The organism is Paenibacillus sp. ATY16 (assembly GCF_003399985.2).
GTDB classification, from domain to species: Bacteria; Bacillota; Bacilli; order Paenibacillales; family Paenibacillaceae; genus Pristimantibacillus; species Pristimantibacillus glycanilyticus.
This window is the reverse complement of the sequence record NZ_NMOK02000052.1, coordinates 288,357-401,834: the sequence shown is the minus strand read 5'-3', so window position 1 is coordinate 401,834 and position 113,478 is coordinate 288,357. Positions and strand designations below refer to the sequence as shown.

The 113,478-nt window shown below is 51.1% G+C and carries 116 protein-coding genes, 5 tRNA genes and 1 other annotated feature (2 of these 122 running past the window's edge); of the genes, 36 read left to right on the top strand and 85 right to left on the bottom strand.

The features are described from left to right. Positions 1–872: the 3' portion of a phosphate ABC transporter permease subunit PstC gene (gene pstC / locus CFI03_RS27600; RefSeq protein ID WP_201007983.1), read on the top strand. 79 nt of this gene lie to the left of the window's left edge; the window shows 872 of its 951 coding nt (coding positions 80–951); its start codon lies beyond the left edge, outside the window; it ends in the stop codon at positions 870–872. Beyond that, entirely contained in the window at positions 872–1,777 is a 906-nt protein-coding gene (gene pstA / locus CFI03_RS27595) for a phosphate ABC transporter permease PstA (protein ID WP_248762109.1), read from the top strand. The genes pstC and pstA overlap by 1 nt, the downstream gene beginning before the upstream one ends. Positions 1,778–2,260: 483 nt before the next feature. Here the strand turns inward: pstA and erpA are convergent, their stop codons facing one another. Then, positions 2,261–2,617: an iron-sulfur cluster insertion protein ErpA gene (erpA, locus tag CFI03_RS27590; protein WP_127495565.1), complete on the bottom strand. Its 357-nt coding sequence runs from the start codon at positions 2,615–2,617 to the stop codon at positions 2,261–2,263. 297 nt (positions 2,618–2,914) lie between these two features. Between erpA and mqnE the strand changes: the two genes are divergently transcribed. Together mqnE and CFI03_RS27580 are read left to right on the top strand one after the other, a co-directional pair. Beyond that, positions 2,915–4,018, top strand: coding sequence for an aminofutalosine synthase MqnE (mqnE, locus tag CFI03_RS27585; RefSeq protein WP_127495566.1), 1,104 nt, complete (start codon positions 2,915–2,917; stop codon positions 4,016–4,018). Between the two features lie 71 nt (positions 4,019–4,089). Beyond that, positions 4,090–5,157: an NAD(P)/FAD-dependent oxidoreductase gene (locus CFI03_RS27580; RefSeq protein WP_127495567.1), complete on the top strand. Its 1,068-nt coding sequence runs from the start codon at positions 4,090–4,092 to the stop codon at positions 5,155–5,157. Here the strand turns inward: CFI03_RS27580 and CFI03_RS27575 are convergent. Next, positions 5,154–5,390 (bottom strand): YuzB family protein, encoded by a 237-nt coding sequence (locus CFI03_RS27575; protein WP_283094708.1) that lies wholly within the window; start codon positions 5,388–5,390, stop codon positions 5,154–5,156. The genes CFI03_RS27580 and CFI03_RS27575 overlap by 4 nt on opposite strands. A gap of 87 nt (positions 5,391–5,477) precedes the next feature. Between CFI03_RS27575 and CFI03_RS27570 the strand changes: the two genes are divergently transcribed. Continuing rightward, positions 5,478–5,720: a NifU family protein gene (locus CFI03_RS27570; RefSeq protein WP_015846404.1), complete on the top strand. Its 243-nt coding sequence runs from the start codon at positions 5,478–5,480 to the stop codon at positions 5,718–5,720. A 50-nt stretch (positions 5,721–5,770) separates the two neighbouring features. On the opposite strand, the gene CFI03_RS27565 is transcribed toward CFI03_RS27570, so the two are convergent. The 17 genes from CFI03_RS27565 to CFI03_RS27485 form a co-directional block, all read right to left on the bottom strand. Continuing rightward, entirely contained in the window at positions 5,771–6,556 is a 786-nt protein-coding gene (locus tag CFI03_RS27565) for an SDR family oxidoreductase (RefSeq protein ID WP_283094707.1), read from the bottom strand. Positions 6,557–6,575: 19 nt separating this feature from the next. After that, complete coding sequence (locus tag CFI03_RS27560; protein WP_248762081.1) at positions 6,576–7,283, bottom strand: Cthe_2314 family HEPN domain-containing protein; 708 nt, start codon at positions 7,281–7,283, stop codon at positions 6,576–6,578. A gap of 26 nt (positions 7,284–7,309) precedes the next feature. Further along, the gene (locus tag CFI03_RS27555; protein WP_248762065.1) at positions 7,310–9,076 is read right to left on the bottom strand and encodes a UbiD family decarboxylase; all 1,767 of its coding nucleotides are present in this window, start codon (positions 9,074–9,076) and stop codon (positions 7,310–7,312) included. Next, positions 9,073–10,005, bottom strand: a complete 933-nt coding sequence (locus CFI03_RS27550) for a COX15/CtaA family protein (RefSeq protein WP_248762063.1) — start codon at positions 10,003–10,005, stop codon at positions 9,073–9,075. Before CFI03_RS27550 ends, CFI03_RS27555 begins: the two co-directional genes overlap by 4 nt. Positions 10,006–10,179: 174 nt before the next feature. Next, on the bottom strand, positions 10,180–10,527 hold the full coding sequence (locus CFI03_RS27545) for a thioredoxin family protein (protein WP_248762007.1): 348 nt from the start codon (positions 10,525–10,527) through the stop codon (positions 10,180–10,182). Positions 10,528–10,559: 32 nt separating this feature from the next. After that, positions 10,560–12,137, bottom strand: coding sequence for a copper amine oxidase N-terminal domain-containing protein (locus CFI03_RS27540; protein ID WP_248762005.1), 1,578 nt, complete (start codon positions 12,135–12,137; stop codon positions 10,560–10,562). 107 nt (positions 12,138–12,244) lie between these two features. Further along, positions 12,245–13,882, bottom strand: coding sequence for a putative polysaccharide biosynthesis protein (locus CFI03_RS27535; RefSeq protein WP_248761983.1), 1,638 nt, complete (start codon positions 13,880–13,882; stop codon positions 12,245–12,247). 40 nt (positions 13,883–13,922) lie between these two features. Beyond that, positions 13,923–14,648, bottom strand: coding sequence for a ThuA domain-containing protein (locus CFI03_RS27530; protein ID WP_127495575.1), 726 nt, complete (start codon positions 14,646–14,648; stop codon positions 13,923–13,925). A 13-nt stretch (positions 14,649–14,661) separates the two neighbouring features. Further along, positions 14,662–15,147 (bottom strand): DUF456 domain-containing protein, encoded by a 486-nt coding sequence (locus CFI03_RS27525; RefSeq protein ID WP_127495576.1) that lies wholly within the window; start codon positions 15,145–15,147, stop codon positions 14,662–14,664. A 7-nt stretch (positions 15,148–15,154) separates the two neighbouring features. Beyond that, positions 15,155–15,907 carry a Cof-type HAD-IIB family hydrolase gene (locus tag CFI03_RS27520; protein WP_127495577.1) on the bottom strand — a complete coding sequence of 251 codons (753 nt, stop codon included), beginning with the start codon at positions 15,905–15,907 and terminating at the stop codon, positions 15,155–15,157. Between the two features lie 292 nt (positions 15,908–16,199). After that, entirely contained in the window at positions 16,200–17,072 is an 873-nt protein-coding gene (locus tag CFI03_RS27515) for a metal ABC transporter permease (RefSeq protein WP_248761973.1), read from the bottom strand. Then, entirely contained in the window at positions 17,069–18,025 is a 957-nt protein-coding gene (locus CFI03_RS27510) for a metal ABC transporter permease (RefSeq protein WP_248761970.1), read from the bottom strand. The genes CFI03_RS27515 and CFI03_RS27510 overlap by 4 nt, the downstream gene beginning before the upstream one ends. Positions 18,026–18,035: 10 nt before the next feature. Continuing rightward, positions 18,036–18,848: a metal ABC transporter ATP-binding protein gene (locus CFI03_RS27505; protein WP_248761968.1), complete on the bottom strand. Its 813-nt coding sequence runs from the start codon at positions 18,846–18,848 to the stop codon at positions 18,036–18,038. Between the two features lie 24 nt (positions 18,849–18,872). After that, complete coding sequence (locus CFI03_RS27500; RefSeq protein ID WP_283094706.1) at positions 18,873–19,838, bottom strand: metal ABC transporter solute-binding protein, Zn/Mn family; 966 nt, start codon at positions 19,836–19,838, stop codon at positions 18,873–18,875. Between the two features lie 202 nt (positions 19,839–20,040). Continuing rightward, a complete protein-coding gene (locus tag CFI03_RS27495; protein WP_248761966.1) occupies positions 20,041–22,092 on the bottom strand; it encodes a peptidoglycan D,D-transpeptidase FtsI family protein in 2,052 nt (683 codons plus the stop codon). Between the two features lie 27 nt (positions 22,093–22,119). Continuing rightward, positions 22,120–23,277 carry a transglutaminase domain-containing protein gene (locus CFI03_RS27490; RefSeq protein WP_248761964.1) on the bottom strand — a complete coding sequence of 386 codons (1,158 nt, stop codon included), beginning with the start codon at positions 23,275–23,277 and terminating at the stop codon, positions 22,120–22,122. 52 nt (positions 23,278–23,329) lie between these two features. Then, entirely contained in the window at positions 23,330–23,788 is a 459-nt protein-coding gene (locus CFI03_RS27485) for a hypothetical protein (RefSeq protein ID WP_127495584.1), read from the bottom strand. A 239-nt stretch (positions 23,789–24,027) separates the two neighbouring features. On the opposite strand from CFI03_RS27485, the gene CFI03_RS27480 reads away from it, so the two are divergent. From CFI03_RS27480 to CFI03_RS27470, 3 genes are all read left to right on the top strand, one after another. Further along, entirely contained in the window at positions 24,028–25,188 is a 1,161-nt protein-coding gene (locus CFI03_RS27480; protein ID WP_248761962.1) for an MFS transporter, read from the top strand. 129 nt (positions 25,189–25,317) lie between these two features. Further along, complete coding sequence (locus tag CFI03_RS27475) at positions 25,318–25,449, top strand: YjcZ family sporulation protein (protein WP_236013488.1); 132 nt, start codon at positions 25,318–25,320, stop codon at positions 25,447–25,449. 142 nt (positions 25,450–25,591) lie between these two features. Beyond that, positions 25,592–25,945, top strand: coding sequence for a toprim domain-containing protein (locus CFI03_RS27470; RefSeq protein ID WP_127495586.1), 354 nt, complete (start codon positions 25,592–25,594; stop codon positions 25,943–25,945). Here the strand turns inward: CFI03_RS27470 and CFI03_RS27465 are convergent. The 3 genes from CFI03_RS27465 to cyoE are packed head-to-tail and all read right to left on the bottom strand — an operon-like array spanning position 25,923 to position 28,415. Next, positions 25,923–26,861 (bottom strand): AEC family transporter, encoded by a 939-nt coding sequence (locus CFI03_RS27465; RefSeq protein WP_248761953.1) that lies wholly within the window; start codon positions 26,859–26,861, stop codon positions 25,923–25,925. The two genes, CFI03_RS27470 and CFI03_RS27465, sit on opposite strands and share 23 nt — an antisense overlap. Before the next feature lie 3 nt (positions 26,862–26,864). Continuing rightward, a complete protein-coding gene (locus tag CFI03_RS27460; RefSeq protein ID WP_248761938.1) occupies positions 26,865–27,494 on the bottom strand; it encodes an SCO family protein in 630 nt (209 codons plus the stop codon). A 45-nt stretch (positions 27,495–27,539) separates the two neighbouring features. Next, entirely contained in the window at positions 27,540–28,415 is an 876-nt protein-coding gene (gene cyoE, locus CFI03_RS27455) for a heme o synthase (protein WP_280525715.1), read from the bottom strand. 395 nt (positions 28,416–28,810) lie between these two features. Between cyoE and gerQ the strand changes: the two genes are divergently transcribed. Further along, positions 28,811–29,413, top strand: a complete 603-nt coding sequence (gerQ, locus tag CFI03_RS27450; RefSeq protein ID WP_248761922.1) for a spore coat protein GerQ — start codon at positions 28,811–28,813, stop codon at positions 29,411–29,413. 3 nt (positions 29,414–29,416) lie between these two features. Here the strand turns inward: gerQ and CFI03_RS27445 are convergent, their stop codons facing one another. Further along, a complete protein-coding gene (locus CFI03_RS27445) occupies positions 29,417–29,749 on the bottom strand; it encodes a hypothetical protein (RefSeq protein ID WP_236013487.1) in 333 nt (110 codons plus the stop codon). A 78-nt stretch (positions 29,750–29,827) separates the two neighbouring features. On the opposite strand from CFI03_RS27445, the gene CFI03_RS27440 reads away from it, so the two are divergent. Further along, positions 29,828–30,814, top strand: a complete 987-nt coding sequence (locus CFI03_RS27440; protein WP_248761920.1) for a metal-dependent hydrolase — start codon at positions 29,828–29,830, stop codon at positions 30,812–30,814. A 154-nt stretch (positions 30,815–30,968) separates the two neighbouring features. On the opposite strand, the gene CFI03_RS27435 is transcribed toward CFI03_RS27440, so the two are convergent. Further along, complete coding sequence (locus CFI03_RS27435; protein WP_248761918.1) at positions 30,969–31,190, bottom strand: alpha/beta-type small acid-soluble spore protein; 222 nt, start codon at positions 31,188–31,190, stop codon at positions 30,969–30,971. Between the two features lie 130 nt (positions 31,191–31,320). On the opposite strand from CFI03_RS27435, the gene CFI03_RS27430 reads away from it, so the two are divergent. Continuing rightward, complete coding sequence (locus tag CFI03_RS27430; RefSeq protein ID WP_248761916.1) at positions 31,321–31,503, top strand: DUF5325 family protein; 183 nt, start codon at positions 31,321–31,323, stop codon at positions 31,501–31,503. A 31-nt stretch (positions 31,504–31,534) separates the two neighbouring features. Here CFI03_RS27430 and trpS read toward each other — a convergent pair whose 3' ends face one another. Continuing rightward, entirely contained in the window at positions 31,535–32,524 is a 990-nt protein-coding gene (trpS, locus tag CFI03_RS27425) for a tryptophan--tRNA ligase (protein WP_248761914.1), read from the bottom strand. A 69-nt stretch (positions 32,525–32,593) separates the two neighbouring features. Continuing rightward, positions 32,594–32,864 (bottom strand) — a binding site (T-box leader). Between the two features lie 132 nt (positions 32,865–32,996). Between trpS and CFI03_RS27420 the strand changes: the two genes are divergently transcribed. Next, positions 32,997–34,082, top strand: coding sequence for a permease (locus tag CFI03_RS27420; RefSeq protein WP_248761878.1), 1,086 nt, complete (start codon positions 32,997–32,999; stop codon positions 34,080–34,082). Further along, on the top strand, positions 34,079–34,492 hold the full coding sequence (locus CFI03_RS27415; RefSeq protein ID WP_248761875.1) for a DUF1980 domain-containing protein: 414 nt from the start codon (positions 34,079–34,081) through the stop codon (positions 34,490–34,492). Before CFI03_RS27420 ends, CFI03_RS27415 begins: the two co-directional genes overlap by 4 nt. 65 nt (positions 34,493–34,557) lie before the next feature. On the opposite strand, the gene CFI03_RS27410 is transcribed toward CFI03_RS27415, so the two are convergent. After that, the gene (locus tag CFI03_RS27410; protein WP_127495597.1) at positions 34,558–34,992 is read right to left on the bottom strand and encodes an O-methyltransferase; all 435 of its coding nucleotides are present in this window, start codon (positions 34,990–34,992) and stop codon (positions 34,558–34,560) included. 240 nt (positions 34,993–35,232) lie between these two features. Between CFI03_RS27410 and CFI03_RS27405 the strand changes: the two genes are divergently transcribed. Both CFI03_RS27405 and CFI03_RS27400 read left to right on the top strand, forming a co-directional pair. After that, entirely contained in the window at positions 35,233–36,498 is a 1,266-nt protein-coding gene (locus CFI03_RS27405) for a methyl-accepting chemotaxis protein (protein ID WP_127495598.1), read from the top strand. A gap of 126 nt (positions 36,499–36,624) precedes the next feature. Beyond that, entirely contained in the window at positions 36,625–37,428 is an 804-nt protein-coding gene (locus CFI03_RS27400) for a polysaccharide deacetylase family protein (RefSeq protein WP_248761866.1), read from the top strand. A gap of 30 nt (positions 37,429–37,458) precedes the next feature. Here the strand turns inward: CFI03_RS27400 and CFI03_RS27395 are convergent, their stop codons facing one another. The 4 genes from CFI03_RS27395 to CFI03_RS27380 all read right to left on the bottom strand — a co-directional run bounded on the left by CFI03_RS27395 (position 37,459) and on the right by CFI03_RS27380 (position 41,250). After that, entirely contained in the window at positions 37,459–38,103 is a 645-nt protein-coding gene (locus CFI03_RS27395) for a 3D domain-containing protein (protein WP_127495600.1), read from the bottom strand. Between the two features lie 134 nt (positions 38,104–38,237). After that, positions 38,238–39,032, bottom strand: coding sequence for a CAP domain-containing protein (locus CFI03_RS27390; RefSeq protein ID WP_248761864.1), 795 nt, complete (start codon positions 39,030–39,032; stop codon positions 38,238–38,240). A gap of 388 nt (positions 39,033–39,420) precedes the next feature. Continuing rightward, complete coding sequence (locus CFI03_RS27385; protein WP_248761862.1) at positions 39,421–40,440, bottom strand: Gfo/Idh/MocA family protein; 1,020 nt, start codon at positions 40,438–40,440, stop codon at positions 39,421–39,423. A gap of 39 nt (positions 40,441–40,479) precedes the next feature. Further along, on the bottom strand, positions 40,480–41,250 hold the full coding sequence (locus CFI03_RS27380; RefSeq protein ID WP_201007957.1) for a sugar phosphate isomerase/epimerase family protein: 771 nt from the start codon (positions 41,248–41,250) through the stop codon (positions 40,480–40,482). Between the two features lie 419 nt (positions 41,251–41,669). On the opposite strand from CFI03_RS27380, the gene CFI03_RS27375 reads away from it, so the two are divergent. Further along, on the top strand, positions 41,670–41,897 hold the full coding sequence (locus tag CFI03_RS27375; RefSeq protein WP_248761860.1) for a 3-dehydroquinate dehydratase: 228 nt from the start codon (positions 41,670–41,672) through the stop codon (positions 41,895–41,897). Between the two features lie 119 nt (positions 41,898–42,016). On the opposite strand, the gene CFI03_RS27370 is transcribed toward CFI03_RS27375, so the two are convergent. The 4 genes from CFI03_RS27370 to CFI03_RS27355 form a co-directional block, all read right to left on the bottom strand. After that, positions 42,017–42,703, bottom strand: coding sequence for a hypothetical protein (locus CFI03_RS27370; protein ID WP_248761851.1), 687 nt, complete (start codon positions 42,701–42,703; stop codon positions 42,017–42,019). A gap of 198 nt (positions 42,704–42,901) precedes the next feature. Beyond that, positions 42,902–44,143, bottom strand: coding sequence for an MFS transporter (locus tag CFI03_RS27365; RefSeq protein ID WP_248761849.1), 1,242 nt, complete (start codon positions 44,141–44,143; stop codon positions 42,902–42,904). A 144-nt stretch (positions 44,144–44,287) separates the two neighbouring features. After that, positions 44,288–44,629, bottom strand: coding sequence for a hypothetical protein (locus CFI03_RS27360; protein ID WP_201007955.1), 342 nt, complete (start codon positions 44,627–44,629; stop codon positions 44,288–44,290). A 157-nt stretch (positions 44,630–44,786) separates the two neighbouring features. Further along, on the bottom strand, positions 44,787–46,067 hold the full coding sequence (locus CFI03_RS27355) for a glucuronate isomerase (RefSeq protein WP_248761847.1): 1,281 nt from the start codon (positions 46,065–46,067) through the stop codon (positions 44,787–44,789). Positions 46,068–46,234: 167 nt separating this feature from the next. On the opposite strand from CFI03_RS27355, the gene CFI03_RS27350 reads away from it, so the two are divergent. Next, positions 46,235–47,086 (top strand): AraC family transcriptional regulator, encoded by an 852-nt coding sequence (locus tag CFI03_RS27350; protein ID WP_248761845.1) that lies wholly within the window; start codon positions 46,235–46,237, stop codon positions 47,084–47,086. A 25-nt stretch (positions 47,087–47,111) separates the two neighbouring features. Here the strand turns inward: CFI03_RS27350 and CFI03_RS27345 are convergent, their stop codons facing one another. Together CFI03_RS27345 and CFI03_RS27340 are read right to left on the bottom strand one after the other, a co-directional pair. Next, a complete protein-coding gene (locus CFI03_RS27345; protein ID WP_127495608.1) occupies positions 47,112–47,687 on the bottom strand; it encodes a TetR/AcrR family transcriptional regulator in 576 nt (191 codons plus the stop codon). 26 nt (positions 47,688–47,713) lie between these two features. Continuing rightward, positions 47,714–48,442, bottom strand: coding sequence for an MBL fold metallo-hydrolase (locus CFI03_RS27340; protein ID WP_248761843.1), 729 nt, complete (start codon positions 48,440–48,442; stop codon positions 47,714–47,716). A gap of 190 nt (positions 48,443–48,632) precedes the next feature. Between CFI03_RS27340 and CFI03_RS27335 the strand changes: the two genes are divergently transcribed. The 5 genes from CFI03_RS27335 to CFI03_RS27315 all read left to right on the top strand — a co-directional run bounded on the left by CFI03_RS27335 (position 48,633) and on the right by CFI03_RS27315 (position 53,809). Then, positions 48,633–49,334 (top strand): response regulator transcription factor, encoded by a 702-nt coding sequence (locus tag CFI03_RS27335; protein ID WP_248761833.1) that lies wholly within the window; start codon positions 48,633–48,635, stop codon positions 49,332–49,334. Positions 49,335–49,345: 11 nt separating this feature from the next. Further along, positions 49,346–50,461 carry a sensor histidine kinase gene (locus tag CFI03_RS27330; RefSeq protein WP_248761831.1) on the top strand — a complete coding sequence of 372 codons (1,116 nt, stop codon included), beginning with the start codon at positions 49,346–49,348 and terminating at the stop codon, positions 50,459–50,461. A 122-nt stretch (positions 50,462–50,583) separates the two neighbouring features. Then, a complete protein-coding gene (locus CFI03_RS27325; protein WP_248761822.1) occupies positions 50,584–51,519 on the top strand; it encodes an ABC transporter ATP-binding protein in 936 nt (311 codons plus the stop codon). A gap of 15 nt (positions 51,520–51,534) precedes the next feature. Next, the gene (locus CFI03_RS27320; RefSeq protein ID WP_248761820.1) at positions 51,535–52,659 is read left to right on the top strand and encodes an ABC transporter permease; all 1,125 of its coding nucleotides are present in this window, start codon (positions 51,535–51,537) and stop codon (positions 52,657–52,659) included. A gap of 1 nt (position 52,660) precedes the next feature. Further along, positions 52,661–53,809, top strand: coding sequence for an ABC transporter permease (locus tag CFI03_RS27315; RefSeq protein ID WP_248761818.1), 1,149 nt, complete (start codon positions 52,661–52,663; stop codon positions 53,807–53,809). 58 nt (positions 53,810–53,867) lie between these two features. On the opposite strand, the gene CFI03_RS27310 is transcribed toward CFI03_RS27315, so the two are convergent. From CFI03_RS27310 to CFI03_RS27290, 5 genes are all read right to left on the bottom strand, one after another. Next, positions 53,868–54,914, bottom strand: coding sequence for a stalk domain-containing protein (locus tag CFI03_RS27310; protein WP_248761816.1), 1,047 nt, complete (start codon positions 54,912–54,914; stop codon positions 53,868–53,870). A gap of 201 nt (positions 54,915–55,115) precedes the next feature. Then, positions 55,116–55,943 carry an AraC family transcriptional regulator gene (locus tag CFI03_RS27305; protein WP_248761807.1) on the bottom strand — a complete coding sequence of 276 codons (828 nt, stop codon included), beginning with the start codon at positions 55,941–55,943 and terminating at the stop codon, positions 55,116–55,118. A gap of 1 nt (position 55,944) precedes the next feature. Next, the gene (locus CFI03_RS27300) at positions 55,945–56,808 is read right to left on the bottom strand and encodes a sugar phosphate isomerase/epimerase family protein (protein ID WP_248761805.1); all 864 of its coding nucleotides are present in this window, start codon (positions 56,806–56,808) and stop codon (positions 55,945–55,947) included. A 30-nt stretch (positions 56,809–56,838) separates the two neighbouring features. After that, the gene (locus CFI03_RS27295) at positions 56,839–57,912 is read right to left on the bottom strand and encodes a Gfo/Idh/MocA family protein (RefSeq protein ID WP_248761795.1); all 1,074 of its coding nucleotides are present in this window, start codon (positions 57,910–57,912) and stop codon (positions 56,839–56,841) included. A gap of 15 nt (positions 57,913–57,927) precedes the next feature. Continuing rightward, on the bottom strand, positions 57,928–59,085 hold the full coding sequence (locus CFI03_RS27290) for a Gfo/Idh/MocA family protein (protein ID WP_248761793.1): 1,158 nt from the start codon (positions 59,083–59,085) through the stop codon (positions 57,928–57,930). Between the two features lie 784 nt (positions 59,086–59,869). Between CFI03_RS27290 and CFI03_RS27285 the strand changes: the two genes are divergently transcribed. After that, positions 59,870–60,772 carry a DNA-primase RepB domain-containing protein gene (locus tag CFI03_RS27285; RefSeq protein ID WP_248761790.1) on the top strand — a complete coding sequence of 301 codons (903 nt, stop codon included), beginning with the start codon at positions 59,870–59,872 and terminating at the stop codon, positions 60,770–60,772. Positions 60,773–60,846: 74 nt separating this feature from the next. On the opposite strand, the gene CFI03_RS27280 is transcribed toward CFI03_RS27285, so the two are convergent. The 8 genes from CFI03_RS27280 to CFI03_RS27245 form a co-directional block, all read right to left on the bottom strand. After that, positions 60,847–61,587, bottom strand: coding sequence for a peptidoglycan recognition protein family protein (locus CFI03_RS27280; protein WP_248761782.1), 741 nt, complete (start codon positions 61,585–61,587; stop codon positions 60,847–60,849). Between the two features lie 134 nt (positions 61,588–61,721). After that, the gene (locus CFI03_RS27275; RefSeq protein WP_164775493.1) at positions 61,722–61,883 is read right to left on the bottom strand and encodes a hypothetical protein; all 162 of its coding nucleotides are present in this window, start codon (positions 61,881–61,883) and stop codon (positions 61,722–61,724) included. Between the two features lie 188 nt (positions 61,884–62,071). Further along, entirely contained in the window at positions 62,072–62,695 is a 624-nt protein-coding gene (locus CFI03_RS27270; protein WP_127495626.1) for an FMN-dependent NADH-azoreductase, read from the bottom strand. 141 nt (positions 62,696–62,836) lie between these two features. Then, positions 62,837–63,514: a response regulator gene (locus tag CFI03_RS27265; RefSeq protein WP_248761772.1), complete on the bottom strand. Its 678-nt coding sequence runs from the start codon at positions 63,512–63,514 to the stop codon at positions 62,837–62,839. Next, the gene (locus CFI03_RS27260; RefSeq protein WP_248761758.1) at positions 63,511–65,190 is read right to left on the bottom strand and encodes a GAF domain-containing sensor histidine kinase; all 1,680 of its coding nucleotides are present in this window, start codon (positions 65,188–65,190) and stop codon (positions 63,511–63,513) included. The genes CFI03_RS27265 and CFI03_RS27260 overlap by 4 nt, the downstream gene beginning before the upstream one ends. Before the next feature lie 26 nt (positions 65,191–65,216). Next, positions 65,217–66,017: a nucleotidyltransferase domain-containing protein gene (locus tag CFI03_RS27255; protein WP_248761749.1), complete on the bottom strand. Its 801-nt coding sequence runs from the start codon at positions 66,015–66,017 to the stop codon at positions 65,217–65,219. 12 nt (positions 66,018–66,029) lie between these two features. Continuing rightward, positions 66,030–67,148: a slipin family protein gene (locus CFI03_RS27250; RefSeq protein WP_248761746.1), complete on the bottom strand. Its 1,119-nt coding sequence runs from the start codon at positions 67,146–67,148 to the stop codon at positions 66,030–66,032. Between the two features lie 16 nt (positions 67,149–67,164). Further along, the gene (locus tag CFI03_RS27245) at positions 67,165–67,560 is read right to left on the bottom strand and encodes a hypothetical protein (protein ID WP_248761738.1); all 396 of its coding nucleotides are present in this window, start codon (positions 67,558–67,560) and stop codon (positions 67,165–67,167) included. A 557-nt stretch (positions 67,561–68,117) separates the two neighbouring features. On the opposite strand from CFI03_RS27245, the gene CFI03_RS27240 reads away from it, so the two are divergent. Both CFI03_RS27240 and CFI03_RS27235 read left to right on the top strand, forming a co-directional pair. After that, a complete protein-coding gene (locus tag CFI03_RS27240) occupies positions 68,118–69,464 on the top strand; it encodes a helix-turn-helix transcriptional regulator (RefSeq protein WP_248761729.1) in 1,347 nt (448 codons plus the stop codon). Continuing rightward, positions 69,415–70,275: a WYL domain-containing protein gene (locus CFI03_RS27235; protein WP_248761720.1), complete on the top strand. Its 861-nt coding sequence runs from the start codon at positions 69,415–69,417 to the stop codon at positions 70,273–70,275. The genes CFI03_RS27240 and CFI03_RS27235 overlap by 50 nt, the downstream gene beginning before the upstream one ends. Here CFI03_RS27235 and fabF read toward each other — a convergent pair. Continuing rightward, positions 70,219–71,457, bottom strand: coding sequence for a beta-ketoacyl-ACP synthase II (fabF, locus tag CFI03_RS27230; protein WP_248761704.1), 1,239 nt, complete (start codon positions 71,455–71,457; stop codon positions 70,219–70,221). The genes CFI03_RS27235 and fabF overlap by 57 nt on opposite strands. Before the next feature lie 213 nt (positions 71,458–71,670). Here fabF and CFI03_RS27225 point away from each other — a divergent pair, with 213 nt between their 5' ends. Further along, entirely contained in the window at positions 71,671–72,528 is an 858-nt protein-coding gene (locus CFI03_RS27225; RefSeq protein WP_248761695.1) for a helix-turn-helix transcriptional regulator, read from the top strand. A 43-nt stretch (positions 72,529–72,571) separates the two neighbouring features. Here the strand turns inward: CFI03_RS27225 and CFI03_RS27220 are convergent, their stop codons facing one another. From CFI03_RS27220 to CFI03_RS27160, 13 genes are all read right to left on the bottom strand, one after another. After that, positions 72,572–73,438: a fumarylacetoacetate hydrolase family protein gene (locus CFI03_RS27220; protein ID WP_248761693.1), complete on the bottom strand. Its 867-nt coding sequence runs from the start codon at positions 73,436–73,438 to the stop codon at positions 72,572–72,574. Between the two features lie 59 nt (positions 73,439–73,497). Beyond that, positions 73,498–74,355, bottom strand: a complete 858-nt coding sequence (locus CFI03_RS27215; protein ID WP_248761691.1) for a polysaccharide deacetylase family protein — start codon at positions 74,353–74,355, stop codon at positions 73,498–73,500. A 178-nt stretch (positions 74,356–74,533) separates the two neighbouring features. Beyond that, the gene (locus CFI03_RS27210) at positions 74,534–76,015 is read right to left on the bottom strand and encodes a copper amine oxidase N-terminal domain-containing protein (RefSeq protein ID WP_248761637.1); all 1,482 of its coding nucleotides are present in this window, start codon (positions 76,013–76,015) and stop codon (positions 74,534–74,536) included. A gap of 202 nt (positions 76,016–76,217) precedes the next feature. Continuing rightward, a complete protein-coding gene (locus CFI03_RS27205; RefSeq protein WP_248761635.1) occupies positions 76,218–77,699 on the bottom strand; it encodes a copper amine oxidase N-terminal domain-containing protein in 1,482 nt (493 codons plus the stop codon). Positions 77,700–77,960: 261 nt separating this feature from the next. Beyond that, a complete protein-coding gene (locus CFI03_RS27200) occupies positions 77,961–79,091 on the bottom strand; it encodes a TolB family protein (protein ID WP_248761633.1) in 1,131 nt (376 codons plus the stop codon). A gap of 150 nt (positions 79,092–79,241) precedes the next feature. Beyond that, positions 79,242–80,774, bottom strand: coding sequence for a HAMP domain-containing sensor histidine kinase (locus CFI03_RS27195; protein WP_248761625.1), 1,533 nt, complete (start codon positions 80,772–80,774; stop codon positions 79,242–79,244). Further along, positions 80,771–81,463, bottom strand: a complete 693-nt coding sequence (locus CFI03_RS27190) for a response regulator transcription factor (protein ID WP_127495641.1) — start codon at positions 81,461–81,463, stop codon at positions 80,771–80,773. The genes CFI03_RS27195 and CFI03_RS27190 overlap by 4 nt, the downstream gene beginning before the upstream one ends. A gap of 175 nt (positions 81,464–81,638) precedes the next feature. Continuing rightward, a tRNA-Leu gene (locus CFI03_RS27185) sits at positions 81,639–81,724 on the bottom strand. Between the two features lie 49 nt (positions 81,725–81,773). Beyond that, positions 81,774–81,849, bottom strand: a tRNA-Lys gene (locus CFI03_RS27180). Positions 81,850–81,894: 45 nt separating this feature from the next. Beyond that, positions 81,895–81,969, bottom strand: a tRNA-Glu gene (locus CFI03_RS27175). A gap of 60 nt (positions 81,970–82,029) precedes the next feature. Then, positions 82,030–82,120 (bottom strand) — tRNA-Ser (locus CFI03_RS27170). Position 82,121: 1 nt separating this feature from the next. Beyond that, a tRNA-Asn gene (locus tag CFI03_RS27165) sits at positions 82,122–82,197 on the bottom strand. A 90-nt stretch (positions 82,198–82,287) separates the two neighbouring features. Continuing rightward, entirely contained in the window at positions 82,288–82,749 is a 462-nt protein-coding gene (locus CFI03_RS27160) for a SprT family protein (RefSeq protein WP_248762454.1), read from the bottom strand. A gap of 108 nt (positions 82,750–82,857) precedes the next feature. Here CFI03_RS27160 and CFI03_RS27155 point away from each other — a divergent pair, with 108 nt between their 5' ends. Together CFI03_RS27155 and cmpA are read left to right on the top strand one after the other, a co-directional pair. Then, positions 82,858–83,208 (top strand): hydrolase/acyltransferase, encoded by a 351-nt coding sequence (locus CFI03_RS27155; RefSeq protein WP_248761617.1) that lies wholly within the window; start codon positions 82,858–82,860, stop codon positions 83,206–83,208. A gap of 77 nt (positions 83,209–83,285) precedes the next feature. Then, the gene (gene cmpA, locus CFI03_RS27150; protein WP_015846520.1) at positions 83,286–83,438 is read left to right on the top strand and encodes a cortex morphogenetic protein CmpA; all 153 of its coding nucleotides are present in this window, start codon (positions 83,286–83,288) and stop codon (positions 83,436–83,438) included. Between the two features lie 57 nt (positions 83,439–83,495). Here the strand turns inward: cmpA and CFI03_RS27145 are convergent, their stop codons facing one another. From CFI03_RS27145 to uptA, 6 genes are all read right to left on the bottom strand, one after another. Then, positions 83,496–84,140 carry a nitroreductase family protein gene (locus CFI03_RS27145; protein WP_248761614.1) on the bottom strand — a complete coding sequence of 215 codons (645 nt, stop codon included), beginning with the start codon at positions 84,138–84,140 and terminating at the stop codon, positions 83,496–83,498. Positions 84,141–84,397: 257 nt separating this feature from the next. Continuing rightward, complete coding sequence (locus CFI03_RS27140; RefSeq protein WP_248761611.1) at positions 84,398–84,898, bottom strand: Rrf2 family transcriptional regulator; 501 nt, start codon at positions 84,896–84,898, stop codon at positions 84,398–84,400. Positions 84,899–84,974: 76 nt separating this feature from the next. Continuing rightward, complete coding sequence (locus CFI03_RS27135) at positions 84,975–87,212, bottom strand: Tex family protein (protein WP_283094705.1); 2,238 nt, start codon at positions 87,210–87,212, stop codon at positions 84,975–84,977. 151 nt (positions 87,213–87,363) lie between these two features. Continuing rightward, positions 87,364–87,999: an MBL fold metallo-hydrolase gene (locus CFI03_RS27130; RefSeq protein ID WP_248761608.1), complete on the bottom strand. Its 636-nt coding sequence runs from the start codon at positions 87,997–87,999 to the stop codon at positions 87,364–87,366. Positions 88,000–88,025: 26 nt separating this feature from the next. After that, entirely contained in the window at positions 88,026–88,595 is a 570-nt protein-coding gene (locus tag CFI03_RS27125) for a thioredoxin family protein (RefSeq protein WP_248761606.1), read from the bottom strand. A 22-nt stretch (positions 88,596–88,617) separates the two neighbouring features. After that, the gene (uptA, locus tag CFI03_RS27120; protein ID WP_127495647.1) at positions 88,618–89,226 is read right to left on the bottom strand and encodes an undecaprenyl phosphate transporter UptA; all 609 of its coding nucleotides are present in this window, start codon (positions 89,224–89,226) and stop codon (positions 88,618–88,620) included. Positions 89,227–89,416: 190 nt separating this feature from the next. Between uptA and CFI03_RS27115 the strand changes: the two genes are divergently transcribed. Beyond that, positions 89,417–89,863: a cupredoxin domain-containing protein gene (locus tag CFI03_RS27115; protein ID WP_248761598.1), complete on the top strand. Its 447-nt coding sequence runs from the start codon at positions 89,417–89,419 to the stop codon at positions 89,861–89,863. A gap of 80 nt (positions 89,864–89,943) precedes the next feature. Next, on the top strand, positions 89,944–90,255 hold the full coding sequence (locus tag CFI03_RS27110; RefSeq protein ID WP_248761596.1) for a dehydrogenase: 312 nt from the start codon (positions 89,944–89,946) through the stop codon (positions 90,253–90,255). 89 nt (positions 90,256–90,344) lie between these two features. On the opposite strand, the gene CFI03_RS27105 is transcribed toward CFI03_RS27110, so the two are convergent. The 3 genes from CFI03_RS27105 to CFI03_RS27095 all read right to left on the bottom strand — a co-directional run bounded on the left by CFI03_RS27105 (position 90,345) and on the right by CFI03_RS27095 (position 93,250). Then, on the bottom strand, positions 90,345–92,657 hold the full coding sequence (locus CFI03_RS27105) for a YcdB/YcdC domain-containing protein (RefSeq protein ID WP_248761594.1): 2,313 nt from the start codon (positions 92,655–92,657) through the stop codon (positions 90,345–90,347). A gap of 194 nt (positions 92,658–92,851) precedes the next feature. Continuing rightward, positions 92,852–93,025, bottom strand: a complete 174-nt coding sequence (locus tag CFI03_RS27100; protein ID WP_132312065.1) for an H-type small acid-soluble spore protein — start codon at positions 93,023–93,025, stop codon at positions 92,852–92,854. Positions 93,026–93,061: 36 nt separating this feature from the next. Continuing rightward, the gene (locus CFI03_RS27095) at positions 93,062–93,250 is read right to left on the bottom strand and encodes a hypothetical protein (RefSeq protein ID WP_132312158.1); all 189 of its coding nucleotides are present in this window, start codon (positions 93,248–93,250) and stop codon (positions 93,062–93,064) included. Between the two features lie 145 nt (positions 93,251–93,395). Here CFI03_RS27095 and ku point away from each other — a divergent pair, with 145 nt between their 5' ends. Genes ku through ligD form a run of 3 tightly spaced genes read left to right on the top strand, consistent with a single transcriptional unit; the run spans position 93,396 to position 96,162 of the window. Continuing rightward, positions 93,396–94,301, top strand: coding sequence for a non-homologous end joining protein Ku (gene ku, locus CFI03_RS27090; RefSeq protein ID WP_248761588.1), 906 nt, complete (start codon positions 93,396–93,398; stop codon positions 94,299–94,301). Then, positions 94,301–95,251 (top strand): ATP-dependent DNA ligase, encoded by a 951-nt coding sequence (locus CFI03_RS27085; protein WP_248761585.1) that lies wholly within the window; start codon positions 94,301–94,303, stop codon positions 95,249–95,251. Before ku ends, CFI03_RS27085 begins: the two co-directional genes overlap by 1 nt. Further along, complete coding sequence (ligD, locus tag CFI03_RS27080; protein WP_248761583.1) at positions 95,248–96,162, top strand: non-homologous end-joining DNA ligase; 915 nt, start codon at positions 95,248–95,250, stop codon at positions 96,160–96,162. The genes CFI03_RS27085 and ligD overlap by 4 nt, the downstream gene beginning before the upstream one ends. Before the next feature lie 8 nt (positions 96,163–96,170). Here ligD and cls read toward each other — a convergent pair whose 3' ends face one another. The 4 genes from cls to rfbC form a co-directional block, all read right to left on the bottom strand. Then, complete coding sequence (gene cls, locus CFI03_RS27075) at positions 96,171–97,607, bottom strand: cardiolipin synthase (protein ID WP_248761581.1); 1,437 nt, start codon at positions 97,605–97,607, stop codon at positions 96,171–96,173. A 124-nt stretch (positions 97,608–97,731) separates the two neighbouring features. Next, entirely contained in the window at positions 97,732–98,583 is an 852-nt protein-coding gene (gene rfbD / locus CFI03_RS27070; protein ID WP_248762453.1) for a dTDP-4-dehydrorhamnose reductase, read from the bottom strand. 23 nt (positions 98,584–98,606) lie between these two features. Further along, positions 98,607–99,626, bottom strand: a complete 1,020-nt coding sequence (gene rfbB / locus CFI03_RS27065; protein ID WP_248761579.1) for a dTDP-glucose 4,6-dehydratase — start codon at positions 99,624–99,626, stop codon at positions 98,607–98,609. A 10-nt stretch (positions 99,627–99,636) separates the two neighbouring features. After that, positions 99,637–100,194 (bottom strand): dTDP-4-dehydrorhamnose 3,5-epimerase, encoded by a 558-nt coding sequence (rfbC, locus tag CFI03_RS27060; RefSeq protein ID WP_127495657.1) that lies wholly within the window; start codon positions 100,192–100,194, stop codon positions 99,637–99,639. Between the two features lie 187 nt (positions 100,195–100,381). Here rfbC and CFI03_RS27055 point away from each other — a divergent pair, with 187 nt between their 5' ends. Then, positions 100,382–100,828: a bactofilin family protein gene (locus CFI03_RS27055; protein WP_248761577.1), complete on the top strand. Its 447-nt coding sequence runs from the start codon at positions 100,382–100,384 to the stop codon at positions 100,826–100,828. An 84-nt stretch (positions 100,829–100,912) separates the two neighbouring features. Here CFI03_RS27055 and CFI03_RS27050 read toward each other — a convergent pair whose 3' ends face one another. The 6 genes from CFI03_RS27050 to CFI03_RS27025 form a co-directional block, all read right to left on the bottom strand. Next, positions 100,913–101,707 carry an ABC transporter permease gene (locus CFI03_RS27050; RefSeq protein WP_283094704.1) on the bottom strand — a complete coding sequence of 265 codons (795 nt, stop codon included), beginning with the start codon at positions 101,705–101,707 and terminating at the stop codon, positions 100,913–100,915. Then, on the bottom strand, positions 101,700–102,620 hold the full coding sequence (locus CFI03_RS27045; protein WP_248761573.1) for an ABC transporter ATP-binding protein: 921 nt from the start codon (positions 102,618–102,620) through the stop codon (positions 101,700–101,702). The genes CFI03_RS27050 and CFI03_RS27045 overlap by 8 nt, the downstream gene beginning before the upstream one ends. Positions 102,621–103,062: 442 nt before the next feature. Continuing rightward, positions 103,063–104,022, bottom strand: coding sequence for an LCP family glycopolymer transferase (locus tag CFI03_RS27040; RefSeq protein WP_248761564.1), 960 nt, complete (start codon positions 104,020–104,022; stop codon positions 103,063–103,065). Positions 104,023–104,055: 33 nt separating this feature from the next. Further along, a complete protein-coding gene (locus CFI03_RS27035; protein WP_248761562.1) occupies positions 104,056–105,264 on the bottom strand; it encodes a sugar phosphate nucleotidyltransferase in 1,209 nt (402 codons plus the stop codon). Next, a complete protein-coding gene (locus tag CFI03_RS27030; protein ID WP_248761553.1) occupies positions 105,264–105,962 on the bottom strand; it encodes a CpsD/CapB family tyrosine-protein kinase in 699 nt (232 codons plus the stop codon). Before CFI03_RS27030 ends, CFI03_RS27035 begins: the two co-directional genes overlap by 1 nt. A gap of 21 nt (positions 105,963–105,983) precedes the next feature. Beyond that, positions 105,984–106,409: a PilZ domain-containing protein gene (locus CFI03_RS27025; protein ID WP_248761551.1), complete on the bottom strand. Its 426-nt coding sequence runs from the start codon at positions 106,407–106,409 to the stop codon at positions 105,984–105,986. A 279-nt stretch (positions 106,410–106,688) separates the two neighbouring features. Between CFI03_RS27025 and CFI03_RS27020 the strand changes: the two genes are divergently transcribed. After that, the gene (locus CFI03_RS27020; RefSeq protein ID WP_127495665.1) at positions 106,689–107,057 is read left to right on the top strand and encodes a helix-turn-helix domain-containing protein; all 369 of its coding nucleotides are present in this window, start codon (positions 106,689–106,691) and stop codon (positions 107,055–107,057) included. 13 nt (positions 107,058–107,070) lie between these two features. Here the strand turns inward: CFI03_RS27020 and CFI03_RS31200 are convergent, their stop codons facing one another. The 3 genes from CFI03_RS31200 to gltB form a co-directional block, all read right to left on the bottom strand. Further along, positions 107,071–107,196 (bottom strand): hypothetical protein, encoded by a 126-nt coding sequence (locus tag CFI03_RS31200; protein WP_280525714.1) that lies wholly within the window; start codon positions 107,194–107,196, stop codon positions 107,071–107,073. A gap of 353 nt (positions 107,197–107,549) precedes the next feature. Continuing rightward, the gene (locus tag CFI03_RS27015; protein ID WP_248761548.1) at positions 107,550–108,023 is read right to left on the bottom strand and encodes a DUF2975 domain-containing protein; all 474 of its coding nucleotides are present in this window, start codon (positions 108,021–108,023) and stop codon (positions 107,550–107,552) included. 434 nt (positions 108,024–108,457) lie between these two features. Then, the gene (gene gltB / locus CFI03_RS27010; protein ID WP_248761546.1) at positions 108,458–113,059 is read right to left on the bottom strand and encodes a glutamate synthase large subunit; all 4,602 of its coding nucleotides are present in this window, start codon (positions 113,057–113,059) and stop codon (positions 108,458–108,460) included. 397 nt (positions 113,060–113,456) lie between these two features. Here gltB and CFI03_RS27005 point away from each other — a divergent pair, with 397 nt between their 5' ends. Then, on the top strand, positions 113,457–113,478 hold the beginning of the coding sequence (locus CFI03_RS27005; RefSeq protein ID WP_248761543.1) for a stalk domain-containing protein. The gene runs 1,274 nt beyond the window's last position; 22 of the gene's 1,296 nt are visible here — the first part of the coding sequence; the start codon lies at positions 113,457–113,459; its stop codon lies off the right edge, out of view.

Sequence of the window (113,478 nt, the reverse complement as noted above, 5' to 3'; positions counted from 1 at the left end):
GCAGGAAGCGCCTGTTCGTGATGAACCGCCTGTTCCGTTACGTTTGCATTGCCTGCGCCGGTTTTGTGTGTCTTATTCTTTTCCTTATCCTTGCGCTTATGTTCCGCACCGGCGTGTTGACCTTTGGCGACGTGTCCTTCTCCGAATTTTTCTTATCCACGGAATGGAGTCCGGAAACCGAGCAATACGGCGGACTGTTATTCATTTTCGGCACGTTTGCCCTTACTTTGCTGACTTTGATTATTTCCGTTCCGCTCTCGCTCCTGATCGCGGTCTTTCTGTCGACTTTCGTACCGGCCTGGCTGAAAAACGTGCTTCGTCCGGTTATGGATCTGCTCGTCGGCATCCCGTCCGTTGTTTACGGCTACCTGGGACTCACGGTTCTTATCCCGCTGATCCGGAACGTTACCGGCACGGGCATGGGCGACGGCCTGCTTGCGGCGTCTCTCGTATTGACCATCATGGTCCTGCCAACGATCAGCCGGATCAGCGATGACTCGATCACGGCCGTACCGAAGAAATTCAGCGATGCATCCTACGCCCTTGGCGCTACCCGTTTTCAGACCGTCGTAAAGGTGCTTATTCCTTCCGCCCGCAGCGGTATTATGTATGCCGTTATTCTCGGCATGGCCCGCGCAATCGGCGAAACGATGGCGGTTGTTATGGTTATCGGCAATACCCCGCAAATCGCGGACAGCCTGCTTAAGCCTACGTCGGTATTAACGAGCAACATCGTTATGCAGATCGCTAACGTTCCTTTTGACTCAACCTGGAACTATGCGTTGTATCTGATGGGCTTCCTGCTGCTTGCCATCTCGCTTCTGATGATCGTAGGCGTACGCTGGCTGCAACGGAGAGGAGTTCAACAATAATGAGCCATGTAAACACCGCAGTAAACACAACCAATCCTTTCCGCGGCAAAAAAGGAATCAACAGCTTTAATAACCGTCTGTTTACGGTCCTGGTCTGGACCGTTGGCATAGCTATCGTTCTCTTTATTCTCGGCCTCCTGTTCCTTATTCTGAAGGACGGCCTGCCGAAGCTCTCTTGGGACTTCCTGTTCGGCCTTCCGAGCGAGATTGAGGAAGGCGGCGGTATCGGGCCTGCCCTGCTGAATTCCTTCTATATCCTGTTCCTGTCTCTCGTGATTGCTATTCCGCTCGGGATGGCCGCGGGTATCTATCTCGCCGAATTTGCGCCGGATAACAAGCTGATCTCATTTGTGCGGATTTGCGTAGAGGGGCTTGCTTCCGTACCTTCAATCATCTTTGGTTTGTTTGGTATCGCGCTGTTCGTGGAGATGTTCCAGCTTGGCCTTACGATTCTCGGCGGCGCTGTCAGCCTGGCGTTCTTGAACCTGCCGGTTCTGACCCGCGTAACGGAAGAATCGATTCGTGCCGTGCCGAAGGAACTGAAAAATGCCTCCTTCGCGCTGGGAGCCACACATTTACAGACGATCGTTCGCGTCTTGATCCCTGCAGCCATGAACGGAATTATTACGGGGATCTGTCTTGTAGCGGGCCGCGCCTTTGGCGAAAGCGCCGTTATCATTCTGACTGCCGGTGTTACGACCTCCGGCGAAATGTGGGATTTCAGCCTCTTCTCGCCGGGCGAGACGCTTGCCGTTCACCTGTGGTATGTCCAGTCCGAGGCTATCGTTCCGGACGCCCAGGATATCGCCCAGAAGTCGGCGGCGGTACTCGTGTTCTTCGTTTTGCTTATCAACCTGGTGTTCCGTATCCCTCTTTGGCTGAATTCTCGGCGTACTTCGAGATAAGCATGTGAGCCGGGAGGCCACTGCGCAAGTGAATGCTCTTTCGGCCGCTGTTGTATTCGGATTGTTTGAACAAGGTTTCAAAGGTTACAATCCGAATACAAAGGCGGGCACTTCGTTCCTCAAGAGCATTCACTTTCTCCGTTCCGCTTTCGACTTCTTTTTAAAACAAAAACCGGCGTCCGCTAATTGGACGCCGGTTAGGTTTGTTGTAGACAGGTTGTGTTTGCAACCTGTCTAATTCGGTCAACAAAAGGCTGGCTGAGCCTGGCCTTTTGCGAATGCTTTTGTTTTGGTGCGGTGCGCCGCACAGGCGGAGCAAAAGAATGTTCTGGAGAAACGGAGTGCTCGCTTTTGTTCCCGGAATCGTACATTGTACGATTCATTCATAGATTCCGGGAACAATGGCGATTGGTACTTTTGCGCAGCCTGCATACCGGCGAATCCCCAATAAAAAAGCTGAGCACAGGCGTGCTCAGCCACTCATCAGCAGTCGCTGTCCGGCTTGCCAGCTGCCGCAGCGGTACGGAAGCTCGAGCCGCAGCCGCATGTAGCGGTTGCGTTAGGATTTTCGATCGTAAAGCCGCCGCCCATAGCCGACTCTTTCCAATCGATGATTAGACCGTATAAATACTTCAAGCTTTCGTCGTCTACGACCACTTTCAGGTCCGCGACTTCCATCGACTTGTCGTTCTCGTTCTCTTCATCGTCGAAGCCCATGCCGTAGGAGAAGCCCGTGCAGCCGCCTTCCTTCACGCCAATGCGCAGGAACAGCCCGGGAGTGCCTTCCTCCTCGAGCATTTCTTTAATTTTGTCAGATGCCGATTCACTAATCGTGATCATGCTTCTTCCCTCCTCTATATAAATAAAAATAAATGTACCGTTATAGTTACAGTATACTCCTCTTCCTCCGCTTCCTCAAGAGATGAGAGCCTCCCTATTGGAACGAGTTGAAGACTTTAGGTGTTGCCGCCTTTTGCGTACGGGTTTATAATAATGGAAGCTTTCTTAATCGGATGAGCAAGTTATTTTTTTCACAAAGGCATAGCCTGAATTTATTCTACTCTTCCTTGAACGGTAAATGGCAGCATGCCGCAGCACTACGCATAACTAACTTTTGAGAAAAAGGAGGTTGCCAAGATGAACATCGCCATTCCATCTGATAATAAGCAAATGCAGTCGATTATCGACAAAGTCCGAAACGGGGAGCGCCTTACGCTTGAAGACGGTGTATTCCTGTATCAATCGGATGATCTGCTTACGATTGGGCAACTAGCTAATGAAGTAAACCTTCGCAAGAACGGTAAAAAAGTTTATTTTATCGAAAACATGAGCTTGTACTTTACGAACGTCTGCGAAGCGCATTGCGCATTCTGTAACTTCCGTAAAGACGAAGGCGCACCAGGCGCCTATACCTTATCCGGTCAAGAAATGATTGAGTACGTTGAACAGCATTTCCACCCTGGTGTACGAGAATTCCATATTGTAGGCGGGCATAACCCACATGTTCCGTTCCAATATTACGTCGATTCCCTGAAGGCATTAAACGAGCGCTTCCCAGAAGTAACGCTTAAAGCCTACACCGCTGCGGAAATCGACTTTTTCTCGCGTATTAGCGGCTTAAGCTACAAGGAAGTATTGGAAGAGCTTATGAAGGTCGGCCTCAAATCGCTGACAGGCGGAGGCGCAGAAATATTATCCGATCATTACCGCAAAAAAATGCGCGTCGATAAAGCCGACGTCAGCCAATATTTAGAGGTGCACCGCACCGCTCATAATCTTGGCCTGCGCACGCATACAACAATGCTGTACGGCTCGATCGAATCGCATGAGGACCGTATTCGCCACATGATGCAGATCCGCGAGCTGCAAGACGAAACAAACGGTTTCCAGGTATTCATTCCGCTTTCTATGCAGCCGATTAATCCGAAAGCCGGCATCCGTCGCCGCAACTCGGCATTCGAGGATCTGAAGACAATCGCGATCAGCCGCCTGATGCTGGACAACATTCAGCATATTAAAGCTTACTTCATCAACATCGGCACGCAGCTGACTCAGGTCGCTCTGACGATGGGCGCATCCGATGCTCACGGTACCATTGTAAAAGAAAAAATCAGTCATGCGGCGGGCGCTCTTACGCCGGAAGGCATTACGCGTGAGGATCTCTTATGGCTCATTAAAGGAGCCGGACGTATCCCAGTGGAGAGAGATACGTTCTATAACGAAATTAAAGTATATGAGTAATCACGCGGCTAGACGCACATATTAGGCACACAACAAGTCATTCATCATTATGGAGTTGGGTAGGGAATCATATGAGAAAATTTGTTATTTTGGGCGGCGGTTACGGCGGCCAGGCTATCGCGGCAGACGTGATCGAGAAACAGCTGCCAATCGACGTTGAAGTCATCCTCGTGGACCGCATGCCTTATCAAGGCCTTAAAACAGAATATTACGCACTTGCAGCCGGAACGGTTTCAGATTTGGATATCCGCGTAAAATTTCCGCAGGACCCGCGTCTGACAACCCGGTTTGGGGAAGTTGTAGATATCGATCTGGACAAAAAGCTTGTTTATCTGGAAGGTCAAGATCCAATCGATTACGAGTGGCTCGTAATCGGACTTGGCTGTACGGATAATTACCACGGCATCGAAGGCGCGGAAGAGTTCTCAAACAGCATTCAAACTCTTTCGAATGCACGCAAAACTTACCAGATGCTGAACGACGTGAAGCCTTACGGCCAAGTGTCAATCATCGGCGGCGGCCTTAGCGGCGTGGAAGTGGCTGCAGAGCTGCGCGAAGCCCGTTCCGACCTGAACATCCGCATCATTGACCGCGGACCAAGCGTCATGTCGGCCTTCCCTGGGTCGCTGCAGAAGTTTGTGGCTTCCTGGTTCAGAGAGCATGAAGTTGAGATGCTCAGCCATATTTCGCTCTGCCGCATTGAGCAAGGCGCATTGCACGACGCGAATGCGAATCAAACGATTCTTACCGACGTAACGGTATGGACAGCCGGCATTCAGCCGATTGAGATTGTGCAGCGCATGAATCTGCCGAAGGACAAACAAGGCCGGCTTATAATTAATGAGTTCCATCAACTGCCGGATTACACCGATGTGTTTGTTTGCGGCGACTGCGCGTCTCTGCCATTCTCCCCTAGCGGGCAAGCGGCAGGCGCGCAAGGCAAGCAAATCGCGGAAGCTATCCATGCCATTTGGAACAACAAAACGCCTAAGCTTGGCAAAATCAAGCTGAAGGGCGTTATGGGCTCCCTTGGCAAGAAGAGCGGCTTCGGACTCATGGGCAGCACGCCAATGATGGGTAAAATTCCGCGTTTGATCAAGAGCGGAATTCTCTGGAAATCGAAACGCCATTTTGGTTAATTTTTCTTTAAGCTGAAGGCTTCGCGAATGCGGCGTTCCAGATCCTCTATGGTTTCGGCAGCGATAATGCTGCCGTCAACTAACGCGAATGGCTTCAAATAACATTCTCCGCAGTTGCCGAGACAGCCGTATTCGACCACCTTCAGCCGATCGTCTAGTTCATACTGCTTCATAAGAGTTTCCGTTCCGTGATGCATGTTGCCGTTGCAGAACTCGATAAGCGGTTTTGACAATTTTTTGATCACCTGGCCTTAACGGTTGATATCCATTTTCATTCCTCGCACTTTGTACTATAATAGGGGAGAAAGGAGATGATTGCAATGAGTCAAGCACAAGATACAATGTACGACGAAGTATTGGACGTACTGGATAAATTGCGTCCGTTCCTGCAACGCGACGGCGGTGACGTAGAACTGGTAGACGTAGAGGACGGTATCGTTAAACTTCGTCTGATGGGTGCATGCGGAAGCTGCCCAAGTTCCACGATTACACTGAAAGCCGGTATCGAGCGCGCGCTGCTCGAGGAAGTTGAAGGCGTACAGGAAGTTGTTCAAGTATTCTAAAATGCAAGAGTCTTGCCCGCTATATGCAGGCAAGACTCTTTTTTTGTTCCTTATAATCCGATTATGTTTGAACGAATCGCATCGAAGCCGCCGGTTACGTTTATTACGCTGCCGGTCAAATAATCCGATCTCGATTGGCAAAGGAATCCGATTACCCTCGCGATATCTTCTCCGGTTCCCGGTCTGCCGACCGGCGACTCGAATTCCCTTTCGCACGCCGCCTCGTCAATCGTCCGCTCCTTGTTAAGGCCTCTAATATCGCCGGGTGCTATCATATTGACGGTAATGCCGGAAGGCGCCTCTTCGACCGCAAGCGATTTGGTGAACGAGACGAGACCGGTCTTCGCCGCCGCATATACGGCCCTGTGAGGCCATGCCCTGGCTTCATCCGCATGACCGAAGCCAAGATGGATAATACGGCCCCAGCCGCGCTTACGCATGCCTGGAAGCAGCTTATGGTCCAGCAGCATTACGCCAAGCAAATTACCGTTTAGAAGTTGAATGATAGCGTCCTCATGATAATCCGCGAACAAGCGCCGCTCGCGTATAAACGGGCCTGCGTTGTTCACCAGGATATCGATGCCGCCATTCCAGGCTTCCGCTTCGGCTGCCAGCTGCGCTACCCCTGCCGGAACGGATATATCGCCTTGTATGGCGGTTGCTCTTACGCCAAGCCGCTCGATCTCGCGCTGAAGCTCCAGCGCTTCCTGCCTGCTCTCCAGATAGTTTAACACGATGCTGCAGCCAAGACTTGCGAGCTGCAATGCAGTCCGTTTGCCAAGCCCTTTGGCGCTTCCGGTTACAAGCGCCGTTCTGCCCATCAGCTCCACGAGCATTCCTCCTCGCGATTAAAGCCTACCTGGTTCGTATTAGTCCGCAAGCATAGTCAAAGGTTAGGCGTAATGATCCTGTCACCATCTGCAGTCCATGCTGGAGATCGTCCGATTGTGCCGCTATATTTTCTAATTGTACTTCCTGTCCGTACATTTTATGAGCCTGCGCAAGATCGTCCTGCATCTCCGTATTCATATAATGAATCTCGGTATTGCGGCGCTTCCGCAGCCGCCCCATCGGTTCCTTCAGGCTCTCTTTGATGTCGTTCAGTTTCCAGGTCAGTTCCGGATGCGCCTTCTTGTCGCGCATATTGCGCAGCACGGTAAAGTAGGAGAAATGAGGCTTGATCTTCTCCGTCTTTAAATCAAGGATGTCATTCAGAAAAATGCTCAGCTTATCCAGCAGGGCAAAAATGCGGATAAACGCGTTTTTGTCAAAATAAACGTAGCGCTGGTAATTAAGCTCTTCCTCTTCCGACATCTGACTGACGGAAGGCGACTTGATCTTCTCCTTGAACCGCCTGGCCGCATAGCAGCTTTGCTCGATTTCGTTCAAGGAAGCGACCAAGCCCTTCGTCCATACCTCATACGTACGAAGCTTATGGTCGTTGTCTTTGCCCGCTTCAATCTTCTCGTGCAGAATGGCGACAAACTGATTCATCAGCTGTAACGTTTCTGCAAGGCGGCCTTGCGGCTCCCTCTCCGGTTCATCAAATAGAAAACGCAGCATCGGCCATCCCCGCCTCTCTTCGCAACTTAGGATTTGAAGTACTCGTTCCATCTGCTGTCAACCAGCTTGGTAATATCCTCGCGCGTGAACAGTTCTGCCGGATAGCCCGGCTTCATTCTCGCATCGATAACGATCGGCAGCTTATAGCCGAAATGATGGCGGCGAATTTCGGCATTCGCGTAAATATCATCCGCCGGATTAAACCGCGTGAACACTGTCCACAAGAAGGACGTTTGCCCATGCGCAACGTTTGCATCATCCACAAGAATAACAAGCGGCCATTCCGTACCGCGCTCCGACAGCCTAGTCAAGAGACGCTCCGCAAGCTGCGGCTCTGCTTCATAGGATGCGCCGGATACAACGAGGCATCCGCGGCAATATACCTGAGCGTTCGTAATTTCCTCGATAACGCCTTCTTCATAGCTGGAAGGCAGCTCTCTGACCGGCTTGCCGACGCCAAGCATAACCGCTTTGCTGCCGTGATTAAATTTACCGCTCGTATAATCCAGCGTATCATGGGAGGTTTCATCGAATACAAACAGATCCGTCTGCGGCTGGAACCGCTCAAGCACGGTCTCAAGCAATACGTCAAAACGAGACAGGTCAATCGGCTGATCCGTCAGCATCAGGAACTTGGTCAAGGTCAGCTGGCCTTGGCCCAAAATACTGAAGGCTGTCGACAGCGCCTCGCGGGAATAGGATTCCCGGACAACGGCTGCGGCAAGCGCGTGTACGCCGGCTTCCGCATATGCCCATAGTTCATGCACGCCCGGCATAACCATCGGGAAAGCTGGTGCCAGAAGGCGCTGCAAATACTCGCCCAGATAGTAGTCTTCCTGACGGGGCTTGCCCACAATCGTCGCCGGATAAATCGCATCCTTGCGGTGCCAGACATGATTAACGTTAAAGACCGGGAAATCATGGATAAGCGAGTAATAACCAAAATGATCGCCAAACGGACCTTCCGGACGGCGGAGATGCGGCGGCACTTGTCCGCTGATGACAAACTCGGCTTCCGCCGGAATGCGGTGCTTGCTGTGCGGGTCGGATACAACCGGCAGCTTGCCACCTAAGATAAGTGAAGCCATTAAGAGCTCCGGCAAATGCTCCGGAAGAGGCGCAATCGCGGAAGCGATCAATGCCGGCGGTCCGCCGAGAAAGACGGATACGGGCAGCGCTTCGTTCCGCTGCTCGGCTTCATGATAATGGAAGCCGCCGCCTTTATGTATTTGCCAGTGCATGCCAGTCGTTGAATCGTCAAAGATTTGCATGCGGTACATCCCTAGATTATGCGCTTTGCGGGATTTTAAGCTCTCCGTATAGACAAGAGGCAATGTAATAAACGGTCCGCCATCCTCCTGCCAGCTTGTCACGCGCGGTAAACCGGCCAGCGGATTCTGGCGCTTCAGTACTTGCAGAATAGGCGCCGTGCCGCTCGGCACTTCCTTCATGCCTACCTTCATCATGTCCCAAATCAGCTTTTTCTCGCCCCAAATAGCTTTTGGCGTTGGCGGCATAATACGGTCCGCGGCACCAACGATCTGCTTCATGATTTCTTCCGGGCGCGTACCAAACGCAAGGTCAACCCGGCGGCTTGTCCCGAACATATTCGTCAGAACGGGAAAAGGACTGCCCTTCACGTTGGTGAAAAGCAGTGCCGGCCCTTCCTCTTCGATAACGCGGCGGTGAATTTCCGCCAGCTCCAGATAAGGATCTACTTGCGCGTCGATAACGAGCAGATCATTCTCCTTTTTTAATACCTCTACAAATTCACGCAGGTTCTGAAAACTCAAGCGTTCTCCCGTCCTTCCCGCAGCCGCCAGGAACGTATCAGCATATCGCACAATATCCCAAACAAGCCCGTTATAATCAAATTATGAAGCAGGTTCGTAAACAGGAACCAATCATCGTTGCCGATTGTCTCCGTCAGAAGCGCACCGCTCAGGATTTGAGCGATCACCAGAACGAGAGCCCAGCCGGCTGATTTCGTAAGACCTTTGCCTTTTCCGCTGATTTTGCGGACGTGGATATATAAACCAACTAGAGCAAGACCAAAAATAAGTGCACCTAAACGATGGATAAAAACAGCAGCCGTCGCGCCTTGAAGCTCAGGCACAACCTCGCCGTTGCATAACGGCCAGCCTAGACAGCCGCCTGCAGACTCGGTATGTCGGATAAACGCGCCGAGATAAACCACGATATAACAGAAGATCGTTACGGCCAGCATCCGGGGATAAATAGCGCGGGGCACCGTAAACTCCACGGGCTTGCCGTCTTTTGCGCGGTAAGACCAAACAACGAGCAGCAAGGTAAAAGCAAAGGCAATTAAAGAAATGCCAAAATGAATAGCCATAACGGCGTCGGACTGATACCATACGACAGCTGCCGCGCCCATTAACGCTTGAATAACCGTGAAGAGCAGAGCTCCGCTCGCATAAATAAGCGGTTCTTTGTAATCCGCATTGTTTTTGCGGAACAGCAGGTATATGGCGATAAAGGCTGCCACAACGAGCAAACCTTCAAATCCGGTAATCAGACGATGGGAAAATTCGATTGCGGTTTCCATTGTATACGCAGGAATAAATTTACCGTTGCAAAGCGGCCAATCATCACCGCATCCGCGTCCGGATCCGGTATTTGTAACGAGTGCTCCGGCAAGAAGAACAAAAAGCATTCCGATGCACGATGCGAGAGCAAGCGCGCGAAAACGGCCGGTAACCATAATAAAATCACCTTATTTCGGGTTTTGTTGTCACCTCATTATAGCCATTATAGGGGTCAAAAGCCATGTTGAAAATGTGACACTTCCTAGGGTGTGACAGTTCCGTGGCAATGATGCGCGGGCATAAAAAAGTGCGGCTCAGGAGGAGTTCCTAAGCCGCACGATTGCCGTTTATTAACCTTGGGGTAATGCGTCCGACACCTGCACCGCGCGGTCCAGAAACTGTTCGATTTCTTCCCGCGTCTTGCGCAGCTTGTTCACGTACCGGATCAGCTCTTTGCCGTTACGGAAGGCAATAAAGCTCGGAATGCCAAGAATGTTCAGCTCGGAGCAAAGATCGGGCAGTTCATCCCGGTCGATCTCATGGAACGAGATTTTGCCTCCGTATTGCTGCTCTACATCCGGCATAAACGGATCGATGTAGTGACAATCCGCGCACCATGTCGTTTTGAATACGACTACCGTAATCCCATCGCCTTGGACGGCTTCCCGGAAGGCTGCGTCCGTTGTCAGTTTGTTCATCGTTGTCATCCTCCCTGCTCTTGCAAAATAAATTAATGGACTACGCGCTCGATGACAAAGGTGTCGCTGCCCCAGCTGTCATCCCAATGAACCTTCGCTCCAAGCGCGTTTGCGAAATCGCGTCCTGCAGCATACAAGGTACCGTCAACGGTTTTGGCTACAAACGACCATGTCGCTGCTTTGCCATTTACCGTTACGCGGTCAGAACCTTCCTTCAGGACGATCGTCGTATTGGTCGCCTCGTCATAGACTGTTACTTTCTTCGTCTTTTTATCATATTTCACCGAAGCGCCAAGCTGTTCGGCCACTACGCGCACCGGAACAATCGTTACGTACTTAGGAGTAACAATGGCCGGATAAAGGCTAGAGTCCACGGACAGCTCAACCGTCTGCTCTCCGATGCCCAGCTTATCGAGCAGAGAATAGGCAGCCGATTGCTTGTCGAACATGCGAAGGAATTGATAACCCTGCATGGAATCGAGCTGGTTGGAATGGATAGCTTGAGCAGGGATCACCGGCGCGTCAGCCTCTACCTTGCCGTTAACGTTCCACAGCTCGCTCTCCATGCGCAGCGAGAGACCGTCAAGCGGGAACAAGGCTTGATCGCTTGGTTTAAGCGTAACGTCGATGACCTGTTTGCGGATATCCATCTTGCTGTCCACGTAAAGCTCCGCTTTAATCGATGAATCATCGTTGAAGATGGCCTTAAGATCCTCGCCGCCCTCTTCTTCCATCGCCTTCAGCTCATCCTGGAGCGAAGCAAAGGTGGCTTCCAGCTCGTCTGTCATTTCCTTAATCATGTCATCGGTTGTAGGCATATCCAGTCCGGTTTGCTCGAACGGATTCACGCCCATCTCTTCCCAGAACTCCGGATGGCTGCTCATGATCGCTACGATTTCCTTCACGAACGTTTCGAGGCCATCCCGGTCGCTTGCAAGAACATCGACGTATTTTTTGACCCAAGCCCAGATTTCGGTACCGCTCATCTCTGCCTTCACATGGAACAGGGATGTGTTAACGCCATTGATTGGCTCCTGAACCGCGTTTACCGAAATTTTGTCCGGATTAGGCAGATTGTCGATAAAGAAGGACGTTGCGCTGTCCAATACCTCTTTGCCGATTGCCGTTACCGATTCGTCATCGGAGCCTGCAGCCGTTTCGCCAAGCTCGGCTGTACCCAGCATCGAGCCAATGCCCGCTCCCGTTACGTCAAGCACGATTGGAAGCTTAGCGCCTTCCACCTCGATAACCGCAGCTGTATCCGATTGCTTGATCGAGAAACCAATGCTGACATTATCGCCGAAAATCAGTTTGCCCGCGTAGGACGCATGGCTTGCATCCTGTACCTTCACGCTATCCAACTGCAGCTTCATGTTAGAGAATAATTTCATGAGAGCAATATCTTCTTCAGGCATTCCTTCATACGCTTCTTCATTCATAAGAAGCTTCAGCTCTACCGACTGTTTGCTTTCCGCGGAGGTCACTTTAAGCGTGTTTTTCAATACGGTGTTGAAATCCACGCCCTGAATCGCCTGACAGCCTGCAACGATGACAAGCGCAAGCGCCAAAATCAGGATGATCCCCCTCTTGAATCTTTTCAGACTTTTCAATTCACAAATCTCCCTTCACAGCCAGTAATAGATAGATTAATAGACCTATAACTCTATCTATTGTACCTGACGCTCAGGGAGGTTGTAAATGTATGGAATTTCTGTCGTTATTTCTGCGTTTGCGTGCGTCCAAGCGCCTTCAGAAGCAGGACAAACAGCTTACGCAGCGGCCCCGGGAAGGACTTCGCATCCTCCATGGTAACGACGCGGAGCAGCACAAGCAGGAACAGGTACAGGACTCCGATCACTGCGCCGGCAGCGGCCGCGGAGACCAGATACGTCAGCTTGTCCGGCCAGTTGCCAAGCAGATGGCGGATCCCCGTCTCGGTTCCCCAGCCTGCCGCAACGGATACGACGATCGTTACCAGGTAAGAAGGCCAGCGGCTTCCAAGCACCGTGAACTTTACTTCCCTGCGGATCGCCTCGATGTTCATCCATGTCATAACGACAAAGCAGACGCTTGTCGCCACAATAACGCCGTAAACGCCGTAAATCGGGGCAAGCGCGTAGCTGCACAGGATTTTCAGCCCGATTCCTACGAAAGTATTCATCATAGGGATGCGTGCTTTCCCAAGCCCGAACAAAATCGAGTTGCTTGTCATCATCGTAATCTGGAAAATCGTTCCTGCCGTCAAGGCGGCAACGATGCCGTAACCTCTTGGCCCCGTGAAAATAAGTCCGGTGACCGAATACGATGCCGCGGCAAGCGTTAAGGCTGCCGGCACGCCGGTGAACAAGACGATCCGCATAACGAGGGAGGTCTGACGCTCCACCTCGGCCATATTCCGCAAGGAATACGCAGACGAGATGACCGGAATAATCGACGTGCTGAGCGCGATGGCCAGAATCGGCGGAATGCCCGCAACCGTCTGCGCCTTGAAGCTGAGATCTCTCAATACGAGCAGCGCGTCATGATAGCCGTAATACGATTCCGTTAAACGTACGAATAAGGACGAGTCGAACGTATAAATAATTTGCACGGTCATCGCCGTAATGACAATCGGAATGGACATCGTGAAAATCTCGCGGTAAATGGACCGGAAAGGAATCTTGGCAGCGGCCTTGACCGCTGCGATATCCACCGACGGCCGCTCTGCGAGGTCGCCCCGGCGCAGCTTTGCCGCATAATACAGCATCACAAGCAAAGCGCCTACGCCGCCAATCACGTTGCCGAACGATGCCGCGGCCGCGCCCCATTTTTCGCCCCAGTCAATCGAGACGACATAATAAGCGAGCGCCACGCCTACGATAACGCGCAAGATTTGCTCCACGATCTGCGACATGCCGCCCGCCATCATGAATTGACGGCCTTGGAAGTAACCCCGCATCATTGCGATAATCGGGAAAATAAGCAGCGTTGGCGCAACCGCGCGGATCGCAACCTCCGCACCTGGCGTTTTGGCGATATGCACGGCATAATAAGGAGCCGCGAAGTAAAGGGCAATCGTCAGGATAACGCCGGTTATGACGCCAAAGAGCAGCGCAGCCTGGTAGACCCGTTTCGCTTCATGCTCGCGGCCCAGCGCGTATCTCTCCGATACCATTTTGCTGATGGCACTAGGGAGACCACCCGTCGCCACGACAAGCAGCGTCAAATACACGTTGTTCGCGACTGCAAAATAAAGCCCGCCGTTCTCGGTCAGGATATGATCAAGCGGAACCCGCTGAAAAATCCCCAGAAAACGGGCAATCAGCGCGGCTGCCGCCAGTATTAACGTACCTTTTATAAGCGAATCTTTTTTCATGTTGTCCTTCTCTTTCTTTAATGACTTGCCGGATTGCAGGTTAAGCTTGGCCTTTGATTGGCTCCAGAGGCTGATGGTTGCCGCGGACCGGCTTGCCTGCCTGGGAAGGAGCTGCCCATTTCACGCCATTCTGGATAATTTGCAGCACCTGCGGATGATAGTAGGTCGGATGCGTCTCATGACCCGGACGGAAGTAGAAAATCTTGCCTTGCCCGCGGAAGAAGGTGCAGCCGCTGCGGAACACTTCTCCGCCTTCGAACCAGCTCACGAAGACCAGCTCGTCCGGAGCTGGAATGTCGAAATGCTCGCCGTACATTTCCTCGTGGTCGATCGTCACGTATTCCGGAATGCCCGCGGCAATCGGATGGGCCGGATTAACGGTCCAGATCCGTTCTTTCTCGCCTGCTTCGCGCCATTTCAGGTCGCAGCCCGTACCCATCAGCTTTTTGAAAATTTTCGAGAAATGGCCGGAGTGGAGCACAATCAGTCCCATGCCGTCCATTACGCGTTGATGTACCCGCTCCACGATCGCATCGTCTACGCGGTCATGACCCATATGTCCCCACCAGATCAGAACGTCGGTGTTGTTCAGCTTTTCTTCCGTTAGGCCATGCTCCGGCTCTTCCAGCGTTGCGGTTTGAACCTCGATGCCCTCCGAGCGGATACCTTCGGCAAGCGCGTTATGAATGCCGTCCGGATATACCGCTTTTACCTCTTCATGCTCTTTCTCGTGCAGAAACTCGTTCCATACTGTTACCTTTACCATTTGCTTCATCTCCTTAGTTGGCCATTAACCAAATAATAAATAACGCGATCATTGCTGCCTGAAGGATGATTTTGACTACGACGCTGGTCAATAACCCAACCAACGAGCCGATGCCAACCTTAAACGATTTCTCGATATTGGAGCCCACCGCGAGTTCCCCGATAACGGCGCCGGCGAACGGCCCAATAATAAGGCCAAAGGCAGGAATAACGAATGGACCTAGTATAAGCCCTATCGTACTTCCGATGATAGAGGCCTTGGAACCCCCAAACCGGTGAACCCCCCACGCGCTGACTGCGTGGTCGGCTATGACCAGAACGATGAGGATCAAGGTCTGCACCGTCCAGAACACCCAGCCAAACGGCTTGAACGAGAAGAAAAAGCCATATACGAAGAAAGCGCCGTATATCGCGAAAACTCCCGGCAGAATCGGCCAGACCGCTCCGGCCATGCCAACCACGAATAAAATGACAACCAGCGACCAGCCTAAAATATCCACTTAGGCATCAACCTTTCAATACATATTGTTTGATGATCTCGGCGACGCCGTTCTCGTTGTTGGTGAGCGTCACTACATCGGCCGCGTCTTTGACTGCCTGCTGGGCATTGCCCATCGCTACGCCAAGTCCCGCTTCGCGGATCGCGGCAATATCGTTCAAGCTGTCCCCCGCCGCAACAACCTGCGACATCTCGATGCCAAGCATGACGCATAGTTCGCGGAGCGCACTGGCCTTCGTAATGCCTTTCGGGTTAAGCTCCAGGTTCTCCGTGGAGGAATTCGTAATTTCAAGCGCGTCCCATTCGGTTATCTCCTCGAGAATGCGATTACGAACAACGTCATCCTCCGTATAATAACCAAACTTCAGCCAATGGTGGTCTTCATACGTCGTTGACGGGTCAATCCACTTCTCCAGGTTGTAAATGCCCGTTGTCGAGTACGCCCAGAACCAGGTTCCCGCATGCCTCAGCGCCAGCTCGTGCAGCTGCTTGACGTAGACCGGGCTCATCAATGTGCGTTTATGCAGCACATGCGGCTTTTGCCAGATCTCGCTGCCATTGGCCGTAATCATCGGAGTCTCCAGCTTCAACTGCTCCGCGAACGGAAGCGCCCCCCGGAAGCCCCGGCCCGTGGAAAAGCTGACGGTAATGCCGGCATCCAGCGCCCGCTGGATCCATTCCGCGTTCTCCTCGCTGATCTCGCTCTGGTCATTCAGCAGCGTTCCATCCATGTCGAGTGCGACTAATTTGTAATTCCCCATGCTCGGTATCCTCCTGCCTGTTTCTACTATGCAATATTTTAGCACAGATTAAGGAGATTCCAAACGAAGCTATCGATATTGTTCTAAACGTTGGGACATGGGCGAAGGGTTCAATTGATTGGATTATTAGTCCATAGAAAGTTTTTTAGCCAAATTCGTTCTCCACTCCATCGCTGACCACGCTGTAACACGGTTTATCCGTCCTATTCGACTGGTTTCGTTCCGCTGCCGTTAGCCCGAAAAAAAATCCCCTTCCTCGGTTTATGAGGAAAGGGAATCTATACTCGACTTTTTAAGCCGCGAGCTTACGAAGGCGGAGCTTCTTGGCGACGATGCCATGCGAAGGCGAGAACAGGAAGGCCAGCACGAACAGCACGGCTGCCGCGCATACGATACAGCCCGCAATCGAAGCATCAAGCATCACGGCGGCAGCATAACCGCCAAAGACGCTAAGAATGCCTGCGCCAACGCTGATTACTATCATCCGGCCCAGCCTGTCGGTCAGCAGATAGGCGGTAGCAGCCGGGATGATCAGCATCCCGACAACGAGAATGGCGCCTACGCTTTCGAAGGAGCTGACGGTTGCCATCGATACCATGCCCATCAAGAGATAATGGAACAGCGCTACCGGAATGCCGCAGGCGGCAGCCAGCGCGGGGTCGAAGGAGCAAAGCTTGAACTGCTTGTAGAACAAGCTGATCACCGTCACTATGATAATCAGCGTTATGCCAAGCAGCCACACCGCTTTTGGCCCAAGGTCTATGCCGTTTACGACCCAGGTATTCCAATGCACATAAGCGATTTCGCCGTACAAAATAGCATCCTGGTCCAGATGGACCTGTCTCGCGAACAGACTGACCAGAAGGACGCCTATCGCAAACAAGGCGGTAAACACGACCCCGATCGAGGCATCCGCCTGAACCCCCTTGTTCTGAAAGAGCTGAATGAGGAAGACGGCGAACAATCCGCAGGCCATTGCGGCAACCATCATCAGAATCGAATCCCGCGAGCCGCTGAGCAGAAACGCGATCACGATCCCCGGCATGACGGAATGGCTGATGGCGTCGCCGATCATGGCCATTTTGCGCAGAACGAGGAAGGCACCCAATATACCGCTGCAGCTTGCCACCAGCATCCCGGTTAACAGAATCCAGAAGTCACTCATAACGACGCCTCCTTATTCAAGCGGTCGTCCACGGAAGCCGTTGCCGCCTGTTCCTCATAGCCATAACCAAGCGACCGCTTCATCCTTTGCTGCAACATTCTCCGGACAAGAATCCCCCGCTTGGAACCAAACAACAGCGATAGAAGAAACAGCAAGGTTGCGGCTAACACCGTAAGAGGACCGGTCGGCAGGCTGTCTCCCGTCGAGCTGACAATCGCTCCCGAAGCCCCGCTAATGGCGCCGAACAGGCCGGATACGACCACCATGACGCCAAGCCGGTCCGTCCAATACCTGGCGGATACCGCAGGGGTAATGATCAAGGAGGCAACCAGGATAACCCCAACCGCCTGAATTCCTACGACAACCGCCACAACCATAAGGAACATAAGCAGCTGCTCGAGCAGCGCAACCGGATAGCCGATTCCTTTGGCAAAGCCGGGGTCGAAGGATACCAGCTTGAACTGCTTGAACAGGAAGTAACAGATCGTAACCAGCAGCAGACTGACAATCGACAGAGTAAGAACATCCGAGCCCACCATGGAAGCCGCCTGACCGAATAAAAACTTATCCAGCCCCGCCTGATTGCCGTAGCCACCATGCTGGACAAGGGTTAACAACACGATACCCAGGCCAAAGAAAGAGGATAATACGATTCCCATCGCCGCATCGTGCTTAACGCGTGAATGCCGCGTAATCCAGCCGATCCCGAAGGTTGCCGCCACGCCGGCGAGACCCGCTCCGATCAGGAAGTACAGAATGGACTTGGTTCCGGTCAGCATAAAAGCAATACAGATACCAGGCAAGGCGGCATGCGCGAGCGTATCGCCCATCAGGCTTTGCTTCCGCAGATAGGAGAAGCAGCCGATAATACCGCTGCTCAGCCCAAGAAGCGTGCAGCTGAGCAGAATCCACTGCATGTTGGGGTCCCGCAGAAGCGTCCATAACGTATTCATATCCGTTCACTCACCCTTCCGCGCTATCCGTCTTAGACAGGCTGTTCCGGTCCAGGAAAGCCAATCGGCCGCCATACGTGCGTTGCAGCAATTGCTGATTAAATACCTCTTTTGTCTTGCCGTAAGCAACAAGCTCTACGTTTAACAGCAGCACGGAATCAAAATATTCCTCCACCGTGGCAAGGTCGTGATGAACGACAATAACGGTCTTCCCTTGCTGCTTCAAATCCTGGAGCAGCGTAATAATAGCCTTCTCCGTAGCGGCATCCACACCGGCGAACGGTTCATCCATAAAGTACAGGCTGGCATCCTGAGCAAGCGCACGGGCGAGAAATACCCGCTGCTGCTGCCCGCCGGACAGCTGGCTGATTTGGCGGGAGGCAAAGTCCGCCATGCCAACCTTGGCCAGGCATTCCATCGCAATCGCGCGCTCCTTCGCTCCCGGGCGCCCGAACAAGCCTAGATGTCCGTAACGCCCCATCATAACGACATCCAGTGCGTTCGTGGGGAAATCCCAATCGACGGATTCCCGCTGCGGCACGTAGCCAACCAGCTTGCGCTGCTGTTTATAAGGCTTGCCGTAGACGAGCACCTCGCCGCCAAGGCGGGGAATAAGGCCAAGGGCAGCCTTCATCATCGTTGATTTGCCGGCGCCGTTAGGGCCGATAACCCCAATCAGCTCCCCTTCCGTTACAGTGAAGGAGACTCCGCGCAATACAGGCTTTTTCTGATAGGCTGCGCTAAGCCCTCTAATCGTTAACGGAGGCGCAGCACCCTCCCGCTCCCTTGCGGTTGCCGCAGACTTTACTTTTGCTTCCGACATGACTAACACTCCCTTTCCCTTCGTTTATCTCAATGCCTGAACAATGGTATCCACGTTATGTCTGACCATCCCGATATACGTTCCTTCCACGGTGCCGGCTTCCCCCATCGCATCGGAGAACAGCTCGCCGCCGATCGTTACTTCATGTCCCATCGAACGCGCGCCTTGAATGACCGATTCAATCGCTTTCTTTGGTACGCTGGATTCGATAAAGACCGCTTTGATCTTGTTTTCCACCAAAAAATCACGCAGGGAGCTGACATCCCTCGAGCCGTATTCCGACATCGTGTTCATTCCCTGCAGCCCCGTTACCTCAAGTCCATACTCATCGCCAAAATAACCAAACGCGTCATGGGCGGTTACGAGTATTCTTCTCTCCTCGGGTATCGCCCTGATCTGCTCGGTCGTATATCGGTCCAGCTCCTCCAGCTTCCCGATATATGCCGCAGCACGCGCTTGATAGCCCTCCGCATGTACCGGATCCTTCTCGATCAGGGAGTCCCGAATCACCTCCGCGGCCGATATCCACATCTTCACGTTGAACCAGATATGAGGGTCATGCGACTGGCTCCCTCCGCCCGGGAACGACCGCAAATCCGACTCCGGTATCCGCGAAGAGATCGCAACGGTAGGCTTGCGCTTCACCAGCTTCTCGAACATCTCCGCCATTTTCCCTTCCAGATGCAGCCCGTTATAAAAAATAATGTCCGCCCGGTCCAGCTTCTTCACATCGCCATAGGACGCCTTATACAAATGCGGGTCAACGCCCGAGCCCATCAGTCCGGTAACTGCGACATCCTCTCCGCCTATTTCCTGAGCCACGTCGGCAATCATGCCGGTTGTAGCCGTTACCTTCAGCTTGGCTTTGCCCGCAAGTCCGTCGTTCTCCCCGGTCCCGCAGGCCGTCACCAGTAAAGCACTTACCGCCAGAAATAAAAGGGTCATTATAAACCGCTTAATCGCGGAGTTTGGCTTTTTCGAAAACCGCATATCCTTTCCCCCATCCATGAGTTATCCCGTGTTTTGCCTGGACGAACATTAGTTAGCTTAACGCCTCTTTGTTTATACTATTCAAAAATGTTTCTCTGATGCAACATTTCTTACGAAATTTGTCTATAAAAAGTTTCAAAAAAAAAAAAAGCTGCTCCCGAAGATTCTTTTTTCGAATCTCCGGAAACAGCTTTTCAGCATCTTATTGGGTTTTACCCGTTGTACCGTTAGTGCCTGCGTTCGTATTATTCGCTTGATCCTTCAGCTTGCCCGGCGTACCGTTCAAGCCAACCTCGTAATCGTAAGCGTCGAAAATTTTCCGCGCGATTGGAGCTGCGCCCCAGCCGCCAAACTCACCGTCCGGAATAACAACCGCTACGGCCAGCTTCGGATTTTCTCTTGGCGCATAAGCGATAAATACCGCGTTATCCGCACGGCGGCCGGCTACGTCGGACTGTGCCGTACCGGTTTTTCTCTCGTACGTGTACGTAACGCCATCAAAGCCCTGCACGTTAACCCGGGACATGCCGTCCTCGATTTCCTTCCAATACGAATCGGGGAAATCCACCGTGTTCAGTACTTCCGGCTTAAACGTCTGAACCACATTGCCGTCCGCGTCTTTAATCTGGTTGACGAATTGAGGCTTCATCCGTTTGCCGTGGTTCGCGAGCATGGACGCGTACTGCACGAGCTGCAGCGGCGTATAACGCGCTTGTTGGCCGAACGCTGCCCGCACCAATGCGGATTGGGAACTGGCCGTTTCCGCTTCGTGGTAGTAGTCGATCGTGCCTTTGGATTCGCCTCTCAGACCGCTGCCGGTCAAGACGCCTAGCCCGAATTGCTTCATGTAGTTATCCCATACATCGACGCCTTTTTTGCCTTTGTATTTCTCATACAGATTGTTGCCCACCATCTTCGCCATAAACGGGTTGGAGGAATGGGCAATCGCCGATGCCGGGTCCAGCAAGCCGTAAGCATGGTTCGAGGCGTTGCCGATCCGCACTTCATGGCCTTTGGCGCCAAAGAAGTAAGCGCCGTTATCGAAATACGTGCTTGTTGTCGTAAACAGCTTTTCGTTCAAGCCGATCAGAATGGATAAAGGCTTCATCGTCGAGCCCGGAGGAACCAGGGACGACGGATGCTGATTCCGCTCTTTGTCGGTTTCGTAGTGAGGGAATACCTCTCTGATCGTTCCGTTGTTTAGAACGGACGAAAAGTTTTTGTAGTCTTCGTTGCTGATCTTGCCGCCCGCCCAAATATTCGGGTCGTAATCCGGCATGCTCGCCATCGCGACGACTTTACCGGTGTTTACTTCCATCGCGACGGCGAAGCCGATCTTCGCGTATTCGGCACGCTCCGCCTTATTGGTCGACGTGCTGATTTTTTTGATCTGGTCGACAATCGCCTGCTCCGTCGTTAATTGCACGTTGCGGTTGATGGTCAGATACAGGTCATCGCCCTTTTGCGGGTTGGTAATCTGTACGGGACCTATGATCCGCTCCGCGTTATTAACCGGATAAGTTTTCAGGCCGTTTTTGCCGCGCAAGATATCCTGGTACATATATTCAAGTCCGTCAAAACCAACGTCCTCGTCATCCAGATATTGAAGCTGCGGATCGTCTTCATTCCCTTTATCCTTGTAGAAATCAAGCGATTCGCGTACGCCTTTGAATTTCTTCAAGTAGCCGACCAGCTGCACGGCTACCGTATCATTCGTATAATTACGCACGCTTTCCTCGACGATATCGATCCCTTTGAATTCGGACTTGTGCTCGCTAAAATAGGCGATCTCATACTTCGTTAGACCGGTCTTGATCCGGCGGGGCGTAGAGATTGTGTTCCTCCGGAAATCCAAGTCCATCTGCCGGATAATATCTTCAACCGTCATTTGTTTGTCCGGGCTTTGATCACCAAGTTCTTTAAATACGGCTGCCAGCTTTGCCGCAATCGCTTCCGCATCCCCGTCCTTGAAATCAGGCGAAATCGTAAAATAGAGCGATTGCGTTGATGTCGAATAAGCAATCGCATTGCCTGACGAATCGTAAATATTGCCGCGAATCGGCGCGATCTTCACGCTTCTGGTGCTCTTCTGGCTGCCTTGCGCGCTCAGCTTCGGACCTTCGACGAACTGCAAGATAGCAAGCTGAATAATAAGAACGCTAAATAGTCCAAATACGATAAAGAAGAAAAAGTTCAAACGAAACGAGAAATGACGCCGATTCGTTATTTCCCGTTTCTGCGGATCATCATGCAACCTGTTCACCTCTTGTCCAATTCTAACTTAAACGGCCCGGATATGAGTCTTGTCGAAATCAACCGGGTTGAACCAATCGCCGGAGGATGCCCATGTCGCATCGAGCGGAATCCAGGTACCGCCGCCTCCGCCTATTTTCACTTCATTCCAGGCATGCGGCCCGGAGCCTCCGCGGCCGTCCAGCCCCGTGCCGGTAACGACCTTCACGTCAAGTCCCGACGCGCGGGCCATCACGGCGTACAGTCTGGCTACGTCGATACATACGCCTTTGCGGGTAGCAAACGTCTCCTCCGGGTTCTGTTCCTTCCATACTCCGTTGTCTACGTAGTTATTAGCCTTGTCCCAGTCATAGGCAATACGGCTGCCCAGCCAATCATACAAAGCCCTTGCCTTGTCTTCGTCGCTATTCTTGCCCTTCGTAATCTGCAGGGCTGCCTGCTCAATATCCGTCGGGATATTGTAATCGATAATCTCGTATTTGCGCTGCAGCACATTCTGGAATTCTTCCTGCACGGCTTCCGCCAGAACGGGACCACGACCGGCCAGCATATCTCCGGCAACCGGTTCAAGAACATCCGATGCCTTCATGTATAACGGAGATTGTTGGATCAATCCGGTCCAGAGGCCGTTAGGCGCCAGCGAGACATAAATAAACAAAGCGGCTACGAATACAAATGCCCGCCCGGCACCGTGAACCGTGCCAAAAACAGCTCCGGCCGCGCGGCTTGCCGCTCGTCCACCCGGAAGGCGCTCCATGCTCTCGTGTCTGCCGCGCTGCTGTCTGCTGGCAAACAAAACTTCCAGCAGCGGCGCAAGAAAAGAAGCGGCCAGCCGAAGCAGCAAATACGAGAGCAAAAACAGGATGCCGTACCGGAGCAGGGCGAAATCGCGCAGGCTTGTTATAAACGTATACCAAGCCTGGGAGGTTGCACCCATTTCCTTCTGCGGCACGTTTACATGCCCGCTCAGCCAGTCCGCCGCAAGCGGGGACAAGCTGCCCGCAATTTTACCCGCAAGCACAAGACACACAATCAACAGAATGCCGTCCCATACAAAAAAGAAAAGGCGCCTCGCTGAACCCGACGCGCCTCTTCTCATTCCTTGCAGCAGCGAAACCAGCAGAAGGAGAAGAACGATAAGCGAGACCGGTTCCCAGGCCGTCCCTGCGCGTATCCATTCCATCATCATTACCCCTCCTTGCCTCTACCTGTATTGCATTGTTGTACTTGTTCTCTATCTATACTTTACCATTGGCCTTCGCTTGATCGATAAGCGCCTGAATGGTTGAATCTATTTTCATCGTACCAACCGATTTGCCGCGGAATTTTACGTTCACTTCACCGGAGCCGGGAACACCCGTCAATTCCAGATTCTCGGTCTTCACCGTGAAGGTTCCGTCGGAATTCGAGGTAAACGTTGCTTTATCCACTTCTCCCGCCATAGCCGATACGGCTTCCTGCTTCAGGCTGTCAATCGCCTGCGTGCCAATGGACTTCACGTCGTCCAGCGTATAGCCGCTGTAAGCGACAATGCCGACAACAATGACGAGCACCAGCGCCCATTTCACGAATGTCTTAACGACTCTGATTATAAAGAGCAGAACAACAAGCGCAATGACAAGCACCAGCCAATGATCCTGCAGGAAAGTGCTCCACGCATCCCAATCGTAGCCGGAAAAATCAAAGTAATTTTTCAACAAACAATCCCCCTAAAAAGAATGATCAAAACAAGTAGGCGGGATTTTGCTTACTGTGGTAACTATTACTTCGTAAGCATTAGCCCTATTATAACTCGCGTAATGTCCCATTATCAAACATTATAACCCACCCAGAATATGCCGTAAACGTAAAGGCGGCATATCTGCGCCGGAAGACATATCCTGTCCATCTTTCACGTACAAGTAAATTAAGAGGATATGCAAGGAGGAAGTAGCCGTTGAAAACCGCAATCTGGCTTTATCTATTTCTGTTCGTCGCTTTCTTTGATCTGCATGCGCAGTACCCGATCCTAACGCCCTTCGCCATCTCCCTTGGCGCGGCACCCTCCTTCATCGGGCTGATGATGGGCATGTACTCCATCACTCACCTGCCGGGCAATATTATGGCCGGATACGGGGTTGACCGGTTCGGAAGCAGATTGTTTATCGTATTCAGCCTGATGGGCGCGGGCGTTGTCCTGCTGTTCCAATCCAAAGTAACCGATCCGTGGCAGCTGCTGGTGCTCCGCTCGATCAGCGGATTCGTGCTGGCCTTTCTGTCTCCTGCCTGCCTTGCGCTGCTAGCCCGAATTTCGAGCGACGTGACCAAACAAGGCAAGTTTATGGCCGGTAACGGACTGGTGCATACGCTGGCCACGGTTGTCTCTCCCGCAGCGGGCGCGTATCTGGTTGCGAGGATCGGGTTTACGACCGCTTTTTATTTACTGGGCTGGGTGCTCATTATAACCGCAATCTGCGCCTTGTTCTTTATTCGGGATATAAAGGCAGCGCCGGCCGTGGAGATTGAACCGGTGCCAAGCAGCAAGAAGCCTGTCCTAGCCGAAGGAACTCCCATCCCTTGGCTGGTGTTCCTGCTTCCGATTGCGATGAGCTGCGCGCAGGGTATCCTGTCGTTTGAGCTGCCCCTGATGGCGACGTCCTCGGAAGGGATGATGGAGACCGGCATTCTGTTCTCAGTCGTCAGCATCGGCGCTTTGATTACGCTCAGCATGCTTTTCCTAAATAAGCTTTCGTCTTATTACCGGACCTTGTGGGGGGCGCTTGGACTTGCTCTCGTCTATTTTACGATCGCTGCCCAACCCCCGCTGCCGTTCTTTATGCTTCTATTATTCGTCGGGATGGCTAAGGGCATCGTTCTCCCCGCTATTTCAACGCTGCTTATCGAGCTTAGCGGCGGCGCCAAGTACGGCCGTACCTTCTCGGTTCTGTCCATTGCCTACTCGGTTGGCGCCTTCCTTGGACCGATGCTTGCCGGCCATCTGCGGGACAATCTGTCCCCTTACTACCTGGCTTTTCTTGGACTAATGATCGGGGTCTGCGTCTTGCCGTTTCACCGCAGAAAAACTACGCTCACACCCATTTTTCCCAAGTCTAGGTGAATGCACAAGGCCATTCGCTCACCCGGGCATATAATGCACTATGTCAGGTGGCCACGAAGGACAGTTGCTCCGGCAGGAACATTGCCCGGTCGACATGACGTTGAAGCTTGCTAGAGAGGGGTGACTTAGATGTCTGAAATTCATGTTTCACCTGTAGGCGATCATCGCGGTGGCGGCTTTAACAATGTGGGGTCCATCCTCGTATTGTTCATCCTGCTCGTTATCATCGTCTGCACCATTTGCGGCGGCGGATTATACTAAGAAACTCTTTATGAATATGAAAAGGGACGGAGCTCAAGTGGCTCCGTCCCTTTTTCCGTTAGGAATCTTTTTCTTGCCCGCGGCTTGTGAATATCGCTACACTACATGTAAGAAGCTACAGAATAAAAGGCTGGTGACTGCTATGGATATCGCCATTATCGTAGAAGGCAAAAACGACAAAAGCCGGCTTCGCCGCGTACTTGATGAATCCGTCCCCATCTTCTGCACCTTTGGTACGCCGGGTACCGTCCAGCTGGAGAAGCTGCGCAAGCAGATTGGAGACAAGGACGTCTATATTTTCACCGACAATGATTCCTCGGGCAAGCGGATCCGCGGCATTCTCCGCGATTTATTCCCTGACGCCGAGCATATCTACACCCGCCGCGGCTACCCGGGAGTAGAGCATACCCCGGAGGATTATCTGATCGAGCAATTGGAGAAGGCCGGTCTGGAATCATTCATCCAATACCCCGTTAAATATGAAGAAGGAAAATAACGACCGCCACCGTAATAATGCTCATCACGGTCGAGAGAAATACGGCCTGCGAGGCGAATTCCGGTTCGTTGTCGAACTCGACCGCAAGCAGAACGCTGCTGAGCGAGGTGGGCACGGATGACGATACGATAAGCGCCGCCGCCATCATATGGTCGATGGTCATAAAGAATCCAAGCACCCAAACGACCAATGCGGCCAGAGCCGGACCGCCTATCAGGCGCAATCCGTTCGCAAGCAGAACGTTTTTGATCAGGACGGGATTAAGCTCCCACTTCATATTGCCAAGCTGTACGCCCAGCGTAACCAGGGCCGTCCCGATAAAGGCATTCGACAAATACGTAATAGGCGTCTCGACGGATTGCGGCAGCTGCACCTGAAAGCCGTGAAGCAGAAAGGCAATCGGAATGACGTAAATAATCGGTTGCGACAGTATGGTACGAAGCGTGGAGCGGAAGCTCATCCTATGCGCGTTGACGCTGTATATGCCGAATGTATTCGGAAGCAGAGACTGCGTAACCATTACGATAATCTGAATCGACAGCGTATAAGGATTCGCCGAGAAAGCAAGCTGATTCAGCGGAATCCCGTAATTGGCGCTGTTGTAGAACAGGACGCTGTTGCGCATCGCCCCGCGCATGCCCCCCTCCAGTCCGCGCAGCCGGACGGCTGCCTCCACGCACGAAGCTTGCAGGGTCATAAACAGAATGACGAACAATAAGACTTGACCGATCAGGGCTGCCGAGATATCCGTTGTATAGAGCAAATTAAAAATGACGGATGGAGAAAATACATAAAAGTTCAGCTTCGACAAGGTTTTGATATCCAAAGAAAAAAGCCGCTGCATTGTGAAGCCAACAGCTATCATCAATGTGAGCGGCAGGACGTTGCTCCATAATATGTGCCAAAATATGTCCATCGCTTATTCCTTCGCGAGCTGCTTCAGATCCGACACCAAGCTCTCGGGCGTAAGGGATTCATCGCTGCCGTTAATCCATTTGCGTATTTGGCCCTTCTTGTCAACGAGCGTAATGACATTCATATGTATGAATGAATTGTTGGCCTCATCCTTCTTCACGCTGACGCCAAAATCTCTTGCCAGCTTGATCGAGGCTTCCTCATCATCGCCGCGCAGAAAGTCCCAGCCCCCTTTATCCAGCTGCGCAAAGTTGCGGGTTGCGAAGTCTCGAATGACATCAGGCGTATCATGAGCCGGATCGAAAGTAATCGAGATCAGCTCGGCTTTCGTGCCGAGAAGCCCTGCTTCACGGAGTTGGTCCTCTGCCTCGGAGATCATAAACGTTGTTGGAGGGCATACATCCGGACAGCTTGCCCAATAGAAGTAGACCAGCCTCGCTTTTCCGTTTGTGGAATCCAGCGAAACCTCATTGCCGTTAATATCTTTCAATGCAAATGACGGAGCAGCCATTTGAACGGGCATTTTACTGCCGCCGCCCGACTGCGAGTAGTTCGTAATGAATAAATAAATGCCCATTGCCAAGCAAAGCGCCAGTACAGCGAATTTGAAGCTGTGCTTTTTGAGAAATGCCATTTCGGTTCTCGTCCTCCCTAAAAGGAATCATCCTGGCTAAACAGATTACTTCACGGTATTTGCCATCATTACAATAAAGACAACCATTAAATAGTTAACGGAAATAAGGAAATTAACCTTCGCCCATTTCTCGGTATTTTCCGCTTTTATGCCTCGAATCGTATGAACAGCCCAAACAACCCCGGCAATCACAGACAGGATCAGAAATACAATGCCCGTGTATCCGTAGGTGTATAGCAGTACACAGGTTGGAATCAGAAGGACGACATACGGAATCATTTGCAGCTTCGTCCGTTTAATCCCTTTCACCACCGGCAGCAGCGGGAAACCGGCTGTACGGTATTCCTCTACCCGGCGGATAGCAAGCGACCAGAAATGCGCCGGCTGCCACAGGAACAAGAAGGCAAACAGCAGCCATGCTCCCATATCCACTTCATTTGTCACCGCGCAATAGCCAAGCACCGGAGGCATTGCCCCGGAAATACCGCCAATCGACGTGCTCCAGGTAGACGTGCGTTTCAACCAGATTGTATAGATGAAGATATAAACAAACCAGCCTAAAAAACCAAGCCAGCCCGTAACCGGATTTACCAGAACAAACAATATCGCAAGGCCGATGATGCCAAGAACGATGCCGTAACCGAGCACAAAGCCAGGCTGGAGACGGCCCTTGGGCAATGCGCGGTCTTTCGTGCGCTCCATCTTCTCATCAAGCTCTCGATCCCAGTAGTTATTAATGACGCAAGCCGAGCCTATCGTAACCGCTGAGCCAATGACGACCCACAGCAATGTCAGCCAGTCAATATGCCATTTGGAAGCGACCCAGAAACCGCCAATTGCGGCAAATACATTAAGCCGGAGCAGCCGTGGTTTGGTTAATGCAATTAAATCTTTCAACACGAAGCGAGCCTCCCGAGTTATGCAACAAGGCACGCAAGCACGCGCGCCTATACATTTTCATTGATGAATCGTTCTTAATCATACAGAAAAATAGATGCCATGACAACGTTAGGAGCCATTGTTCATCAATTCGCCATTCAAATTGTGACAATAAATGTGTAACCCTTTTGCCCCCCCTTCAATACTATAGGTATGTAGTCAAGTGCCCAGCTCTGTATAGGTTGAAGGGAAGCAAAAGAGCCCGAACATACGGCAGTCGTCAGCATTGGAATCCCGGAGGCTTTGAGGCTACGCAAGCAAAAAAGGTTTCTTTTAAACAGAGCGCACGCGACAAGGAATAACCAGAAAGAAGAATTTGTCCACGAGTGTATGGATCAATCAACAAATTTCAAAGATTGAAAGCGAGGATCAACAGCATGTCTTACGGTTATGGTTACAAAAATGCAGTAAGTCCGGCTAGCACTGGCGGTTACGGTGGAGTAAGCCCATTTGCAGGCGGCGGTTACGGCGGCTTCCCAACCGGCGTGTCTCCTGCCGCAACAATGCCTAATATGGCAATGCCTATGTCTGCTATGCCAGGTATGCCAGGTATGCCAGGTATGCCAGGTATGCCAGGTATGCAAGGTATGCAAGGTATGCCAACTCAAACGCTTGGAGCGCAATCGCCTCCGCAGGTGCCTAGCGGTTCGTTCATTACGCCAACAGGTGGAAACATTGTAACAGTAGGTGTGGAAGAATCTTATGTAGAGAACATTTTGCGCCTTAACCGCGGCAAAATGGCTACTTTCTACATGACTTACGAGAACAACCGTGAATGGAACGCCAAAGTATTCCGCGGCATTATTGAAGCAGCCGGCCGCGACCATATTATTATTAGCGATCCTTCCACCGGCATGCGTTACCTGCTGCTCACTTTGAACCTGGATTATGTAACGTTTGAAGGCGAAATCGCGTATGAGTATCCGTTCCAAGGCGGTACCATTACGAATACGACACCGCTGACGAACCGCGAAGGCTAAGCGCTACCCTGCATTTGAGCCAGCCCCCGCCGGCTTAAATGTCCATACATGCATTTTGTCCGCACCGCCGGGAATCCATTCGGCTACCCGGTACCAAGAAGAACGCTCATCGCAGCGTTCTTTTTTTATGGCTTCGGCTTCGTCTTCGGTTGCGGCCGTCCAGATCTCCACAAACAAGTTGAATTGATCGGTTCCTTCATATAATTGGACGCTTCGCCCCGATTCCTTCATTAATGTATTTACATAGGCTAAATAAACATCCCTCTCGCCCGCCGCGATTTTGTATTCCGCAAAGCAAATGTACATGATCGTCATTAACCCCTTTCTATTTACCATTGATAAAGTAAAGCTCCTCCGTTGATACTACAGCTAATTGAATCAAAGCCCCCGCAATCATTTTTAGGAGGTCTTGCCGTGGACACAGGAACGCATCTTGTTATGGGGATCGGACTCGCCGGACTGGCTTGCGTCGATCCCGTTGTCGCCAACAACCCATCCATCTTCGCCGCTGTTTTGGTCGGAACCATCATCGGCTCGCAGGCTCCGGACTTTGACACCTTTCTGAAGCTGAAAGGAAATGCCAGCTATATCCGGAATCATCGAGGCATCTCGCATTCCTTGCCGGCTATCGCCATCTGGACGATTCTAATTACGGGATTGCTTCAGCTCGTTTACCGGGGCAGCCTTCCATGGCTGCATGTCGGATCCTGGGTGCTGTTAGCCGTCTGCCTTCACGTATTCACCGATTTGTTTAACGCTTACGGAACCCAAGCTATGCGGCCATTTACCGAGAAATGGATTTCATGGAATATCATCCATATCTTTGACCCGGTTATCTTCGCTACTCATGTCATTGCGATATTGATTTGGGCGTTTGGTCTTGCTAGTCCCGTTGCCATCTTTCCGGTTTTGTACCTGTTTACCATCATCTATTATACATGGCGGACGCTGGCTCACAGAAGTACGCTTCGCAGGCTCCATTCCCTGGACCCTGAACCGGATGGAACACAAGGCTATATCGCCATTCCAACGATCTCGCTGTCGCATTGGAATATCGTAAAGCGAGCTGCCGACGGCAGCTTTGTTATCGGGGACCTTCGCGGGAACAAGCTCAGATGGCTGGACAATGTCCGCTGCTCCGATCATCCTGCCGTAGCTAAATCCAGAAACGACAACGCGATTCGCAGCTTTTTGTATTTCACCAAATTTGCTTGCGCCGAAGTGAAGGAGCATCCCTGGGGTTATGAAGTCCGTTGGTCGGATGTCCGTTACCGGCACCGCAAGCAATTTCCGTTTGTTGCCGTACTGCTCATGAACAAGGAATACGAAACGGTTGGCTCGTATGTCGGTTGGTTAAGCGATGACCGCTTAACGAAACGGCTGCGCATGAATTCTTATTAAACGACTCGACTTGACTTGACGAAGGAAGGCCCCTGACGCACAATAAGAAGGGGCTTTTTTTTGTGATCATGCTGGCTGGCGCGCATGGAAAAAGCTCAAGGTTTTACCCTTGAGCTTCGTGGCTTCCTCTGAAGCGTTGTGTATTTATAAACGATTAGCGGAAGCTGCCGCCGGACAATTGTTGTTCAGCGATTTGGACAAGTTTCTTAGTGATATATCCGCCCAGGGAACCTGCATCGCGAGATGTGACGTTACCGTAGTAACCGTCCGCTGGAATTTGTACGCCAAGCTCCGAAGCTGCTTCCATTTTCATTTGGTTAAGAGCGGCTTGTGCTTGTGGAACCACCAATTGATTGCTCGATCTGTTGCTAGCCATGCTGATAATCTCCCTTCAGTTAAGAGCTGTGATGTTTTGCAAGCTTGCAAGCTTATTATGAGCATGTTGACGCAAAATATGCTAAGCTCAAAAAAATATTATTAAGCATCCGTAAAGGAGAGTTAACACCTTGTCTAAACCACTGTCTTTGTTCTTCGCCATCGTCTCTGTGCTGCTTATGTGTGCTACCGCGATTTCGATATCTTTTAACGCCTGGCTGGCCATACTGTTTGCGATTCTCACTCTGTGCATGATTGGCGGAGGTTTTGTTGTAAAAGCAAGACTCCGGCGCCGTAACGAAAATAAAGGCTGACGCTTAATAGCGCCAGCCTTTTGTTTTATGATTATCCGCGCGGGGCAAGGAAGCCCATTTTTTCTTTGACGCCGGCAAGCGTGCGGTCCGCAAGCTCCGATGCGCGCTCTGCGCCTTGCTTCAGGATCGCATGGATCTCGCCGGATTCGCGGATCGCTTTGTATTTCTGCTGCAGAGGCTCAAGAACATTGACGACCTGCTCGGCCAGATCCTTCTTGAAAGGCCCATAGCCTTGACCTTCGTAACGGGCTTCTACCTCGGTGATTGTCATGTTCGCGCAATGCGAGTAAATGCTGATCAGGTTGCTGATCTCCGGTTTGTTCGCCGGATCGTATTTCACCTCGCGGCCGGAGTCCGTAGTGGCCCGGCTGATTTTTTTGCGAATGACGCTTGGCTCGTCAAGAAGGGCAATATAGCTGCCGGCATTCGGATTACTCTTGCTCATCTTCTTGCTCGCGTCGTCAAGCGACATGATTCTTGCGCCAATCTTCGGAATATAAGGCTCCGGAACCGTGAAGTATTCTCCGAATCTGGAATTAAAGCGGCTTGCCAGGTCGCGGGTAAGCTCCAGATGCTGCTTTTGATCATCGCCTACAGGTACAAGGTCCGCATTGTACACAAGAATGTCGGCGGCCATAAGCGAAGGATAAACGAATAATCCCGCGCCTACCGAATCTTTTCCGGCCGACTTGTCTTTGAATTGCGTCATGCGCTCGAGCTCGCCCATACCCGTAAGGGTCGTCATAATCCATCCCAGCTCGGCATGCGCGCGCACATGGGATTGTACAAAAATGTTTGATTTAGCCGGGTCAAGGCCCGCTGCGATAAACAATGCCGCAACCGATTCGATCTGCTCACGGAACATAGCCGGCTCTTGCGGCACGGTAATCGCATGAAGATCCACGACCATAAAGAAGCATTCTTCCGTTTCTTGCAGCTTCACGAAGTTTTGCATCGCTCCGATATAGTTGCCAAGCGTAAGCTGTCCGCTCGGCTGAATGCCAGAAAGTACTTTTTTCATAAAATTTCGTCCCCTTTTCTTCTTCTAATCCGTTTCTAACGCGTATGTGAACGCAAAAAAACCCCCGCCGCAAGGGACGAGGGAACCGTGGTGCCACCCTAATTTACTCGTTGCTTCCCGCGGATATCCGATATTCATCGGGGCGGGCTAAAGACAACAAGCCTTCATTGTTCCGTAACGGGGAACGGCCGGATAAGCATAGACAGCACTTCAATAGTCTGTGTTCCGCTATCGGCTCCGGGATCCATTCAGCAATCAGGCTTGCACTGGCTTGCACCGTCCGCCAGCTCTCTGTTACGCATTAACCCCTGTGCTTACTTATTCCCTTCATCGCCTTTCGTACCCTGATTATAGCGCAAGTCTCTACCGCCATGTCAAGCCCGGCCTTCAAAAGTTGTCCTATAGCGGCCAAGCCCAGCATAAGCTGGTTACTAGCGTAATCATTTCCTGATAAACAAAGAGAGGTTGGCTCATGCTGAACATGTTATTCCGATTCGGGACCCCGCTGCTGGGTATCGGATGTCTTGCGATGGTTTGCCTAATACTGGCAGGACAACCCTGGTCCCTCGCTCTGCTCGAGTCCGATGGTGCGCAAGAGTTCAAGATTGTGTTTTTAAGCATTATATTAGAAGCTTTTCCATTCATCCTGCTTGGCGTTATTTTCTCTGCCTTGCTCCAGGTGTTCGTGACCGACGAGATGATCCGGAGACTGACGCCCAAGCACCACATGGTCGGTATTCTTTTTGGCGCGCTGCTTGGTCTCGTATTCCCGTTATGCGAGTGCGGGATGATTCCCGTCGTGCGGCGCTTAATCCGGAAAGGCATGCCCGCTTATATCGGAATTGTGTACTTGCTGGCCGGCCCCATTATTAATCCGATTGTCTTTACTTCGACTTACGCCGCTTTCCGCTTGGAGCCGCAAATGGCCTACGACCGACTTATCATCGCCTTTATCGTTACCGTTATTATCGGCCTTCTTCTTCACCGGTTCATGAAAGGCAGCCCTCTGAAAGAATCATCCGGCAACATCCCTGCGCATCGCCATGAACATAAGCATGAACATGAACATAATCATCACCATGACCATCATGACCATCATGACCATCATGACCATCATGATCATCATGAGCATGCTCCCAACCCGGTTAAAAAAAGCCGGCGGCTGTCGGCAACGCTTAGCCATGCTTCGGACGAGTTTTTTGACATGGGCAAATATTTGATCTTTGGCGCACTGCTTACGGCCGTTATTCAGTCTTTTATTGACCGTCAGGCATTTGAGGCCGTTGCGGATCAGCCCGTTCTCTCCTATTTCTTCATGATGGGGCTTGCCTTCCTGCTGTCCATCTGCTCGACCTCGGATGCTTTTATCGCCGCATCGTTTGGAGGAATGTTCGATCATGGTCCGCTGCTCGCCTTTCTTGTGTTCGGCCCGATGATTGATTTGAAAAATACGATGATGATGCTGTCCGCGTTCCGCGCGCGGATCGTTCTTTCGATTACGCTGTTGGCCTTTGCCCTTGTACTGGCCAGCGTATGGCTCCTGGAGGTGCTGCGATGAATCATAACTGGATACGGGCAGGCTTTCTCGCGGGATTCGCCTTCCTCATCATTTACCTCGAACGTTTAGGTCAGCTGCCGCTGTATGTAGCCCCCCGGATGGAGCTTTATGTCAAGCTGTCGGCTATCGTCCTGAACGCCGCCGCCATCCACCAAGCCATGCTCGCCATGCAGCGTAAGCCCCGTGCGGATTGCGAGGAATGCGGCCATGATCATTCCCATCATGATCACGACCATAGCCACGATCACGATCATGACCATTCCATGTCTCCTCTAAAAAGCCTTCTTGTCTACGGACTGTTCCTTCTTCCGTTATTGCTTGGTTTCCTGCTCCCCGCGGCCGCACAGGAACATGAGGTCAACAGCGGCGGAATTCCCCATCTGCATTCCGGAAGCCACGAAGTGAAATAGCCGGCAATAAAATTCAGCCGTGCAGGAAACCCTGCACGGCTGTTCGAATGGATAATGGCTATAGCCTAAAAATCAAAGCCGGTATGATCGCTATTCTTTTCCCGCAGCATTTGATGCTTCGGCTGCTGGTAACGATAATTCCAGTTGGCTGTATTATAATTAGATTCGTAACAGATGCTAGCCGACCAGGTGCCCGCGTTCTGCCGGACAGCGAAATCGTACATAATTTCGCCATGCGTCCAATTCCTTCTCAATTTCAAAGCATCAATCGCGAGTTTGCGAAACGCCTGGACCTGGGTTGGTGTCATTCCACCTTCACCTTCTTGCTCCAGCTTGCCGTTCCTAGTCTCAATCGGATTATGCCGAAGGCCGAATTTGCCTACCGCATTGTTCCGGATGTGAATATGAACCGTCCCTCCAACCGCATTTGTAAGTTCCTCTTCTAATTGGCGAAAAACAAAATCAACTTGCCGTGCCAATGGCATAGCATCTATATTCATATAATTTCTCCTCCTTTCTACCCTTAAAATATTGAAAATAGTTGATTCCAACTAGTTCTCAGGTCTGATTATAGAATCTTTTCAATAAATTTACAATATAGTAAATTATAATTTTTTACAATTATCGCGCAATTACATCTATTCTTGACAATCAATTTCTCGATCTTATTCGACATTTATAGACCAATTTCACTGCTGATGCTATAATATGGTTATTCTATAAAAAGGAGCGCTTACATAATGAGCCAATGGTACTATTCCTTATCCGTTAGAAGTAAGCTGATGACCTCCATTTATTTAAATTTGGTCCTAGTTGCAATCGCGCTGAACCTGGTAATTTTATTCAGTGGGGGCTCCATCCTGGCCGGCCTTATCGTAACGGTGGTACTGGCGATTCTCGCTTACCCGACTGTCGGCTTTATCGAGAAGGCTTTAAACTCCTCCTTTGAAGAGATGTCAAACGCGGCGTTCCGGATCTCCAAAGGCGATTTCACGCAACGAATCGATACGGCTGCAAATGCGTCTCTTGGCGAAGTGGGCCATGCCTTCAACAGCATGGTGGACAAGCTGCGCGATATTTTGACCGAAACCTCCAATATTACAAGGCATGTATCCGAAACAAGCCGCAATATTTTTGATAAAAACAACCATATTCAGATCGCGATGGAGCAAGTCGCCGCCTCTTCGAACGAGCTGGCTACGGGCGCTAACGAAATTTCCGAGGATGTTGCGGACATGAGCGAGTCCATTGCCGAGATCGAGAAGAAAGTCGCCAATTATGCCCATGCGACGAAAGAGATGAACGAACGCTCCGAATTCACCTTGAGTCTCGTTGACAAAGGACGAGGAGCGCTGGAAGCGCAATCCGAAGGGATGCGCCGCAACGTGGAAGCCACGGAGAAGGTATCCGAGACGATCACCGATCTGGCCCGCAAGGCGCAGGGTATTACGGCAATGACTACGGCCATTTCCGATATTGCCGAACAGACCAACCTGCTCTCGCTTAACGCCTCCATCGAGGCTGCCCGTGCCGGAGAACACGGCCGCGGCTTTGCCGTAGTCGCCCAGGAAGTCCGCAAGCTTTCCGAAGAAGCCACGGTTTCCACGAAGGAAGTATTCAGCCTTGTCAAGAGTATCGATCAAGGCATTAAACAAACGATCAATCACATGAAGGTTAATGAAGAGGTCGTTAAGCTTCAGACGGAGCGGATCCGCGAATCCGAGATGGTATTTGCCGAGATCGTTCAAAGCGTTCAATTCATTACGCAGCAGATTGCGGCATTCGCCAGCGAAAGCGATCAAATGCTGGAGAGCGCACGCAAGATTTCGGACGCCATCCAGAACATTTCCGCGATTACGGAGGAATCCGCAGCCGGCACCCAGCAGGTATCCGCGTCCATGAATGAGCAGATTTCTTCCGTGCAAGGTGTTGTGCAAGAGACGGAGCGAATGCTCAATATGGCTACCCAGCTTCAACGCACGATTCAAGTATTCAAGATGAAGTAAGACATTTATGACGAACAGCCGCGTCCGGCTTACCGGATGCGGCTGTTTTTATTAAACGCATGTTCTCTCTTTTATCGGGGAAAAATAGCTTGGCGACGCTACATAAGAAATGGAGGCTATAAACGAATGAAGGGAATGCCGACTTTGTCCGGCAGTTTCAGACGATGGCTTGCTTTAGCGCTTACCATCGTCTTGCTGTTTGCTTCCGCAGAGCAAACCTATGCCTCTGCACCCGCAAAGCAAAAAAAGAAAAAGACGGCGGATATGTCCTGGGTAAGGATGCATAAGCAGTTTCCCAATACGTTTATCCTGAGCGGTCCAAGAAACGCCAAGCGAATAGCCCTAACTTTTGATGACGCGCCTGACCCAAGGTTTACGCCTCAAATTCTGGATGTACTAGCCAGCTACGATGTTTGCGCAACCTTTTTTGTTGTTGGATCCCGCGCGGTCAAACATCCGGCCCTAGTCCGGCGTATCCATCGCGAGGGGCATGTCATAGGAAATCATTCTTACAATCATGCCGTCTTGTCACAGCTTAATTCCCGGGAATTCCATACCCAGATCTGGCGGACGGATGCGATCGTAAGCAATATTATCGGGTATCACCCTCGATTTGTACGTCCTCCTTACGGAGAGATGCGCCCGGACCAAGTGGCATGGTCGGGCAAAAGCGGATATACCGTCGTCAATTGGGATGTAGACTCCGTGGATTGGCGCAACAATCCCAATAGCAGCATCGTTCTGCATAATATCAAGAAGACTCTGCAGCCGGGCTCCATTGTCCTGCAGCATGCAGGAGGCGGATACGGACAGGATCTGTCCGGGACAATCGAAGCTCTGCCCGTTCTTATCACGCAGCTTAGAAAAAAGGGATACAAATTTGTCACGCTTCCTGAACTGCTGAACAAATCCGCCGATAAAACGAAATAACCGGCAGCCTCTCGGCTGCCGATTACCTTACTACTTCAGAACATATACTTTTACGTTTTGAATGCCGAAATTGCTTACCTCTGCAGGCGTGCCCGGCAAATAAATATCGATGCGATTGCCTTTTATCGCGCCGCCAACATCGGATGCAGTCGCGATCATTCCGCCTGTTGGCAGGCCATCGGAGTTATAACCCGTAACGTAAAGCTTTGTGCCAAGCGGAATAACCTTAGGGTCAACCGCAACCGTGCCTACCTTTAGCTTATTGCCGAAGTAGTCGAGGCCCGCCCAGCCGCCGTTCTCGGAAGCATCGCCGCTGTAAGCCGTTGCTTGAATGCTAAGCTGCTTGCTGAACGTATGGATCGTGCCCGCTTGGTCCGTAACGCTTTGCGCGGTAACCGTAGTTGCTTTTGCAGCTGCAGCCTTGGCAGTTGTCGTTTTTGCTGCAGTTGTTGTTGTCGGGATAACGATCTTAAGACCAGCGTAAATATTCAAAGGATTAATCTTTGCATTCGCTTTCATGAGTTTATCAACCGACACGCTGTACTTCTGAGAGAGCTTCCAGAATGTATCGCCCTCAACCGCCGTATGCGTTTTGCTGGCCGCATGAACCGATCCTGTGGCAAAAATAAGAGATAAGCCGAGTACCGCCGTTGTCATCATCGAAGCTTTCTTCATTTGTGTTGTCCCCCTGGTTTCTGCGTATTTAAGTACGGATGCCTTGCTTATGTGAAGAAAAGAAAAGCGTCAGGCGGAACCGCCTGACGCTTGGTTCTTCCGGTTTACATGACTTCAATAACCTTATTGAAGGATTAGCCCGTGAATTCTTGTACCCACTCGCCATTCACGTAAGCTACGCCGATTTTCGTGTAGTTTGCGTTCAGAATGTTAGCGCGGTGACCGGCACTGTTCATCCAAGCGGTCATAACTTCAGTTGGCGATTTTTGTCCCACAGCGATGTTCTCGCCAGCGTAGTTGTAAGTCACGCCGAACGATTTCATCATGTCAAACGGCGAACCGTAAGTTGGAGAGTTATGGTCAAAGTAGTTGTTTTGGTACATGTCTTGCGCTTTTGCCGTAGCCACTTTAGTCAAAAGAGCGTCAGATGTCAAAGCTTTCAGACCCGCATTAGCACGCTCTTTGTTAACAAGCGTTACAACTTGGGATGCGAACTCGCTTTGCGATACTGTACCGCTGCCAGTGTTGCCTGTACCTGTGCTTGGTGTCGTTGGCTTAGCTGGTGTTGTTGGCGTTGTTGTGTTACCGGAACCCGTGCTTGGTTTGGATGGTGTAGTTGGTTTCGACGGTGTTGTTGGTGTTGTTGGCGTTGTTGGTTTAGTTGGCGTTGTTGTGTTGCCAGTACCCGTGCTTGGCTGCGTTACTTCCGTAGGCAATTTAATTGTAATGCCGCCGAAAGTGATTTTGCTAAGGTCGATACCGTATTGCTGAGCGATTTGATTAATTGTATCCATCGAAATATTATTGCAATTTGTGGAGTACGTCTTCACAGCTGGTGCTGCACCTGCAGTTGGAGTCGTTACACCTATGCTGATCAAAGCCGCTGCTGCTAAGCTAGTGACACCCACTCGTAATGTTTGCATCTTCATGATTTCATCCTCCTAAAATTGTATGTGGTATAAATGTTGTTGGCTTGTAACGTGTTAACTTGTTAATCACTTGCCCTCCGACGCCACTTATCGTAACATGTGTTTCGAACTTGTTTCATGGCACAAAAACTGGTAAGTTACGCGTTTTCACTGTAAAAACAGGCGGTTGAGCGTCTTTATGAGAATGTGCTCATTTCTCGCTAAAACCGCAAATTCAGGCGGCTGTTGGCGATTCCGCACAGCTGTCAGAATATTTCAACTCTAGGAGATCGAAACATTAGAATCCTTTAAGAAAGCGGTTTCAGAAAAGACGGATAACAAACAAGAAACTCCCCAAGAAACCGCCTTTTCGGGCAGTCTCTTGAGGAGTTTCTTCAATATATAGCGATTAGTTTACTTTGATGAATTGGCCTGTTGCTTGGGATTCAAATGCGCTCAGGATAACTTTAAGCGATTTGCGGCCTTCTTCGCCCGGGATTGCCGGTACCGTGTCGTTAACGATCGAATCGATGAATGCATCCACCACGCCGCTGGACAGTTGTTTCGTGTTTGTGGAGATTTCGCCCACTTTATGCTTTTCAACGGATCCGTCGCGAAGCTCAACGATAACTTGATCTTCAGGATGCGTGCCGATCTTCATAACGCCTTTTTCGCACCACAGAACCGTGCTGTTGTCTTCGCCTTTGTAGTACGTCCAGCTTGCAACCAGGGAACCGATTGCGCCGCTTTGCATGCGTACAACAACGTTAGCGTTATCGTCTACGTCGCCTGCTTTGTCGATTGTACCGATAAATGCTGCAACTTCGGATACTTCATCGTTCAACAGGTAACGGATCAGGTCGGATTTGTGCACGCCAAGGTCACCCATTGCGCCCATGATAGCTTCAGGCTTGCGGAAGAACCAGCTTCCCGCGCCGTCGATGCTCCAGCCGTCCGGACCAGGGTGGCCAAACGATGTACGGAAAGTCAGAACGCGGCCAAGAACGCCGGAATCAAGAATTTGTTTTGCTTTTACGTGCGGAGGCATCAGACGTTGGTTATGTCCAACCATCAGCTTCACGCCGTTTTTCGCAGCAGCTTCGATCATTGCAGCCGCTTCTTCGTCCGTTACTGCCATCGGCTTCTCAACCAGGACATGCGCCCCAGCGTTAGCTGCCGCAATCGACATGGAAGCATGCAGGTAGTTAGGCGTACATACGCTTACCGCATCCGGCTTAACTTCAGCCAGCATGGTTTCGTAATCGGCGTAAGCTTTGCCGCCATGTTTTGCGGCATACTCTTCCGCGCGCTCGATTACCGGATCAACGAATGCAACCAATTCTACATTCTCGTTGCCAGCATACTCAGGAATATGACGATGTTTGGAGATGGAACCGCAACCGATTACTGCTACTCTTACTTTGCTCATTATTTTCCCCTGCCTCTTCTATAGTCAAAAGTCGAAATATTATTGGTTCAAATAGTTCGTTTTCAGCCAGTTGATGCTTTCTTCAACGGATTGAAGCGGCGGATTCGCGCAGCGGTCCTGCTCAACGATCAGCCATTTTACGTCTGCCTGCTCCGATTGCTTGATAAGCGGAAGCAGATCCAGATCGCCGCGGCCAAGTTCAACCGTGTCGATTTCAGCTTTTTCCGTATTTTTAACGAAGTCCTTCAAGTGAACAAGCGGCAGTCTGCCGGCATATTTCGAGATATATTCAAGCACATCGCGGCCTGCATATTGCACCCAGCCAAGATCCATCTCGACTTGCAGCAGGTCTGCGCCTACTGTTTCGTACAGCTTGTCGAATACGACTTGTCCATCGATCTCAACTTCGAATTCGAATTCATGGTTATGGTAGCAGAAAACAATGCCTGCTTCTTGGAATCGCTTACCGTATTCCGCGAAGTTTACAAGATGCTTCTTCCAGGCATCCGCATCGCGGACTTCAACAGGAAGCCATGGGCAGATCGCATATTTCGCACCGATTGTAGTCAAATAAGCAATTTCCTCATCGATCTTTGTTTCAAGGTTCACGAGAGGTACGTGATTGCCGATTGCAACCAGATTAAGCTCATCTAGCAGCGCTTTCATTTGTTCGGCAGGAATATCTCCGTAACCGGCAAATTCGACGCCTTCATAACCCATTGCCGCAACTTTGCGCAATGTACCTTCAAAATCTTGAGCTGTTTCTTCACGAAGCGTATACATTTGTAAACCGATACCCGGACGTGTCATTTGACAAGCACTCCTTTATCATTCAATTCCTTGTAACCGTCTATTTTTCATAATCTTTACGATTCTCATTATACGGGTTGTGGCGAACAAAAAAACAGTTGTCTTATTACTCTTTTTTTATGCGATTTTGCCATTTCTTCCGTTTGAGCCGCTTATTTTGTCCCCTTTTGCATCCTCGCGGCCGCAGATTCCTTGAATTGTAAAGAAATCATAACCATTTTTTAAGATTATCTTAATCTTTGTCGCTTAAAATAAGATCATTAGTTAACTTCTAGCGAATATAAGCGACCCGTCTATAGTCCAGATTTATCGCCAAAGTAGTAAAAAAGTAAGCTAATTAAAATTCGGGCGAAACCTTCTGCAGGTTTTATCCGTATATGTTATATCAAAGTCTATTAATGGAATGGAGGCATTCCCCTATGAAAACAATGATTCTCTTTAATAACCGCACAATTCCCGTTTATTTAACCGATACGAATAAAAAAGCAATCGAAAAGTTGTCTGATGTCCTGAACCGCAAGGTTACAACGGGTAAAAATGCCTTGAGAAACTGTATTCGATCGCTGATCAGCGTCGAAATCGTCGGCAGTGAAGCTACGCTCCACTCGTTGTACGAGAAAGATACTTTAACGATCTCATTGTATTAAACCGACTAAGGAAACATTACAATAGCATGTCCCAAAGCCGGCTGTTATCATACGATGCAGCGGGCTTTGTTGTTTTTCATACGCAGCAAAAAGAAGCCCTGCCGGGCTTCTTTTTGTTTTTACTTCGTTGTTGTCTGCTGATCGGCCTGCTGCCCGTTCTGGGCTCCGCCGCCATTCCGGAATTGACCGCCGCGTCCGCCTCCGCCGAATCCTCCGCCGCCAAAACCGCCCAGGCGAATGGACTCTGCTTCCTGCGTATCGTCCTTCAATTGTACCGTAATAATATCATCGGCCTTCAGATCAGCTAGCGTCTTGTCTGTTTCCGTCATTTTCCCGTCGGCGAAGGATGTCGACACGATCTTGGTTGCATCCGTTACCGTAATGTCCATTGTCTCGTCGGAGAACATATTCTCCATATTTCGCTGGCGTCCGCCGCCGGAGTTCTGGCCCTCGCCCGCTTGAGGCGCAGAGCCGGCATCGCCTTGAGGGGGATTGCCCGAAGGAGGATTGCCGTTTGGCGCATCTCCTTGCGCTGCATCGCCCTGAGGAGGCTGCCCGCCACCTTCCGGTCTATGGAATGAAGATTTATAAATCGTAATGGTCTGGCCATTAATCGATTTAATTTTGCCGATTGTGCCCATCATGGCTCTGCCTTGGAAGTCGCCTTGCTGTCCTTGATTTTGCTGCTGCTGAGCTTGTCCGGTTGTTCCATTTGCGGCAGTGCCCGATTCATCCGACTTCGAGCCGCAGCCAGCCAAAGCAACCGAGATTGCGACAGCGCTTAGTGCAATTTTCCAGTTGTTCATCTCTCGTATTCCCCTTTTATGGCCTTTTGCCTGCATTGTAGCAGACCAATATGAACGAGAAATGAACATCCCTCTCTTATATGAACAGGTTGATGCCGGATTGATCCGCTTGACCCAAAATGCAAGCAACAATCCGAACCCGAATGCCAAGCACACAAAAAAGGGACCTGAATTCAGGCCCCTTCCTTATTATACTCCTTACCGCAAGGGGCCGGAGGCTCCTTCCTGATGCAAAGCTTTTCGGTTGCCAGCCAGGAACAGCGCCGTTCCAATCCAGCCGAAAAGAGATGCAATGACAAGCAGCATCGTTAACGATACGCTGTCCGACAAGCCCGCTCCAAGCAGCGGTCCCAACGTGCCACGCACGCCAAACAGCATAAGATGCACGCCGAACACGGCCGCTTCCCTTCCCGGGGCAAGTCTGGAAACAAAGGCAAGGATGCCGATATCCCAAATAGCCTCGCCTACGCCTTGAATCCCGTTCCCTACGATAACAGCCGTATAGGTTCCCCATACTCCGTATAACATGGGTACGATCGCATACGCGCTAATCCCGCATAACAGGACATGTTTAATATCTATCCGGTCAATCAATCGCCCGGCGATCAAGTAAGTTAGCAAAAGACCTGCGTAATAAGACACACGTGCAAATCCGATCTGCACGTTGCTCAGCTCAAGCACCTGCACTTGAATAATCTGGTAGAGCGGATTGGACAGCATATTGCCGAAGCCGGCAAAGGTGGTCGCTGCAAGAAATACGGCCAGCTTGCGGTTCCCCGATACAAGCGTCCACTGGTCGCGAAACGAGAACTTCGCGCTTGCTCTGGAAGGCGCATGAAGGGCCTGCTTCGGAAGCCGAAGCGAGTTAAACAAGATAATGGATGCTACTCCGAATATGGAAGCCGTAATTAGCGGACCCGATGGTCCCGAGGCGTCAGCCCAGGAACCAACGACGTATGCAAGAGGAATCATTAATGCTCCGCTTGCCACCCGCACATACCCCATCAGCCTGCCTCTCACATCGGCCGGATACATCCGCGCGACTAGAGAAGCGTAAGCCGGAGCCTGTATCCCCATCAGGATCTGGAAGACCAGAGCGGTTGCAACGTAAACGGATGGATAAGCAAACAAGGCCGGAAAAATAATGAGCAGTCTGCCAATGAGGTTCGGAACAATAACAAACGGTTTCGGATTGCCCGACCTTTCAATCCATGCCGCCCAGATCGGCGAGAACAGAAGACCTACTGCCGGCGCCGCGGACAAAAGCCCCACCTGCAGGTTGGTAGCCCCTTCGCGAATCGCGAACGGCATAAAAAATTGATTCAATACCACGTTAAAAATACTAAATAATAAAGTCGCGCTGAAATCGATTCGCGCATTAAACCAGACGCGCGGCATCATCTGCATGCCGAGCTTATAGACACTGCCCTTTGTTTCCATCCCGCTGCAATCCTTTCGCTCCGCTATCCGTTACTATTTTGCAAGTCATACCCATTAGAGCAGAGATTTCCCGAAAGCGCAATAAACATTTTTACCGGAGCTTGTCATCCCCAAAAAACGGTCCTTACCGGACCGGAAGAACCGTTACACCAGTATGAACAGCAAGCCGAAGCAAGCGGCGGATACGCCGGTATAACACCAGGCTGCCGCCCGGCTGCAATCACGGAGACGCCAAATCCGCACAAGATACCCGATGGTAAACAGGACGGAGACAATCATAATTCCCATCATAATGCCGTCCATAAATGGATCGTTCATCATGCCGTTCATCCCGCCGCCATGATGCTGCATATTGGACCATTCCATTGCGCTTATGCCGCCCGTAAGGAGCACCGGAAGAAGCAAATGTATGCCATGCACAACGATTGGAAATAACATGCCGCCTATCGAAAGAAGGGAGCTTCGCGGCAAACGTTTATCGGTCACGTAGAGTCGCCTCCATCCCTGTTGCGTTACAACAGTATATGGCGCATCCACGCATAGATTCGTTTTTTTTGGCGGACAGTGATGTTGTACTGGCAACAAAGTGAAACAATTGGAATTCGCAAAAAAAGAAGCAGGCATCGCCTGCTTCTCCTCATGGCTATTCCGGTTGTTCCTTGCCGAGGAAGCGCCAGAAGTTCCGGTTGAACAAGTCGTCAAGATCCCGCTTGATCTCATCCTCCGTTACCTTCCAGCCGCTGTTGTACAAACGCTCGTACTTCGAGGCCAGCACTTGCCCGATAATGCGGCGCGAGTGCTCCCACTTGTAAATCAGCTGTTCAAATACCCGGCAGTCCGAGTGCTGCGGGATGACGGAAGTGCCCAGCAGTTCGAGACGGAACTTTGTCATTTCCTCTACCATCGATTCAATGTGAAGGAACCACCAGCAGCCAAATATCATTAGATTGCGGAACTTCCGCGCAAGCACGGTCAGCTCATGCTGATTGCTGCGGGCCAGCATCGTGATAAGAAATTTTTGCTTCGGATAATTGCGGCATAAAGCTTCAACCGCGGAAACATCCGAATCCATGCTCATGTCGCCCGCAAGACGAAGCTCCGGATTCACGCGGCGGCGAACGCCAATCATGAGTGCAAACGGAATGCCATGCTTCTGGCAGACAGGCACCATCGCTTCGTCAATCATGCGAGTGCGGTGATCTTCAGCCGGATAGACGAAATCGCCCGGCATCGATACCGCCAGATACAAAGCGTCCATGCGAACAATCCATTCGGACAGGAAACGGCGTACTTCTTCCTTTGTCTTCTCCGTCCACTCCTCGGATGCGTCGTAACCAAGCGAGCGGAGCTGAACGACCGCATTAGGCCAGTCATTCAGAAGGGTGTCTACCCGCAGGGCAGCGGAGAACCGGGAATCCGTATTGCCGCCGCGGTTCAGCCATACTTCACGCTCTTCCGGGTCGAACGGATCATTGGTCATGAGGACATGCTTCACGTTCGAGATCCGGAGAACCTCGTCCACCTGCTCAGCCGTCGTACGGCTGGCAAGCGCCTCGCGGTAATCGTTCAGATTACGCGAGGAAACATCAAGACCGAGACGGTGCAATATCGTAATAAAGCCGTTTGCCGCTTCGCTGATCGGCGAATGCTCGATAAAGAGCTTGTTCCAGATCCAATCCGCCTGCTCCCGCTTCGACATGGCCCAGAAGGCGTCATACGTCTCCCGGTCATCCGCCCAGCGGAACGACTCCGAAATTAGATAATGATATATAAGCAGCTCATCGATTCCCCATAGCAGCAAATTGCCGAAATCGGCGGAAAATAAATGGGTATGCATATCCGTTACCGGCATCGTCATCGCAAGACGCCCAACGGTTTCTTTCATCGCACTGACGGATTCTATGGCCAGTTGTTCCTTGATCATAATCGATTTTCCTCCTCAACTCGTCCTAATCACATCGTACCACCGCCGGGGGGCGTACCGCTTCTATCCGGTTATCGTTCATCTCGGGCCCATTTATATGTGGTTGGTGTATTTAAATGCCGAGCAGTATAATGAAACAACAGCTATTTCATCCATGGAGGAATCTCATGAGCGTTCTAGAGCGATACCCGCTTCCGATTGAAGCGATGTACAATACATCCCAGATTCCAACCGACTTTCATTCCCATCTGGAATATGAAATTTATTATTTTCACAGCGGCAAATGCAAGCTTCTAATCGGCGACAGCATCTATGAGCTGGCTCCGGGCAACCTTATTCTGATGAACGGGATGACTCTTCATTATCCGTCCATCGATAACCGCTACGAATATTGCAGGACGGTCGTCCATTTTGACCCCGCGTTTGCTTCAGGCTTGTTTCAGCCGCCTTTTCTGATCCCCCTGCTGCTCCCCTTCGAAAGACAGACGAATCGCCTGATCTCCCTGAGAGCCGAGGAGCAAGCAAGGATTGAGCCGCTGCTGGAACGGTTATGCCTGCTACGGCAAAGCGATGATCCGCTGTCGCATGACCGGTTAATCCTCTGTTTCCAAGAGCTGCTGCTGCTTATTTACGAATTCGCCCATATGCCTAGTTACGGGCAAGCCTCTGCGCCCGGCAGCATTAAGCAACAGAACGTCCAGAAGCTGATCGCTTATATCGAGGAGCATTACCGGGAGGATCTTGAGCTGGACGATATCGCCGATTATATGCATCTTAATAAGCACTACCTGGTGAAGATCTTCAAGGAAACGACCGGCATCACCTTGTTCCATTACCTGTATCAGCGGCGAATCAATCAGGCTAAAATGCTGTTTACGATGAACCCGGACCGTTCCATCACGGAAACCGCCTTTGAGATTGGCTTCAAATACGTCTCGCATTTCAGCCAAACGTTCAAAAAATTTACCGGACAATCCCCCGATGATTATCGGAAGGGGATCGCCCGGCCTCTTGAGTAAACGGATATTCGGATTATAGGTTGATTCAAGTACGGAATTGCTCCCGAATGCCGGCCAAATAAACCTTAAGCACAACCTGAATACTCTCGTCCAGATTTACCGGCAGTCCAAAGCCTCCGCTTCTCTCCAGCGTTGCGAAGCCATGCATAAAGCTTCGGAAGCCTCTGACGAGATGGATCGTATCCTCCTGCTTCATCTTATAAGCATAGTCCATCACCGTAATAATGAGCTGAATCAATTCTTCGCTTACTTTGATCAGCTCCGCGTCCTCCGTCTGCTGGGCCGGAAGCGTTGCCTCGTACAAGCCCGGATGCTCTCTCGCGAATCCGATATAAGCTAGCCCTATGGCAAAGACGGCATCATCGCCCGATCTTCCGGCCACGGCGCGGAGCAGCCGGTCATGCAAATTTTTGAGCCCGTATAAGGCAAGCTTCTCCTTAAGTCCGCTTAATCCGTCCACATGGTTATATAAAGAAGGAGAACGGATGCCAAGCTTCTGGGATAACGAGGCGAGGGTAACGGATTCGAGTCCGTTCTCGTCCGCCAGCTCGGCAGCCTTTTGTATGATGGTTGGCAGGTCCAATCCTATTCTTGGTGACATGGTCTATTCTCCCTTTCTAATGCTTACTAATGAACAATTACGGCATCAAGCTTGCGCGAAGCATCCTGAATGGCCAACTCCATCATCGCTTCCGGCTGAACAATCAAATCCCCATGACCAACGGCCAGCAAGGATGGCTTCAGCTTCAGCAGCTTCATTGCGCTGCGGAGCGATTCGATCTTATTCCAGGTCGCCATCGCGGGAAAAGGGAACTTCCACCGCACCTGCCCGCTTACCGCTATTCCACCGCGCACCTGAAAAGCATCTCCGGCAATCAGTGCATGGCTCCGCGAGTCGAGAAAGGACATCGAGCCCGGCGTATGGCCCGGCGTCGTTATTGCCAGCAGGGAACCTACGCGGTCTCCATCCTGCAGAAGCACATCCGGGCGCGTTGCGATTTTGCCCGGCTTAGGCACCCCGCCCCGAATTGGCGTTTCCGGCTCATTCGCGTCAAGCGAGCGGTCACCGTTAAGCAGTCTGGAATCACGTGCGGAAATATATACCGTCACATCGGTCAATTGCTTCCTCAGCGCATCCAAAGCTCCAATATGATCGCTATGGGCATGGGTCAGAACAATACGCGTAATCGGTTTGCCGATCTGCTTTGCCGCTTTCAGAATAGCTTCGGCATTGCCCGGCATCGCGGCATCGATTAGCGTCAAGCTCTTCTCTTCCTCCACCAAATAACAATTCACCGGAAACATTTTTGGCATAAAAGTAAGCTGATAAACTTGTTCATGACGTGTCATTCTCATTTTAATTAACCACCTTCGCCCATAAACTAATATCGTTAGTTTTATAATAACTAATGTCATTAGTTTTTGCAAGAGGCAAATTGAAAAAAGGGCAGCATATCGATCATTGATTGTCGGATTGAGCCCGATTGGTATATTCTTGTAACAACATGTATGCTACGCGAGCGAGTTCATAGGGAGGTCTTATCTGTTGAAAATAAAAGTGCTGATCGCGGACGATAATTCGTTTATCCGTGAAGGAATGAAGATTATCCTCACTACGTTTGACGAGTTCGAGGTTGTGGCCACCGTTGGAGACGGAGCGGAGGCAGTCGATTATTGCCGCTCACACGAAGTGGATGTCGCTCTTCTCGACGTGCGAATGCCGAATATGAACGGCGTCGAGGCAACACGTCTCCTGACCGAACAGACGAATGCCAGGCCGCTTATCCTTACAACATTCGATGACGATGAATACATTCTCGAAGCGGTGAGGTCGGGCGCCAGAGGGTACCTCCTCAAGAATAACGATCCCGAGAAAATCCGGGACGCCATAAAGAGTGTTTACAATGATCATCACGTTCTCCAGGACGCCGTTCTGAACAAGATCAAATCCAATCTGTTGACGGGCACGCAAGCGAATCCTCCGGCAACCCGCGAAGCACATAACAATCATGCTGCCGGATCCGCTTCGGATCGGATTAACCGCAGCTTGTTCACGGAACGGGAGCTCGACATCATGGCGCAGATCGCTAAAGGGTTGTCTAACAAGGAAATCTCAAAAAAGTTATTCATCTCCGAAGGCACGACAGCCAATTACATCACATCCATCCTGAACAAGACGGGTCTTGAACACAGGACGCAAATCGCGATCTATTATTTGACGGGCGAAGTCAAGCCCTCGGAAGATTAAGGAGACGCAACATGGAATTTTGGATCATCGGCAACAAGGCCGTGTTGCTTGTCTACGTCATCTTCGTCTCGTATTCGGTCGTGCGTGGAGCATCTCCCTGGGAGATACTAGCCTACTTATCTTACCTGTGCGTGAACATGGCCATTCCGATTCTGAGAAAGCAAAGACGGCTTCAATTGCTCGGATCGGCCCTTTCGGCCGTACTTGTCGTCGTGTTCGCCTTTCGTCTGAATACGGTTTTTATTCTTCTGCTGCCCGTCAATCTTTATGAGATTGTACTGATGTCGGGGGGAAGGAACCGATTCGCCCTGCTGCTTGGACTTGTACCGCTGTTTCTCATCCCGGAAGATGAGAGCCTGATTTATCTTCTCGCAGCTTCCTTAAGCCTTCTTTTCTACTATAGCTTGCGGGTTCATACGGAGAAGCTCGAGAAGATCGGCGGGGAGAGAGAAACGCTTCGCCTCGATCTGCAGCATTTGAAGCAGTCCCTTAGTATGAATAAGGAGTATATTCGCCAATCCCGGTATACAAGTAAGCTGGAAGAGCGCAATCGGCTGTCGCAGCAGATACACGACGAAGTCGGCCATGCGATGGCGGGTGCCCTCATTCAGATGGAAGCTTCCAGGCGCCTGTTCGGTACGAATCCGGATAAGGCATCCGAGCTTCTTGGCAACGCGATTACTATCTCCAAGGAAGGGCTGGAGCGGATCCGCCTTACGCTTAAAGACATGAAGCCCCGGTCGGAAGAGCTTGGCATCCACCGGCTTAGGCTGTTTGCGGACGAGTTGTCCGCCAATCACTCGGTGAACGCCACCGTCACGCATGAGGGAGATCTGGATTTGGTCACGCCACTGCAATGGAAGATTATCCATGAAAACGCGACGGAAGCGGTAACCAATTCGCTGAAGTATGGAGAGGCCACCGCCATCGAATTCGAAATTCGCGTGCTGAACCGCATGATCCAGTCCGTCATCGCCGACAACGGCAAGGGTGCTGAGAAAATCGTCAAAGGATTGGGCATCGTTGGCATGGAGGAGAGAGCCGCGTCCGCGGGAGGGACCGTCATTGTCGACGGCACAAAGGGCTTCCGCGTGACCACTCTCCTGCCCTTCCAGAAAGGCGGATGAAAGAACTCACGCTTTAAACATGAGATTTCTCATATACAAAGGATGAACTTATGCACTGACATGAGGTCATCCTTTTTTATTAAAATAAAGCCATAAACATTACCGAAAACGGAGTGATACGGATGAACGTATTGGAAATCCGCAACTTGACCAAAACATTCGGCGACTTCATCGCCGTCGATAACATGAATCTCAGCGTTCACGAAGGCGAAATCTTTGGCTTCCTCGGTGCGAACGGCGCAGGCAAGAGCACAACGATCAACATGATCTCCTCTCTGCTGCGGATCACGAAGGGCGAGATCAAGCTTCTCGGCAGAGACATCGTAAAGGATAACAAATTCACCAAAATGAACATCGGCATCGTTCCGCAGGATCTCGCGATCTACGAAGAGATGACCGCCTACGAGAATGTAAGCTTCTTCGCCGGATTGTACGGTCTCCGCGGCGCACTTCTTAAGGAACGCACGGAGGAGGCGCTGGAGTTCGTCGGACTCGGCGATAAGCACAAGGCTCTGCCGAAGAGTTTCTCCGGGGGGATGAAACGGCGCCTCAACATCGCCTGCGCCATCGCCCACCGCCCGAAGCTGATCATCATGGACGAACCGACCGTAGGTATCGATCCTCAGTCGCGCAACTATATTCTGAACTCGGTCAGGAAGCTGAATCAAATGGGCTGCTCGGTCATCTATACGAGCCACTATATGGAAGAGGTCGAAGAGATCTGCACCCGAATCGCGATCGTCGACCACGGCAAGATCATCGCGGAGGGCACGAAGGAGCAGCTCAAGTCAATCATCACCGATACGAAGGAGACTTGGATCGGCGTGAAGAACGCCGAGCGTCTTGACCTGGACGCACTGAAGCAAATCTCCGGCGTCAATTCCGTTCGGTTGGAAGAACAGACGGTCAAGATCGTATCACGAGGCGAAATTAACAATCTCAACTGGGTTATCCAACTGTTAATTCGGGATCAAGTCGAGATTAGTTCGATCGAAGAGCAAGCCCCAAATCTGGAGACGGTGTTCCTGACCTTAACCGGCCGGAACCTGCGCGACTAAAGGAGGACGAAGAACTTGAACGTGCTGAACATAGCGTTATTCGAGATCAAGAAGGACTTGCGGGATAAGCGCACGCTGGTCTTTATGCTTGCCTTTCCGATCGTGCTTATACTGATCCTCGGAACGGCGCTCACGAACGCCTTCCATAACGGAATCGAAGTCGGAAATATGAAGCTGCTTGTTAAAAATACCGCTCAAAGCCAGCAGCTGCAAAGCTATTGGAACGGCTTTGCTCAAGAGATCGGCAAAGAAGGCGTCGAGTTGACGCCAGCCGCGAACGGCATCAATGGCAAGGAAGCCGTTCAGGATAATCAATTTACGGCCTACGCGGAGATCGACGACAATGGCATTCACTTCTACGGAAGCAGCCGTGAGACGATTTCGAGCAATATCATCCAAGGCATGCTAACCTCGTTCGCCGACAAGTACAGCTTGGCCGCAGCAGCCGTAAAAAACGATCCCGAAGCGGCGCAAGCCATCATCGCGGAATCGACATCGGCCGATTCGTTCGTCCAGGAGTCCTCGCTCGACCCAGACCGTAAACCGGGCTCCATCGATTATTACGCGATCGCGGAATCGACGATGGTCGCCTTCTATGCCTGCATGTCGGCTAGCTCGCTCATTCGCGGCGAAGTGAAGCGGAAGACGGCGCTTCGACTAGCTGCGGCCCCCGTCGGGAAGCTGGAGATCTTCGCGGGTAAGGTGATCGCTAGCACCATCATCAACTTCCTATGCATTCTCGCGGTCGTCCTGTTCAGCAAATATGTGTTCAATGCGAACTGGGGCAATCATCTCGGCTCCGTGTTCCTCCTTCTGTTTACCGAAGTTCTGCTGGCAGTCAGCTTCGGCCTTGGCATCGCCTCCCTATTCAAAGACGATGCGGTCAACCCCGTCATAATGATCTTCGTTCAAGTGTCATCCATACTCGGCGGCGCCTACTCCCCTGTAGACGAGGCATCCGGCGTCTTCGGCGGAATCACGAACATCTCACCTCTTCGCTGGGCGAATGAAGCGTTGATGAACTTGATCTATAACGACGACTTGCATGCCGTGTTCCCGGTTATCGGGCTTAATACCGCGATAGCAGCAGCGTTCCTCACATTCGTCGCCATTGCGATGCGCAAACGGGAGGCGTTCTGATATGAATAACATTCTTTGGATTGCTCGCAGGCTGCTCCGCTCGACCTTCCGCAAGAAATCTAGCTGGATCGTCCACTTCGGGCTGCCGATCGCTGCCATCCTGTTCTCCATGCTAATCTACGGAAGCTCCAGCGACGGCAACCTGCACGTCGGTGTCCTCAACCAGGACGGCGACAATACATTGACTCAGGATGCGATTCATTTCGTAGAAGGGCTGAACAACGTGAAGATCACGATGACGGACCAAGTGTCCATGAACAAGGACATCGCCTCCGGCAAGCTGGATAGCGGCCTTATCTTCGAGGAGGGATTCGCGGACAGTGTCCGGGACGGTCAGCCAGCCCATCTGCGCCTCGTCTCCGCCAAAGGCGCGGAAGTGACCTCTTACGTGAAGGCACTGCTTGATAGCTACCTCGGCAACGTCGCCGCGATCGGTCAAGCGACGAAGAACGACGCGGATGCGTTCGACGCCATCTATGCGGATTACAAAAAGTCCAGCTTCAAGTTCGACTCCGAGTCGCTTAAAGATACAGCGAAGTTTAAGGACATGACGTATCAATCGATCGGCTTCCTGCTGATGTTCCTCCTCTTATCCGCTGTCAACATGAGCGCACTTATTCTTAAAGAGAGAGAAGATCGCACCTTCCTCCGCCTGCTCTCATCGCCGCTGTCGGCCCGGGGATTCGTGCTCGCAAACGTGCTGGTTGCCTTCATCATCCAGTTGCTGCAGATCATCGTTACGTTGTTGCTCATGACGTATGCCTTCGGCATTAACTCCGGTGTTCCTTTCGGAGATTTGCTTGGTACACTACTCCTGTTCTCGCTCGTCGCCATCGGTCTCGCCCTTCTGCTCACCGCGTTCTCGAAAAACAGCAGAAGCGCCGGCGCCTTGGTGACACTGATCATTACGCCGACCTGCCTGCTTTCCGGCTGCTTCTTCCCATCCGAGATTATGCCGGATACCGTTCAGAAAATCTCGAGTTTTCTCCCGCAACACTGGCTTCTCGACACGATTACGAAGCTACAAGATGGTCGATCACTCGGAAGTCTCGGGCTCAACTTGGCCATTCTCGTTGCCTTCGCTGCCGTGTTCACACTGGTCGCCATATACCGTTTCAGCCGCAACAACGATGTAAGGCAGTTTATCTAAGCACGCAAAAGCGCCATCTCCTGCTGAAGGAGGGCGCTTTTTGCATCATTCTTGTCCACTACTTAAATGCCGAGAAAGGAATAACGAACCTAGGAAAGCCCTGTGCAGCCCCCATTAACTCGCCTTCGGTGAAGTAAATGACCACTCCGTTATGAGTTAAGTAAAAGTCACGATTTGCCCCAATCGTTTCAAAAGGCGTGATCACGTCAAGCTTACGGTCTTTGATTTGTTTTTTTATCTGATCGTTAATGATCGTCACATAGTTTGCCTTACCTTCCGTCACGTCCTTCAAGGAAAGCTCCTTGCCCGTGTTCAGATCAAACGTATGAGGGACGAGATTATGGAGGTCATGCGCTCCGCCTGAATCGATGCCGTAATACGTGTAAAGACTTAGCTTTCCTTTCTCGTTATACGTAACTTCGAATTCTCCCTTAAGATTGCTGTTGCCGATAACATCATATTCGTTATGCTGGCTCGCTAAGGATATGGTCTTCTCAGCCTCTTGCTTCAACAGCGCATTGATTTTGGTCTGTACTTCCGTATTTCCCATGCCGGAGATCACAGGGTAATAAACGAATCGCTTCTTGCCGCCGCTATTATCGCTTAACGAGTGAGCTTGGATCGTCAACTTATTCTCGGCAATGGCTTTAATGCCGATTTGCTTGGAAGCTGAGGTGTACGTCACTTCATAGCCCATGCGTTCTAACAAGAAGCGCAGTGGAAGATATGTCGTATTATCCTGTACAATCACTTGCTGGCCATTAATGAGTTGACCGTTTAACGTCACGGTTTTGTTTTTTAGATCCAGCTTCATGTTCCGGCTATGTCCGGTAACAGTAACCGATTGAGTCGTTTTATCGAAATTTGTTCCTAGTCCCAACGCCGTATTTAAGTTTCGCAATGCAATAAAAGTGGAGCCGTTGCTATTGATGGTACCGATGCTGCTCTTAACTCCCTCAATGCTAAAAGACTGATTTGTGATGCTGAATTTTGCGTTGGCCGCAGCCGCTTTCGCTTGACCCGCTGGCAGAGATAGGGAGATCGGGGAAACGAGTAAAGCTGCAGCAAGGGCTAGACCGAGTCTTTTTTGTTGTTTGAATTTCATGTATAACATCCCTTTCATAGAGGGGCATTACCCCTTTATTAATGTTCCTGCAAGTTGAAGTATAAAAGGTTCCTGTGTCCAACATGTGTATTTGATATGGATATCAGGAGAAGTTTTATGGACATCGGAAATAATAGTTCATTAATAATAAGGACAAACGAAAAAGAACCTTGATTTATCAAGGTTCCAAATCCGTATTATTTAAACCTGCACTTGCTCGCGCTTGCGGAACTGCTCCGGGGGCATGCCGGCATATTGCTTGAACAGTCTGCTGAAATGAGCCAGATGCTTGAACCCAAGCCGGAAGCATACCTCCGTAACCGACAGCTCCGGCTGCATCAGAAACAGGATTTTCGCCTCATTGATCCTTCTTGTATAAATATAATGAAAGATCGTGACGCCGGTCACTTCTTTGAACAGCTTGGAAAGATACGACTTGCTTAAATGCAGCCGCTCCTCTAGAAGCTCCATATTCAAGTCCTCGGTATAGTTCTCCTCCAGCACCGAAATAATGCGCTGCACCGTCGCTTCCTTCTCGGAGCTGTATTCCTGCCTGTTGCGGTTTAGAAGCGGCTGCTCGCAATGATCAAGGATCATATAGAGAAGATCCACAAACGCAAGCCGGAACCGGTTGTCGCCAACCGCATCGCCGCGTTTTTGGTAATCGTTCATTTTGGCCAGAATCCGTTCAACCTCCGCTTTATCCTCTCCCCGAAGCCGCAGCCGGTAATTGTTCAGCTGCTGAAACGGCTGAAGAATGTTGCGGGCATGCGGCAATTCGAGATAAGGCTGCAGCGAGGTCGGCTCGAAATGGATGATTGAACGGATGTATTCTACCGATGGATCCGCCTTGGCGCAATGCAGCGTCATGCCGTACATCAGGATTAAATCACCCGGAGCAAGCTCGTAAATCTGGTCGCCGATCAGATAGTTGCATTTGCCGCTATGGAAGTAATAAACCTCGTAATGCATGTGGGAGTGAAAAAACGGCTCGATCGGCTGGTCTGACCAGTAATGCAAATCCAGCATGTTAACCCTCGGCTTGCAGCAGCTCACGCATATATTGAACAAAATGCTTCAACATTTGCTGAGTCTCAGGGAATTGACCGCTGAAATCCTCAACGCCGAGATAACCGTCGTAACCTACCGCTTTCAAGTCGGCAATAACCTGCTTCCAAGGCACAATACCTTCCTTGACGCCGCTCCATTCCGACTTCCACTTCACGCTTCCGTCTTCGGCCGTCCCGTCCGTTGCGAAGGCAGCGTTCTTCACATGGACATGGGCGAGGTAAGGACCAAGAATCTCCATTCCCATCCGGTAGTTCTCAAATCCTTCATGCACCATATTGCCCGGATCGTACAATACGCCGATAAAGGATGGATCAAGGCCTTCGACAAGGCGGTAAGCGGCCGATGCGCTTGGCGCGATTGTCTGATGGTGAGTTTCTACAAGACCTTTAATGCCGTATTGGCGGCATAAGCCTTCCGCATCCTTCAAATATTGACGCGCCAAGGCGAACAGCTCGCCGAATGGACGGGAACGATCGTAACCCGGAACGCCAAGGCGGATAAATTGCGCCCCTACACGCTTTGCTTTACGGAGTACATCCTCCGTTGCCTCCAGATCGCCTGCCGTCAAATAAGGCGTTACGCTGATCGAGCTTAAGCCATGCGCAGCCGCGGCTTCGCGGAATTGATCCGCCATTTCTTCGCCGCCGGAAGGAAGCAGCGTGCAAAGGTTATTGCCCCAGAAGGACGGCTTTTGCTCGGACGCATTCTCGGGAGCTTCCTTGTAACGCCATTCAATGCCGTCGATGCCGGCCTCGCTTGCTACGCGTACCAGTTCCTCGGGAGATAACTCCGGCGTTGCTACTGTAAAGATGGACAGCTTCATATCGGAATCCTTCTTTCGCTTTTAGTTGTTCTATTCGACTTTAACTGCTTGTCTCTGCGCTTCGAGGCATAGCTCGGCCGCCTTAAAGGTATGCTCCTGCGGCATCGCGAGATCCGTGCCGTTCAAGATATCCAGGATGAGTGCGCCAAAGTAAGGGAAGCCGACTTGATCCTTCACTTCGATTTTATGCTCGCCTTCGCCGTTCACGAGGAATAGATGATCGCCCGTATTGCTTCTTGCGATATCCACGTATTTGCGGAGCTCGATGTATCCGTTTGTGCCGAGAATCATCGTTCTGCCGTCTCCCCAAGTAGACAAGCCGTCCGGCGTGAACCAGTCCACGCGGAAGTAGTTGGTTGCCCCGTTATCGCCGATAAGAGTAGCATCCCCGTAATCCTCAAGCTCCGGATACTGCTTGTTATTATAGTTAGCTACCTTGCTGCTTTGTACTTTAGCATCCTTAGCGCCAGTGTAATACAGGAACTGTTCGATCTGATGGCTGCCGATATCGCAAAGGATGCCGCCGTATTTTTCCTTTTGGAAAAACCACTCCGGGCGCATATGCGCGTTAAGGCGGTGCGGCCCTAAGCCGATCACCTGCAGAACGCGGCCAATCGCGCCGTCTTTAATAAGCTGCCCCGCGAATTCCGCGCTTTCCACGTGAAGGCGCTCGCTGTAATAAACCGAATATTTTTTGCCCGTCTCGGAAGCGGTCTTCTTGGCATCGGCCAATTGATCCAGCGTCGTGAACGGAGCCTTGTCGGTAAAATAATGCTTGCCATGCTGCATAACCTTCACGCCAAGCGGCCCGCGCTCGTTCGTTACGGCTGCCGCCGCAACCAGCTGCACTTCCTGATCCTGTAGGATTTGCTCCTGCGAAAGGGCAATTTGTACTTCCGGATACGCGCGGCAGAATACTTCCACCTTCGCCGGATCGGGATCATACACCCATTTCAAAGTGCCGCCCGCTTCGCGGAGGCCGTTGCACATTCCGTATATGTGTCCATGGTCAAGTGACATCGCGGCAAAGATAAACTCGCCTTGCGATACGACTGGACGCGGCTTTCCTTGCGGCGCGTAATTCATTCCGTTAGCTTTCGACATTGTTAGGCCTCCTGATTAGTGCGTGCCGGTAACATCCAGCGTATGGTATTCGTTCGCGTTTTTCTTCGAATCGGATTTGGCGATTTGCTCCTGAAGCTTGTCATAGAACAGATCCTCGTCAATCGGCAGGTCAACCCAATTATCCGTCCAAGTGGATAGCAGCATCGCGTTCGAGATCATCAGGCCTTTGATGCCTTCTTCGCCAGGCGCGATAAGAGCAGTTCCCTTATTGATGGCATCCGCCCAGTTTTGCGTAATTTCCTGATGGCTGCCGCCGCTGCCGGTAATCGGAATTTCGAATTTCCAGCATTCCGGCTGGCCAAAGCCGCCTGTGTAAGTCTCGTTGAATTCGGATTCCGATACGCGCAGGCGATGGAAGGTCAGCTTGTTGTCTTCGATCACGATTTTGCCGCGGTCGCCCGAAATCTCAAAACGGTTCGTACCCGGCGATTCAAATGTCGAAGTTACGAATACGCCCGTAGCGCCGTTCTCGTATTCGACATAAGCCGTAACGTCGTTCTCGACTTCGATGTCGCGGTGCTTGCCGAACTGGCAAAATGCGCGGACTCGTTTGGGCATAAGGCCCGTTGTCCACTGCCACAGGTCCAGCTGATGCGGATCCTGGTTAATCAGAACGCCGCCGCCTTCGCCGGCCCAAGTCGCGCGCCAGCCGCCGGAATTATAGTAGCTTTGCGAACGGTACCAGTCCGTAATAATCCAGTTCGTGCGGCGAATCTCGCCCAGCTCGCCGGAAGCAATAAGCTCTCTCAGCTTCGCGTACAACGGATTCGTGCGCTGGTTGTACATGATGCCGAATACTTTATCGCTCTTCGCGGCAGCTTCGTTCATCTCCCGTACGGTACGAGTATAGACGCCCGCTGGTTTTTCAATCAATACATGAAGTCCTGCGTTTAAAGCAGCGATTGCCTGCTCCGGGTGATCGTAATGCGGCGTACAGATAATTACGCCGTCAACCGTGCCCGATTCGAACATTTCCTGCGGGCTCAAAAACCCTTGAATATGCTCGCCCCACTCTGCTTTCACCTCCGCCAGACGCTCCGGACGAACGTCGGATACTGCTGTCAATTCTGCGCCTTTAACGCCGCCTGTAATCAAATAACGGGCATGCCCCGTTCCCATGTTTCCTAATCCAACGATACCAATACGTACCATGATTACACCCTCTCCATGCTTGATGAAATAAGGAATCTCTTTCTCCATTCTAGCACGGGCCATTGTGAAAGCGCTTGATTCTAATGAGCCAATAATGGCTCTCATTTAACTGTGATTGTTGTGAAGGGCGAACCGGGTGGTGGCGCGGAGAGAGGCTGTGGCTTCTCTTGTGCTTCTGATTTAGGGTGAACTGTGACTTGGAGTATAGCTTGACTGTGGTTGAACCGTATTTAACCGTAGGGTCGCACTGCGAGAAAGCTTGGTCTTCGGCCGCTGTTGTTTTTGAATCTCCTGAATTTGACTGTAGTGGTTGAGATTCAAAAACAAAGGCGGACGCTCACGCTCCTCAGCCTCAAGCTCTCTCTCCGCGCTCTCACCCGGTTCTTGAAAAGGGATAATTATAAGCCACCTCATTCCACGGCGGCTTTTCTTTTTAAGGTCTCACTGCGAGAAAGCTTGGGCTAGGCGCAAGCGATTGCGCTGACACTACGCGAGAGCTTGCGCCTTCGGCCGCTGTTGTTTTTGAATCTCCTGAATTTGATTGTAGGTGTCGAGATTCAAAAACAAAGGCGGACGCTCACGCTCCTCAGCCTCAAGCTCTCTCTCCGCGCTCACACCCGGTTCTTGAAAAGGGATAATGTAAGCCGCCTGATTCTACGGCGGCTTTTATTTTTAAGAGCTCAAAAATGGGTATGGCCTATCCACACGAATAGCCTCTTATGGGAATATGATTGTTTAGATACGAACCTCCCAGGTTACGAGAGCTTACAAGGAGATGTGTTGAATGACGCAACGCCGGGCGAAAGGTTCCGCACCCGTTCAGCTATATTCCGGTCACGCATACCGGTTTCTTGAAAAACTCGGCTGCAAGCCGAATGATCAATTGCATTTCTTATTGGTCTCCGACTCCAAGGGCAAAAACCGGGGTTATAGCTTTGCTACCGAGCTACCCGCAATAACCTTGCGCAAACCTTTTCGATCCCTGGAAAAGCTGGCCCCCCGAATCAAGCTCTTTTCAAGGAGAAACAAACTAGTAAACGTATTGTGGCTTAACAAGAAAGGCTATGCCGTATTTGTGGAGATAAACGGCCGGGAATCGGCGAAGGACAGCCCGTTTAACGCCATCAGGGCACAGTTCATCGATGTAGACTTAAACAAAATTTCAGCGCGCTGCAAAACTAAGGAACAAATCCAGCAAAGGATCGACGCTATTCTCTCCGACCCTTCGGAACAGCTTCAATCCATTACGCTCACGCAAAATAAAAACGGCCAATATCAGCTTTTAGCCCAGCGGACAAGACAAAGAGTAGCCGAGTTGAAAAAACAATTCTTGAACAAACACGGGGAACGCATCAAGGATACGATGATCGTCGAAACGAAAAACGGTTATCACATCTATTGGATCATGCAAGACGGAAACATAAACAAATTCGTTCCTATTCAAAAAGCGCTAGCCCAAAGCTTCGATTCCGATCCGATGATCACCAACTTATCAAGGGTTATGCGATTACCCGGTTTCTACCATATGAAAAATCCCGAAAGCCCCTACATGGTCAAGGTCATCCAATGGGGCAGGGAAAAGCCGTTCACGCAAGAGGAGCTCATTAAACGGTTGGAGTTAAAACCCGCGGTTACGTCGAAGCTCAAGCAAAAGCGCCGCAAGCTCCATGCCCGTAAAATTTCATAAGGCTTAAAACAGCAATACCCCTGGTCGCTTCCGGCCAGGGGTTTACTCGGTCAAATAACCTATTTTGCATATTATTAATCCTTCAATAAGCCTCTGCGGTACATGATCGTCAGGAGTCTAAAGAAATCGCGGGAGCTTCCGTCCGCGGGAGCATCGATAAGCCCCAGCTCAATAGCCCGGTCTACCGCAGGCTTTGCCCAGGAAGGAACCTTCATGTCATGCTGGGCCTCAAGCTCCGCTACACGGTTCATCAACGCTTCGAACTGCTTTCTTTCCGCTTCAGTCATCGGTACATCATCCTTCCCCAAGTGAGCGTTGAGCTGATTCCGGACTCCGTCAAGAAAGTTCTCCCAACCGTTCTTCCGGGCCCGTATAATATGCGGGCAGTTTTTCCCGCTCCAGTGGTTATGCTGGACAACGGCTACAATCGGAAGCTTCAGCTTATACAGCAGATCCCCCACCAGCCTTGAGGCACGAGCCTCGGCTTCCGCGCGATTGCCATCCTCGTTTTCGCAAATTTCAATCCCGATGGCGCTAAGGTTCCCCTCTCCACGGCTTCCGTCACCCGCATGCCAGCCATGCTCCGTAATCGGCAAATGCTGGACAACCCGCGTATCGTCGACGGTAAAATGCCAGGATACCGGCAAGGCCTCGGCAGCCTCGCCTTTCAAATATTTTGCGTGCATAAGCGCATTCGCGCCTTTTCCCGGATTCGCCGTATCATGCACGGTAATAAAATAAGGGCCGTTAATCGGAGTGCCTGGACGATTATTTCGGCCGGCAGGAATCATATCGACGAGGATCGTCTCGAACATGCGCTTCACTCCTTTGCAGCTAATCTTCCGTATCGTTACATTTATACTAAGAAGAGGCTCAAAAGGTTTGTGTGCTGAAGGATAAAAAATAAGCCAGGCCAATAGGCCTGACTGCATATATGTATGTGCGTTTTTTACAAGTGGTTCGTTTTTCGTCTTAAAAGACCAAGCAAGCCCCGCTTTCGCTTCTCTTGCTTCTCCTCGAGTATCCTTTTTACGCCATGAAGCAGCAGCTTAGATCTCATTTCGTCCTCGTGGCTGATTTTTCTCATTTCCGCAAAAAACTCTTTGTTCATCCGCTACCCTCTCCGCCACTATCATCTAGCTGTGTCTAAAGTCCTATACTTATTGTAATACCGCACCGGATATCTGTCAAAATTTGTCGCATTTAGACGTAAAAATCCCACATATTCCCTTTTATCAAAGGAACATGCGGGACGTTATGCTTATTCAAATCAACAAGCTATTCAAGACAAGACTGAAATTAGAAGCTAGCTGCCACTTTCTCAGCTGTTGCAACGCCTTCGGCAATAATCGATTCCGCTCTGTCGCTGAATTGGTTGTGGCCTTCAACGATAACCGTCTCGAAGTTTGTTACGCCGAAGAAGCCCATAATGTTTTTCACATAGTTCAGGGACATTTCCGCTGCCGCGAATGGACCTTCGGAATATACGCCGCCGCGTGCGTTCAACAATGCCACTTTTTTGTCGCCTTGCAGACCAACAGGGCCTTCAGCTGTATATTTGAATGTTTTGCCTGCACGGTTCAGATAGTCAATGTAAGTGTGCAGAACAGCCGGAATCGTGAAGTTCCACAGCGGGAAGCCGAATACCACTTTATCGGCAGCGATAAATTGATCCAGGTATTTGTCCGCAATGCTTACGGCTGTTTGCTCTTCCGGAGTCAGTTCAAGACCTTGAGCCGCTTTGAAGCCGCCGTTGATCAGGTTCGCGTTCAGGTAAGGAAGCTCCTCTTTGAACAGATCCAGCTCAATTACAGTGTCTTGCGGGTGATTTGCTTTATAGCTAGCGAGGAACGCGTCATACAGCTTTACGCTGACAGCGATATCTCCACGGTCATTTGCTTTTACGAACAGTACAGTACTCATCTTTTTAATTCCCTCCATAAAATAATGTGTAGTAACTTTTTGTAACTGTCTTTATTTTATAGAGTTTTACTTTCGCCAACATCGGCTAATAGGCGGAAAAATGAAGCGGGACTGGTCTTACGACTATAGACTGAGACCCGCTTAAGCCATCTGCCCCTTATTCTGAAAGAGCGGCGCCGCAAACAGGGCGGCCTGCGTGCGGTCCGACAAATCCAGCTTGCTTAAAATGCTGCTGACATGCGTCTTTACCGTTTTTTCGGCAACGATCAGCGTCTGGGCAATATCTTTATTGCTCAGTCCTTTTGTCAGCAGCTCCAGCACTTCAAGCTCCCTTGGCGTCAAAGCTTCCAGCGATTTGTCTTTACTCGAATGCCGGAAAACCGGTTCCGGTCTTGGCTCCGGTTCCGTGCGGCTTAACAGGGCACGCGAAATATCCGGATGCAGCTGTATATTTCCCTTATAGGCGCTTCGGATAGCCTCGGCAAGCTGATCCGGTTCCACGTCCTTCAGCATGTAGCCTATAGCCCCTGTTTGCAGGGCGGGGACGATATGACTCTGATCGGCAAAGCTGGTCAACACCAGAACTTTGATATGCGGATGCTGCTCCTTGATCAAGGCGCTGGCTTCGATTCCGTCCATAATCGGCATATTCAAATCCATCAGGACGATATCCGGCTGAAGCTCGCCGGCCTTCTCGACCGCTTCCTTGCCGTTATGAGCCTCTCCGACCAATTCGAAATCCGGCTGCATCGCAAGATAAAACGATATTCCTTTTAAAACAATCTGATGATCGTCCGCGAGTAAAATTTTGATTTTCATATTAAGTAGTCACCGCTGCTTCCCTTCTCTTCCATGCAATGAGCCTGTACCGATTCAAGCGGAATCGTCGCTCGGACAATGGTTGGTTTGCCCCGTCCGCTCGTAATCGACAGCGAACCGCCAAGCGTCTCCGCCCGCTCCCTCATGGAGCGCATCCCCATGGTCTGGCGGCCTTTTTTCCGGTCAACCTGAAAACCTGTACCTTCGTCCCTTACCTCCAGAACGGCTGCCCCGTCCTGCTGTTTGTTAAGCCGGATATAGGCCGTCTGCCTGCCGGAATGCTTCCGGACATTGTTCAAGGCCTCCTGGCCAATCCGCCAGAACGCTTCCTCAATCGCGCGCGGCAGCTCCTGCACCCCGTCCGTCCGGTCATAGATCGTCAGGTTGAGGCCTTGCCCGTATTGCTTAAGCGCCGGCAGCAGTCCGTTCTCGAGACCCGCCGGATGCAGCTGCCAGATCAGCGTTCGCATCTCCTTCAGCGCCTCCTGCGACAGCTGCTGAATCTCGCTAAGCGAACGCTGCACGACGGGATCGCGCCCGGCAAGGACGTTCTCCGCCCCTTTGGCCAGGAAGGACAAGGAGAACACCTTCTGCACGACGGAATCATGAAGGTCTCGCGCCATCCGGTTCCGTTCCTCCATCCGGGCCAGCTCGCTCCGGTGCTCGTAAATGCGGAGATTTTCCACGCATAACGTAAAATGATCCCCCAGCGAGTACATAAAGTCCTCGTTCAGGTCGTCGAATTGCCGCTGATCCGGACTGCTGATAAACATGACGCCAATCGTCCGGTTGCGCACGCGAAGCGGAATGGCCGCCGCCGACCGGAACGGAGGAATGCCAACCGAATCCAATTCATTGCCTTCCATGCAGGAAGACTCGATAACAATCCGATTATCCCGGAGCGCGGCCTCAATCGGACCGGCAGCTTCAACCGCAAGCGTCTGCCATTCCTTCATTACTTTCCCGTCGGAATACAAAGCCCGAAGCGATAGCTGCTGTCCGTCATACATCAATAAGGAGACATTCGGCCACCCGAATTCGTCTCCGATATATTGAACGGCCTTGATAGGCAGCTGATTAACATCCTGAACGCCGTTAATACGCTGGATGACATCCCCCAGCTTGGCGTACAGCATCGCATTGCGCTCTTGCGTCTGGTACAGGCGAATCCGGTTAATCGCCGTTCCGATCTGCAGAGCAACAGCCTGCAGAAGCGCAAGCTCCTCCTCGCTGAAATGCTCCTTGCCCGCCTGCGCGACATTCAGCAGCCCGAACCGGTCCTTGCCGGCTTTAAGAGGGACGGTTGCATGATGGGTAATGCCTTCCGTGTCCCCAAGCTGATGGCTTACCGCATACGTAATGCGTTTGCATTCAATAATATTAACGGCATGGGTAAGCTTGCGCTGGCGGTAGCGCTCCACGCACCAGCAGTCCTCCCCGCACATAAGCGCGTAATTGCCGGCGGTTAAGGCGGGAGGCAGGTTATGATGGGCCGCGCAAGTATTCCCCGGAATATCGTCATCGATCAGGAAAATCCATCCCGTCGTAAAATCCGTTACTTCAAGCAGCTTCGCAAGCACATCGCTGAGCATCTGATCCATATCGTTGGTCGTATTGAGCATCTCCGCGATTTCCTTAAGCGCAGCGAGCTCGCTGACCCGAACTTCCCTTGGCATCCGGCTTCCCTCCTTCTCTGCCACCATTATACACTTACTGTTCCCCATGCCTCCAGCAGGGCATCCCGAAAGAGTTGGTCCAGCTGTTCGCCCTTCAAACCTTCCGCCGTGTTCAAATCTTTAGCCGTCTGTTCGAAATAAGCGATCTGCTCTTCCAAATAATCATTGAGCTGCCCGATGCGGGGTTCCGTACGAAGCTCTTCTCCCGCGCGTTTCCGGACTAGAAGGCGTTCAATTATGCGATAGAGCACACTATCGGCAGGAATTAAATCTTCAACAAGCTCCTCGAAGAGCATCGGCGGCATCGCGTTATATTTCTCAATCCAGCCGCAAGCCAGCAAGGGACGGAGTACGTAAAAATATTTTTTCGCCCGTACCGTCTCGCCCTGCAAATATTCGCGGTAGTTGCCCTCGGCCATATGAAGATAATGGTACATGCAGGACTTAGGCGAAAAAGTAGCGCCTGACAAGGTGCGGATACGCTCGGCGGTGGAATAAGGCTCCCTGTACTTCATTGGCGATTGCAGCCACTCCAGCAGTGGAGGGTTGGACTTATTAAACAGCGCCAGCGCTTTGCGGAGATCCCAGCCGTTAATGTCCAGCATCCCGCTGATCGGGCGTTCAATCACGTCCCGGCGCTCGCGGATCGACAGATACCATTCCACCGGCCGTACGTACAGGAAGCGGACATCGTAATCGCTGTCCTTCGACGGGAAACCCCAAGCTCTGGATCCGGACTCGCAGGCGTACAGGATGCGGATATTTTCTTCCGCTTCCATACGCGCCAGCTCGGCTTCTATTTTCAACAGGTATTGTTCATCCATCATGGTTGTCCCTCCCTATCCTAAACGTTTGCCGCCAAGAAGCTGGTTTAACTGCTCGACCAGATTGCCGCCGCCCGTGAGCGATACGCTGCCGACGTTATCGCAAATTTTTTCCAGGAACTCAAGCTCCTTCAAGCGGTACAGCGTGGCGTTCTCGTCCATCAGCTTTGCCGTATTTAGAAGGCTTCTCGTGGAAGCCGTCTCTTCCCGGCGGGTGATGAGGTTAGCTTGCGCTTTTTTCTCGGCCAGAAGCACGGTGTTCATGATGTCTTTAACTTCGCCCGGCAAGATGATATCCTTCACGCCGGCGTTCAGGAACGATACTCCATACTCCCCGCTCCGTGCCGCCAATCGTTCGAGCACGAAAGCGCCAATCTCCTGCTTCGTGCGAAGCAGCTCATCAAGCTTCATCGTCCCTACGTATTCCCGCAAAATTAATTGAAGCTGGATGTAGAGCTGCTCTTCAAAGCCCTTGATCTGCAGTGCCTTCAATGGATTATGAAGTACGTATTGGCTGACGAAATTAAGGCGAAGCGTCACTTTATCTTCCGTCATCATTTCCTGTCCGATCAGGTCGAGCTGCTGCCGGCGCATATCCATCGTCTGCACGATAACCGAAACCGGCGTGCGCCGGAACCGGTATTTGCCCGGACCAAGCTCGCGCTGCAGCATGTTATCATAGAACAGGAAGCCCTTCTCGTGCCCGGCAACTTCAAACGTGTGGTACAAGCCGTTCAGCTTCATCAAGTCAGCTGCGTTTAAGGAAGCAGGCAGCTCGAGGCTCCGCGTACTTAATCGGTTGAACGTATGCTTGATGGCCGATTTCCAGTACGCATGCTTGCCGGCTTTTAACACGCTGCCGCACCTGCCGTCCTCGTAGTGAAGCACGTATTCGTCATCGGCAACGTTAACGACATGGAGCTCCTCAAGCAGCTTGTCGTCATGCAGGAACAAGGCAAGTTCCTTGCCCGGCACCATAAACGGCTTGGTGATATCCATGACCGTTACCGTCGTTTTCGAGAACAATGGAAAGCGGTGTTTGCCAGGTCCCAGCAGCTTTACATAGCTTCCGTCCTTAAACAGCAGCCCGCGTTGATCGTTTTGAATCGTAATTTTGTTTATATATGTAGTCATAGGTATATAACCTCCTTTAATTTAGCGTTGTTTGGCGAAAATGCTCCCGTACCCGCGGCGGAGACCCGCTTAAGAACGGCATCATACCTGCCAGCCAGCCTGCTCCTCCGGCAGCGCAGCAGACTCTTCTTGCTCCCGGTCTGCCTGCGGTGCATTTGGCAGCGGCTTTTCGCGCAGGCTTCTTCCCGTCCGGTATCCGCGGACTGCAGAGCTGCGGCGTACGGTGCAGCTGTATAAGCCTGCTGAGCATTTTCCCAAAGCAACTTGAATAATTGGATTGGACTCGATTTGCAGTCGAGTTAAGCTCTACCATGATCGTCTCCGTGAGGACGATGGAGGATTCGAACCTCCACTTGGCGCAAAGTACGTACCAAGTCCGACAGCATACCGCGTACAAAGACTGTACCGGCACTGCGGGAATCCTGCCGAAATCCCTGCCCGGTTCGGCCCGGCCGTTGCTTTACATCCTCATTATCTTCGACATCCCGTTCCCGGAACATGGTAAAAGTATGGCGAAGCAAACTTTGAATAGAAAAAGTACATTTCTTTTTCTATTCAAAGTTACTTCGAAAGCATCGTATTGACGCAGATCTCCGTCTTGTTAAGCTGCTTAGGCTAACGTTGCACGAAATGCAGCATATTGGACCATTTGAGCGACGACGGACGCATTTTATTGCACAGAATGCAGGATACTGCGCCGATAAGGGGCGATTTGAGCTCATTTTCTCTGATATCCTGCATTCCGTGCAGGATATTATGGATTACTGGGCTAGATCACACGATTATGCTGCAATTTGTACAACGTTGGCCACAGCGGCACTTCAAATAAACGGGATCAGATCCTGATCAAATCCAACGTACGCCGCATGAAGTACCTGCCATAAAATAAATTGCCACCTATCCTCTTTTACCGGCCCAAGTTACAATAAAGGCAACTACCTCTTCGACAATGAAAGGGGCTTATGAACCGTGGCAAAAGAAAGCTTCGATAAAGAAATCCAGTTTCTGAGGATGCTCGTGCTGACAAGCGGCGCCTATAGCCGGCAGCAATTCGCCGATCGGCTTGGCATCTCCGTACATACCTTCGACAAGACCATCCGGCGCCTCAAGGACATTGCCGGATCCGTTCAGCAAGCCGACGAGCAAAACAAAGCGATGGCGGATATGCTTCGAACAAGCTATTACGAATCGGCGGACCCCCTGCTGCTCTTCCTGTTCCGCTCCAAATCGCTCAAGGAATCCGAAAGCTACCGCTTATCTCTGCTTATCGCTTCCCTTCAGGAGCAAGCGCTGACACCGCTGGAGCTGCTTGATCTATGCTGCGAAGGAATGCCGGAGGAGCTAGCGCTGCCGGACGAGAAAACCATCCGCTCCGATCTCAAGTATTTGGAGCAGGCCGGCGTCATCCGCCGGCTTCCGGGCGGAAGACCGCAGAAATATACGGCCCACAATGATTTCGTAAGCATGCTCTCCGACGAGGAGCTGTCGGATCTGTATGCTTTTGTGGACGTGATGGCGAATACGCAGGTTCCTTCCGTCCAGGGTTATCTGCTGCGCGACAGCTTGAAAAAAGCGATGAAGCGGCGGCAGCTGCCGGACGGTGCCAGCGACCTCTTCTTATACAAATACCATTATCATTCGCGTATTCTTGACGAAGCGCATCTATACACGATCATGCAGGCGATTGAGTCCAGACGGAAGCTAAACTTCCACTACTTCACGCCCAAATCGAACCAAAGCTATCATTCCAAAAACACGAATCCGATGTTCGTCAGGCCATCCGAAGGCCGTCTCATCGAGATGCTGCCGCTTAAGGTCGCTTACGATCATCAATACGGAAGATGGTATTTGCTTGGCTATAGCTCGGGCCGGTCCCAAGTCGCGATTTTTCGGATGGAAGGCATCACGCAGCTTGTGGAAAGCGGAGTTGTAACGGAAGACGAGCATGCGGCAAAGCTGGCTGCATTAGAGCGCAATACAAGCTTCAGCTGGCTTGTCGATTTGGGCAGACCTGTCACGGTAAAGGTCAGATTTTTTAATCCGGAAGGCGCAAAAAGAAACTTTATTAAAGACCGTGTGCAGCTGCAGGGGCAATGGGGCGTATTGACGGACGAAGATGAAGCTTCATTCCTGTTCGAGATTACGGTGAACGGCACGCAGGAGATCAAGCCTTGGCTGCGCAGCTTTGGATCTAGCTGCGAGGTGCTTGAGCCCGTGTCTTTAAGGCGGGAGTTTATCAAGGAATGGAAGGAGCTGGCGGAATACTATGAACCTGTTCGAAAAAATATTCAATTACCGGATGATGGCACAGCTTGAGGAGCATGGCGCCCTTGCGGTTACGGCTCAGGAACGCCGCTGGCTTCTGATGATGCTGGAGCATCCGGAGGCGGCGGCTGCCCTATCGCCGGATACGCTGGATAAACTCCGGCAATGCCTTGGCGGCTCGGATGAACGCAACGATTCGCTGCGGTCCGTTATTGTTGAAAAAGCGGGCAGCGCAGTCCCCTCTCTCTACCACCCGCTGCTGAGAACGCTTAGGCAGATGATTGTGAAGAAATCGGGCATGCAGCTGCGCCATACGCGGAAGGATGGCTTCCTCCTTCCCAGCCAAACCGGTGTACCATATAAACTCGAGTATTCGATGGTAAAGCGCGAATGGTATTTGCTCTGGTACAACCGGAGAACGCGCTCCCTGATGACAACGAGACTGCGGAGTATTCATAGCGTGGTAGAAATGCCGCTAAGCGGGGAATTTTTCAATCAGGCGGCTGCAACGCTAGCCCAGCAGCTGGAAAAGCGGATGCAGCACGCCACGATTGAGATTATTCCGGAATATAACAAGGAGCTATCCCGGATTTTGTATGCTTTCTCCTGCTTTGACAAGCAGGTTCAATACGATGAATTATCCGATACGTATACGATCAAGCTGACTTTTCTTGGCGACGAGACGGAATACGTGCTGTCCAAGCTCCGGTTTCTCGGTCTGCGCGTCCGCGTAACGGATCATCCCTATATGAAGTTCCGGATGCGCGAAGCGGCGCAGAAATCGTTAGCCCGTTACGGCTATTCGTCAGCCCTCGAAACGGCTAAGCACGATGACGGCGTTATGTCCGCCGAAGCCGAATGAATTGGAAAGCCCGATGCGAAGCGGAGCAGGCTGGGCTGTCGCATGAACATTCGTCAGTCCGCAATCCGGATCAAGCTGTTCCAGGTTGATGGTTGGCGGCACGATCCCTTCGCGCAGGCTCTGAATAAGGGCAATCGCTTCAACGCCGCCTGCCGCTCCCAGCATATGGCCCAGCATCGATTTGTTCGCCGTTACCGCAATCCGGCTCTCCCCTTCGCCGAACAAACGGGTTATGGCCTGGCCTTCCGAGCGGTCCCCGAGACCCGTGCTTGTAGCATGCGCGCTTATGATATCCACTTCGTCCGGACGGATACCCGCATCCGTAAGGGCTGTCCTCATAGCGGTGTACGCCCCGGTTCCTTCCGGATGGGTGGCAACAATGTGATAGGCATCCGAGCTTGCCCCGTAACCCAACACCTCGCCGTAAATCTGTGCTTCCCGCTTCTTCGCATGAGCCAGAGACTCAAGCACAACGATACCCGCTCCCTCCGACATGACGAATCCGTCACGGCTCCGGTCGAAAGGCCGGCTGGCCTTCGTTGGCTCCTCGTTGCGGGAAGATATAGCCTGCGCGTTGCCAAAGCTGGCAAGCGACAGTTCATTAACCGTTGCCTCTGCGCCGCCCGCGATAACCACATCCGCTATACCGAGGCGGATAAGCCGCATCGCTTCGCCAATGGCGGTATTTCCGATGGAGCAAGCCGTAACCGGCGCAAGCGTAGGACCGGTTAATTGGTACCTGATACTGATTGAAGCTGCCGCCATATTAGCGATCATCATTGGCACCAGCATCGGGCTTACGCGCTCGGGACCGCGGGTGCGTAAAATTTCGTCCTGCTCCATCAGCGTGCTTAATCCGCCAATCCCCGAACCGACATAAACGCCGACGCGATCGCGATCCACCACATCCAGCTTAAGTCCGGAATCTGTTATCGCCTGATCCGCGGCGGCAACCGCGAACTGCACGAAACGGTCCATCTTTCTTGCTTCCTTGCGGCCAAACAACGCTTCCGGATCAAAATCCTTAACGGTTCCCGCGATTTTCGTTTTCAGCCTTGCCGTATCGAAAGCATCTATGCTGGAAATACCCGACTCTCCCCGCTTCATCCGGGACCACATTTCATCAACCGATTGTCCAAGCGGCGAAATAACGCCCATTCCCGTAACAACTACTCGTTCCATAGAGATCAGCTCCTAAAAAGAATTATCACCCGAATTGCGGTGTTCGCTATTCATGATGATTCTTGCCTCGTAAGCATTCGCTTAATGTATGTTCACACCTCAAAATTAGTACCTGATATTAAATCATGTTGCCACATGAAGTATCCTATTACAAGTTGTCGTTTATCCTAGTATAATGAGTAACAGGATCACCATTTGGAGGTACTGCTCAATATGAATAACAAAACACGGCTCACCGCGCTTTCGAGTTTTCTGAAAAACCAACGGGCCAAGCTCACGCCCGAGGAGGTTGGTTTCCCTCCTGGCAGCCGGAGAAGAACGCCTGGCCTCAGACGCGAAGAGGTGGCGGCGCTTGCCGGCGTAAGCACCACCTGGTATACCTGGCTGGAGCAAGGACGGGATATTCAAGCTTCGCCGAATGTGCTGGATGCGATTGCGTCCGCCTTGCGTTTGACTCATGACGAACGCAATTATTTGTACGGTCTAGCGATTGAGCCCGGAGCCGGTCCGTCCATCACGGCCGAAATGCCCGCTTACTCGTCGGATGCGGTTAGTCCGCCCCTGCGCAAAATCCTGCAGGAGCTTAGGCAATGTCCATCCATCATCTCGGACCGCCGCTGTCAGATTGTAGGCTGGAACGAAGCAGCCGCCCATGTCTTTGTAGACTTTGCCCAGATCCCCGAGCAGGAGCGGAATATGATTCGCCTCTTGTTCACGCGGAAAGAGCTGCGCCGCCTTGCCGTCAACTGGAAGCAGTTCGCAAGCGGATTTCTGTCAATCTTCCGGGCTTATTACGGCCAATATGTAGAGGATAACTGGTATGATCAATTTCTGAAGGAAATGACGGGGCTGCATCCGGACTTTCAGGAGCTATGGGAGCATAGCGAGGTACGGACGGCGCCAGAGGTTGTCTTGGAATTCCGGCATGCCAAAGCGGGGAAGATGCTCTTCCATCTGACATCCTTGCAGCTGCAGGGCGGATCGGATCTTCGCTGCAGCGTTTACACCCCTGCTCCGGACAGCGATACGGAAGAGAAATTAAGCAAGCTGATGCGCGGAAAGCCGTCTTAGCCTGAACCTCAGGCCAAGACGGCTTTCTTTTTACAATGTTCGATTAAGCTTCCGCAACCATACGGTTCGTTAGCGCGCCTAGCTTTTCGATCTCGATCGTGACGACATCTCCGTCTTGGAGATACACCTGCTTCTCCGGCGGATAACCCATCACGACGCCTTCCGGCGTGCCAGTCAGAATAATGTCTCCGGGTGATAACGTCATGCATTGCGAAATATAGCTGACGATTTCCTTGCAGTTAAAAATCATATCCGACGTATTCGAGTCCTGCCGGACCTCTCCGTTTACCGTGCAGCTGATCCGCAAAGCATTGGGATCGCCTACTTCATCCTTGGATACGAGGTAGGGACCTACCGGAGCGAATTTATCGCAGGACTTGCCAGCCAGCCACTGGCTTGTCCGGGTCTGAAGATCCCGGGCTGACAGATCGTTTGACGCACTGTAACCAAATACGTAATCGAGCGCTTCGTCAACCGATACGTTTTTCGCCGTTTGTCCAATGACGATCGCAAGCTCTGCTTCGTAATCAACCTTTTGCGTCGACCGAGGCAGCGGTACATCTTCGCCATGCGCGGCAAGCGCGTTACTGAATTTGCTGAACAGAATAGGGTATTCCGGCAGCGGCATATTCGTCTCTTCCGCATGCTTCCTGTAATTAAGTCCGATACAAATGATTTTCCCCGGCTCCGGCACGGATGGTCCAAAAACAATCTCCGACTCATCCACAAAACGTTCTTGCCGTTCCTTGGATTCTTCAACGTATTGCCGGAGCTTGCTTAATTCCGCCTCTCCGCCCTGCAATAAGTCGTTTAAGGTGACATGGCCGGCATCAAGGATGCCTTTATCCGAACGTACGCCCAAACGGTAAGCAGAAGCTGCCGCCTTTTCCTTGAAATTGACTAATTTCACGAATAAGCCCTCCCAGTTCTCCAATGATCTGCAATAGATTCCTCCTTTATTATACAGTCTTAACCGTATCTCTTCAGCATCCCCAGAAATTTGCTGCCCGTCAGCGTTGGTGTTCCTGCATTGAGGCGGAATACCTCATCGGATCCTGGCTTGTTAATGCCGGGGTGCGTGGTGAAAAATAGGGTAACGCCCGCGTTTTTCTCAATCTGCTTAGCCGTCTTGTTAAACACGCCATACGGGAAAGCGATAAATTGATGCGTATTGCCCAGCTCCTCCTTCAGCCGTTTCTCCTCCAGCCGTGCATCGGCTTCTATTCGGGCTTTATATTCCGCGTTCGTCTCTACCCGGCCTTTGTCAGGCAGATAAATCGGATTGCTCAGCTTTGGTCCGGTTTTATGACCTTTTTCATCAAGCGGGGCATAATCATGTTGGTTATACGTATGGCTGTAGAAGCTGAAGCCTTCCGCTTTAAGCTTGCGCATGGTTTCCCAGGTCATATGCTTGGTGTGTACGTTCTGCTTGTCGCTGCTTGCGCCAATGATGAAATGGGCTGCGGTAAAATTGTATTTTTTCATAATCGGAACGGCGTATTGGTCAAAGCTCTCATATCCGTCGTCAAACGTGATAACAACGGCATTATCGGGCACCTTTCCTTTGCCGCGCATGAAGTCCGCGAACTGCTCGATGCTGATGACATGGTAGCCGTTATCCTTCAAAATCTTCATTTGCGTGCCGAAACGGCTAGGTGATATCGTTGCCTCGCTCTCCGTTGCATCAATATGATGATACATGAGGACAATAACTTTATTCTTATAATGTGCGGCGCCGTTGGTAGCAGCGTCAAGCTGGTTGGTCGGCACCGGCCAAGCGATTACGAACGCGATAGCAAGCAAGGCGGAAATCCATTTCCATTTCACTGCGTATTCCTCCTAGAAACGCGATTAATTCATTCTTTACTGTCTTAGTATATGAAGCCGTTATCTCCAAAGCGTTTCCGGATTGTAACGAAACTGCAAACATTCTCGGACAGGGAATCAAAATAAAAAACTCCCCGAGCACCCAACGAAGGCCGCACGGGGAGTTTACGAATGGTGCTTATTTCAATTTCGCTACGCCTGTTGCGATCTGCTCGATTTGAGCCTTAGAAAGGCTGTTATCCGCAGAGCTGACGGTAACGTAACGGTCGTCGATTTGGAAGCTCAGCATAGCGGTTTTGCTTGGCGTGAACCATTTTGCTTTTACCCCGTTTGGCAGCGTTACGGCTGTGCTGTCGTAACCAACCGAGTATTCGCGCGGCGAAATTTGAACGTTCATGTGCTTGAACAAGAAGTTAACGGAATCTCCGCCGGCAACCTTTTGGAAAGCATCGTTTTTGGTCATCAGTGTTGGAGCGTATGCCGTTTCAAAGCCGTCGAACTTCGCAAACTCGTCTTTAATCGCGTTTGTTTGAGCTGCCGTATACGTTACTTTTGCCAGATCGGATTGGGCAGCGCCTACTTTTGTAACGTTAACGGCTACTTTTTCCAAGCGTGCATGAGTCAGATTAGCGTTTGGCGAGCTCAACGTAACGTAACGGTCATCTACTTTTAGCGTTAGCATGTCTGTACCATTTACCGTGTACCATTTCGCTTTTGCACCGTTAGACAGCGTTACATTCGTACCGTCGTATTTGAAGGAGTAGTCACGCGGCGACACGTTTACCGTCATATTTTCGAAAATGATGTTTACGCCGTCCTCGGTTGCTGCGGTTTTCTTCAGAACATCGCCTTTAACCATCATTTGCGGGGCATAAGCGGCTTCGAAGCCGTCAAAGCCGGCAAAAGCTTTTTTGAGCTCATCAAGCTGCACTGCCGTATACAAAACCTTTACCAGATCGGATTGAGCAACGCCTACCTTCGTTACGCTTGCCGCCGCTTTTTCTACCTGGGATTTGTTCAGCTTCCCGTTAGGCGAGCTGACCGTCACGTAACGGTCGTCTACTTTTACGGTCAGCATGTCTTTGCCGCTTACTTTGTACCATTTAGCTGTCGCGCCGTTAGACAGTGTTACGTTTGTGCCGTCGTAGTCATGCGAGTAATCGCGCGGCGAGACGTTAACAGCCATATTGGTGAAGAGCAGGTTTACGCCATCGCTTTTCGCCGATACCTTTTGCAGCGCATCGCCTTTAATCATCATTTGAGGAGCGTATGCCTCTTCGAAGCCGTCAAAGCCGGCAAATGCTTTTACGATCTGATCAAGCTGGGCAGCCGTGTAGTTCGTCAGTACCCATTGATCGGTTGTGCTTGTGCCGATGTAGATGGTGTTTGTTTTGTTGTCGTATTGGATTGGCGTATTCAATGCGTTGGACAATGCGCGAACCGGCAAATAAGTCGTGTCATGATACGTGATTGGCGAAAGCTTATTGCCGTTTTCATCCTTAGGAATATATGTGCTGCCATTGATTTTAAAGCCGATTCCGTGGTTCAGGAACGCGCTGATTTTCTCCATGTTTGTTCCGGCGAACGCACCGGCTGCTCCCGATACCGTCATGCCTGCGATCATCATCGTTGCGACTGTTCTTTTCATGCTTTTGTTCATTTTTATAATCTCCTTTAAGGTTGAATTTGTTTTTTGTTTGAAGCTCTTTACAGACTTCAGTATAGATTCGCGTTATCTCGAAACCGTTTCGAGCTTGTAACGAAGCTGTAAACCTTTTTGTCCAAGCCTTACCGTTATTTTTGGGGACAAAAAAACTCCCCGCACAGCTGGGAAGCCGCGCGGGGAGTGCAGAAAGAAAAGCTTATTTCAGTTTCGCTACGCCTGTTGCGATTTGCTCGATTTGAGCCTTAGTCAGGCTGTTATCCGCCGAGCTGATTGTCACGTAGCGGTCGTCGATTTGGAAGCTCAGCATAGCGGTGCCGCTTGGTGCAAACCATTTCGCTTTTACGCCGTTTGCCAGTGTTACCGCCGTGCTGTCATAACCGTACGAATAGTCGCGCGGCGAGATTTGAACGTTCATGTGTTTGAACCAGAAGATGACGGAATCACCGCTCGCTACTTTTTGGAACGCGTCGTCTTTCGCCATTTTTGTTGGGGCATAAGCCGCCGTGAAGCCGTCGAATTTGGCAAATTCGTCTTTAATGGCTTTAATTTGAGCCTCCGTATACGTTACGGTTGCCAGATCGGTTTGGGCAGCGCCAACTTTAGCTACGCTAACCGCTACTTTTTCCGCTTGCGCTTTGGTCAGCGTTTTGTCCGGCGAGCTAACCGTTACGTAACGGTCATCTACTTTCACGGTCAGCATGTCCGTGCCGTTTACGTTGTACCATTTCGCTTTCGCTCCGTTAGACAGCGTTACGTTCGTGCCGTCGTATTCGAAGGAGTAATCGCGCGGCGATACGTTTACCGTCATGTTTTTGAAGAGAAGGTTTACGCCGTCAGCGGTAGCTGCCGTTTTTTGCAGCGCATCGCCTTTAACCGTTACTTGCGGCGCGTATGCCGCTTCGAATCCGTCAAAGTTGGCAAACGCTTTTTTCATTTCATCCAGTTGAGCGGCCGTGTACGTTACGGCGGCCATATCGGATTGCACGGCGCCAACGCTAGTTACGGTAGCTGCTACTTTTTCCGCTTGCGCTTTGCTCAAGGCTTTGCTTGGCGAGCTAACCGTTACGTAACGGTCATCTACTTTTACGGTAAGCATGTCAGTCCCGTTTACGTTGTACCATTTTGCCTTAGCGCCATTGGACAGCGTTACGTTTGTTCCGTCGTATTCGAAGGAGTAATCGCGCGGCGATACGTTTACCGTCATATTCTTGAAGGTAAGGTTTACGCCGTCAGCCGTTGCCGCTACTTTTTGCAGAGCGTCGCCTTTAATCAGGATTTGCGGAGCGTAAGCCGTTTCGAACCCTTCAAAGCCGGCGAATGCTTTTTTAATCTCGTCGAGCTGTGCTGCGGAATAATTGGCCAGTACCCATTGATCCGTAGTGCTTGTACCGATATAGATCGTATTGGTTTTGCTGTCGTACTGGATTGGCGTGTTCAGTGCGTTCGAAAGCGCGCGAACCGGAAGGTAAGTCGTGTCATGATAAGTAATTGGCGCAAGCGTTTTGCCGTTCTCGTCTTTCGGAATATACGTGCTGCCGTTGATTTTAAACCCGATGCTGTGGTTCAGGAACGCGCTGATTTTTTCCATGTTTGTGCCAGCGTATACGCCGGCTGCTCCGGATACCGTCATGCCCGCGATCATCATGGTTGCGACCGTTCTTTTCACGTTTTTGTTCATTTTAATGATCTCCTTTGAAGTATAATTTGTTTTTTTATTTCCGAACTTCTAACCTTTTTTCTCTGTCTTTTTATAACCTGTTTTATTTTGTTTGAAGCTCCTTACTGACTTCAGTATAGAACGTTGATATCTCCAAAAAATTTCGGGCTTGTAACGAACCTGTAAACAATTTTCATCCGCTCTCTCCTTCATAACCTTTCATCCAAGCAAATGGGCACAAAAAAATCCGGATCGCCTGATCCGGATTGCTCATGGATATTCTCATTGAAAATCAATAATGTGCGTCACGGGCATGCTTTCCTTATCGGCGACCGTCACGCCAAGCCGCGTACCCGAAGGATTCCAGCTTAACGGATATTGCGGAAAATAGCTTGGGCCAATCGGCGAAACCTTGCCGGTTGCCGAGTCGAAAATATAAACGCCGTTCATTCCGCTCTGATTCTCGGTATACAGCGCAGCCGCCAGCTTCGAGGAATCAGGAGACCAAGCGATATACGGAATCAAATCTCCTTTTGCTATGGAGAGCCCTTCCGCGCTTCCGTTCGAGTCGAAAATACGGAGCTCGCTGCCCGCCTTCCCGGCTTGCTTCTGGATTTCCACCGCAAGATGCTTGCCATCCGGCGATACCTGGAATGTTATCGCATGTTTGACCAGTTCGGTTGGCTTCGGATTATCGGGCGTAAATTGTTTCAAAGTCTGAATGTTATCCGTATAATAAATACGACCTTGACCAACTCCAAAATTGGTAAAATATTGATCACCCATTGCCGGATCCTCAAGCTTTAGCAATGTCACCGTTCCATCCACCGTTATTTGACGGATATCGCCAAGCCCGCTCATCGAGCCCGCGGCTAGAACATACGTCGTATCGTTCAGCCAGCCGCCGTTCTCCAAGTAATTGCTGCCCTTGATTTCAGTCATCGTCCCGGTGCTGATTTCCTTGATAAAATTGCGTGCCGTATACTTATCCTTCCACTGCTGAATGAATACATACTTGCCGTCGGGAGACGGCTGTTCCTTCTGGATTGATTGAATGTTCTTCACCGGTTCTTCGGCCGATTTCTGCTCGTTGTTGCTTAAATCAACGCTTGCGGTATGGTATTCAAATTTTGCTTCTTCCGTAGCCGTAGCCTGTTTGACAAGCTTGGTGTACATGAGCTGAACCAGATCGTCGGACAGCCATTTATCCATGCTTGCACCCTCAAAGCGATGAATCCGCTCTACCATAACTTCCTGGGTTGGTTTCTTCTCTGGGTTTTTGACAACCGTTAATTCCCCATGTTTATTTGAATTATTGCTGTTATTCGATGGATTACCGCTTTGAACAGAGGAACACGCAGCAAGTGCGGCTGCGAGCGACAACACGGCGCCTATTTTCATGATCTGTTTCATCGTTATCCCCCCGGATATTTACCAATTTCCATAAGTATAGAAGGCCTCTATGTCGAAAACATATCTGAATTGTATCCAAGTTGTAACAACTTTTTATTAGAATGCCCAATTTAAAAAACAGCCCGGACCATGCAATGTCCAGGCTTGTTTTTACTCTTCTCGCGGCTCTAATTCTATGGCTGCCGGCTCACCAGGCAGAGAGATGACGAATCGGGATCCGTTAGGTCCTGATTCGGCCAGCTTGACGGTGCCGTGCTGCTTCTCGGCCAAGCTCCTTACCAAAGCTAAGCCTAGCCCTGTACCGCCGGTTTCCCGGGACCGGTCGTCGCTAACGGTAAAGAACGGGTCGAAGATCCGGTTCTGAACCTCTTCCGGTATGCCGATACCGCTGTCCACGACCTCGATTATGACACGCCGCTCGCCGGAGGCTTCCGTTTCGGAATGATTGGCAAGCCGAACCCATCCGCCGGGGCGATTATATTTTATCGCGTTGCTGAGCAAATTCGTAACCATATGCATGAGGTTATCCTGATCCGCCCATACGAGATCATCCTTTAACTCGGAAGAAAGCGAGATCTTTTGTTTTTCCGCCTTCATCTGCAGACGGCTTAGCGCCTCCTCGAGCAGCGGCTTCACCTGGAACCGAGAGGCATTGGTCTCGAAATCGTAAATATCCATCGAAGAAAGCTGGAGCGCCTTCTCGATGAGCGCATACAACCGCTCCGCTTCCTTGCTGATCTGGGTACGGGCATTTTGCAGCAAAACCGGGTCATCGCTATACATGCCAAGCAGATCCGAATATGCCAGGATGGAAGTTAATGGCGTTTTCAGCTCGTGGCTGATATTACCGATAAACTGCTTTTGCTGCTGCTCCAGCTCCTGCAGCCGCTTGATTGCCGTGAGCAGCTTCTGCTTCTCTTCGTTTAATTCGTCGACATAAGAAGAGATACTGCCGCTCATGTCATAAATGCCTTCCGCAAGCTCGCCGATCTCATCCCGCCTGCGAACGGGAGGCTTGTCCAGATACCGGCCTTCCCCAATATCCTTGGCTGCCTGATTCAGCTTGCCAAGGATAAAAGCTTGCCTCCAGACGTACAAATAACCAAGCAGGAGACCGGCTGCCAGCACGGCAGCCCCCGTCCCGATAAACAAATCGCGAATATGGCGGTAAAACATTTTCTGATCCTGGAGCGAACCATGAAACTGTACGCTGCCTAGAAATTGATCGGCATTATAAAGCGGTGCCAGATACAACACCTGATTGCCTAGCGTAATATAGGCCTCCTGCCCTTGGGCGGTATGGGCAAGCGCATCCTTCACGTCGGTCACCGGCTGTACCGGCAGCGATGTCCCGGCGAATTGCCCGTCAGCGCTGTACAACGTCACCGCCATGCCGCTTTGTCCGCCAAGATCTACCGCCAAGCTCTGCCCGTTGCGCTCCATAAATTCGTCCGGGGATACCCGCTCACCGGTCAAATACTCCTCGCGTACACGAAGATTCGCCGAATTCGCCAGCTGGGAGAAGCTTTGCTCCATCCTCCTCTGCTGATCCTCGCGGATACCCGCCAGCACAAGCGTGCTTAGCAGCACCACCACGAAAGCGAGCAGCAAAGCGAGAAAAATGGTAATTTTATCCTTTAAGCCAATCCTGAACCTATGCCGGGAACCGGCAGCTCGGGTCATCCGTTTGTCCTCGTGCTTTTATAGCCGATCCCGTAAACCGTTTGTATTAAGCCCTGCCATTCGCCAAGCTTCTTGCGAAGCCTTTGCACGTGAATATCCACGGTACGGGTACCGCCGGCAAAATCCATCTCCCACACCTGCTCAAGCAGCGCTTCCCTGGAATATACCCGGTCCGGATGCTTCGCCAGCAGCGCCAGCAAATCGAATTCCTTTGGCGTAAGGTCGCAGATCTCTCCGTCAACCCTGACCGTGCGGCTTAACAATTCAATCACGATGCCGCCAAGCTCCAATTTGCCCTCTTTATCCGGATCCTGTTCCGGCGCTTCAATCTGGCGCCTTCTGTGAAGAGCTTTCACGCGGGCCACCACTTCCCGGATATCAAACGGCTTGGTCATGTAATCATCGGCGCCAAGCTCGAGCCCAAGTACTTTATCTACGATATCGTTTTTAACGGTAAGCAGCATAATGGCAGGTTTGTTGCCCGCATCCAGCTTCCGGCATACCTCGTAGCCGTTCATTTTGGGCATCATGACATCAAGCACCATAACATCCGGCTTAAAAGCAGCAACCTTTTCAAGCGCCTCCAGCCCGTCACCGGCTGTCTCAACCGTAAATCCTTCACGCTGCAGCGCATAAGCTATCGCGCTGGAGATACTGACTTCATCATCTACGACAAGCACTTTAATCATGCGATTTATCACTCCTCGTTCGGACTTTCCTTATCACCCGGCAAATTCCATTATATATGGCTTATTCTTTTCATTATAGCCGCGCTTGTTCCAAAAGACCAAAAGACAAATCCGAATTCAAAAAGAAAACATAAAAAAATCCCTTACAGATGTAAGGGATTGAACTTTTAAGTTATGGTGCGGTAGAGAGGACTCGAACCTCCACGGGCGTACGCCCACTACCCCCTCAAGATAGCGTGTCTGCCATTCCACCACTACCGCACAATTTAATTTCATTCCCTTCATACCATCACTTCGAGGGAGAAGTAAATGGTGAGCCATGAAGGACTCGAACCTTCGACACCCTGATTAAAAGTCAGGTGCTCTACCAACTGAGCTAATGGCTCTCATGCTGTAAAACGAACTCTCGAGAGCCGCTACATTAAAGGAAATGGTGACCCGTAGGGGATTCGAACCCCTGTTACCTCCGTGAAAGGGAGGTGTCTTAACCCCTTGACCAACGGGCCTTGCTTACTTGTTGTTGCTATCGTCATCTCTCTCGAGCGACTTGTCCACCAAGAAAATTATGGCGGAGAGAGAGGGATTCGAACCCTCGCACCACTTACGCAGTCTAACCCCTTAGCAGAGGGTCCCCTTGAGCCACTTGGGTATCTCTCCATGGCTCCCCGAACAGGACTCGAACCTGTGACAACTCGATTAACAGTCGAGTGCTCTACCAACTGAGCTATCAGGGAATACATTCAAATCACTTGCTTTTCTTTCTCGTTTCAACCGCTTGTTTACCGCGGCGACAAGTAATAATATATCACGGTCATTTCAGAAGGTCAAGCGTTTTTTAAAAAAAGTTTTCCACGACATTTTCCGCATGCATAGCGGGCCGGATCAAGCCTTCTTTTACGCGGATATTCGGTGCCGCAGCTGCGGCAAACAAGCTTGTATTTGTAAGGGGCTGGCGCCTTTGCCGCCCTCTCCGGCAGCGATTTGCAGTAACGGGAACCGCCGACGTAAGCGAGCAATTTTTTGAAATCCTCATCCCTGTGCTGGTACCCTCTCTTCATCATATGAAGATGATAATGGCAAAGCTCATGCTTAATAATTTTTTCGGTTTCTTCTTCGCCAAACGCTTCTAACTGATGAGGACTGATGTCGATGTTATGCGATTTCGTGAAATAACGCCCTCCCGTTGCCTTTAAACGCCCGTTAAAGGTTGCCTGATGGATGAAAGGTCGTCCAAAGCTTTCGAGCGATACGCGCTCAACCCACTGCTGCAGCTGGCTGTCTGTCATTTTCATGGTCATAGTATTCTCCCCCAGTACTTGAATTTTAAAGCGTTCATACGCTACACTGTCAAGTAGAAATCATTATAGATGGCCTACGAGGGGAGTATTTTCACCATGCCTACAATGCGTTACGTCCTTATGAACGGCAGCAGCCCAATTTTCTTTGTCGAGATGCCGGAAACCCATGCTTACCAGCTCAGCGCGCTGAACCTGCGCCTTCATAAAGAGATTGACAAGCTTACCGCCGACCACGTGCCTCAGCTGCCGTACGCGGTCGCGGAATGCGACAATGTCGAGCTGCATGACAGCTCGATCCGGATCGTCTCCGGTCTGGACTACATTAATGAGCTGGAACGCGATTTCGCAGCCGTTAAGGAATCGGCTTACCCGCTGATTGCCCTGCTCACCGAGATTCGCGCCCTGCAAGCCCAGCTTGAACAATGGTACGAGGATGAAGAAGTCTAAAAATGGACCTGCACGGACATTCGCCCTTCTCCATACTGTAGTAGTACATCAGGTATGGCCGGAAGGAGAAGATACGAATGCCGCAATGGCTTTGCAATCAAATGATGCGCGCTTTTCAGAAGAAGGACCTTAGGCAGATTAAACTGCTGAATGAATGCTGGTATTTCTATCGGAGCAAGCAAACAACAAAAAACGAAGACGAAAGCCGTCCCGAAATAACTCTTCATTAAAGTCTTAACAAAAAAACTCCCGCCAGCTTGCTGCTGCGGGAGTTTTTGCGTCCGGAATTATTTTACGCTGTTCCAGAACGTGATATCGTCGAGCGGAAGACGTACGGTTGGACGGCCTTCCTCTTTTGCTTTGCCGATCGGCAGAACAAGAAGCGGCAGGTAACGGTCCGGAATTTCGAAGAAAGCTTTCAGCTTATCGCGGTCGTAACCGCCCATCGGTACAGTGTCATACCCTTTGGATTTAGCCGCAAGCATAATTTGCATCGATACAAGACCGGCGTCAAAAGCAACGATCTCCGTCACGCGCTCCTTAGGAATGGAAGGGAACAGGTTTGTGTAATGATCCGTAAAGCGCTGGGCAATCTCTTCCGTCATGTAGCCGGCTTTAACTGCCGCTCCGTTGATTTCGCCAAGCTTGGTGTAGAACTCCAGATCTCCAAGAATGACTACAACGGCCGATGCGTCTACAACCTGTTGCTGGTTGTTCGCGATTGGGAGCAATTGATCTTTCAGCGCTTGGTCCGTGATTACCAGGAAACGCCAGGATTGCGTATTTGCCGAAGACGGTGCTTTAGTTGCGAGCTCGAGAATTTCTTTGATTTCTTCATCCGAGATTTTGAACGATGAATCATAATGACGAACAGAACGACGGGATGTCAGAACTTCCGTAAAATCCTTGCCAACTTGTGTTTCGATAGCCATTTGTTGGTTCCCTCCAATAATTAAATGATCTGTGTGCCAGATTGCTCAGTTAAAATCAAAAAAAGGCATAATAGAATGACGACTGTGAGAAATAAACCACAGATTAAACTGCGAATAATTTTACACAGTTACAAATAAGCTTATGGGCCTTTTATGCTGTAAGTACGCTCGCATCTGTAACAGTTTTGATAACAGTATAAAATCGAGACGGCGGAAAGTCAACTGGGATAGTGTGACTATTTTTTCCGCCGTCCATTTTAACTATTCAAATCCATTCGCTTGAGCGTGCAAATCCTCTCGGAGAGCTGAGCAATCGTAACCTGCCGCAGCACTTCCAGCGTCCTTCGTTCCACTTCGTCGGTTATTTCCATAAAAGCGACCCGCATCTCCTGACCGAAATCATGGATGCCGGTTGTATCCAGCATTCCGCTGCATAACGGCTCCCCTACGCGCAGAGCCAAATAAACATCGGCAAGCGTGATGGTCTCCGGGGCACGCTTCAATCGGTAACCGCCGTCGCGGCCTTCCCTTGTCTCAAGCAGCTGTTCCCTGGCGAGCTTGGCCAGTACGCGCCGCAGCATCGTGGCTTCCGACTTCATATGTCCCGCAAGCTCCGCGCTGGTACAAGCATTGGGTTTGCGGGATAACACAACAAGCGCCTGCAGGGACAAGCCAAACCATTTATGATTCGGAGCGCTGCTGCACCGTTCTTTTTCCGTTTGAATGGAATGGTTATCGGGCTGAATAATGATGTTCATCCTCTCCTTCCTTAGTAGGATCTTAGAGGCACATCTGTATTATAGAGTCCAAAATATGAAGTCAGCAAGCCCGAAATTATGCCTGCTTGCGCATGGTAAGGGACACCCGACCTTTTTTCAAATCAACGCCAAGCACCCATACGGTGACATTGTCGCCCACGGATACGACATCCATCGGATGCTTCACGAATTTATCGCTCATCTGCGAAATATGGACAAGGCCGTCGTTCTTGATGCCAATATCGATAAAGGCGCCAAAGTCGATTACGTTCCGTACGGTTCCTTGCAGCTCCATTCCCGGTGTCAAATCTTCGATATTGAGAACATCGGTATGGAAGATCGGCGGCGGCAGCTCCTCGCGCGGGTCACGCCCCGGACGGAGCAGGCTGTCGATGATATCCTTCAAGGTTGGCACTCCTACGCCAAGCGAAGGCGCAATGGCTGCGGGATCGATTCCCGACAGCTTCTCCTTCAGCTCCTCCGTGCCAAGCTGATTCTGCTTGAGGCCAAGCTCGGCAAACAGCTTGCCGACAACATCGTAGGATTCCGGGTGAATCGGCGTGCTGTCCAGCGGATTCGCCGCTTCCGGAATACGCAGGAAGCCGATGCATTGCTCGTATGATTTGGCTCCAAGCCGCGGCACCTTCTGCAATTGGCCGCGTTTTGCGAACCTGCCGTTCTCCTCGCGGTACTTCACGATATTTTTCGCAATCGTTGCATTAATGCCCGCAACGTAAGAAAGCAGCGACGCGGATGCTGTGTTTACGTCTACGCCGACATGGTTAACGGCAGATTCAACAACGCCGCCAAGGCTTTCGTCGAGCCGCTTCTGGCTGACGTCATGCTGGTATTGCCCAACGCCAATCGCTTTGGGCTCAATCTTTACAAGCTCGGCGAGCGGATCCTGCAGACGACGTGCAATCGACACCGCGCTGCGCTCGGCTACGTCGAGATCCGGGAACTCCTCCGCCGCTAGCTTGGAAGCGGAATAAACGCTTGCACCGGCCTCGCTTACGATAATATATTTCAGCTCGCCTTGTCCCGCTGCCTTGCGTTTGCCGATTAAGCCGGCAATAAACTGCTCCGTCTCGCGGGAAGCCGTCCCGTTGCCGATAACGATAAGCGATACGCCGTAACGGTCAATCTGACCGTTAATGATTTTTTCCGCTTCCGCGACCTTATTATTGGGAGGAGTCGGATAAGTGACGGCTACTTCCATCAGCTTGCCCGTATCGTCAATAACAGCGAGCTTGCAGCCTGTCCGGTATGCCGGGTCAACGCCCAATACCACATTGCCGCGCACAGGGGGCTGAAGCAGCAGGTTCCGCAGATTTTCCGAGAAGATGGAGATCGCATGCTCCTCCGCTTTCTCCGTCAGCTCGCCGCGTACTTCACGCTCGATCGAAGGGGAAATGAGCCGTTTGTAAGCATCCTCAATAACAGCTGCCAATACATCGCGCACGGCGGGCGCCGTCTGCTGGCGAAGCACTTTGCGCTGAATAAACTCATGAATCCGTTCCGCGGAAAGTTCGAACGAAACGCGAAGAATATCTTCCCGCTCCCCGCGATTGATTGCCAAGACGCGGTGCGGCGGCAGCTTGCGGACCGGCTCCTGATAACTGTAATACATCTCATAGACGGATTCGGCATCCGCGTTTTTCGCTTCGGTCTTAAGCAGCGCCTGGTCAAAGGTATGCTTCCGCACCCAGGAACGGATTGCTGCATCATCCGCGATATTTTCCGCCAGGATATCCATTGCGCCTTGAAGTGCATCTTCTGCCGACGCTACGCCTTTGTCTTCATTCACATATTTAGCCGCCTCGACAAGCGGTTCGCCCTGGCGGGGCTGAGCCCACAGCCACAAGGCAAGCGGCTCTAACCCGCGTTCCTTCGCTACGCTGGCGCGCGTCTTGCGCTTCTGCCGGTAAGGACGGTACAGATCCTCGACTTCCTGCAGCTTGCCCGACCCTTCGATCGAGCGGCGAAGCTCATCGGTCAGCTTGCCCTGCTCGTCAATCAGACGGATTACTTCGCGTTTGCGGTCTTCCAGATTGCGCATATATTGCAGCCGTTCTTCAATCGCCCGGAGATCATTCTCGTCAAGCTCGCCGGTCATCTCTTTCCGGTATCGCGCGATAAACGGAATCGTATTGCCTTCATCCAGCAGAGCCACGGCCGACTTCACTTTCGTAATCGGAATCGACAGCTGCGATGCCATGCTTTTTATAATTTGTTCATTCTCGGCAGCAACCTGCTCGGGTGTCCGTTTGCCTGTTGCTTCCTCTTCCACTTGCTTTACTTTAGTATCTGCCAAACAACTGCACCGTCCCTTCAAACTTTTCATTTACAAAAAGGCCATAACTATATTGTCTCAGATTTGAAACCGCTTTACCATATTTCCGGAAACACGAAACCCAAAAAGCAGCAAACCGCCGGCAGAATCAGCCGGCGGTTCGTCTAAGAAATTATCTCACGTAAGGGTTATTGGCCATTTCAAAGCCAATCGTTGTTTTGGGCCCGTGTCCCGGATAAACCTTAACTTCAGGCGGAAGCTTATACAGCTTCAATTGAATCGAATCGAACAAATCCCGCTCCCTGCCGCCCGGCAGATCAGTCCGGCCAACCGATTGCCGGAACAGAACATCTCCCGAGAAAATATCATTCCCGCAAAGGAAGCTTACGCTGCCCGGAGAATGACCGGGCGTATGCAGCACTTTAAACGTATGACCGATAAAATTAAGCGTCTGCCCTTCGTCCAGCGCGTATTCGGCAGGACCTGTCGTCAGCGGCGGCGTCACGTCCGACCACCGCATCGAGCCGTTCTTGCGGGCATCCGTCAGCCAATCCGCCTCAAGATCATGTATGTACACCGGACAGCCCGCAGCTGTTCTTACTTCCTCTACGCCGCCCATGTGATCGAAGTGGGCATGAGTAAGCAGTATCGCTTCAACTTTAACTCCGGCGATCCGGTCTACGAGCCGCTTCGGCCCCATTCCCGGATCGATAATAATTCCGCGCTCTTCGCCGCTTTGCTCATCTTTTTCCGTCAATAGATAAGCATTGGTTTGCAGCGGGCCAAGCGTAAACGTTTCAATACGCATGTTCGCAATACTCCAATCTAATCCGTTTACACCGATTCAATCAACGCTCTTAGTTCCTGTACAACCAAAGCGTGATAACCGGTGCCTTCGCCGTAACGGCGCATAATTTCTTTCCGCGTTTCCGCAAGCTTGTCCTGGTAGTCCGCTGCTTCGCGGTCCGGGTTTTCTTTCTTGAAGAGCACCATCGGTTCCTGAACGTAGGTTGGTCTTGGTCCCCAAGTGCCGTGTATCGCCTTGCCTTCCGCATCGGTTAAGATAACAACCGGAACGGATCGGCCTCCCATCGTGAGGAACTGATCCATCGTATCGAGATTTTCTTCCATAATAAGAACCTCAACCGGAACCTCTCCCGTCTCCAGCGCACGGAACACAACCGGAATATTGCGGACTACGTCTCCGCACCAATCCGCCATCAGAATAAAGACGCGCAGGTCATTGCGGCTTTTGAGCGATTCGAAAAATTCGCGGTCGCTATCGCTTGCCCATTCAAATTTATCGTACCAGCCTTGGAATGCTTCCTTATTCTTCGTCATTCCTTCAACAAACTGATGCGGGCTAATCCCTCTGTTTAATTTGTCGGCTACGCTTCTGCTCATGTTCATCCCTCTTTCCGTTTTATTATACAGACTTGCCTCTGGAACGAATAAACTTGTATACCACATAGACAATCAGTAAAGCTATAGCAATCAGAATAGCCGGTTGTACGTACTGAGCGGCTTTCTGGTCGACATCTTCCCAATTCTCACCTAATGTTTTGCCCAAATGAACAAATAATATCGTCCAAGGGATGGAGGCAAGCGCCGTAAGCAGCGTAAACAAGCCGAAGTTCATCTTCGCCATTCCTGCCGGAATCGAGATAACCTGGCGCATAACCGGGATAAAACGGGCGGTAAAAACGATACCTGCTCCGTATTTCTTGAACCAGCCTTCCGCGATATCCACATGCTTCATCTTGATCTTAATATATTTGCCGTATTTCTCGACCAAAGGACGGCCGCCGAATCTTCCAATCGCGTACAAAATCCAGTTTTGCCCAACCGCGCCAAGCACGCCGAAAATGATCGCGCCCAGATACGATATTTTTCCTTCCGACACCAAGTACCCGCCGAAACCTAATACTATTTCACTCGGAATCACCTCTATGAGTAATCCAATTAGTATCCCGAAGTAACCAAGGCTTTCAATCCATACTAAAATTTCGTGCAATATATCCTTTATTAAATCCATTCCATCCCGCCTTCCCCAACCTAAATAATAGCAATTGACTGTATTCTACCATACGGAGCGGATAAGCATCTACCCGGCTGAAGTCCGGCTTGTCCATGCGACGAAAGGTGTCATGCCGGGACAGGCCTCCGCATACACTAGCATAACTTCGAAACCGTTCCCCATTAAAAGATTAAGAGGAGGAGTCCCAATGCCGCGTGTATTTATCATTAATAAAAAGCATGTACAGCTATTTGCATTTGCCCTGCTTATCATCCTCCTGGCAGCCGTCTATTTCAGCTGGGACCGTGCGCACACGGCAAACAGCCAGCCGACAAAGGTGCAAACCATCCAGCTTGTTACGGGCGAATTCAGCACAACGACCGAAGACGGCAAAAAGCTGGAGGTGTACCGCTGGGATCCGGGCACCGTCAGCCTCCGTAAGGGCGAGCCTGTCGAGTTACGCATCAGCGGCGTTAACGGCAGTAGCCACCCGTTTGTCATTGAAGGCCTCGACATTAAAGGCGAGGTAAAGAAAGGACAAACCACGGTTGTCCGGTTTACGCCTGAGCAGGCCGGCATCTACCCCATTATATGCCAGGTTCATACCGATATGAACAATGGCGGACCGATGGTCGGCTACATCGAAGTCCATTAACAAACAGTAATACGCGGCTAATGAAGTGACCGTCTCAAACTCGGGCGCATATTTATGAGTTAGAGAGGAGTCGGTTCACGATGAAGTCAACTACCCAGAAGCATACGTCCGGCCTGCCGTCCGCACGAAAAATCCGCCGCGCCTGCAGCAATGAACTGTATCGAACCGTCAAACGGTTGAAGGTATGGGTACCCAAAGAAAAAATGGAGCAGGCCGAAGAATTATATTACAAAAAGGTCATTATGAACCTGCTCTTTATTGCGGAGAACGAAAAAAACCGCAAGGTTCTGTCCGACTGGTGGGACGAGAATGTTGCCAGCGATATCGCCGAGCTGTGGGACGTGGATATCGCGAAGCTCCGCTGGGCATTCCGCGATGCATTCGGGGGATAAAGATAAAAGCTGCCGGGAGACCGCAATGTCATTAAGGCCTTACTTAATGACATCGCAGGAAACCGGCAGCTTTTTTATTTTATAAACGATCAGTAATAATTGCTGTTCATGATCGGCGCATCCACTTTGTCCTGCAAGGTTGCAAGTCTTAGCAGAACGATACTGATCTGTGCCTTCGTAACCGCGGCGTTCGGGTTAAACTTCCCGTTCTCGGCTGTTAACAGTCCCAGCTTCATCGCAATCGTTACGGCGCCTTTATTTTTGATTTGGGCAGCATCCTTCAGCTTGGTAACATCGGTATCTCCGGACATAAACTCGGACAACTTATCGTATTTGAGCAATTTGGTCAGCCATACCGCTAAGTCGCCGCGCGTTAGAGCCTGCTCGAGATGCAGCTTTTGCGTTGGGGATGCTTTCAGGAAGCCTCTTTGCACCAGGTACTCGACCGCCGAAGCATATTCGCTGTCGACCGGAACGTCTGCAAACCGCTGCTTCTGCGGGGTCGTATAGCTTTGTCCTCCCGTAAAGCCGGCCAGCAGCATGTTCACCCAGTCTCCGTTGTTAACGGTTTGGTCCGGGTGAATAAGTCCGTCCGCTTCCGGCTTGATAATGCCGTAGTCGAACATGACCTGAAGCGATTTGGACGCCCAATGCTTCTTGGCATCCGCCGGAATTTCACCCTTCTGCACCGTTGTGCCAGGGAAAATATATTGCTGCTCCAGCTTGCCGGTAACCGCATTTACAAGGAAGCCCCAGTTATTGTCATTCGTTAATTTGGGCATGTACACAAGCTTCACTTGCTGCTCCTGGAGCTTGCCATCCACATAGCTGCCTCCGACCGTGGTGTACTGCAGTTCGGCATGAATAGAGTCACGGTATAGCTTAAGGGCTTGTTCCTCCGTGATTTTCGCGGTCAAGGAATCCAGCTTGCCAAGCTTATCCTCCGGTAAAGTCATATTATAATAGTTCGTCAGATTTCCTTGTCCGTCCAGATTAATCTGAACAGCTGCCGGCTGAATCGGCTTGTCTTTGTAGAACTGCTGGAAGCTGTAAATAAAGGCCGTATCCGGACTATAGGAGCCCGTGCCAGAGCGTTCGACCAGCTTCAGGCTGCCGGAGGCATTCGGATATAACGAAGTGACGAGATCCTGGGCTTTAACTTTCGCTTGCGCTTCCGTAATCGATGGCTTTCCTGCCGTTTCATCGGCGGTTGAGGAATCACCGATCGGATACGAAAAAGTAGAGTAATCGATTAATTGGCCCGTTTTTGCATCCACTGTAGCATGGGTTTGAATACCGCCAAACGGGCTGCCGTTATAGATCGACCAAGTCTTGCGGCCGTCGCGGTCCGTGCTGGAGGAAGCCTGCTGGGTTCCTTCAAAGGCGTCCTTGCCGACAACCGAGGTTACAACCGCAATCGCTTCCTCCTTCGTCAGTTCCCCTCCCGTATGAGGCTTGAAAGCAGCTGCCGAAGAGGAAATAGAGGAGTAGCCGGTTGCCGGAAAGGAATCGATAGCCTGTCCTTGATCATCAAGGAACTTGCCCGATTTGGCATCAATCAGGCCGATCCCCCCTACCGCAACATAGCCAAGGCGGTAAGCCGATGTATTCGTTTGGTTCACGTAATAATCGGCGCCCGGAACGTAGGCCAGCTGCAGTTTCAATTCTTTTTTCATTTTGTCGGCGGCTTGTTCCGCGGTCAGGGTTGTATCCGGAGACGGGTAATCTTTACCCGTGCTAAAACCGTAATAATTAATAATATTCCCGTTACCGTCAACAACCACCTGAATTTGATTACTGGTTGTCGGAATGCCGTTCACTTGTGCCTGATAACTGAAGCTGTATTGAACCGGGCCAAACAAAGCTTGCGGATAATCGCTCTCTACGGGCTTAAGCTGAAGCTTGTCCGTCGACTTCATGGAAGGGGAAGCAACCAAAATGAACGCCTTGGCGATTTTCTCGGCTTCTGACCTCGATACTTTAGCCGGATAATAAGCTTCTTCCCTAGGGAGCGAATTATAATAGTTAATGATGTCTCCGGTAATCGCATCGATTCTGGAATCAAAGCCATAACTTCCGTTCTCGACGGTTACGTTCCACTGAATGGTCCAGACCATTTCGTTGCTTGGCGGGTATTGATTCGGATTACCAAGGTCTATGCTTGTCACCTCGGCATCCTTCAGCTCAGGGAACAGCTTCCTGAAGCGTTCAACGGCCTCATCCTTTGAAATTTTCGCCAGGCTTTCGTCCAGAATGCCGCCCGGGGCTGTACTTGCTCCCGTGCCAGTGGAGGCAACAACTGTCATTGTCCCTGAATCCGCCGCATAAGCAAGGCTTCCAACCGGAAGCAAGCTGAGCGCCAGGACCGTGGCAAGCAGCTTGCCCTTCATCGATTTCCTCATCCCTTTTCCTCACCTTCACTAAAATAGAAATCACTTCCAAAAATACACCTTAGTATAGACGATGGGAAAGGGGCAAAGGTTTCAATTTTTTTACAAATATAAAATGGCATCCCCGCCAAAAAGTTTATGCTTCCGGCAAAATAAAAAAGCCGTCCGGTTCCCGAGACCCAGACGGCTTCCTTCATTTCAAGCCATTAACCTTCTTGCAGACGGTCTACGGGTACCGTCTTGGAATGTCCTCCGACCTGTACGGTCGCTGTACCGCTTGCTTCGTCTACATGTTCAATCCATACGGAATTCCCGTCATCAAGATGGACCTTGATCGATTCCTCTGATTGATAAATTTGTTTGGCACGGTTAACGTCCATTGGCTTCGCGGCCTCCTTCGCACTTGCCTTTGCAGGTCAGTCCTTCGTTTCGGGAACCATGTAATCGGTTGTCGATTCATCGATTAGCCCGTTATGCTCGGACACGGTGCCCCCGCCCAAGCCTTCATTCACCATACGGTCAATATCCATAAAGTAATTGTCGCGGCCTTCGTCCCATTTGTCAGCCGGCGCCTTTTCTTTGTTTTCCAAGTCGTCGAATTCCATCATAGTCGCTTCACTCCTCCCTGCGGCAAGCATTGTTGGTTCAAGCAAAATATGCCCGATTTGATTGATTCTCATGCATTGCGGGAACAATAAAGAAATAGATGAAGGCATAAAAATAAATAATCATTTTAGGAGGAGTAACCAGATGCATACGGTGTGGAAAGGCGCAATCAGCTTCGGGCTTGTCCATGTGCCAGTGAAAATGTTTACCGCTACGGAGGATAAGGATATTTCGCTTCGCATGATCCACAAGCCTTGCGGCAGTCCGATCGCCTATGTACGGCGCTGTCCGAATTGCGACGTAGAGGCGGAATGGGACGATATCATTAAAGGCTATGAGTATGAGAAAGGCCGTTACGTGCTGTTCGAGAAGGATGAATTAGAGCAGCTGGCCGGAGAAAAATCCCACACGATTCAAATTCTTGATTTTGTCGCACTTGAAGAGATCGATCCGGTCTACTTCCAGAAAACGTATTATTTGTCACCGGATCAAGCCGGAAGCAACGCTTACGGCTTATTGCTTCAAGCCATGTCCGATACCGGCAAGATTGGCGTAGCCAAAGTATCGATTCGTTCGAAAAGCAGCCTGGCCGCTATTCGGGTTATTGATAACTGCCTGGCGATGGAAACGATCTTCTATCCGGACGAGATTCGGTCGATCTCCCATGTTCCCGGCATTCCCGAATCGTTTTCCATTAACGACAAAGAACTGACGATGGCCAAGCTTCTTATCGAGCAGCTGTCCACTCCGTTCGAACCGTCCAAATACACCGATGATTACAGAGCCAACATGCTTCAGGCTATCAATAACAAAGTGGCAGGCCAGGAAATACGCGTAGCTCCTCAGCAGGAGCAAACAAATGTGCTTGATCTAATGGCCGCCCTGCAAGCAAGCCTTGATGCAGCCAAGCTGCCTCCGGGCGGAGTAGGTCTCGATACCGGCGCGGGCAAGCCTGCGGCTGCAGCTCCTGAAGCAGCAGCGGACCAACCGGTCGTTAAGCCGCGCAAACCTAGAGCCAAGAAGCCTAAAGCAGAGGAGACCGTCTCTTAATGACGGTCTTTACGCTGCCTGCCGAGCCGATGATTCCTGTCGCGGATGATCGTATCCCCAAGGAGTACGGCTGGATCTACCAGATCAAATGGGACGGCGTCCGAATCGTTGCCACGGTTCACGATGACGGCAGGATTGATTTGTTCTCGCGCAAGCTGCTGAACAAAAACGCCGTCTATCCGGAAATCCACCGGACATTGCAGGAGCAGGCGGAAGCTCTTGGTCCCTGCATGCTGGACGGAGAGATCGTCTATTACGATGGCGAACGTCCGAATTTTCAAATGGTGCTAAGCCGTGAACGCAGCTTTGGCGGAGATCTCTCTTCATCTTCAAGCAAAGGAAAAGTGCTATATGTCCTCTTCGACCTGCTGCAGGACGGCGAGGAGGATTTGCGCCCGCTCCCCTATGCGGAGCGGCATAAACGGCTGCTTGCCAAGCTGAGGCCCATCCAATCCGACCGGCTTCTTATAGCCGATCTCTACACCGATGCGGATGCTCTATGGAAATGGGTCGATGACCATCAGTGGGAAGGAATCGTCAGCAAGAGGCTGGATAGCGCTTATAAGGAAGGCAAGGCTCATCGCGATTGGCTGAAAAAGAAACGGGCTCTCCTCCTTGACGTTGGCATCGTAGGCGTTAAGCGCCGCGACGGCCGCGCAGCCAGCCTGATCATGTCCGATCAGGGCCGTTTTATCGGCAGCGTCTCGCTTGGCCTTGACGAAGCCATGCGGGATGCGCTTGGCCAAATGCTGCAGCTGCGGAGAAGCGATGCCCCCTCGTGGCCTATGCCTTTCCCGGCTCTGCCGGCTGAGCTTAAGGGCGAGAGCGTGATCTGGCTGCCGACTCCGCTTCCTTGCCGCGTTACCGGACTTGAGCTGACATCCGCCGGATTATTAAGGCATCCCAAGCTTGTATCCTTTGGTCTAAAACCAGCAGGAGGCTCCTCATGAACAAGACAAGCGCATCTGCCAAGCGGCCCGCAACGGTCATGGTGGAAGGACGGGAAATAACCGTCACCAATCCGGAAAAACCGCTTTGGCCCGAACATGGGATCACCAAGCTGATCTATTTGGAGAAGCTCGCGTTGCTGTCGCCTTTTTTGCTGAAGCATTGCAAGGACCGTTATTTGACGACCATTCGTTATCCGCACGGTTATGCGGGCAAGTCGTTTTATCAGAAAAACTGTCCGGAACCCAAACCGGATTTCGTCCGTATCGCCGAAAACGAAGGGATCTCCTATATTCATCTCGATAACCTTCCGACTCTGCTATGGCTTGGCAACTTGGCTTGCCTGGAATTCCATGCTTCCTTCGACCGGATTAGCAATCCGGACTATCCTACCGAATGGATTCTGGATCTTGACCCTTCCCGCGAGGAGGAACCGCGTATCATCGAAGCGGCCGCGCTTGTCGGGAAGCTGCTGGAATCGCTGAAGATCAGATCCGTTCCAAAGACCTCGGGGGCAACGGGCGTCCAGATTGTCGTACCGATTCAGCAGAAGTATACCTTCGATGAGCTGAGAGGGTTGGGTCAATTTGTCGGAGACTACTTATCCAGCGCCTATCCGCAGCTGTTCACCGTCGAGCGGCTGACCAAAAACCGCGGCGATCTGATCTATGTCGATTATCTTCAGCATTACAAGGGGAAAACCATCTCGGCCCCCTATACGCCAAGAGCTCGCTATGGCGCCCCCGTCTCTACGCCGCTCAAGTGGGAAGAAGTGTACGCCGGAGGCATAAAGCCGGCCGACTTCCATCTTCTGAACATCGGAGAACGCCTGCAGCGTTACGGCGATTTGATCGATCTGGAGCAGCCGCAGGATTTGGAGCATGTGCTCAGCTTTATCCACGCTAAAAAATAAGCCGCTCTTTACAAGAGCGGCGATAACAGCCTGGCAGCGGCTTCCGCTGCCTTTTCCTTTTTCGGCCTTTGCCGAAAGCCTTCCAGATCAAGCTCGCGGCTGTCGAGCAGATCCTGTTCGTAATCCCGCTTCAAATGCTTGATCGTCCCGGCGTCGAACAATACCGCATTTTGCTCGAAGTTGCTGTGAAAGCTTCTCATATCCATATTGGCCGTCCCCACTACCGCAAGCAGCTCATCCACGATCATCACTTTAGCGTGAATGAAGCCTTTCTGGTAACGGTACACCCGGACACCCGCTTCCAGCATCCGCTCTACAAACGACAAGGTCGCCCTTAGAACGAGCTTCGTGTCGGGAATACCGGGGATGATCAACCGTACGTCTACCCCGCTCTTTGCTGCACTCCCGAGTACGGCCAGCAGACTCTCATCCGGTATAAAATACGGCGTTGATATATAGACGCTTGTCCGGGCCGCTTTCACGGCAGCAAACGCCGTCTCCAGAATTGGCTCTCCGCTGCGGTCCGGCCCGCTGGACACAATTAACACCGGCTCCTGCAAAGCTTCATCCGGATCATGCTCGGGCATATAACCGGCATTCACAGGCAGGCGCTCCTTGACGGCCAGCTCCCAGTCCTTCATGAACAGCTCCTGCAGAAAATAAACCGCATCCCCTTCAAGCCGAAGCTGCGTATCCCGCCAGAAGCCAAGCTTCTTATCCTTGCCCAAATACTCGTCTCCGATATTGATGCCGCCTACGAATCCAACTCTCCCGTCAATCACGGCAATCTTGCTATGATTGCGGCTGTTCAGGAGCCGGTTGAGCAAAGCCGCCCCCGGCGGTGAAAAACAGCTTGCCTGCACGCCCGACCGCTTCAGCTCCCGGACATACCGCTTGCTCAATTTGACGCTTCCTATCCCGTCATACAATACGCGAACCTCAACGCCTGCCTCGGCTTTGGCGGTCAGGATATCCAGAAATTCACGGCCAATCCCGTCATCTCGAATCGTGTAATAGTCCAGATGAATATGATGATTGGCCTTCTTCATTTCTTCTAATATAGAGGCGAACGTCTCCCTCCCGTTTGTCAGCACCTTCACTTGGTTGCCAAGCGTAACCGGTCTGCCGGAGCTAACGCGCAGGAGACGAAGCAGCTGTTCCTGCTCCAGCAGGCCTGCTTGCCCAAGCTCGCCCGGACCGGCGGCGCAAATAGATAACCGCTCGGCAGCTTGTTCGTATTCTCTCGAGACAGCTTGTCCTTCCTTGACGCGTCTCGAGCGGCCCACCAACCAATACCCCGCAAATCCAAGAACAGGAACGGCCAGGGAAAGGACGATCCATGCGACCGCCTTCGCCGGAAGACGCCTCTCGATCCATACAATGACGGCAGGCTGAGCGCAATACAGGAGTAACAATAGGATTATTGCCGTAAGCCAACCGATCATCCTCTCACCCCATTACTAATATCCCCTGAAATACCCATTCACTTAGTGTGGTCGACCTGTCATAAGCGTATACTTTAGGAACACAAAAACAGCTCACTTGCCGGTGGTTCCGGCAGATGAGCTGTTATCCCTCAACGCGAGGATTGGATAAATAATGACGAAGCGCTTCCCGCCAGTGCGGAAGCGGCTTAAATCCGTTGCTGCGAATCGCGCCGTGATCCATAACCGAATAATGCGGGCGGGGAGCCGGCCTTGGATACTCTTCCGTCGTACAGGGTTCGATCCTCGTGCCGCTGCCGCTTTCCTCCATAATGGCCTTCGCGAAATCAAACCAGGTGCAGACGCCGCTATTAGAAGCATGATAAATGCCGAAGTAATCGGTGCTTACCAGCTCCAGCAGAAAAATAGCCAAGTCCCTGGTGTATGTCGGCGAACCCCATTGATCCGCTACAACCTTTAGCTGCTCCCGCTCCGAAGCAAGCTTCAGCATGGTTTTTACGAAGTTATTGCCGTAAGCGCCAAATACCCAGGAGGTTCTGACGATAAAATACCGGTCATGAAGGCTCGACACGGCCTTCTCGCCCGCCAGCTTGGACTGACCGTATACGGTCCGGGGATTAGTCTGGTCATGCTCCTTATACGGAACCGTTCCCGTTCCGTCAAATACGTAATCGGTGCTTACCGCGCATAGCTTGGCGCCAACTTCTCTTGCCGCTACGGCTATATTGCGCGTACCGGCAGCATTAATCCGGAAGGCTTCATCCGGCTCCGCTTCCGCCTTGTCTACTGCCGTATAGGCCGCGCAGTGAATAACGGCATCCGGACGAAGCCGGGCTAATACGCTGCGGCATTGCTCCAAATCCGTAATATCAAGCTCCGTGCGGCTTAATCCAATGATCTCGAATCGGCCTTCGGTATCCAGCAGGACAAGCTCGCGTCCCAGCTGTCCGTTTGCTCCCGTAACGGCTACCTTCAGCTTCCTTTTCTCCCCCGCTGCGGTCATTTGGACTCCAGCCTTTTCGCATACTGCGTATCGTAATAGTTCCTGTACGCACCGGATACAACCTGCTCGAGCCATTCTTCGTTGCGAAGATACCATTCGATCGTCGATTTAATCCCGTTCTCGAAGCTATGCGACGGTGTCCATCCAAGCTCGCTTTTGATTTTATCCGCATCAATCGCATAACGCCGGTCATGGCCGGGACGGTCCTTCACATGGCGGATCAGCGATTCCGGCTTGCCCAGCTCCTGCAGGATGGTTTTTACCACGTGTAAGTTGGTCCGTTCATTGCTGCCGCCAACGTTGTACACTTCCCCGACACGGCCTTGATGAAGCGCCAGATCGATCGCTTTGCAATGATCCTCGACATATAGCCAATCTCTGATCTGAAGACCGTCTCCGTAAACCGGCAGCGGCTTATCCTGCAGCGCATGGAGAATCATCAGAGGAATAAGCTTTTCCGGAAATTGATACGGTCCGTAGTTATTCGAACAGCGCGTAATGACGGCCGGCAGACCGTAAGTCTCGTAATAAGCGCGGACAAGCAGGTCTGCTCCGGCTTTGCTTGCCGAATATGGACTATTTGGCGCAAGCGGCGTATTTTCCGTAAACAATCCCTCTGCGCCAAGCGTACCGTACACTTCATCCGTCGATACCTGCACGTATTTCTTCGCTTGATACGTCTTGGACAAGTCAAGCAGCGTCTGCGTCCCGACGATATTCGCGTGCACAAACAGTCCCGGCTGCAAAATACTGCGGTCTACATGGGATTCCGCGGCAAAGTTAATGACGGCGTCAATACCGGACTCAAACAGAGGGGTAAGCGCCGACTGATCCGCGATATCCGCTTTGACAAACGTATAGTTCGGATGATCCTCCACCTGCCGCAGATTTTCCGGATTGCCCGCATACGTTAAGGCATCGACATTAATGATCTCGTAATCGGGATAACGGCTCATCATGTACTGAACGAAGTTGCTCCCGATGAATCCCGCTCCGCCCGTAACTAAAAGTTTCATTGTGGTATGCTCACCCCTCATATACAAAATTGATTTCCGCCTGGGCAAGCACGGGATGCTTGGCGTCTTTATCCGATAAGATCGGCTTCGTCACCGGCCAGTCAATGCCAAGCGCCGGATCATTCCAGGCGATCCCCCGGTCATGCTCCGCAGCGTACAAGGCATCCACCTTATACTGTACCTCGCAGTTCGGCACCAGCGTACAGAAGCCATGGGCAAAGCCTTGCGGAACTAACAGCTGTCTTTTGTTGGCCGCGCTTAAAATAAAGCCCTGCCATTGTCCAAAGGTTGGCGAGCCGCGGCGAATATCCACAACCACATCGTAGATCGCCCCCGCCGTTACCCGGACCAGCTTCGTCTGCGCTTTTGGCTGAAGCTGATAATGCATGCCGCGGAGAACCCCCGCTTCTACCGACAACGAATGATTATCCTGAACGAAAGCATGGAGGATGCCATTCTCGCGTGCCGTCTTTTCGTTATAGCTTTCCGTAAAAAAACCTCTGTGATCGCCGTATACGGGTGGCTCCAGCAGCTTCACTCCCGGCAGCCTTGTATCCATTACGTTCATGCCTCACCATCCTGTTAGATCAAAAATCAACACTATCATTATATTCGACAAACTCGTACTGACCCGTAGGTATACGCCATTTTTCTCCTATAGATCGAAGATAAATCTGGCATGTTTCGAGCTTTGCGAGAATAAAAGTCAATAGAAAGTCAAATACCGGCCGAACGGAAGGAGGAGCAGCATCCCCATGTTCAAGGACAACAAGCGCGTTTCATCGACTGATACGTTAATTGGTCTAGGGACGCGTATCGAGGGCAAGCTGATCTGCGAAGCACACCTCCGCATCGAAGGAGAACATAGCGGAGACATTGAATGTCTGGGAGATGTCATTATCGGGGAAAACGGTATGGCACGCTCGAACATAACCGCCAAAGATATTACGATTGCAGGCAAAGTATACGGCGAGGTAACCGCTAAAGGCAGGCTGACCATTACTTCAACCGGTCAATTGACCGGCAGCGTATCCGCCCAAGGCATGATCGTGCAGGACGGCGGCATGCTGAACGGTACCTGCCACATGGAACGTCCAAGCGAACGTACCCGGCCGTTGTCCGAGACAGGCAGCGGAAGCCATACGTCCCCGCCCGCCAAGGAACAACCCCCCGAGAAGGAAAAATCCCGCCAGGCCGTCTGATCGGAACCTATGCGCCGTATACGAAAAACTCCCATTCTGCTCTTCCGGAAGGAAGAACCGAATGGGAGTTTTTTTCGTTTTGCTTTAAGCTGCTACATCCCTCTTCTTGAAGACGTACCAGGCCAGAGCAACAAAAATGGCGTAATAGACGGCCAAGACGGCGATGGAAAAGCCCATCGTTGAACCGTCGCGCAATGGCGTATCGTTCAAATATTGCGTAAGATCAAGATGGATGAACAGAATATAATCCGCCCATTTGTACTTAAGCGCAGCCAGCAGCGGCGTAAAGCTATTAACCCCCAAAATCAGGAACAGCGACAAACCTATAGCGAGCGCGCCGCTGCGGGATACGGTTGCCAGCATAAACGCCAGCGTTGTGGTGACGATCAGCGACACGTACTTCAGCAAGGCGTATTTGACTAAATAAGCCGCGATGGAGCCCGAAACAAGCGGGGAAACAATATCGGCTGCCGCATTATCGCTTGCATCGAACAGAATGATATTCAGCACGACGGTAAACAGCAGCATAACGATGACCATGCCTAGCGCGTACAGAAGAACGGCAATGTATTTGGAAAGCAAAATTTTGGATCTTGTCCACGGACGAATCAGGAGCAGCTTGATTGTGCCGCTCGTGAACTCGTCGGCTACGCCGGAAGAAGCGATAATGATCGTAAATACCGTAATCAACGTATACGAGATCATCACTTCCGTCATAATCATGCTCCATGCGGAGGTATTATGATTATGATCCACGAAATAACCGATAATCGATATTGCCGCGATCAAAGCAAGCAAGATTCCCAGCATGACATACGTCCGTGGGCGGCGGTAAATTTTCATGTTCTCATTCTGAACCAGCTTGAAAAAATTAAACAATGCGTTCACCCCCCGTTACTTCAAGGAATTGATCCTCAAGCGACTTGGTTTGGACGCGGATACCGTATACCTTGATGCCCGCGGCAACCAATCGGGCATTAAATTCAGCAGCGAACTCGCGGTTTGCTTCAATAATAAGGCTGTCGCCTTCCCTGAACGCGGCTTTTCCAAGCCCGGCCGCAATTTCGGATGCTTCGGCAGGCTTGTCTACCTCGAACAGCATATTTACATCGCTCGCAGCATCCAGACCTCCTTGGTGGATGGTCCGAACATCGATCAGCTTGCCGTTTTGAATAATCGCAACCCTGTCGCACATCAGCCCCATCTCGGAGAGCAAGTGACTGGACACAAACACGGCAATGCCTTCTTCCTTGGACAGCTGGCGAAGATAATCGCGCAGCTCGCGGATACCGGCCGGGTCCAATCCGTTGGTCGGCTCGTCAAGGATAAGCAGCTTTGGACGGTGCAGGATGGCTTGAGCTACCCCAAGTCTTTGACGCATCCCGAGAGAATAAGTTTTCACCTTGTCATGAATGCGGGATTCCAGACCAACAAGGGCTATGACCTCCTGAATCCGTGCAGGCGTCACACCCTCGATCATTCGCGCAAAATGGACAAGATTCTGGTAACCGGTCAAATATTTGTACATTTCCGGATTCTCAACAATCGCTCCCACATTGCGTATAGCCTGCTGGTACTGGGTCCTGATGCTGTACCCGCCGATTTTGATTTCGCCCGCGGTCATGGCCATAAGGCCTACCATCATGCGGATCGTGGTTGTTTTACCGGAGCCGTTGGGCCCGAGAAAACCAAAAACTTCGCCAAGCGGCAGGTCCAGCGTCAGATTGTCGATAATCGTCTTCTTCCCGATTCGCTTCGTCACCTGCTGCAGCTGTACGATCGGTTGCTCCATGATACCCTCCCTTTAAATGATTCATTCAATGATGAATCATTGCTTTATTTTCCAAAATCTAGTTCTATGTATCGTCCGTCTATTATAGCGAATTAGAAGGGGGAGGGAAAGTGAACAGCCTATTAAGACTTTATTTCGTTAGACCCGGGAACAGTCCGAGCAGCAGCCAAGCGGAAGGACAACACGGAAAAAGCCGGTCCGAAAAAGCGCCTTTGCATCATGCACCTTCACCATTTTTCCGCAGCCCACGCAATAAAAACATTCTTCCAATTGCATCATCATTATTCCCCCGCTCCAAATACTATTTGTATCATTATCAATTATTGTTACACTTCGTATCTATACTTTATTGGATTTAGCGAAAGTTGTCAATACTTGTATATGATTTGTCGTCTTTTATTTTGTAAGCGTATACATTACGAGAGACAAAAACAGCGCCCTGTTAAGACGCTGTCTGATTGGTATCCATCTGTTCTTTAATCAGCTCATGAATTCTCTCTTTCTCTTCCTTGCTTACAATAAGGTACCATATCTTATTGATCATGCTTCCCGAACCGCTAATCTCAACCGTGCTAATATTGCCGAGATCTTCCCGGTAATCGGACATGAAGGTCTTCATCTCGTCAAACGTAATGTTGGTCTTGACGCTGTTACCAAGCTCTTTCAGTATTTTTTGAATCTGTGTAATGTTGGAGAACTGAAGCGAGCTCTTCATAACCTCCATCATGATCTCCCGCTGTCTGGCGTTCCGGCCGAGATCGCCTCTTGGATCGTCGTAACGCATTCTGGAATAGAGGAGCGCCAGATCACCGTTTAATTTTAGGGGTCCTTGATCGAATTGATGCTCCCCGTAATAGAAGGAAAACGGATTGTTTACCTCGACGCCGCCGAGAATGTCAATCAAATGGGCGAAGCCTTCCATGTTGATCCGGATGTAATAATCAATGGGATAATCGAGGAAATGCTCGACCGTATTTTTCGCCATCGACACTCCGCCAAAGGCGTACGCGTGATTGATTTTATCCGTTGTACCATGGCCGATAATTTCCGTTCTCGTATCACGCGGGATGTTAAACATGAGGATCGATTTCTTTTCTGGATTAACCGCAAGCACAATCAATGTATCGGAGCGTCCTTTATCATTCTCCCGCTCGTCAACGCCCATCACCACTACCGTAAAAGGATGCCGCTTCTCGATCAAGGCTTGAGCCGCTTGCTGCGGTTTGACCGTAACCTCAGGATCTTTGCTTACATATGCCGTTGGCTGAATCGGCTCATAGATTTTGTCCGCTGTCTCTTTCACCGAACCATATAGATGCCAGGCATATCCGCCTGTCCCGGCCGCAATGACGACCAATCCCGCTCCAATGCCAATGAGTGCCCTTCTCCAGCCCCGTTTCACCCTTCGCTTCCCCCTTCTTCATTACCACAAACTCTAGATGGCCGTATGGACTTCTTCCCAATGATTCCCGAGCACAATCCGGTCATCTTCGGTTAGATCCGTTCCGATATGAGCTTCCAGGAGCGTGAGTCCGGACCTGGCCATAACAGTATGCCGATCTCCCGGCAGAAGCTCGACAACTTCGCCTGTCTTAATCATGCTTCTCTTCTCATTCCGGATCAGCTCTCCTACACCGGCCAGTACCGTCCAGACAATCTTACGCTTCAAATAAAAGGCATAGCTTAGGAACCCGCCATCAACCACTTCGAGCTTTCTTGTGATTGCTTGCTGTCCATCCTCGCGGGATAAGCTGCTAATTACGACGGCATTGCCCCACCTGCCTGCCTCATAACCGGGAACCAGCGGCGGCTGTTCCGTGCTTATAATCCGCGCCTGTTCATCAGGAATGCAGGCGGCTTGATCGGCAATCAAAATTCCCGCGGAAGAAACGGCCACGGTAATATTACTCAGCCCCATCATAATTACGGGAGCTGCCGAATCATTATAAATAGAAGCGTTTTCCGGGAAGGCGGCAGCAAGAGCATTCCAGCTGTTAATGCGGCAAAAGGGCTGCTCCGGCATTCGGAAGGTAGGGCTCTCTTCAAATAATCCGATCATTCTGTCTTCCAGCCGGCTATAAAGCTCCTCGTAACGACGGAAAAGCTGCTCATACTGGATGGGAAGGCCCTCTTCGGTCAAAACGGAGATTACGCTTTCCAGCCGGAAGACGATAATGCCGCTCTCATCGCTTGTCACCGCACGATTTAATTGATGCCTGCGAAGCTGCTCCGGCAGCTCCTTCAGCGTCTCGAACCAGTCCTCTTCTTCCACATACAGATCCGCAGGCAATACGGCAACCGTCTCGTGGAGAGGAATGGAGGCAACCGAATAAAGATAGGAAGCAGCAAGGGCAACGGCGGGGTAACTCCCTTTCGTCTCCGGCTCCTGAATCACGTTCAGGCTGATGGCGAGCTGATTGCGCAATGTTTCCGCCTGATTGTGGCTGATTGTAATAAACGTATCCTGCTGCAATCCAACCTGATCCAGCTGTCGCCACAGCCTGTTCAGCAAAGACTCCTTTTCACCGCTTGGTCCAGGCAACAGGGGAAGAAGCTGCTTCGCACGCTTCGAATGAGAAAGCGGCCACATCCGTCTGCCTTGACCGCCGGCTAATAACACGAGTCTTACTTGCTGCTCTCCCATTACATCCTCCTGTTTGTACCGTAATAGGTGTAATACAGCTGTTCCTTGCTTTTCTTTTTCTTATTGTTGAGCACCACTCCAAGCAGCTTCGCTTTTACATGCTCAAGACTGGCGTACAATTTTTTCGCTTGCTGACGCTTGGTCATCCCAACGCTGATTACGGCAACTACGCCATCGCATTTGGAAGCAAGCACAAGTCCGTCGGTTACAACGAGGGAAGGCGGAGCGTCAAACAGGATCATATCGTAATGGGCGGACAGCTCTTCGATAAGCTGATTCATTTTTTTGGAGCCCAGCATTTCCGAAGGATTAGGCGGAGTGGGACCGGAACCGATAAAAAACAAATTATCGACCGAGGTGGAATGCACGGCATCCTCCCAATCCATCTGATTAGCCAAAACGTTCGTCAGGCCGGTCTGATTGGACAGCATAAAAACCGTATGAAGAGTTGGCCGCCTCAAATCCGCATCAACCAGCAGTACACGCTTGCCCTCTTGCGAAAAGGCAACCGCAAGGTTCGCAATCGTTGTTGTTTTGCCGTCACCGGACTGACAGGACGTAACCATCAGCGTCTTCACGGGTACATCAATGGAAGAGAATTGAATATTCGTACGCAAAGAACGGTACGCTTCGGCAATAGGGGAATCGGGATTGCTCGTCGTAATCAGCTTGCTATTTTCCATTAGGGATTGTTGCATGGGTTTACCACCTGCCACCAATTATTGAATTGCCTTATAACTTAATGCCCGGTATAATGCATGAATCTTGTACTGCTGCGGGCTTTGACGCAGAAGCTCCTGATTCAGCATGCGGACCAGCACAGCCCGAAGCCGGTTGGGAGGATGAAACACGATACCGTACTCATATTGGTTATCCCTTGCGTTACGCCAAACGACATGGCCGCGCAGATTGATCGCCACGCCGGAAATCTTCATCTGGAAATCCAGCATGTAGCCTTTATGCACAGGAAAGCGTAGTCCCGACAAAAAGCATAGTCCATGACGGCTCATATTCAGGATCAGCACCGGACATGTCGAAGCCGTCAGCAAGAGGCCCCGCTCATCGAGCAGACCAGCTATTGCCGTTATCCCTTCGTGCATATGGATACGAATATTAGACCGTGGTTTAAACGGGTCGGCACCCATGGCTGAAGCATCTCCTTACTTGAATTTCACCCGCGGAACCCCATCTATCGGTTACGCTAGCAGAGAGGAATAAAGGCTGCGAAACGTGTGAATACTGAGGATGAATGATACAAAACGTATCTAGTATTTCTTCCACTTTACGATACGTTATGTAACATGTCAAGTGGAAATAAAGAGTATGCGGATATTTTGCGACGTTTTGTTGCAACAAATGAAATTTTAACGTTTACGTATTAATATAGGTGTAGCGGAAGTCAGTCATTTTAGGAGGATATAAAGATGAATATAGGAAACCGAATTGCTGGCTTGAGGGAAGAAAGAAAATGGACACAGGAGCAAACCGCCTCGAAGCTCGGCATATCCAGGGCTGCATTATCTCATTACGAGAAAAACCGCAGAGAGCCTGATACGGAGACCTTGGCGAAGTTTGCTGACCTGTATCAAGTTTCCATAGATTATTTGGTAGGAAGAACAACGAATACACAGGCGGCGTTAAGCGAAGATATTCGTAACTTTGTCGATCATTTGGAGCTGTCTGACGAAGAGCTGCTGGAGAAGTATAATTTAAGCGTGGACGGCCGTAAGCTTACAGCTGAAGAAACAAAACGGTTTATTGCCTTCGTTCGGGCAGAACGTATGATGAATTAGGCCGGGACAATGGTTAGGGCTGGATCAGATCCGCTGGCCATTTTTCCGGCGGAATATTGAGTTGAATTAATATTTCCCTAATATTTAGCTCAGTACGTTTATCTTCGGTGCTTGCTACTTGCATTTCTGCATCTCTCATTTTATCCGACTCCCACTCCTAATAAAGTAAAACAATAATGTTATTATACCTAACAGTTCGGCTGGAATATGTCGGAAAGTGTGGTAAGATTAGTTCTTTTTTTGTCGAAAATAGGAGTATGGGCCCATTTCTTCGTGAAATTCCAGCCCCAATCGAGTTGGAAGCCTTTGTAAGATCGCATAACAAATGGTTAGGAATAGGTTAGAGACAGATAGATCTGCTCCTAACCTTTTTTTCATAGATAGGCTTCTTCATCGCTTGTTCCTTACTGCTTCCATCCTATGCAAGTCCAAAACATAAAATAACCGTCTCCTCAGAGACGGTTATTTTATGTTCGGCGATGTCCTCGGAGGCTAAACGGTGAGTTCATTCTCTGACTTAAGCTTTATGGCATTTTGCAGCAGACGCTCAAGCAAAGCGCCAAACACGGCGACCACAAATGAAGCAAAAGCTACAGCCATCCCTATTACGATAATCCCCGGAGCATCTTCTTGCCTCGCCATGATAAACACAAACGGCATCATCGCCACAAAAATAATTCCGATAGATACGCCGCAATATTTAATCTTCTTTAACGCACGGACGGACAATTCGGAAAACGCGGTATTGTTATCAATATAACCAAGTAATTTCATGACCGTATATAGTGCTATAAAGTATGGAATTACAGCTGCAAAAAAGCCGATATCCGATGGATGCATCCTGCCCGGAAATTGATTAGGGTTATTCCTTATCAGTCCAATCACACCAAATACGCATATCGCGATCGCAGGCAACGCCATGAACAACACGGTTATCTTTAGAAAAAAAGTGGATACGCGGTTCATTACAACCACCTCATCAGTGTAGACTCAGTGATATTATAACCTTACATTTATCGTTTTACAATATATTTTAATCGTTTTTCCTCTTATACTCTGGGATGTATTTGCATTGCTCTTCGCCCTTGCCCTCCGCTTTCCGCTTTCCGCTTTTCGCTTTTCGCTTTTCGCTGCCCCTCCCTACAACAGGCGAGCGGCATTTTGCGCCGCCTGCTCTTTTTTGTTTTTGTAGTGTGGGTATGAAGGAATAGAGGGAAAGTATCTCCTGGAAGAGCGGAGCGTTCGCCTTTGAAATCGTGGGATTACCATAGCCTAATTAATTCAGAACCCCACGATTTCAACAGCGACTGGAAGGAGATACTTTCCCGGCATTCCGAGCCACTCCCACACTCACCAAACAACAAAAAAACAGGCTGAGCAATTGCCCAGCCTGTTCCCCATTATCCTCCTGTACGAGCCAGCTCTTTCATGCTTTCTTCGAAAGCGGCGAGAAGCGCTTTGTCGTCCTTCAAGCCGGCATCCTCCGCTTTGCGGATATGCTCCAGCATTTTTTTGTAATCCTTCGGAATAACCTTCACGAATTTCGCGAGCGAACCTTCCCAATCGTTCAGGACACGCGAGCCAACGGCAGAGCTTGTGTACTCCACATGACGCTCAATCAGGCCGCGAAGCTCGGCAACATCTTCTTCGGTCTCCGGACGCTCAAGGAGAACCATCTCGATATTGCAGTTATTGAAGAAATCGCCTTGTTCATCGTACACGTATGCAACGCCGCCGGACATACCTGCCGCAAAGTTGCGGCCCGTGCCGCCAAGTACAACTACCCGGCCGCCCGTCATGTATTCACAGCCATGATCGCCTACGCCCTCGACAACAACCTTCACGCCGGAGTTACGAACCGCGAAGCGTTCGCCTGCGATACCGCGGATGTAAACTTCGCCATCCGTTGCACCGTACAGCGCCGTGTTGCCGATAATAACGTTCTCTTCGGCTACAAACGTAGCTTTCGGAGACGGAGCAACGATAATTTTACCGCCGGAGAGGCCTTTGCCTACATAGTCATTGGAGTCGCCTTCGAGCGAGAGCGTAATGCCCTTCGGTACGAATGCGCCAAAGCTTTGGCCGGCAGAACCAACGAAGTGGTACGAGATTGTATCTTCAGGCAAGCCTTTCGCGCCGTAACGGCGGGTTACTTCGCTGCCCAAAATTGTACCAACTACGCGGTTTGTGTTGTAGATCGGGAATGTGCCGCGAACGCGTTCGCCGCTTTCCAGAGCTGCTTGCGCGCCCGGAACGAGCTCCTGCATGTCGAGCGACAGCTCGAGGCCATGATTTTGCTCTTGAACGTTATGACGCGCTGCGTCTTGCGGTACGTCCGGCGTATGCAGCAGAAGGCTAAGATCAATGCCTTTTGCTTTGTAATGGTCAACCAGGTTCTTCGATTCGAGAATGTCGACGCGGCCGACCATCTCTTGAATCGTGCGGAAGCCTAGTTCGGCCATAATTTCGCGAAGCTCCTGCGCAATGAAGGTCAGGTAGTTCACGACATGGCTTGGATCGCCCATAAACTTCGCGCGAAGCTCAGGGTTTTGCGTTGCAACGCCAACCGGGCAAGTATCCAGCTGACATACGCGCATCATAACGCAGCCCAGTACAACAAGCGGTGCAGTCGAGAAGCCGTATTCTTCAGCGCCGAGAAGGATAGCGATCGCAACGTCGCGGCCGTTCATCATTTTACCGTCGGTTTCGATAACGACGCGGTCGCGCAGGTTGTTCAGCATCAGCGTTTGATGCGTCTCCGCAAGACCAAGCTCCCATGGCAGACCCGCATGACGGATCGAGTTCATTGGAGATGCGCCAGTACCGCCGTCGTAACCGCTGACCATGATAACGTCAGCACGAGCTTTCGCAACGCCTGCAGCGATGGTGCCTACGCCAACCTCGGATACGAGCTTCACGTTGATGCGAGCGCGAGGGTTTGCGTTCTTCAGGTCATGAATCAGCTCGGCAAGGTCCTCGATCGAATAAATATCATGATGCGGTGGTGGCGAGATCAAGCCTACGCCAGGAGTGGAACCGCGAACTTCCGCAACCCAAGGATAAACCTTGCGTCCTGGAAGCTGGCCGCCTTCACCCGGTTTCGCGCCTTGCGCCATCTTGATTTGAATCTCGTCCGCGTTAACCAAGTAGTTGCTCGTTACGCCGAAACGGCCCGATGCAACCTGCTTGATCGCGCTGCGGCGGGAATCTCCGTTCGCATCCGGGATAAAGCGCGCAGGGTCTTCGCCGCCCTCGCCGGTATTGGATTTGCCGCCAATACGGTTCATCGCGATTGCGAGGCTCTCATGCGCTTCTTTACTGATGGAACCAAACGACATTGCGCCTGTTTTGAAACGTTTAAAGATCGATTCAACCGGTTCAACCTCTTCGATAGGTACCGATTGCCGTCCATCCTTGAACTGGAGCAGCGAGCGGAGCATCATATGCTTCTTGTCTTCGCCTTGAACCATGTTCGAGAACTTCTTGTACAGTTTATAGTCGTTCTTACGGGACGCCATTTGCAGCGTGTGAATCGTTTGCGGGCTGAACAAATGGTCTTCGCCGTCTTTACGCCATTGGTAATCGCCGCCGGAGTCGAGCTCTTTCTCCCCGCCCTCTTGGTCGGCGTATGCTTTGTTATGAGGCTTCAGCGCTTCTTGAGCGATGATATCGAGACCGATACCGCCAATACGCGACGGAGTCCATGTGAAGTATTCGTTAATCAATTCTTCCTGCAGGCCAAGCGCTTCGAAGATCTGCGCGCCGCGGTACGATTGAATGGTCGAAATACCCATTTTGGACAGTACTTTTACTACGCCTTTAGTAGCCGCCTTGATGAAGTTCTTAACGGCCTTCTCATGCTTGATGTTGCTCAGCATGCCCTGGCGGATCATATCGTCAAGCGTCTCGAAAGCGAGATAAGGGTTAACTGCATTGACGCCATAGCCGAGCAGGAGGGCAAAATGATGCACTTCGCGCGGATCCCCGGATTCAAGCAGAATCGCTACCTTCGTTCTTGTGCCTTGACGGATCAAGTGATGGTGCAGAGCCGCTACGGCAAGCAGCGACGGGATAGCAGCGTTGTCTTTATCAATACCGCGGTCGGACAAAATAAGAATATTATGGCCTTTATCGATAACGCGGTCTGCCGCATCGCACATCAGCTTCAGCGCTGCGCGCAAGCCTTTTTCGCCTTCGGCAGCCGGGAAGAAGATCGGAAGCGTAATCGACTTGAAGCCGGGACGGCGTACGTGGCGAAGCTTCGCGAATTCTTCGTTCGACAGGATTGGCGTATCCAGCTTGATATGGCGCGCGCTTTCCGGTTCAGGCTTCAGCAGGTTGCGCTCAGGTCCGATTGTCGTGCTTACCGATGTAACGATCTCTTCGCGGATCGCATCGATCGGCGGGTTCGTCACTTGCGCGAACAGCTGCTTGAAGTAGTTGAACAAGCGCTGAGGGCGCTCGGACAATACGGCAAGCGGCGCGTCGTAACCCATGGAAGCGATCGGCTCCTGGCCGCTGCTCGCCATTGGCTCAAGCACTTTGCGAACGTCTTCGAACGTATAGCCGAATGCCTGCTGACGCTGCTGCACGGTAGCGTGATCCAGTTCAGGAAGCTCCGGCGCGTCCGGCAATGCTTCGAGATCAACGAGATGCTCGTCGAGCCATTCGCGGTAAGGCTGTTCAGCCGCGATTTGCGCTTTTACTTCCTCGTCGGAAATAATGCGGCCTTCTTTCGTATCTACAACGAGCATACGGCCCGGACGGAGACGGTCTTTGTACGCAATCTCTTCTGGAGCGATTTCGACAGTGCCGGCTTCGGAACCGAGGATGATATGATCGTCTTTCGTTACATAATAACGGGCTGGACGCAGGCCGTTACGGTCAAGGTAAGCGCAGATTTGCGTACCGTTCGTAATCGCCATTGCGGCAGGTCCGTCCCACGGCTCCATCAGAGTCGCGTGGTATTCATAGAATGCTTTTTTCTTGTCGTCCATGCTCTCATGGTTCGACCAAGGCTCCGGTACCATCATCATCGCAACATGCGGAAGGGAACGGCCGGACAAATGCAAGAACTCAAGCGCGTTATCGAACATCGCGGTATCGGAACCATCCGGACTGATGACCGGTTTTACCTTCTCCATGTCTTCGCCGAACAGCTCGGTTTCGAACAAGGTCTGGCGGGCATGCATCCAGTTGATGTTGCCGCGCAGCGTATTGATCTCGCCGTTGTGGATCAGATAATGGAACGGATGCGCGCGCTCCCAGCTCGGGAACGTGTTCGTACTGAAACGGGAGTGAACAAGTGCCATAGCCGACACGACTGCTTCGTCGTTCAGCTCCTGGTAGAACGAGCGTACCTGCTCGGTAGTCAACATCCCTTTGTAGACGATCTTCTTGCTCGAAAGGCTTGTGAAATAGAACATCTCTCCGCCTTCTTTGCCGCCGAAACGGATGGCGATCTCCGCGCGTTTGCGGATCACGTACAGCTTGCGCTCAAAGGACAATTCGTCCTGAATGCCCGGGTTCTTCGCGATAAACACTTGGCGAACGAACGGCTTCACCGACAAAGCGGATTGGCCAAGCTTCGAATCGTTCGTAGGAACCGTACGCCAGCCGATCAGCGATTGGCCCTCTTCGCGGATGATGCTCTCCAGTTCGCGCTCGAACGAGCTGCGGATGGCTTCATCATGGGGCATAAACAGCAGACCAACGGCATATTCTCCTTCTTGCGGAAGGTCAATCTCAATCTTTTTCAATTCACGTGCGAAGAAATCATGCGGGATTTGAATCAGGATACCTGCTCCATCCCCCGTGTTAGGTTCGCTGCCTTGACCGCCGCGGTGCTCCATGTTCTCGAGCAATGTCAGCGCCTGACGAATGACAGTATGCGATTTTCTTCCCTTGATGTTTGCTACAAATCCCATGCCGCATGCGTCTTTTTCATAGCGCGGGTCGTATAGACCTTGTTTCGGCGGTAATCCAAAAATTTTCTCTTTCATCGTGTGCAACCTTTCTATCAGAAGATTTTTGGGCAAGCATAGCTCAATAACGGTATATCGAACGGCAGCAATCGAGGCGCATCGGCCTGTTGCTTGCCATTCTTACGAGCTTAAACGTGATGGCTTGATGGCATCTTATCCGCGGACACAAACTTTCCGAAGCTTTTAAAGGAAATCGTTCGTATCTGGTCGAAAATAATTAGCTGCATGAAGCTTTCGTTTAAGATTGACCATGTTCCGGGCCGTGTTCCGCCATTGCGGTTATTATATTATTTTAACATCAGGCCAAAAGGGAATCAATTTAATATTTTTATGAATGTGATAAAACTTTACTTTACAGCACATTGTTCGTGTTCTTATACTATGCCTAACATTTTATCAAAAGGAGGATGAACATTTGTATAGCAAATCAAGGAAAA

What these genes read in the sequence shown, in the direction of transcription:
- pstA (WP_248762109.1), top strand. Translation starts at nt 872, where the DNA reads ATGAGCCATGTAAACACCGCAGTAAACACAACCAATCCTTTCCGCGGC.
- erpA (WP_127495565.1), bottom strand. Translation starts at nt 2,617, where the DNA reads ATGATCACGATTAGTGAATCGGCATCTGACAAAATTAAAGAAATGCTC.
- mqnE (WP_127495566.1), top strand. Translation starts at nt 2,915, where the DNA reads ATGAACATCGCCATTCCATCTGATAATAAGCAAATGCAGTCGATTATC.
- CFI03_RS27580 (WP_127495567.1), top strand. Translation starts at nt 4,090, where the DNA reads ATGAGAAAATTTGTTATTTTGGGCGGCGGTTACGGCGGCCAGGCTATC.
- CFI03_RS27570 (WP_015846404.1), top strand. Translation starts at nt 5,478, where the DNA reads ATGAGTCAAGCACAAGATACAATGTACGACGAAGTATTGGACGTACTG.
- CFI03_RS27565 (WP_283094707.1), bottom strand. Translation starts at nt 6,556, where the DNA reads ATGCTCGTGGAGCTGATGGGCAGAACGGCGCTTGTAACCGGAAGCGCC.
- CFI03_RS27560 (WP_248762081.1), bottom strand. Translation starts at nt 7,283, where the DNA reads ATGCTGCGTTTTCTATTTGATGAACCGGAGAGGGAGCCGCAAGGCCGC.
- CFI03_RS27550 (WP_248762063.1), bottom strand. Translation starts at nt 10,005, where the DNA reads ATGGTTACCGGCCGTTTTCGCGCGCTTGCTCTCGCATCGTGCATCGGA.
- CFI03_RS27545 (WP_248762007.1), bottom strand. Translation starts at nt 10,527, where the DNA reads ATGAACAAACTGACAACGGACGCAGCCTTCCGGGAAGCCGTCCAAGGC.
- CFI03_RS27535 (WP_248761983.1), bottom strand. Translation starts at nt 13,882, where the DNA reads ATGAAAAAAGATTCGCTTATAAAAGGTACGTTAATACTGGCGGCAGCC.
- CFI03_RS27530 (WP_127495575.1), bottom strand. Translation starts at nt 14,648, where the DNA reads ATGGTAAAGGTAACAGTATGGAACGAGTTTCTGCACGAGAAAGAGCAT.
- CFI03_RS27520 (WP_127495577.1), bottom strand. Translation starts at nt 15,907, where the DNA reads ATGGGGAATTACAAATTAGTCGCACTCGACATGGATGGAACGCTGCTG.
- CFI03_RS27515 (WP_248761973.1), bottom strand. Translation starts at nt 17,072, where the DNA reads ATGAGTGACTTCTGGATTCTGTTAACCGGGATGCTGGTGGCAAGCTGC.
- CFI03_RS27510 (WP_248761970.1), bottom strand. Translation starts at nt 18,025, where the DNA reads ATGAATACGTTATGGACGCTTCTGCGGGACCCCAACATGCAGTGGATT.
- CFI03_RS27505 (WP_248761968.1), bottom strand. Translation starts at nt 18,848, where the DNA reads ATGTCGGAAGCAAAAGTAAAGTCTGCGGCAACCGCAAGGGAGCGGGAG.
- CFI03_RS27500 (WP_283094706.1), bottom strand. Translation starts at nt 19,838, where the DNA reads ATGCGGTTTTCGAAAAAGCCAAACTCCGCGATTAAGCGGTTTATAATG.
- CFI03_RS27490 (WP_248761964.1), bottom strand. Translation starts at nt 23,277, where the DNA reads ATGATGGAATGGATACGCGCAGGGACGGCCTGGGAACCGGTCTCGCTT.
- CFI03_RS27475 (WP_236013488.1), top strand. Translation starts at nt 25,318, where the DNA reads ATGTCTGAAATTCATGTTTCACCTGTAGGCGATCATCGCGGTGGCGGC.
- CFI03_RS27470 (WP_127495586.1), top strand. Translation starts at nt 25,592, where the DNA reads ATGGATATCGCCATTATCGTAGAAGGCAAAAACGACAAAAGCCGGCTT.
- CFI03_RS27465 (WP_248761953.1), bottom strand. Translation starts at nt 26,861, where the DNA reads ATGGACATATTTTGGCACATATTATGGAGCAACGTCCTGCCGCTCACA.
- CFI03_RS27460 (WP_248761938.1), bottom strand. Translation starts at nt 27,494, where the DNA reads ATGGCATTTCTCAAAAAGCACAGCTTCAAATTCGCTGTACTGGCGCTT.
- gerQ (WP_248761922.1), top strand. Translation starts at nt 28,811, where the DNA reads ATGTCTTACGGTTATGGTTACAAAAATGCAGTAAGTCCGGCTAGCACT.
- CFI03_RS27445 (WP_236013487.1), bottom strand. Translation starts at nt 29,749, where the DNA reads ATGGTAAATAGAAAGGGGTTAATGACGATCATGTACATTTGCTTTGCG.
- CFI03_RS27435 (WP_248761918.1), bottom strand. Translation starts at nt 31,190, where the DNA reads ATGGCTAGCAACAGATCGAGCAATCAATTGGTGGTTCCACAAGCACAA.
- trpS (WP_248761914.1), bottom strand. Translation starts at nt 32,524, where the DNA reads ATGAAAAAAGTACTTTCTGGCATTCAGCCGAGCGGACAGCTTACGCTT.
- CFI03_RS27420 (WP_248761878.1), top strand. Translation starts at nt 32,997, where the DNA reads ATGCTGAACATGTTATTCCGATTCGGGACCCCGCTGCTGGGTATCGGA.
- CFI03_RS27415 (WP_248761875.1), top strand. Translation starts at nt 34,079, where the DNA reads ATGAATCATAACTGGATACGGGCAGGCTTTCTCGCGGGATTCGCCTTC.
- CFI03_RS27410 (WP_127495597.1), bottom strand. Translation starts at nt 34,992, where the DNA reads ATGAATATAGATGCTATGCCATTGGCACGGCAAGTTGATTTTGTTTTT.
- CFI03_RS27405 (WP_127495598.1), top strand. Translation starts at nt 35,233, where the DNA reads ATGAGCCAATGGTACTATTCCTTATCCGTTAGAAGTAAGCTGATGACC.
- CFI03_RS27400 (WP_248761866.1), top strand. Translation starts at nt 36,625, where the DNA reads ATGAAGGGAATGCCGACTTTGTCCGGCAGTTTCAGACGATGGCTTGCT.
- CFI03_RS27395 (WP_127495600.1), bottom strand. Translation starts at nt 38,103, where the DNA reads ATGAAGAAAGCTTCGATGATGACAACGGCGGTACTCGGCTTATCTCTT.
- CFI03_RS27390 (WP_248761864.1), bottom strand. Translation starts at nt 39,032, where the DNA reads ATGAAGATGCAAACATTACGAGTGGGTGTCACTAGCTTAGCAGCAGCG.
- CFI03_RS27385 (WP_248761862.1), bottom strand. Translation starts at nt 40,440, where the DNA reads ATGAGCAAAGTAAGAGTAGCAGTAATCGGTTGCGGTTCCATCTCCAAA.
- CFI03_RS27380 (WP_201007957.1), bottom strand. Translation starts at nt 41,250, where the DNA reads ATGACACGTCCGGGTATCGGTTTACAAATGTATACGCTTCGTGAAGAA.
- CFI03_RS27375 (WP_248761860.1), top strand. Translation starts at nt 41,670, where the DNA reads ATGAAAACAATGATTCTCTTTAATAACCGCACAATTCCCGTTTATTTA.
- CFI03_RS27370 (WP_248761851.1), bottom strand. Translation starts at nt 42,703, where the DNA reads ATGAACAACTGGAAAATTGCACTAAGCGCTGTCGCAATCTCGGTTGCT.
- CFI03_RS27365 (WP_248761849.1), bottom strand. Translation starts at nt 44,143, where the DNA reads ATGGAAACAAAGGGCAGTGTCTATAAGCTCGGCATGCAGATGATGCCG.
- CFI03_RS27355 (WP_248761847.1), bottom strand. Translation starts at nt 46,067, where the DNA reads ATGATCAAGGAACAACTGGCCATAGAATCCGTCAGTGCGATGAAAGAA.
- CFI03_RS27350 (WP_248761845.1), top strand. Translation starts at nt 46,235, where the DNA reads ATGAGCGTTCTAGAGCGATACCCGCTTCCGATTGAAGCGATGTACAAT.
- CFI03_RS27345 (WP_127495608.1), bottom strand. Translation starts at nt 47,687, where the DNA reads ATGTCACCAAGAATAGGATTGGACCTGCCAACCATCATACAAAAGGCT.
- CFI03_RS27340 (WP_248761843.1), bottom strand. Translation starts at nt 48,442, where the DNA reads ATGAGAATGACACGTCATGAACAAGTTTATCAGCTTACTTTTATGCCA.
- CFI03_RS27330 (WP_248761831.1), top strand. Translation starts at nt 49,346, where the DNA reads ATGGAATTTTGGATCATCGGCAACAAGGCCGTGTTGCTTGTCTACGTC.
- CFI03_RS27325 (WP_248761822.1), top strand. Translation starts at nt 50,584, where the DNA reads ATGAACGTATTGGAAATCCGCAACTTGACCAAAACATTCGGCGACTTC.
- CFI03_RS27315 (WP_248761818.1), top strand. Translation starts at nt 52,661, where the DNA reads ATGAATAACATTCTTTGGATTGCTCGCAGGCTGCTCCGCTCGACCTTC.
- CFI03_RS27310 (WP_248761816.1), bottom strand. Translation starts at nt 54,914, where the DNA reads ATGAAATTCAAACAACAAAAAAGACTCGGTCTAGCCCTTGCTGCAGCT.
- CFI03_RS27305 (WP_248761807.1), bottom strand. Translation starts at nt 55,943, where the DNA reads ATGCTGGATTTGCATTACTGGTCAGACCAGCCGATCGAGCCGTTTTTT.
- CFI03_RS27300 (WP_248761805.1), bottom strand. Translation starts at nt 56,808, where the DNA reads ATGAAGCTGTCCATCTTTACAGTAGCAACGCCGGAGTTATCTCCCGAG.
- CFI03_RS27295 (WP_248761795.1), bottom strand. Translation starts at nt 57,912, where the DNA reads ATGTCGAAAGCTAACGGAATGAATTACGCGCCGCAAGGAAAGCCGCGT.
- CFI03_RS27290 (WP_248761793.1), bottom strand. Translation starts at nt 59,085, where the DNA reads ATGGTACGTATTGGTATCGTTGGATTAGGAAACATGGGAACGGGGCAT.
- CFI03_RS27285 (WP_248761790.1), top strand. Translation starts at nt 59,870, where the DNA reads ATGACGCAACGCCGGGCGAAAGGTTCCGCACCCGTTCAGCTATATTCC.
- CFI03_RS27280 (WP_248761782.1), bottom strand. Translation starts at nt 61,587, where the DNA reads ATGTTCGAGACGATCCTCGTCGATATGATTCCTGCCGGCCGAAATAAT.
- CFI03_RS27275 (WP_164775493.1), bottom strand. Translation starts at nt 61,883, where the DNA reads ATGAACAAAGAGTTTTTTGCGGAAATGAGAAAAATCAGCCACGAGGAC.
- CFI03_RS27270 (WP_127495626.1), bottom strand. Translation starts at nt 62,695, where the DNA reads ATGAGTACTGTACTGTTCGTAAAAGCAAATGACCGTGGAGATATCGCT.
- CFI03_RS27265 (WP_248761772.1), bottom strand. Translation starts at nt 63,514, where the DNA reads ATGAAAATCAAAATTTTACTCGCGGACGATCATCAGATTGTTTTAAAA.
- CFI03_RS27260 (WP_248761758.1), bottom strand. Translation starts at nt 65,190, where the DNA reads ATGCCAAGGGAAGTTCGGGTCAGCGAGCTCGCTGCGCTTAAGGAAATC.
- CFI03_RS27255 (WP_248761749.1), bottom strand. Translation starts at nt 66,017, where the DNA reads ATGATGGATGAACAATACCTGTTGAAAATAGAAGCCGAGCTGGCGCGT.
- CFI03_RS27250 (WP_248761746.1), bottom strand. Translation starts at nt 67,148, where the DNA reads ATGACTACATATATAAACAAAATTACGATTCAAAACGATCAACGCGGG.
- CFI03_RS27235 (WP_248761720.1), top strand. Translation starts at nt 69,415, where the DNA reads ATGAACCTGTTCGAAAAAATATTCAATTACCGGATGATGGCACAGCTT.
- fabF (WP_248761704.1), bottom strand. Translation starts at nt 71,457, where the DNA reads ATGGAACGAGTAGTTGTTACGGGAATGGGCGTTATTTCGCCGCTTGGA.
- CFI03_RS27225 (WP_248761695.1), top strand. Translation starts at nt 71,671, where the DNA reads ATGAATAACAAAACACGGCTCACCGCGCTTTCGAGTTTTCTGAAAAAC.
- CFI03_RS27210 (WP_248761637.1), bottom strand. Translation starts at nt 76,015, where the DNA reads ATGAACAAAAGCATGAAAAGAACAGTCGCAACGATGATGATCGCAGGC.
- CFI03_RS27205 (WP_248761635.1), bottom strand. Translation starts at nt 77,699, where the DNA reads ATGAACAAAAACGTGAAAAGAACGGTCGCAACCATGATGATCGCGGGC.
- CFI03_RS27200 (WP_248761633.1), bottom strand. Translation starts at nt 79,091, where the DNA reads ATGAAACAGATCATGAAAATAGGCGCCGTGTTGTCGCTCGCAGCCGCA.
- CFI03_RS27195 (WP_248761625.1), bottom strand. Translation starts at nt 80,774, where the DNA reads ATGACCCGAGCTGCCGGTTCCCGGCATAGGTTCAGGATTGGCTTAAAG.
- CFI03_RS27190 (WP_127495641.1), bottom strand. Translation starts at nt 81,463, where the DNA reads ATGATTAAAGTGCTTGTCGTAGATGATGAAGTCAGTATCTCCAGCGCG.
- CFI03_RS27160 (WP_248762454.1), bottom strand. Translation starts at nt 82,749, where the DNA reads ATGACAGACAGCCAGCTGCAGCAGTGGGTTGAGCGCGTATCGCTCGAA.
- CFI03_RS27155 (WP_248761617.1), top strand. Translation starts at nt 82,858, where the DNA reads ATGCCTACAATGCGTTACGTCCTTATGAACGGCAGCAGCCCAATTTTC.
- cmpA (WP_015846520.1), top strand. Translation starts at nt 83,286, where the DNA reads ATGCCGCAATGGCTTTGCAATCAAATGATGCGCGCTTTTCAGAAGAAG.
- CFI03_RS27145 (WP_248761614.1), bottom strand. Translation starts at nt 84,140, where the DNA reads ATGGCTATCGAAACACAAGTTGGCAAGGATTTTACGGAAGTTCTGACA.
- CFI03_RS27140 (WP_248761611.1), bottom strand. Translation starts at nt 84,898, where the DNA reads ATGAACATCATTATTCAGCCCGATAACCATTCCATTCAAACGGAAAAA.
- CFI03_RS27130 (WP_248761608.1), bottom strand. Translation starts at nt 87,999, where the DNA reads ATGCGTATTGAAACGTTTACGCTTGGCCCGCTGCAAACCAATGCTTAT.
- CFI03_RS27125 (WP_248761606.1), bottom strand. Translation starts at nt 88,595, where the DNA reads ATGAGCAGAAGCGTAGCCGACAAATTAAACAGAGGGATTAGCCCGCAT.
- uptA (WP_127495647.1), bottom strand. Translation starts at nt 89,226, where the DNA reads ATGGATTTAATAAAGGATATATTGCACGAAATTTTAGTATGGATTGAA.
- CFI03_RS27115 (WP_248761598.1), top strand. Translation starts at nt 89,417, where the DNA reads ATGCCGCGTGTATTTATCATTAATAAAAAGCATGTACAGCTATTTGCA.
- CFI03_RS27110 (WP_248761596.1), top strand. Translation starts at nt 89,944, where the DNA reads ATGAAGTCAACTACCCAGAAGCATACGTCCGGCCTGCCGTCCGCACGA.
- CFI03_RS27105 (WP_248761594.1), bottom strand. Translation starts at nt 92,657, where the DNA reads ATGAGGAAATCGATGAAGGGCAAGCTGCTTGCCACGGTCCTGGCGCTC.
- CFI03_RS27100 (WP_132312065.1), bottom strand. Translation starts at nt 93,025, where the DNA reads ATGGACGTTAACCGTGCCAAACAAATTTATCAATCAGAGGAATCGATC.
- CFI03_RS27095 (WP_132312158.1), bottom strand. Translation starts at nt 93,250, where the DNA reads ATGGAATTCGACGACTTGGAAAACAAAGAAAAGGCGCCGGCTGACAAA.
- ku (WP_248761588.1), top strand. Translation starts at nt 93,396, where the DNA reads ATGCATACGGTGTGGAAAGGCGCAATCAGCTTCGGGCTTGTCCATGTG.
- CFI03_RS27085 (WP_248761585.1), top strand. Translation starts at nt 94,301, where the DNA reads ATGACGGTCTTTACGCTGCCTGCCGAGCCGATGATTCCTGTCGCGGAT.
- ligD (WP_248761583.1), top strand. Translation starts at nt 95,248, where the DNA reads ATGAACAAGACAAGCGCATCTGCCAAGCGGCCCGCAACGGTCATGGTG.
- cls (WP_248761581.1), bottom strand. Translation starts at nt 97,607, where the DNA reads ATGATCGGTTGGCTTACGGCAATAATCCTATTGTTACTCCTGTATTGC.
- rfbB (WP_248761579.1), bottom strand. Translation starts at nt 99,626, where the DNA reads ATGAAACTTTTAGTTACGGGCGGAGCGGGATTCATCGGGAGCAACTTC.
- rfbC (WP_127495657.1), bottom strand. Translation starts at nt 100,194, where the DNA reads ATGAACGTAATGGATACAAGGCTGCCGGGAGTGAAGCTGCTGGAGCCA.
- CFI03_RS27055 (WP_248761577.1), top strand. Translation starts at nt 100,382, where the DNA reads ATGTTCAAGGACAACAAGCGCGTTTCATCGACTGATACGTTAATTGGT.
- CFI03_RS27045 (WP_248761573.1), bottom strand. Translation starts at nt 102,620, where the DNA reads ATGGAGCAACCGATCGTACAGCTGCAGCAGGTGACGAAGCGAATCGGG.
- CFI03_RS27035 (WP_248761562.1), bottom strand. Translation starts at nt 105,264, where the DNA reads ATGGGAGAGCAGCAAGTAAGACTCGTGTTATTAGCCGGCGGTCAAGGC.
- CFI03_RS27030 (WP_248761553.1), bottom strand. Translation starts at nt 105,962, where the DNA reads ATGCAACAATCCCTAATGGAAAATAGCAAGCTGATTACGACGAGCAAT.
- CFI03_RS27025 (WP_248761551.1), bottom strand. Translation starts at nt 106,409, where the DNA reads ATGGGTGCCGACCCGTTTAAACCACGGTCTAATATTCGTATCCATATG.
- CFI03_RS27020 (WP_127495665.1), top strand. Translation starts at nt 106,689, where the DNA reads ATGAATATAGGAAACCGAATTGCTGGCTTGAGGGAAGAAAGAAAATGG.
- CFI03_RS31200 (WP_280525714.1), bottom strand. Translation starts at nt 107,196, where the DNA reads ATGAGAGATGCAGAAATGCAAGTAGCAAGCACCGAAGATAAACGTACT.
- CFI03_RS27015 (WP_248761548.1), bottom strand. Translation starts at nt 108,023, where the DNA reads ATGAACCGCGTATCCACTTTTTTTCTAAAGATAACCGTGTTGTTCATG.
- gltB (WP_248761546.1), bottom strand. Translation starts at nt 113,059, where the DNA reads ATGAAAGAGAAAATTTTTGGATTACCGCCGAAACAAGGTCTATACGAC.